Here is a 99,291-nt window from a genome sequence, read left to right on the forward strand (position 1 = left end):
GCAGGGGGGACCCTGTGGGAGAGTAGGACGCCGCCGAACAATTTTTCAGAGAAGCCCCTCCCGGGGATACCGGGAGGGGCTTCTCGCATTTCCGGCGAGGTTTGTTTGCCGGCGTCGGTGAATTCCGGAGAGTTCTAGAGAGCGAGCTTGAAGCCGAGGTGGGACGCTACGAAACCGAGGCGCTCGTAGAAGCGGTGGGCGTCGGTCCGGGTGGCGTCCGAAGTGAGCTGGACCAGATCGGCGCCGAGCTCGCGGGAGCGTTGGACGGCCCACTGGATCAGCTCGGTGCCGAGGCCGCTGCCGCGTTCGCCGGCGGAGATGCGGACCGCCTCGATGATGGTGCGGGTGGCTCCGCGCCGGGAAAGGCCAGGGATGAGGGTGAGCTGGAGGGTACCGACGACCTGGCCCTGGCGTTCGGCGACGATCAGGTGCTGGTTGGGGTCGGTGGCGAGGCGGGCGAACGCGGCCTGATAGGGGGTCAGGTCGTCGGGGGATTCCCGACCGGCGCCGAGCGGGTCGTCGGCAAGCATCGCGACGATGGCGGGGAGGTCGTCGAGGACGGCCGGACGGATGTTCAGGTCGGTCATGTCAGGGGACCTTAGCCGAGACCTCCCAGTGGCCTCTGGACGGCCCCCGGCGGCCGATGACGGCCGCTGGAGGGCCTGGTGGCCGACGGTGCGTCAGTCACCCGGAGCGGCGGTGGTGATGACCGCGAAGGCGGCTCCGTGGGGGTCGGTCAGCTGGGCGAAGCGGCCGACACCGTGGGCCTCCTCGGCGGGAGCGCGGACGGTGGCTCCGAGTCGCTGTGCTCCGGCGATCGCGGCATCGGTGTCCGGAACCTCGAAGTAGGGGAGCCATTGCGAACCGAGGCCGGTCGCCGCCTGGTCGGCGAGGAGCTGGATGATGCCGCCCTGTCCGCTGTCGGTGCCGCCGCCGTCCGGGGTGACCACGGTGTAGGTGGTGTCGCCGAACGGGACGTCCTGCTCCTGCCAGCCGAAGACGGAGCGGTAGAAGCGCTTGGCGGCGGCCGGATCGGTACTCAGCAGCTCGGTCCAGCAGAGAGCGCCGGGGACGGTGACCGCGCCGAGGCCGCTGGTGCCGAGCGGCTGCCGGGCGGCGAACCGAGCTCCGGTCGGGTCGGTGAGACCGGACGTCCTGCCGTGGGTGAAGACGTCGACCGGGCCGAAGCGTACGGAACCACCGGCCTGCCGGGCCCGGTCGGTGGTGGCGTCGATGTCCCCGGTGGCGAAGTGGACCGTCCAGGCGGGGGCGGCGCCTTCCTCGGTCGGCGGGCCGAGGCCGCCGACCGTCCGGTCGCCGAGTCGGAAGAGACCGTGGTTGCCGGCCTCGGGGCCGAGAGAGTCGAAGGTCCAGCCGAAGAGGGCGCAGTAGAAGGACCGGGCAGCGTCCGGTTCGGGGCTGCCGAGGTCGAGCCAGACGGGGGAGCCGGGGACGAAGTCGGTGGTGAGCATGGCGCTGATCCTTCGACTGACGCGGGTGTGCCCCCCTCAGGCATCCTCGGCCCTGCCCCGGGCACCCACAACCGGGGTCTCGGGCCGGGGCACCGCGGACGAGGAGGCGCAGGAGGGCAACGGTTCCCGCGTTGTCGGTGCAGGGAGGTACGGTGCGTAGCGGACGGTCACAGGTACCGGAGCGAAGAGAGGGCCTCGTGGAGACGCAGCAGCGGTCGGCCCGGCAGTCAGGCGGGGCCCAGCCCACCCAGGGGCAGCCCCAGCAGCGCCAGTTGGCCGAGGTCGAGGGCGTGCTGGAGCGGATCACGTACGCCAACGAGGAGACCGGTTACACGGTCGCCCGGGTGGACACGGGGCGCGGGGCGCACGATCTGCTCACCGTGGTCGGGGCGTTGCTCGGTGCGCAGCCGGGGGAGTCGCTGCGGCTGTTCGGCCGGTGGGGTTCGCATCCGCAGTACGGCAAGCAGTTCACGGTGGAGAACTACACGACCGTGCTGCCGGCGACGGTGCAGGGGATTCAGCGGTATCTCGGCTCGGGGCTGATCAAGGGGATCGGGCCGCGGTTCGCGGAGCGCATCGTGGAGCGCTTCGGGGTGGACACCCTGGACGTGATCGAGCAGGAGCCGGAGCGGCTGATCGAGGTGCCGGGGCTCGGTCCGAAGCGGACGAAGATGATCGCTGCGGCCTGGGAGGAGCAGAAGGCCATCAAGGAGGTGATGGTCTTCCTCCAGGGGGTCGGGGTCTCGACGTCCCTCGCGGTGCGGATCTACAAGAAGTACGGGGACAGTTCTATCGGGGTGGTGAAGAACGAGCCGTACCGGCTGGCGGCCGATGTGTGGGGCATCGGGTTTCTGACGGCGGACCGGATCGCGCAGGCGGTCGGTATCCCGCACGACAGTCCTGAGCGGGTCAAGGCCGGTCTGCAGTACGCGCTTTCGCAGAGCAGCGACCAGGGGCACTGCTATCTGCCGGAGGAGCGGCTGATCGCCGACGGGGTGAAGCTCCTTCAGGTGGATGTCGGTCTGGTGATCGACTGCCTGGCCGAGTTGGTGGCCGAGGAGGGGGTGGTCCGTGAGCCGGTGCCGGGGGAGGCGGGTGAGCCCGTCACGGCGGTCTATCTGGTGCCGTTCCACCGGGCGGAGATCTCGCTGGCCAACCAGTTGATCCGGCTGTTGCGGTCGGAGGCGGACCGGATGCCGGCCTTCTCGAACCGGGACGGCGCGGAGATCGACTGGGCGGCTGCGCTCGGTTGGCTGGCCAAGCGTACGGGGGCCGAACTCGCCCCGGAGCAGCGGGAGTCGGTGAAGTTGGCGCTGACCGAGAAGGTGGCGGTGCTGACGGGTGGTCCCGGGTGCGGCAAGTCGTTCACGGTGAAGTCGATCGTGACGCTGGCGCTGGCCAAGCGGGCGAAGGTGGTGCTGGCGGCGCCGACGGGCAGGGCGGCGAAGCGGCTGTCGGAGCTGACGGGGGTGGAGGCGTCGACTGTGCACCGGCTGCTGGAGTTGCGGCCGGGTGGGGATGCCGCGTACGACCGGGACCGGCCGCTGGATGCGGATCTGGTGGTGGTGGACGAGGCCTCGATGCTGGATCTGATCCTCGCGAACAAGCTGGTGAAGGCGGTTGCGCCGGGGGCGCATCTGCTGTTCGTGGGGGATGTGGACCAGTTGCCCTCGGTGGGGGCCGGTGAGGTGCTCCGGGACATGCTGGCGGCGGAGAGTCCGATCCCCTCGGTCCGGCTGACCAGGATCTTCCGGCAGGCTCAGCAGTCCGGGGTGGTGACGAACGCGCACCGGATCAACGAGGGTCTGCCGCCCGTGACGGAGGGGTTGACGGACTTCTTCCTGTTCGTGGAGGAGGACGCGGAGCGGGCGGCGGGGCTGACGGTGGACGTGGTGGCGCGGCGGATCCCGCAGAAGTTCGGGCTGGACGCGCGCCGTGACGTCCAGGTGCTGGCCCCGATGCACCGGGGTCCGGCGGGCGCGGGGAATCTGAACACGCTGTTGCAGGCGGCGGTCACGCCGGCGCGCGAGGGCCTGCCCGAGCGCCGGTTCGGCGGCCGGACCTTCCGGGTAGGTGACAAGGTCACACAGATCCGGAACAACTACGAGAAGGGCCGGAACGGCGTCTTCAACGGCACGGTCGGGGTGGTGACTTCGCTCAGTGCCGAGGAGCAGCGACTGACGGTGCTCACCGACGAGGACGAGGAGGTGCCGTACGACTTCGACGAGTTGGATGAACTTGCGCATGCCTATGCGATGACCATCCATCGCTCGCAGGGCAGTGAGTATCCGGCGGTGGTGATTCCCGTCACGACCTCGGCCTGGACGATGCTGCAGCGAAACCTGCTGTACACCGCTGTGACGCGGGCGAAGAAACTGGTGGTGCTGGTCGGATCACGGAGAGCGATCGGCCAGGCTGTTCGGGCGGTCAGTGCAGGTCGGAGGCATTCTGCGCTTGATCATCGACTGGCTGCTGGATGATCATCCAGGGTGCCGGCCGCTCCGGCGTTGTCTTGACGTAAAGAGATTTAAGGCAGAGCCTACTCTTTGTGCCGATCTTGTCCGGTCCATACCGGCTACGGCGACAGCTTTTGTAGGACTGGGCCCTTTTCGGCCCACCCCGGGTGAGCGACTGTCCCTCGGATGGGGGATCGTAGAGTCAGTCAGGACACCCAGGGATTCATTTCGTCGGTGAGGAAGACGTGAGCGACAAATCGGTAGTACTGCGGTACCAGGGCGGCGAGTACGAGTACCCCGTCGTCGAGAGCACTGCGGGCAACGCCGGCTTCGACATCTCGAAGCTGCTTCCGCAGACCGGCCTGGTCACCCTGGACAACGGCTTCGGCAACACCGCCGCCTACAAGTCCGCGATTACCTTCGTGGACGGTGACAACGGCATCCTGCGCTACCGCGGCTACCCGATCGAGCAGCTGGCCGAGCAGGGCAGTTTCATCGAGACCGCGTACCTCCTGATCAACGGCGAGCTGCCCAACGCCGACCAGCTGGAGGAGTTCAACGCCGAGATCACCCAGCACACCCTGCTGCACGAGGACGTCAAGCGCTTCTTCGGCGGCTTCCCGCGGGACGCCCACCCGATGGCGATGCTGTCCTCGGTGGTCGGTGCCCTGTCCACGTTCTACCAGGACAGCCACAACCCCTTCGACGCCGCTCAGCGCCACCTGTCGACGGTCCGCCTGCTGGCCAAGCTGCCGACGATCGCGGCCTACGCGTACAAGAAGTCGGTCGGCCAGCCGTTCGTCTACCCGCGCAACGACCTGAGCTACGTCGAGAACTTCCTCCGGATGACCTTCGCCGTCCCCGCCGAGGACTACGAGATCAACCCGGTCATCGTCAACGCGCTGGACAAGCTGCTGATCCTGCACGCGGACCACGAGCAGAACTGCTCGACCTCCACGGTCCGCCTGGTGGGCTCCAGCCACGCCAACCAGTTCGCCTCTATCTCGGCCGGTATCTCGGCGCTCTGGGGCCCGCTGCACGGTGGCGCCAACCAGGCCGTGCTGGAGATGCTGGAGCAGATCCAGAAGGACGGCGGCGACGTCGACAGCTTCATCCGCAAGGTGAAGAACCGCGAGGACGGCGTGAAGCTCATGGGCTTCGGTCACCGCGTGTACAAGGCCTTCGACCCGCGCGCCGCGCAGGTCAAGATCCTGGCGCACGAGGTCCTCGGCCAGCTCGGCAAGTCCGACGAGCTGCTGGAGATCGCGCTCAAGCTGGAAGAGCACGCGCTCAACGACGACTTCTTCATCTCGCGCAAGCTCTACCCGAACGTGGACTTCTACACCGGCCTGATCTACCGCGCGATGGGCTTCCCGACCAGCATGTTCACCGTGCTGTTCGCGCTCGGTCGCCTGCCGGGCTGGATCGCCCACTGGCACGAGATGATCAACGACCCGGGCAGCCGCATCGGCCGTCCGCGCCAGATCTACACCGGCGTGGAGATCCGCGACTACGTCGCCCTCGACGGACGCTGACGCAGGACCTGCGAAGGGCCCGGCTGCTGTTGCAGCCGGGCCCTTCGACGTAACGGCGCACGACGCCCGAGGGCGGCCGAATCAGGAACGGCCGCTCAAAGCGTTCCTGGCCCGCCGCACCCCGGCGTCGTGCGCGAGGACCACCGAACCGGTCGGCAGTCGTCCCGGGGCCCGCCGGAGCCCCGTCGGCGACAGTGATGCTCTGCGGTGACGTGATGCCGTTCGCCACGCCACCGCCCACCAAAAGCTGCCGCACTACAAAAGGTAAGACGTATCAGGGGGCGCAAAGTTACGCCGAGGGGGTGTGAGTTGCCTCTCTCCACGCTCCGTGTGCACCCGGTACCCCGCCCATATCACACGATCTGCGGCCGGTGACATCACCCTCCCCGCAGACGCGGCAACCCAGCGTGATAGGAATCGTGCCAATCCGGTACGGACCGACCGTGCTCTTCGTGGCAGCGGCGGCGGGGCAGGGAGGGAGTGCGCAGATGGCCAGAAATGTCGTCGTCACGGGTGGCGGCACGGGTATCGGGTACGAGGTGGCCCGGCGCTTCGCCGATGCGGGCGAGCAGGTCGTGATCGTCGGCCGCCGGCGGGCGGTGCTGGAACGGGCCGCCCTCGACCTGGGCGCCAATGTCACACCGCTGGTCTGCGACCTGGCCGACCCCGATGCGGTGGAGGCCTCGCTGGCCGGACTGCCGGAGGAGATCGACGTCCTGGTCAACAACGCGGGCAGCCGGGAGACCGTGATCGGCGCCGGTCCGCACGCGGTACTGGCCCGCTGGCGCGGCGACTTCGAGCGCAATGTGCTGACCGTCGTGATGCTCACCGAGTCCATCCGGGACCGCCTCACCCAGGGCACCGGCCGGGTGGTCACGGTCAGCTCGATCGCCGCCCTGCGCGGGGCCGGCTCGTACGGGGCCGCAAAGGCCTCGCTGCACGCCTGGAACCACTTCCTGGCCGCCCAGCTCGGCCCCTCCGGCATCACCGCCAACATCGTGGCACCCGGCACCGTCTCGGGCACCGAGTTCTTCGGCCCCCGGCTGGACGAGGCCGAGGTGTCCCGGCGCGCCGCGCGTACCCTGCTCGGCCGGGTCGGCGAGACCGGGGAGGTCGCGGCGGCGGTCTACTTCCTGGCCTCGCCGGAGGCCGGGTTCATCACCGGTGAGATCCTGCACTGCAACGGCGGCGAGCTGCTCGGGCGTTGAGCACTCCGCGGCAACCGTGCGCGATCGGGCAGGCACCTGACACCCTGCCCGATCGCGCCACCGGTCAGGCCGCGTCGAAGCGCTTCAGGCGGAGGCTGTTGGTGACCACGAAGACCGAGGAGAAGGCCATCGCGGCACCCGCCACCATCGGGTTGAGCAGCCCTGCCGCGGCCAGCGGGATCGCCGCGACGTTGTAGGCGAAGGCCCAGAAGAGGTTGCCCTTGATGGTGGCCAGGGTCCGCCGGGCCAGGCGGATGGCATCGGCGGCCGAGCGCAGGTCGCCGCGGACCAGGGTCAGATCGCTCGCCTCGATCGCGGCGTCCGTCCCGGTGCCCATGGCCAGGCCCAGGTCGGCCTGGGCAAGTGCGGCGGCGTCGTTCACGCCGTCGCCGACCATCGCCACCGAGCGGCCCTCGGCCTGCAACCGCTTGACGGCGGCCACCTTGTCCTCGGGCAGTACCTCGGCTATCACGTCCTCGGCCGCGATGCCGACCTCGGCCGCCACCGCCTCGGCCACCGCGCGGTTGTCACCGGTGAGCAGCACCGGGCGCAGCCCCAGTGCGCGCAGCTCGCGGACGGCCTCGGCGCTGGTGGGTTTGACGGTGTCGGCGACCTCGAAAACCGCCCGGACGGCGCCGTCCCAGCCGACCGCGACGGCGGTCCGTCCGGCGGCCTCGGCGGCCGACTTGGCGGTGGCCAGCGCGGGCGGCAGGTGCTGGGCCCGGTCGGCCAGCAGGACCTCGCGTCCGGCGACCACCGCATGGCCCTCGACCACGCCCTGCACGCCCCGCCCGGGCACGTTCTCGAAGCTCTCGACGGTGGGCAGTTCGCCGATCTGCTCGGCCGCGGCCTGAGCGATGGCCTGTGCGACGGGGTGCTCGGAGGCGTGCTCCAGGGCGCCGGCCAGGCGCAGTGCCTGGGTCTTCGAGACGCCCTCGGCGGTGTGGACGGCGGTGAGCGCCATCCGTCCGGTGGTCACGGTGCCGGTCTTGTCCAGCACGATGGTGTCCACGGCGCGGGTGGTCTCCAGGACCTCGGGGCCCTTGATCAGGATGCCCAGCTGGGCGCCGCGGCCGGTGCCGACCATCAGGGCGGTCGGGGTGGCCAGGCCGAGGGCGCACGGGCAGGCGATGATCAGCACGGCGACGGCGGCGGTGAACGCCTCGGTGGGGCTGTCGGAGATCAGCAGCCAGGCGACCAGGGTGCCGAGGGCGATCAGGATGACCACCGGGACGAACACTGCGGAGATCCGGTCGGCGAGCCGCTGGGCGGCGGCCTTGCCGTTCTGGGCGTCCTCGACCAGCTTGGTCATCCGGGCCAACTGGGTGCCGGCGCCGACCCGGGTGGCCTCGACGACCAGGCGGCCGCCCGCGTTGACCGTGGCGCCGGTCACCGGGTCGCCGACGGAGACCTCGACGGGTACGGACTCGCCGGTGAGCATTGAGGCGTCCACGGCGGAGGCGCCCTCGACCACCACCCCGTCGGTGGCGATCTTCTCGCCGGGCCGCACCACGAAGCGCATGCCGACGGTGAGCCGGGAGATCGGCAGCCGTACCTCGCGGTCGGCCTGGAGGACCGCGACGTCCTTGGCACCGAGGTCCAGCAGAGCGTGCAGCGCCGCGCCCGCGCGGCTCTTGGAGCGGGCCTCCAGCCAGCGGCCGAGCAGGATCAGGGTGGTGACCCCGGCGGCGGCCTCCAGGTAGAGCGAGGAGGCGGCGTCGCCCCCGCCGACCGAGAGGGAGAACTCGTGGCGCATCCCGGTCATACCGGCGTGGCCGAAGAACAGTGCCCACACCGACCAGCCGAAGGCGGCCAGGGTGCCCAGCGAGACCAGGGTGTCCATGGTGGCCGCGCCGTGCTTCAGGTTGGTCCAGGCGGCGCGGTGGAAGGGCAGGCCGCCGTGGACGACGACCGGGCCGGTGAGGGCGAAGGCCAGCCACTGCCAGTTGTCGAACTGGAGGTCGGGGATCATGGAGAGCAGCACCACCGGGACGGAGAGCGCGATGCTGATCAGCACGCGCTCCCACAGCGGGTCCGGCGCGGGGGCGGGGGCCTCCTCGGGGGCCGTCTCGCCGGGGGCCGTCTCGCCGGGAGCCGTCTCGTCGGCGGGCGGGGCGGGCAGCTCGGCCGTGTAGCCGGTCTGCTCGATCCTTGCGATGAGGTCGGCCACGCTCACCTCGGGTGCGAAGTCCACCCGGGCCTTCTCGGTGGCGAGGTTGACGGTTGCCTCGACCCCGTCCATCCGGTTGAGCTTCTTCTCGATCCGGGCCGCGCACGAGGCGCAGGTCATCCCGCCGATGGAGAGTTCCACCCGGTCGCGGACGGCCCCGGAGTCCATGCCCGGGGTAGTGGTGCTCATGCTCGGTGCTCCTTGGTGACCTCGGTGACCTCGGTGCGAGCGTACGGGGGCGCGTCGGGGCGCGCCCCCGTACGGTGGTTCAGGCGGCAGGGCCGACCAGTTCGTATCCGGCCTCGTCGATGGCGGCGCGGACGGCGGCCTCGTCCAGCGGGCTCCGGGAGGAGATCGTCACGGTGCCGGCCTTGGCGTCGGCCGCTACGTCGAGGACGCCGGGGAGGGTGGAGACCTCCTCGCTGACCGACTTCTCGCAGTGGCCGCAGCTCATGCCGCTGACGGTGTAGGTGATGGTGCTGGACATCGGTGCCTCCGGGTTGCGTTCCCGCCCGGGCGCGGGGCTCGGGCGCGGTCGGTCCACTAGCTTCTGTCTGCTGCACAACAGAATACCCCCCAGGGGTATTTCCTGGGATGGGCGGCGAATGTGGCGTAGGTCGCAGCTCGCACTGTTCGACCGCGAGCCGAGGGTAGCCGCGCGGCTACCGGGGGCCGATCTGCCGTCCGGTGGGGCGTGTCTGCCTGATGCGGTTGTCGGTGCAGTCGTCGTAACGGCGCGGCGGGTGGTTCCGGGACTTCCCCGGAACCACCCGTTGGGTCGATCAAGGCGGTGTCAGGTCGCTGCACCGGCTTCGGCCGGCGCCGCATCGGGATCTCTGCGGTGACCCCGGTGGGCCGGGGCCGCGTTCTCCCCGGGGTGTAACGATCTGGACAAATCGGACGAATTGCGGGTAATTGGCAAGCACCGTATTCGGCCGATTCCTCCGATATGTTCGAGATGTGCTCCACAGTCGCCGTGCCCAGTCACCCGCGAAGCCCCGACCCACCGGGCTGCCGCGGGGCAGGCGGAGGAGCGCGCTGCTCGCCGCCGACCTGCAGGACCTGTCCTTCATGCGTCGGGCCACCCCGGCGCTGCTGGCGATCCTGGCGGTCTCGGCGGCCGACTACTCCTCCGGACAAGACCGCTATCTGGCACCGCTGATGGTGGTGGTGCCCTCGATCGCGGCCCTCACGCTGCGGCCCGCCGAGCTGCTGCTGGTCTGCTTCCTGGGCTTCGTCGCGCTGCTCGGCCTGAGCCACTACGACAGAATGGACAATCTGCACGACGGGCGCTTCCTGTTCGGGGCGCTCCTGAGCTATGTGGCGCTGGCGGTCTTCAGCGCCTGGGTGGCCGGACTGCGGATGAGACGGGCAGCCGCGTACGCCGCGGTCAGTTCGGTGGCGGAGGCTGCCCAGCGGGCGTTGCTCAGCCTCCCCGGGCCGTCCGTCGGGCCGCTGCGCCTGGCCGTGCGGTACGTCTCGGCGGCGGACGCGGCGCGGATCGGCGGTGACCTGTACTCGGTGCTGGACACCCCGCACGGCACCCGGGTGCTGGTCGGCGACGTCCGGGGCAAGGGTCTGGGGGCCGTACGGACCGCCGCCGTGGTGCTCGGCGCCTTCCGCGAGGCGGCGTACGACGAGAACGGGTTGTCGGCGGTGGCCGCCCGGATCGAGGCCAGCGTGGAACGGCACGTGCCCGACGGGGAGTTCACCACCGCGCTGTTCGCCGAGTTCAGCCGGCCCGGGGCGATGGAACTGCTGCACTACGGGCATGTGCCGCCGATCCGGGTGGAACGTGACGGGACGGTGACGGTGCTGGAAGCCGTCGATCCCTGGGTGCCGCTCGGCCTCGGCAAGCTGGCCAAGGGATCGCCGAACAGTGTCACCTTGCCGTTCGGGGCCGACGACGTGCTGGTGCTCTGCACGGACGGGGTGGTGGAGGCCAAGCACCACCGCTCGGGCGAGTTCTATCCGCTGGCCGAGCGGGTCGGCCCGCTGGTACGGGACGCGGCCCGCTCGTCGGCGGAGCTGGAGACCGCTGTCGGGCGGATCTACGCGGACCTGCTGGTGCACACCGGAGGGGACCTCGGGGACGATGCGCTGCTGTTGCTGATCAGCCGGACGGACCGGGACCGGGACCGGCTGCGGAACGGCTGAGCTGCAGAACGGCTCACCGGGGCGGCCGTGCCGGGGTCAGGCCGTGCGGGCGGACTGGGCGAGGGCCCGGAAGATCAAGGCCGTCGAGGTGGCGCCCGGGTCCTGGTGGCCGATGCTGCGCGGGCCCAGGTAGGAGGCGCGACCCTTGCGGGCCTGGAGCGGGACGGTGTCGCGCGCGCCCTGGTCCGCGGCCTCGGCGGCCGCCTCGGCTGCGGCGGAGAGACCTTGGGACACAGCCTGCTCGAAGGCGGCGAGGGCCGGCGCCCAGGCGTCCACGATGGTCTTGTCGCCTGGCGCGGCCCCGCCCAACTGCTGGATCGCCAGAAGGCCCTCCGCCAGGGCGGTGGCCAGCGCGGCGGTCGTCGCCTTCTCCTCGGGCAGCGCCTTGCCCATGGCCCGGAACGCGCTGCCGTACAGCGGACCCGAGGCGCCGCCGACCTTGGAGATGAGGGTGGCCCCGGTCTTGGCCAGGACCGCCCCCACTGCGGTGGGCTCCGGGCTGTCCAGAGCCGTCATCACGGCGTTGAAGCCCCGGCGCAGGTTGCTGCCGTGGTCGCTGTCGCCGATCGCCGAGTCCAGCTCGGTGAGCTGCGCCTCCTGCCGTTCGACGGCTGCGGCGATCTCCCGGACCCAGGCGAGGGCCAGCTCGGTGTCCACTACGGGTGCTCCTCATGACGGTCTTGGCCGGCTCTGAAGGGCCGGTCTTGGATGGGGCCGGTCTTGGATGGGGCCGGTCTTGGAACGTGACGTGACGGGGCAGGGCCGGGTCAGGACCAGGTCAGGGCCGTTGTCGCCACCGGGGCGTCCCACAGTTCGAGCAGTTCGGCGTCGGCCTTGGTCAAGGTCAGCGAGAAACCGGCCATGTCCAGACTGGTGACGTAGTTGCCGACCAGGTTGCGGGCGATCCTGATGCCGCGCTCGGCGAGCCGGGCCTGCACCTCGCCGTAGACCACGTACAGCTCCAGCAGCGGGGTGCCGCCCAGACCGTTGACCAGGGCGATCACCTCGTCGCCCGCCGCCAGGTCGTGGTCGGCGAGGATGGTGTCCACCACCTCGGCGGCCAGTTCGTTGGCCGGGCGGAGCCGCTCGCGGCGGCGGCCGGGCTCACCGTGGATGCCGACGCCGACCTCGATCTCGTCCTCCGGCAGATCGAAGCCGGGCTTGCCTGCCGCCGGTACGGTCGCCGCGGTGAGCGCGATGGCGAAGGAGCGGGAGGCGGCGTTGACCCGCTGGGCGACGGCGGCCACCTCGTCCAGTGCTGCGCCGCGCTCGGCCAGTGCACCGGCGATCTTCTCCACCATGACGGTCGCCCCGGTTCCCCGGCGGCCCGCCGTCCAGGTCGAGTCCTCCACCGCGACATCGTCGTTGACCAGGACGGTACGGACCTCGATGCCCTCCTCGACGGCCAACTCGGCGGCGAGCTGGAAGTTCATCACGTCGCCGGTGTAGTTCTTCACGATCAGGACGACGCCCGCACCGCTGTGCACCGCCTGGGCAGCGGTGAGCATCTGGTCGGGCACCGGGGAGGTGAACACCTCGCCCGGGCAGGCCGCGTCGAGCATGCCGGGACCCACGAAGCCGGCGTGCAGCGGCTCATGACCGGAGCCGCCGCCCGAGATCAGCGCGACCTTGGGACGCTCGGGGCGGACCGCTCTGGCGATCACCCTGTTGGGGATGTCCACCGCCAACTCCGGGTGGGCAGCCGCGAATCCGGTCAGCGCGTCCGTCAGGACGGTCTCCGGCGAGTTGATCAGCTTCTTCAAGGCACGCTCCCTCGGCAGATCTTGATAGCGACGTTACGCCAGCAGGGACGGGTTCGGCATGGGATACGACACGCCGCGTCTCGAACTGGTCCTCGACCGGGGGGTGGTGGAGCGGGCTAGGGTCGAGGCATGGGCAAGCACGTGGGCATCGTTCTCGTCTCGCACAGCCCCGCCATGGCGGCCGGGCTGCGCGAGCTCCTCACCGAACTCGGTTCCGACACCGTCCCGGTGGCACTCGCCGCGGGGACCGAGGACGGCGGTCTCGGCACCAGCTACGACCTGATCGTCCGGGCCGTCGCGGAGGCGGACGGCGGTGCGGGCGTCGTCGTCCTGCCGGACCTCGGTAGCTCGGTGATGACCGCCCGGACCGCCCTGGAAGATCATCCGAGGTCCGGGGCGGTGCTGGTGGACGCGCCGTTCGTGGAGGGCGCGGTGGCAGCCGTGGTCACCGCCTCGGCCGGGGCGGCACTGGCCGAGGTGGTCGGGGCGGCGGAAGAGGCACGAGGCTTCCGGAAGTTCTGATCAACCCGCACCCCTGAGGGTTCATCCCCGCCTCTCGCAAGGGTTTCCCTGCGTTGCTGAGGGGGCTACTTTGCGTCGGCGTAGCACTCCACGACGGCTGTGCTGAGCGGGAAGCGGACGGGGGTGTCGCCGAAGACCAGGGCGCGGGCCTCCTCGGCCGCGTCCGTGACGGCTGCGGCGACCTGATCGGCCAGGTTCAGCGGGGTGTGCACCACCACCTCGTCGTGCTGGAAGAAGACCAGATGCGGCCGGTCGGCGCCGGACTCCAGCGCCGTCAGCCGACGGCGCAGCGCGGCGAGCAGGGCGAGCGCCCATTCGGCCCCGCTGGCCTGGATGACGAAGTTCCGGGTGAACCGGCCGCGTGCTCTGGCCGAGCGGCCGCCCGCCTCCCCGGCCGTCTCGGGCGACTCCGTCAGATCGAGCCAGTCGGCGGACGGCGGTGGGCAGGTGCGGCCGAGCCTGGAACGGACGATCCCGCCGTCCTCTCCGGTACGGGCTGCCGCCTCGACGTACCCCATCGCGGCCGGATAGCGGTGGCGCAGGGTGGCCAGCAGCGGGCCGATGTCCCCGCTGGTCTGCCCGTACATCGCGCCGAGCAGGCCGAGCTTGGCCTTGTCGCGGTCGCCCTGGAAGGCGGTGGCGGCCAGTGCGCTGTAGAGGTCGCCCTCGGCGGCGCTGCGGGCCAGCCCAGGGTCCTGGGAGAGCGCGGCCAGCACGCGGGGCTCCAGCTGGGCGGCGTCCGCGACCACCAGGGCCCAGCCCGGATCGGCGACCACGGCGCGGCGCAGGATGCGCGGGATCTGCAGGGCACCCCCGCCCCGGCTGGCCCAGCGGCCGGAGACCACGCCGCCGACCACGTACTCGGGGCGGAACCGCCCGCCCCTGGCCCAGGTGTCCTGCCAGGCCCAGCCGTGCGCGGCATGCAGCCGGGACAGCTCCTTGTAGCGGACCATCAGGCGGGCGGCCGGGTGGTCGATGCTGTTCAACTCCCAGGAGCGGGTGGATCCGAGCTGGATGCCCTGGTCGGCGAAAGCGCGCAGCACCTGGGTGTGCGAGTCGGGGTTGAACGGGCGTCCGCCGAGCGCCTGCTGCAACTCGGCGGCCAGCTCGGCGAGGTGGCTCGGCCGGGTGCCGGGGACGGTCGGGCGCGGGCCGAGCAGCTCGGTGAGCAGCCGGTCGTGGATGTCGGCGCGCCAGGGCAGTCCGTCGGCGGCCATCTCGGCGGCCAGCAGGGCACCGGCCGACTCGGCGGCCACGAGGAGGCGGAAGCGCGAGCGGGCCGCCGGGTCGGCGATGGCCTGGATACGGCGCTGCTGCTCGGCGTGGACGGCGACCACCGCGGTCAGCGGGTCGGTGCCGGGGGGCAGCTGGAGGCGGTCGGGGGCGAAGAGGCTCTCCTGGTCGCCCGGGCCTGCGCTGTCGGGCAGGTCGGCCGGGACGGGCAGCCGGTTGATCCTGGCCCAGGCGGCGCCGAGGGAGCGCGGCGCGCCCCAGGCGCCCTCGTGGCCGAGCAGCAGGGCCTCGACCAGTCGCAGGTCGTGGCAGCGGGCCAGGCGGAGTGGCAGTAGCGGCGTGTACGCGCTGTCGGCGGCGGCCCAGACCCAGCGCGGCTGCTCGGCCGCCTCGCGCTCGGCGACGGCGGTGGCGAGTGCGGGTGTACGGACGGGTGGGCCGAGCGGGCTGCCGTCCTCGGCGAGCGGCTGGAGGCTGCCGCCCGGGCCGTGCGGGTCGGGTACCAGGGCGATACGGGGGGTGGTGCGGGGGGTGGTGCGGGGGACCGGGGCCACGGGGACTCCTCCTCTCGGACGGGCGTTCGCTCGACCGTAGCGCCTGGCACTGACAGTGAGCGGCAGGCGGGGTGGCGGGTCGAAACGGCCGGGGACGCGGTGGTGCCGTGCGAGCGGGGCCCAGGACCCGATCGGGCCGTCGGCATCGGGTCGGCGGGGACGGCGCGCACCGGTCCTGGGCAGGCGTGAAGCCCCGCCGGGAGGGCGTGCGGATCGGTCGTGCGCGGGAGTGCGAATCGCTCGTACGCGAGTGTGCGGATCGGGCCGAGAGGCCCATAGGCAGCCGCCATGACACCGCGTAAGGTTCGGGCAATGAGTGACAATCCCTTCTTCGAGGCCAGCACCCTGGTCTACGAACTTCCTCCCTTCGCCGAGATCCGGGAAGAGCACTACCTGCCGGCCTTCGAGCGAGGCATGGCCGACCAGCTGGCCGAGATCGCCGCGATCGTGGCCGACCCGGAGCCGCCGAGCTTCGACAACACGCTTGTGGCACTGGAGCGTTCGGGTGCCCTGCTGCGCCGGGTGCAGCTGGTCTTCAGCAACCGGGTCGCCTCCGACACCACCCCCGCCCTGGACGAGCTGGATGCCGAGATCAGCCCCCGTCTGGCGGCGCACGCCGATGCCATCCACCTCGATCCGGCGCTCTTCGCCCGGGTGCACGCCCTCTACGAGGCTCGCGACACCCTGGAACTGGACGCCCAGGACCTGCGCCTGTTGGAGCGTCACCACACCCGCTTCGTCCGCGCCGGGGCCAAGCTCTCGGCCGCCGACCAGCAGCGGCTGCGCGAGATCAATGCCCAACTGGCCTCGGACTCCACGACTTTCCGGCAGAACGTGTCCACCGAGACCCGGGCCCGAGCCCTGGTGCTGGACAGTGCCGAGCAGCTGGCCGGCCTGCCCGCCGGTGAGATCGCCTCGGCCGCCGAGAACGCCAAGGCCCTCGGCCGGGACGGCTCGTACGTGCTGAGCCTGAAGAACTACTCCAACCAGCCCGAGCTCGCCCAGCTCACCGACCGCTCGGTGCGTGCCCGGCTGCTGGAGGCCGCGCTCGGCCGCGCCGTCGAGGCCAACGGACCGGTGGCGGTCCGGATGGCCATGCTGCGGGCCGAGCGGGCCGCGCTGTTCGGCCACCCCAGCCACGCCTCGTACGTCGTGGCCGACGAGACCGCGGGCACCGTCGAGGCCGTGGACACCCTGCTGGCCCGTCTGGTGCCCGCCGCCGTCGCCAACGCCGAGCGCGAGGCCGCCGAACTCGCCAAGGCCGCTGCGGCCGACGGCATCACGGAGCTGGCTGCGCACGACTGGGCGTACTACTCGGAGCAGGTCCGCAAGGCCGCCTACGAGGTGGACTCCGCCGCGCTGCGCCCGTACTTCGAGCTCGAACGCGTGCTGCACGACGGCGTGTTCTTCGCCGCGCAGCTGGCGTACGGGCTGACCTTCACCGAGCGCGCGGACCTGACGGGGTACCACCCGGATGTCCGGGTCTTCGAGGTGTTGGAGGCGGACGGCAGTTCGCTGGGCCTCTTCCTCGGCGACTTCCACGCCCGCGATTCCAAGGGTGGCGGCGCCTGGATGAACGAACTCGTTCAGCAGTCCGAACTGCTGGGCAAGCGGCCGGTGGTGGTCAACAACCTCAACATCGCCCAGCCGGCTCCGGGCGAGCCGACCCTGCTGACCTGGGACGAGGTGCGGACGCTCTTCCACGAGTTCGGCCACGCGCTGCACGGGTTGTTCTCCGCCGTCCGCTACCCGCTCTTCTCCGGGACCGAAGTACCGCGTGACTTCGTCGAGTTCCCGTCCCAGGTGAACGAGATGTGGATGGTCCGGCCCGAGGTGCTGGCCAGCTTCGCCAAGCACCACCTGACCGGTGAGCCGCTGCCCGCGGAGCTGGTGGCCAAGATGGCCGCGGCCGAGAAGTTCGGCCAGGGCTTCCGTACGGTCGAGTACCTGGCGGCGACGCTGCTCGACTGGGCCTGGCACACCGTGCCGGTGGGCCAGGAGATCGCCGACGCCCAGGAGTTCGAGGCGCAGGCGCTGGCCAAGGCCGGTCTGGCGGTGCCGGCCATCCCGCCGCGCTACCGCACGACGTACTTCAGCCACATCTTCGCGAGCGAGTACAGCGCGGGCTACTACGCCTACATCTGGTCGGAGGTGCTGGATGCGGACACCGTCGAGTGGTTCCGTACCAACGGCCGTCCGGTGCGCGAGAGCGGCGAGATCTTCCGCGCCGAACTGCTCTCGCGGGGCGGCAGCGTGGGCGCGCTCGACTGCTTCCGCGCCGTGGTCGGCCGGGATCCGGAGCTCGCCCCGCTGCTGGAGCGGCGCGGCCTTGCCGGGGCCTGACCACGCCCCGAAGTGGTGCCGGTCCGCCGCCGAGAACTCCTCGGCGGCGGACCGGAGCAGTGACTAGTTCGCCGGGACGATGGAGAACGATCCGTTCTGCAGGCCGGTCTCGGTGTACTGGCCGCTGTCGATGGCCTGCGGCGAGTACGCGTCGAAGGTCTGCCCGTTCACCGTGACGCCGCTGAAGTCCAGGCTGTCGAAGGACGGGTAGCTCTGGGTCGGCGACTCGATGACCGCCTCGGCGCTCACGTCCTGGGCGTTCAGGCGCTGACGGGTGCTCTGGGTCCAGCCCTTGGTGGTGTCGGTGAGCTTCAGGGTGTAGGTGCCGCTGCCGTTGTAGACGACGCTCGCGGTGAAGCTGTCCCCGGCGTCCACCGGGTTGCTGAAGTACTGCGGCGGTGCCGGGTACATCTCGTACCAGCCGGAGTAGACGGGGGAGCCGCTGGAGCAGTCCACCTGGACGCCGGTCTGCTCCACCGTCTGGGAGCCGTAGCCGTCGATGCCGACCCAGGGGGCGAACAGGTCGTTGGAGGTGTTGCACTGCACCTGCGGCATCGTCCAGGAGCCGCTGATGGTGCGAAAGCCACTGCCCTGGGCGACGTAGCCGCCCCAGACGCCGCCGTCGTAGTTGTACGAGCCGGGGGTGTGGTGGGAGTAGTAGTGCGTGGCCCTCGGGGTGCTCGCGTGGGTGGCGGCACTTGCGGGGGTGGCCAGCGTGGCGCCGGAGACCGCGAGCAGGACAGCCGCCACGGAACTGGCAGTACGCAGTACAGGCATGAAGAACTCCTGTGGGGGGTTGGGGACTTCGGCGGACCGTCGGACCGGTGGGGTCGGCACTCGGCGGATCGCTGTGGCCAAGACTGAGGGGCCGTCGGCACCGGACGGAAGGCAATGAGCGGGTCAGGAACGCGTCATGGCGGGTACATGACTTGCCGGTAGTCCCTTGCTTTCGCCCGCCCGATGCCACAGAGTCGGACTCCGCCTGCGGACTTCTCGCCGGGGGAGGAGTCCGGGAAGGGGGTACCGATGCCGGAGCTCGCTGGGGCCAGATTCGCCGGGTTGGGCATCGGCGCCGACGCAGAGGAGGTGTACCTGAGGCTGCTCGACGTCGGCAGTGCCTCGGTGCACCAGCTGGCCGTCTGGGCCGGTCTGAACGGTGAACGAGCCCTGTCCGCAATGGAGTCGCTGGCCGAGCACGGGCTGGTGGAGCGCCCGGCTCCCGGGCAGCTGCGGTGGACGGCTGCCGCGCCCGACGTGGCGCTCGAAGAACTCCTGCTCCAGCGGGAGGTGGAACTCCGGCGGGCGCGCGGCCGGATCAACGAGCTGATGCGCACCTACCGCCGACGGCAGTCCGAGATGGGCGAGCTGGTCGAGGTGATCAGCGGACGCGAGTCGATCGCCGAGCTCTGGCGCAGCCTGCAGCTGGGCGTACGCGAGCAGTTGCGCGTGCTGGACCGGCCGCCGTACATCCGTCGCACCGATCCGGAGACCGAACTCTCGGTGCTCGGGCGGGGAGTGGCGATGCGCGCGGTCTACGAGAGCCGGGTGCTGCGCGAGCCCGAGCGGGTGGCGGAGATCCGCTCCTTCATCCGGGGCGGTGAACAGGCCAGGGTGCTGCCGGAGCTGCCGCTCAAGCTGGCGGTGATCGACTCCCGTTGGGCGCTGCTGCCGGTGAGCGCGGGTACCGAGTTGCAGAACGTGCTGCTGGTCCGGCCGTCATCGCTGCTGGACGCGCTGATCGGGCTGTTCGAGCTGTACTGGTCGCATGGGATGCGCTTTCCGGCGGTGGCGGACACCGAGGCCGAGCCCCAGGACCGGCACCAGCGCCTGCTCGACCTGCTCGCCGCCGGTCTGACCGACGAGAGCATCGCCCGCCAACTCGGTGTCTCCACCCGGACGGTGCAGCGCTGGGTGCGCGAGCTGATGGACCGCTTCGGTGCCCGCACCCGCTTCCAGGCCGGGATCCAGGCCGCCCGCGCCGATCTGCTCTGACGCCGAGGCGTCAGCCGATCGCCAGGGTGATCTGCGCGCCGGGTCGGGCGGGTGGCAACAGGACCCGGGCCGTACCGGACCGTTCGGCGCCCGGCTGCTCGACCACCACCGCCGAGGCACGGGCGCCGCTGACGGTCAGGTGCGCGCGGCCGGGGTAGCTCCCGGCCGGGAGCACCACCTCCGTCCAGCCGCCGGCACGGTCCGCGGTGAAGGTCAGGCGGTAGACCCCGTCCCGGTAGGACTCGCCGAGGGGGAGGCCGGCGAGTGCGCGGGCGTACGGGCCGAAGGCGGGTTCGTCCCCGCGGGCGGGCTCTCCGTCCGGGCCCAGCGCGCAGTAGCCGCCGTTGCCCCGGCACCAGTACCACATCGTCCAGGCGGTGGCGAAGTCCTCCATCGCGACGACCTGGCGCTGTACCAGCAGCGTGTTGCCCGGGGTACGGGAGTTGGGCGGCCCCCACTCGCCGACCAGGACCGGGAGGTGGTTGGACTGCGGGTAGGCGGTGATGGCGGCCGTGTAGTTCTCGATGAAGCCGTCGGCGGGATCCCAGTCCCTGCCCGACTCCACGGCGGTGTCGTAGAAGTGCGGCGCGTAGCCGAGCCGGGGTGCGCCGGTGCGCGGGTCCGAGAAGGCCGGGAGCCGGGTCGGTACGCCCTGGCCGACCAGGACGGTGGGCTCCACGAACAGCCAGGAGCGGGAGTCGGCCTGGCGCACTGCGGCGACCAGCCGCTGGTACATCCCGGCCAGCCGCCCCTGTTCCAGTTCGGCGGAGGCGGCGGCGAGGACGGCCGGGTCGCTCGGGTCGCCGTCGATCGGTCCGGACGGCTCGTTGAACAGGTCGTAGCCCAACAGGGCGCGGTGGCCGCCGAGTTCGCGGGCGATACGGGTGTAGAAGTCGTCCTGCCACCGGCGCAGGTCCGGGTCGTCGTAGAGATGCCGGAAGGCGGCCTGCACGGCGGGTTGGAAGTACCCGGCGAACCAGTCGTCGGGGTCGGGGGTGAAGGGCAGTCCGTCGTCCCGGGTGGCCCAGAGCGGGATGCCGCGGTCGCCGCCGCCGAACTTCGGCCCGTACACGTCCTGGTGGAAGTCGATGACGGCCAGCAGGCCGTACTTCCCGGCCCAGTCGAGCAGTTGGTGCAGATTGGCCAGCTCGGCCCGGTCGTAGGTGTCCCGGGCGGGCTCCAGCCGGGTCCAGGAGACGGCCACCCGGATCAGTGTGAAGCCGTGCGCGGCGATGGACTTGAGGTCGCTCTCGGTGGTCTCGCCGTACTTGTCCACAGTGAAGCCGCGCAGCTGGAGCGCTCGGCCGCTCCGGTCGGTGAGGACGGTGCGGCCGTCGGCGGTGGTGGCGGTGCCGGTGGGGAAGCGGCTCCGGGCCGGGGTGGTGGAGGGCGCGGGAGCTGCGGCCGTAGTGCCGAGTACGGCGGCGGTGGCGAGGACGAGCGCTGCGACGGTACGGCGGATGCGCACAGGGCACCTCGGGCGGGGGAGGGGTGGTGACCGCCGATGATGCCCCACGGTCACGGGCCGCACAAGAGGTGAGTCGGACTCGCGTTCCGTCAACTCCGGTGTGGTTCTGCGGGTTTCACTCCATCGGGCCGCCACTGGGAGGCGCCACCGGGAGCTGCGCCATGGCCGAGGGCAGCACTGCGGCTGCGGCCAGCCGGCCCCAGAGCAGGTCGGCCAGCGCCCGCACCATCCGTGGGCGCGGGCAGGGCCGCTGTTCCAGCCACCAGTCGCCGGCCGCCAGCACCATACCGGTGATCGCCCGGCCCCAGGTCTCGGAGAGCAGCGGGCCGTCGGCGCCGAGGTCCACCTGGACCTGCACCGCCTTGGTGATCTCCTCGGCGATCTGCCTGAGCGCGGGTGCCAGCGCGTTCCCGGCGCCGGTGGGGTCGCCGGGCTCGGGATGGGTCAGCAGCCGGTAAACCTGCGGCCGGGACTCGATCGCGGCGAGGTAGATGTCCAGGACGTGCTCGACCCGGTCGCGGCGCTCCAGCGGCTCGTTCAGTGCCGCCCTCATGGCGTCCAGCAAGCCGGAGGTGTGACGGTCGGTGAGGGCCTTGATGAGGCCGTTCCGGTCGCCGAAGTGCCGGTAGAGGATGGGCTTGGTGATGCCGGCCTCGGCGGCGATGGCGTTCATGCTGGCGCCGGGGCCGTCGCGCTGGACGACCCGGTCGGCGGCGTTGAGCAGCTGCTCGCGACGGGGTTCTCCGGTCGGCGGGTTGGGGGCGGTCGGCACGGTGCTGGCTCCTGGGTGCGGGCGTGGTGCGCGGGCGGTGGCGTCGGTCCCGGGCGTTCGGGGGCGGTGCGCCAAGGCGTTGACATGCATTACCAATCAGTAGCAGACTCCGGCAGTGTTACCGGAGGTAACACCCCCAGTGGCGTGGGCAGTCCCGTTCACCAGGCACCTGCCGGACACTCGTCCGGCACCCCTGACCGGAGGCAAGAAACATGAGCACCCTCTCCCTCGACCCCGGCGCGGACCAGCTCGCCGTGCGCGACTGGCTGCACGGCTTCGCCGCCGACGTGATGCGCCCGGCCGCCGCCGAGTGGGACGAGCGGGAGGAGACCCCCTGGCCGATCATCCAGGAGGCGGCCCGACTCGGCATCTACTCGCTGGACTTCTATGCCCAGCAGTACTTCGACCCCTCCGGTGTCGGCATTCCGATCGCGATGGAGGAACTCTTCTGGGGCGACGCCGGGATCGGGCTCGCCATCGTCGGTACGACGCTCGCCGCCGTCGCGGTGCTGGCCAACGGCACCGACGAGCAGATCGGCACCTGGGCGCCGCAGATGTTCGGCACACCGGACGACGTCAAGGTCGCCGCGTTCTGCTCCTCGGAACCTGACGCAGGCTCGGACGTCTCCGCGCTGCGTACCCGGGCCGTCTACGACGAGGCCAAGGACGAGTGGGTACTGAACGGCACCAAGACCTGGGCCACCAACGGCGGAATAGCCTCCGTGCACGTGGTGGTGGCCACCGTGGATCCGGCGCTCGGCGCGCGAGGCCAGGCCTCGTTCGTCGTCCCGCCCGGCACGCCCGGCCTCTCGCAGGGCCAGAAGTTCAAGAAGCACGGCATCCGCGCCTCGCACACCGCCGAGGTGGTCCTGGACGGAGTACGGGTGCCGGGCCACTGCCTGCTGGGTGGCAGGGAGAAGCTCGACGAGCGACTGGCACGGGCCCGCGAGCGGGCGGCCCAGGGCATCGGCGGAGGTCCGGGCAAGGGCGGTCCGGGCAAGGGCGGTTCGGGCGGGAACGCTGCGATGGCGACCTTCGAGGCGTCCCGTCCGGCGGTCGGCGCGCAGGCGATCGGCATCGCCCGCGCCGCGTACGAGGTGGCGCTCGACTATGCCAGGACCCGGGTGCAGTTCGGCCGTCCGATCATCGACAACCAGGGTGTGGCCTTCACGCTCGCCGATATGAAGACCCGCATCGACGCGGCCAGGCTGCTGGTCTGGCGGGCCTCCTGGATGGCCGCGAACAACCAGCCGTTCACCTCGGCCGAAGGCTCGATGTCCAAGCTGTACGCGGGCGAGACCGCGAAGTGGGTCACGGCGCAGGCGATGCAGATCCTCGGTGGCAACGGCTTCACCCGGGAGTATCCCGTCGAGCGCATGCACCGCGACAGCGCCATCTACTCCATCTTCGAGGGCACCAGCGAGATCCAGCGCCTCGTCATCGCCCGCACCATCTCGGGCGTGCCGATCCGCTGAGAGCCGTCTGATCCCCGACGGGGAGTGGCAGACATGAGCCCAGCTCATGTCTGCTGACGTCAGCGGTGCCGGGCGGGATCAGAATCTCGGCTCGCGGCGCTCCAGGAAGGCGGCCAGCCCCTCGCGGGCGTCCGGGGCCTGACGCGACTTGCGCTCCCACGGAGCCACCGCCGCCCGGGCGTCGGCCGGGTGCGCCGCAGCCAGTACGGCCTTCGCGGCACCGATGGTCTGCGGTGAGCGCCGGGCCAGGAGGCGGGCGAAATCCATTGCGCGCGCGTCGAGTTCGCCGTCCGGCAGTACCTCGTCCACCAGGCCGAAGCGCTCGGCCCGCTCGGCCGTCACCAACTCCCCGGAGAAGAGCAGGTACTTGGCACGGGCCGGTCCCACCAGACCGGCCAGCCGGAGGGTCGGCGCGGCCGGATAGACCACGCCCAGCTTGGCCGGGGTGATCCCGATCCTGGCCCCCTCGGCGGCGAACCGCAGATCGCAGGCGACCGCCAACTGACATCCCCCGCCCACGCAGTGGCCGTGCACAACCGCGATGGTCGGATGCGGGAAGGCGGCCAGCGCCTCCTCGGCCGCCACGTTCACCGCGTGGTACGCGTCGGCCCGGTCCGGCCTGCCGTACACCTCGGAGAGTTCGCCGATGTCGGCGCCCGCACTGAACGTCCCACCCGCACCGGTCAGCAGCAGCGCCCGGACCGACGGCAGCGCCGCCAGTTGCTCCAACACCCCTGGCAGGGCCTGCCACATGGCAAGCGTCACGGCGTTCCGGCGCGACGGGCGGTCGAGCACCAGGACGGCGACGCCACCCTCCTCGACAGACGCGCGCAGGCCGTCCACCCCGGTGTCGACGGCACCGACCATGCCGAGGAGCGATGAGTACTCGGCGCCTCGATCGTGCTGGGACAACGCAACCTCCGGGGTCGTAGGGCCGGCGCTCACCCTTCCGCAGCGGGTCGATGCGCACCCTTCCGCAGCGGGTCGGCGTTCACCCTTCCACAGCGGGAGCCCCGGAAGCCACGGCGGTGACTGTGATCTCCACCAACTGCCCGGTGTAGCCGAGGCAGGCGACGCCGAGCAGCGTCGAGGTGTGCGGCCCCTCGGCGAGACCCGACGCGTTCACCACCTCCCAGACCTCGGACAGCGGGCCGGGCTCGGCGGCCACCACGTAGACGGTGCTGGCGACCACCTGCGGCAGGCTGCTCCCGGCCGCTGCCAGGGCCGTCTCCAGGTTGGCCAGCACCTGCCGCGTCTGCGCGACGTGATCGCCGGGACCGACCAGCTTTCCGTCGGCGTCCAGCGGCACCGAACCGGCCAGGAAGACCAGCCGTTCACCCGCCTCCACCACGGCGGTGTGCGCGTAGCCGGGTGGCGGGAACAGGGCCGGGACGGTGCGGTGCCGGGCCATCGGCGCTCCTCCGATCGGGGATCAACCGACCGATCATGTGCCGGATGCTGTCTCCGCGTCACCTGGTTTTCGCCGGCCGTCCGCGGCCCGGGCGCCGGTGCCTCGACCCGGGCCCGCCGGTCGGCCGCCCGGGCCGATGAGCCGGCCGCCCGGGCCTACGAGTCGGCCGCCCGGGCCTTGGACCACTCGTGGGCGAGGATCGACCAGATCTCCTTGTCGTGCCGGATCCCGTTGTGCGGGAAGTACTCGCGCAGCACGCCGTCCAGGCGCATGCCCATCCGCTGGGCGACCGCCCTGCTGCGGGCGTTGCGGCTGCTGCTCCACCACTCGACCCGGTGCATCCCTCGTTCGACCAGCGCGTAGTCGATCAGATGCCGGACGGCCGCGCCGATCAGGCCATGCCCCTGGCCGGCGGCCTCCGACCAGACACCGATCTCGCAGTTGCCCGAGACCGCGTCGAAGTGCACGAACATCACCCCGCCGACCAGCGTGCCCGCGCGCCAGATGCCGAAGATCCGGCCCGTGTCGGTGGCCTGCTTGTCGGCGTAGCCCTGGAGGGTGGCGCGGGCCGAGGCGAGATCGGTGGACCGGGACGCCCACGGGATCCACGGGTCGGTGTTGGGCCGCGCGCGATCAATGTGGGCCAGGAACTCGGCAGCCTGCCAGGGTTCGAGCGGGCGCAGCTCGGCGTCGTCGGCGAGGGGTATCGCGTACACGGGGGCCTCCGGGGCTTCGGGCGTCGTGGGGTGGGGTCTCGGTCCCGTACGGGGGTCTGGAGCGCGGTGACTTGAGGCGGCTCAGGGCGGCCCAAGGTACATAACAAACGTTTGGTAGGTACCATAGCGCGCATGACGCCTGCCCGTGGAGACCATGACGCCCGACGGATCGAGGTCTCCGAGGCGGTATGGCGGGTGCTGGCCGAGCGGGGATTCGGCGGGCTGACGCTGCGCGCGGTCGCCGCGGAGATGCGGGCCACCACCGGACTGCTCACGCACTACTTCCCGAACAAGCGGGCGCTGGTGGCGTACGCCCTGGACGTCCTGGAGCGGCGCTCCGCGGACCGGCCGCGCCCGGCGGTGGCGGCGGCCGTGGCAGCGGTGTCCGGAGCATCCGGGGCATCGGGGGCGGCCGAGGTGTCCGAACGGGCGGCGGCCGAGGCCGCAGGGACGGCGGCGGACGGGGTTCCGGCACTGGCGATGCTGCGGGCGGTCCTGCTCGACATCCTGCCGCTGTCGCCGGACAGCAGGGCCAGCAACCGGATCTGGGTCGGTTCCTGGGACGTGGCCCTGGCCGACCCCGAACTGGCGGCCGAGCATGCCGAGCGGTACCGGCGCTCGCGGCGGCGGATCGCCGAGTTGGTCGCCGAGGCGCAGCGACACGGCGAACTTGCCCGGAAGCCACCGGCGGAGGAAGTGGCGGCGGCTGCGCAGAGCTACGTGCTGGGGCTGGTGGTGCAGGCGCTCCTCGCGCCGCAGGAGTTCTCGTCGGAGCGGCAGACGGCGCTACTGGACGCCTACCTCGGAGCGCTCCGTACCGATGGGGGCGGCTCGGCCTGAGGGCGGCTGCGGCCTGGAGCGCGCCCCCGTGCCTGCGGCTGGTGTGGCCGATGGGGCGACTGGTGGTGCCCCCAGCAGGATTCGAACCTGCGACCTACCGCTTAGAAGGCGGGTGCTCTATCCGCTGAGCTATGGGGGCGTTACAGGACGGAGTCAGCCCGGTAGGGCTTCAGCCGACTTGGGGTCCGCCGGTGGGCTCGCGTTGCCGACCGGCTGTTCCGGGACAGGATAAGGGTCCCCAGATACTCCGCCGAGTCTTCGGGCACCGCTACGGGTGTGTCGACCCGGTGGAGCGGTCCGATAATCGCAGGTAGAGGCTGTGCGTGCAGCGCTCTGACGCGTTCTGGCGGCGGACGTTGTGCAGTCGTTACGGGGCTGAAGCCCCACCCGTTATGGATTCGATGCGAAGAATCCGTGTCGGCACGGGCGAGAGGGGGGCGCATTTGGGTTCCTTCGGTCGGATGACATGGACGGACGCGCGAGCGGACCACCCGTTCGGGGCTCGGACACCTGCGCGTGGCTTGTCCTGACTTGTCATGGCCTCGTGATGCGATGCCGAGCTCGGTCGTTTTCTGTCTCCGATTCACTCCGGAGAGTTACCTCGGTTATCCACAGGGCTCACTTATCCACAGGATTTCGGTGGGGGGTGGTGGGGATTTCCCGTTATGGACACTCTTCCTCTGCGACGGCGATTCCGCTTCGTTATTCATGATGGACGGAGAGTGTTCCATGAACGAGACCTTGGTGACGATGGTCGGAAATGTCGCATCGACCGTGAGCTATGCGGAAACTCCGGCCGGAGTCCCGGTGGCCAACTTCCGAATGGCGGCGACGGAGCGCCGGTACGACCGGAGTGCCGGTGACTGGGTGGACGGCGACACCAACTGGGTCACGGTGGTGGCGTGGCGCTGGCTGGCGGCCAATGTGGTGAGCTCGCTGAGCAAGGGTGATCCGGTCGTGGTGAGCGGTCGGCTCCGGATCCGGGAGTGGGGCGAGGAGGGCAAGCGGCGCTCTGCCGTCGAGATCGACGCCCGGGTGGTCGGCCACGATCTCGCGCGAGGTACCGCGGCGTTCCGCTGGGCGGTCCAGGCCAGACCGGAGTTGACCACGGGGCGCCCCTCCCGGGAGGGGGTCCCTGCGGTGCCGGACTGGATCGTCGCGGCGGTCGAGGCCGGTGGCGGTGGCGCCGACAGTGCTGAGGGGGCCGGTGGGGCGACTGCGGCAGTTGGGGCGGGGGAGGCGAGTGTGCCCGAGGGTGACCGCGCAGGTGCCGATCGGCTGAGTGTCGCCTGAGGCGGCGTTCGGCGGGGCGGCCAACTTCCTGGCGGCGGAGGCGTGCTTCGGCAAAGGGCGTTGATTGACACTCGGAATCTGGTTGTCCGTCAAGTTCGCTCAAGTATCAGCCCCTTGATAACAATATAGATACGGAACTGTCTTGGTTCGGCATGGAGGTTTGCGTGGGTCGGCTGGTCAATAGGATGCGTCTGGTTCACACAAGTGCAGCGGCGCCACAGGGCGCGTCGCATTGCAAGGCGGGCTGCCATCGGCACGACCCAGCCCGGAGGGATCATTCATGTTCCACAAGCAGGGGCGAGCTGTCTCCCGCGTAGGTGCTGTCATGCTCGCGACGAGTGTGGCGGTCGGCGGGGGCATGATCACGGCAGGTGCGGCTGTCGCGGCGGGCTCGAACATCTCGGGTACGACGGCGGTACTGGCCCCCGGCCTCAAGAACGGCGAGGCCATCAGGATCATCGGTGACAAGGAGATGGGCCTGGTCGAGGGCGGCATCATCCAGCTGAAGACGAGCGAGGGGCAGACTCTCGACACGTACTGCATCGACCTGCACAACCCGACCAAGGAGGGCACGACCTACCAGGAGACCGCCTGGGACTCGGCGCCCGTGCTCAAGGGCAAGACCGAAGCGGTCGGAAAGGTCCGCTGGATACTCCAGCACTCCTTCCCCAAGGTCAGCGTCGACCAGCTGGCGAAGGACGCCGGCATCCCCGGTCTGAGCGCCGACGACGCGGCGGCCGGTACCCAGGCCGCCATCTGGCACTTCTCCGACGGCGCCAACGCCGTCCCGGAGCAGGCCAAGGCCAAGGTCCTGACGACCTATCTGGAGGGGCACGCGGTCCCGCTGGCCGAGCCCAGCCCGACCCTCAGCCTCTCTCCCAGCACCGTCTCCGGGAAGAGCGGCAGCCAGCTCGGCCCGATCAAGGTGACCACCAACGGCGCCAGTGTGGACCTCGCCGTCGATGGGACCGACAGCAAGGCCGGGCTGACCATCACCGATCAGAACGGCAAGCAGGTCAAGAGCGCCAAGTCCGGCGACACGATCTTTGCCAAGACCGCCGCCGGTGCACCGGCCGGGACCGCGACCATCAAGGCCAGCACCACCGCAGAGGTCTCGGTCGGCCGGGCCTTCACCGGGATGGGCGCCGAGGGCAAGCACAGCCAGACGCTGATCCTGGCCGGTTCGCAGCCGGTCACCGTCACCGCCTCCGCCTCGCTCAGCTGGACTCCGGCCGGTTCGACCACGAGCAGCCCGACGCCGACGCCCACGCCGACCGCGGGTGTGGGCACCGGCGGCACCACCGGTGGTTCGACCGGCGGTGGTCTGGCCTTCACCGGTGGCGGCAGCGAGACCCCGTGGCTGGCCGGTATCGCCGGTGCGCTGCTGGTCGCCGGTGGCGGGGCGGTCTTCGCCCTGCGCCGTCGTGGTCGTCACGGACGCACCGCGGCCTGACGCGTATCGGTCCGGCGCACCTCGGCGCCATGGGCTCGCGTGCCGGATCTCGCGTGCTGGATCCCGCCTCCCGGAATCTCGGTCCGCGTACCGAGATTCCGGGAGGCGGCGCCGCCCGGGACGGCAGGGGCGCGAGCACCCCTCCGCAGTGCTGAGGGCTGGGCTGCTGAGGGCTGAGCCAGGTCCCGTCCCCCGCACCGTGCGGGGGGCGGGACCGGGTCGTCTCCGGGGCCGGTGAGGGCTGGGCCGTTCGGGGACGCGGCCGCGGTGCGGCAGAATGGAAGGCTGCAAGCCGAATACTCACGACGACGCCGGAGCGATCTCACGTGGCGGAATTCATCTACACCATGCGCAAGCTGCGCAAGGCACACGGCGACAAGGTGATCCTTGACGACGTGACGCTCAACTTCCTCCCCGGGGCGAAGATCGGCGTCGTCGGCCCCAACGGCGCCGGTAAGTCCACCGTGCTGAAGATGATGGCCGGTCTTGAGCAGCCCTCCAACGGCGAGGCGTACCTCTCGCCCGGCTACACGGTCGGCATGCTCCTCCAGGAGCCTCCGCTCGACGACTCCAAGACCGTCCTGGAGAACGTCCAGGACGGCGTCAAGGAGGTCAAGGGCAAGCTCGACCGGTTCAACGAGATCGCCGAGCTGATGGCGACCGACTACTCCGACGAGCTGCTCGACGAGATGGGCAAGCTCCAGGAGGACTTGGACCACGCCAACGCCTGGGACCTCGACGCCCAGCTGGAGCAGGCCATGGACGCCCTGGGCTGCCCGCCCGGCGACTGGGCCGTCACCAAGCTCTCCGGTGGTGAGAAGCGCCGCGTCGCGCTCTGCAAGCTGCTGCTTGAGGCCCCCGATCTGCTGCTGCTCGACGAGCCCACCAACCACCTCGACGCCGAGTCGGTGAACTGGCTGGAGCAGCACCTGGCCAAGTACGCCGGCACCGTCGTCGCCGTCACCCACGACCGGTACTTCCTGGACAACGTCGCCGGGTGGATCCTGGAGCTCGACCGTGGCCGGGCGCACGGGTACGAGGGCAACTACTCCAAGTACCTGGAGACCAAGCAGACCCGTCTCAAGGTCGAGGGCCAGAAGGACCAGAAGCGCGCCAAGCGCCTCAAGGAAGAGCTGGAGTGGGTCCGCTCCAACGCCAAGGGCCGGCAGGTCAAGTCCAAGGCCCGTCTCGCCCGTTACGAGGAGATGGCTGCCGAGGCCGACAAGATGCGGAAGCTGGACTTCGAGGAGATCCAGATCCCGCCGGGCCCGCGCCTTGGCAACATCGTCGTCGAGGTCAACAACCTCTCCAAGGCCTTCGGCGAGAAGGTCCTGATCGACGACCTCAGCTTCACCCTGCCGCGCAACGGCATCGTCGGCGTCATCGGCCCGAACGGCGCCGGCAAGACCACGCTCTTCAAGATGCTGCTCGGCGAGGAGCAGCCGGACGGTGGCACGGTCAAGATCGGCGAGACCGTCAAGGTCAGCTACGTCGACCAGGGTCGCGCCAACATCGACCCGAAGAAGACCCTGTGGGCCGTCGTCTCCGACGAGCTCGACTGGATCAACGTCGGCCAGGTCGAGATGCCGTCCCGCGCCTACGTCTCCGCGTTCGGCTTCAAGGGCCCGGACCAGCAGAAGCCGGCCGGCATCCTCTCCGGTGGTGAGCGCAACCGTCTGAACCTGGCGCTCACCCTCAAGCAGGGCGGCAACCTGCTGCTTCTCGACGAGCCGACCAACGACCTCGACGTCGAGACCCTCTCCTCGCTGGAGAACGCCCTGCTGGAGTTCCCGGGCTGCGCCGTGGTCATCTCCCACGACCGCTGGTTCCTGGACCGAGTGGCCACCCACATCCTCGCCTACGAGGGCGACAGCAAGTGGTTCTGGTTCGAGGGCAACTTCGACTCGTACGAGAAGAACAAGGTCGAGCGGCTCGGCGCCGACGCCACCCGTCCGCACCGGGCCACCTACAAGAAGCTGACCCGAGGCTGACACCCAGGCGCAACAACGGCCCGGCAGACCGCCCCAGGGTGGCCTGCCGGGCCGCCGCCCGTAAGCTACCGGCGGGTAACCGGATTTGAGGAGAACGCTCGTGGCACGCCACATCTACGCCTGCCCCCTGCGGTGGTCCGACATGGACGCCTTCGGGCACGTCAACAACGTGGTCTTCCTGCGCTACCTGGAGGAGGCCCGGATCGACTTCATGTTCACCCAGGCCGCCGCGGCCGGAGCCGGGGAGTTCGCGGGCGGCTCCGTGGTGGCGCGTCACGAGATCGACTACAAGCGGCCATTGGTCCACCGACCTGCGCCGGTGACCGTCGAGACCAAGGTGACCAAGATCGGCGGCGCCTCGCTGACGGTCTCGTACGAGATCAAGGACACCCACGAGGACGGCACCGAGACGGTCTACGTCAAGGCGTCCACCGTCGTCGTCCCCTATGACCTGGCAGAGGGAAGACCGCGTCGGATCAGCCCGGTGGAGCGGGAGTTCCTCAGCCGCTTCATGGACGGTGCGGACGACGTGGACGGCAGCGAAGCCGGCAAGGCCGATGCCGTTGCGGCCGTCGTCTAGGCAGCCGCAGCCGCAGCCGGACCGACCGCCCACCCGACCCCATCAGAGTGAGCTGATCCGTTGAGCACGCCCGTCCGCCTGGTACTCGCCGATGCCGGGGAGGCCGCCGACCTGGCCGCCTTCCTGGTCCGCCTGCTGCGCTTCGACCGGGCGGCGGCCGTGCGCCTGCAGGCCGTCCGTACGGCGGGTGCGCCGGAAGCCGCAGGTGTGCTGGCAGTGTTCGGGCGGCTGCCACTGGGCGGTTCCGGGGCGCTGGCGATCCGTACGGCCAGGCTGGCCGAGTTGGGCGAGCAGACCGATGTCACCGTCTCGGCGGGCCAGTTGCTGGAGTCCGTCGACGAGCAGGTGAACACCGTGCTCGTCCCGGCCGCCGTGACCGGGCCTGCGTGGGCCGGTCTGCTGCCGCCCAGGACCGGTTGGCAGCTGCTGGCCGAACCGCCCGGGTCCGAGGTCTTCCCCGAACTGATGGCGGCTGTGCAGGAGTTCAAGGAACGCAGCGAGGCCGTCCCCGAGCACCATCGCACCCGCAGTGTGCTGGACGGCCTCGCCGACGAGATCTGGTCCCGTCCGCTGACACCCGCACCCGAGCTCCCGCTGCGGGCGGTGCACGCCGCGTATGTGATGGGGTTCCTGCGGCCCGCCGTGCCGCTCACCGTCCACCGGGCCGGGGGCTGGCTGCGGTTGAGCGCTCCAAACGGATCGGTCGCCGTGCGCAGCGCCGCCGCGCCGGGGGCCGGCCTGGGCCTCAGCCCGCTGCGCTGACTGTCCCCGCTGTGGACCGGCCCCGGTGCCGGCCGGTGGCCGTCAGCCCGGGGTGTTGATCATCGAGGCGGCTGCATACGTCAGGTAGTCCCACAACTGGCGCTCGGCGTCGGCGGGGAGCTGCAACTCGTCCACGGCCACGCGCATGTGCTTCAGCCAGGCGTCGTGGGCGGCGCGGTCCACCCTGAACGGCACGTGCCGCATCCGCAGTCGAGGGTGGCCACGCTCGTTGCTGTAGGTGCGCGGGCCGCCCCAGTACTGCATCAGGAAGAGGGCCAGCCGCTCCTCGGCCGGGCCGAGGTCCTCCTCGGGGTACATCGGCCGCAGCAGTTCGTCCTCGGCGACTCCCTGGTAGAACCGGTGCACCAGCCGCCGGAAGGTCGGCTCGCCGCCGACCGCGTCGAAAAAGGTCTCCTCGCTGAGCGTGCCACGTGGGATGTCATTCACCTGACCATGGTCGCAGACGGCCGAGGGGGCCGTACACCGTTCTATCGGCGTACGGCCCCCCGTCCCGATACGACCCCGTCCCGCTACGGCCTCCGGCCTCCGGCCGGCGCGCACCAGGTGGGGGCCGTCGAGCTGCGCGTTACGCGTCGTCCCAGTTGAAGAAGCGCGAGGCGATCGCGGTCATCACGACCGCGAACACCAGCAGGCCGCCCATGGACGGGAGCACGTCCATCACGCCGCCGCCCATGCTGAGCACCGACTTGGCGGAGGTGATCAGGTAGCGGAGCGGCAGAGCGTGCGAGACGGTCTGCAACCAGCCTGGCGCGAAGTCCAGCGGGATGAACGCGCCGCCGAGGAAGGACATCGGCAGAATGATGATCTGGTTGAGACCGTTCGCCGCCTCCTCGGTCTTCGCCACCGCACCGGTGACCAGGCCGATCGACATGAAGGCGATGGTGGCGCAGACGACCAGCGGCACGATCAGCCACCAGTTGCCGGTCAGCTTCAGTCCGAAGTACGGCATGCTGGCGACCGCCAGGAACAGCCCGGTCTGGGCGAGGGCGACTGCCACGCTGACGCCGACCCGGGCGCCGACGATGGCCACCGGAGAGACGGGCGTCAGCCGCAGACGCCGAAGCACGCGCTTCTTCCGCCAGTTGACCAGGGTGAACGAGGCTCCGTACACGGCACCCATGGCGATCGCGTAGCCCATCAGGCCGGGCGCGATGTACTGGATCGGCTTCAGCGAGTTGTCCTCGACCTGGCTGGCCGCCAGGGTGAACGCCGGTGCCTTGCCGGAGGCCTGCTGGTTGGCCGACTGGACGACGGAGTTCAGGATGGCCTGCACGCTGCCGGCCTTGACCTGGTCGGAGACGCTGAAGCGGAGGACGACCTGGCCGTCGGGCCCCGAGGTCACCAGCCCGTCCAGCTCGCCCTTGCGCACCTTGGTCAGGGCGGTGTCCTGGTCCTGTTCCTGGTACTTGGTGATCTTGAGGATCTTGTCCAGCTCGGCCTGCTGCTCGCCCTGCGCGTGGTCGAGCAGCTGTACCGCACCGACCTGGGCGACCTTCACCTGCGGCGAGCTGGAGGTCTTGTACAGGCTGCCGAAGAGCAGCAGGAACAGCAGCGGCAGGATCAGTGTGAAGAACAGCGTGCCGCGGTCCCGCAGAAAGCCGAGCAGCATCACCCGGGAGAGGCCGGCAAAGGCGCTGACCCGCTCCTGCTCCGCCGGGGCCTTCCCCGTGGGGGCCTGCTGTGCCGTGGCCGAGTTCGTACTCATGCCCGGTACTCCCGTCCGGTCAGCTGGAGGAAGACGTCCTCCAGGGTGGCTCCGCGTACTTCCAGGCCACGGAGGGCGTTCTGCTCGGCGAGTACCGAAAGCACCGGCGCCGGAGCGCGGGTGGAGACGGAGAGCGAGGCCCCGTTGTCCTCCAGGTTGGCGATCTCGGCCCCGGCCGTGCCGAACAGTTCGCGCGCCCGCGCGGCCGTGAGCTGGCCGGACTCGACGCTCACCCGCACGGTGTCGTCGATCTCCCGGACCAGGGCCGTCGGGCTGCCGGTCTTCAGCACCTTGCCGTGGTCCATCACCGAGACCCGGTCGCAGAGCACCTCGGCCTCGTCGAGGTAGTGGGTCGTCAGGACGACGGTGCGGCCCTCGGAGTTGATGTCGCGGAGCAGGTCCCAGAGATTGCGGCGGGCCTGCGGGTCGAGTCCCGTGGTCGGCTCGTCCAGGAAGACCAGCTCCGGGTCGTGCGCCAGTGCGCAGGCGATGGAGAGCCGTTGGGCCTGGCCGCCGGACATCTTGTCGGTGTGGACCGAGGCCGAGTCGGTGAGGCCGACCCGTTCCAGCATCGCGTCGGCGCGCTTGGGGCCGACGCCGTAGAAGGAGGCGAAGGTGCGGATCGTCTCACGGGCCGTCAGCTTGTTGAAGAAAGCCGAAGCCTGGAACTGCACGCCGATGCGCGGCAGCAGCTTGGTGTTGCGCGGCCAGGGCGACAGCCCCAGCAGCTCGACGCGGCCCTCGTCGGGCTCGCGGATCCCCTCCAGGATCTCCAGAGTGGTGGTCTTACCGGCCCCGTTGGGCCCGAGTATTCCGTAGAACTCGCCAGTCTCGACGGTGAGTGACACCCCGTCGACAGCCTGGACATCCCCGTACCGCTTCCGGATTCCGTCCGCGGATATAGCTGCAGTCATGCCCTGAACCCTAGGGGTTCGGGGCATGACTGTGGAGATCGGTCACCATCAGTTGAAGAAAATCTGAGGGTGGGGCCCAATTCGCGAAGGGCCCCACCCGGCGGTTCCGTCAGGCGCGGTGCAGGGTGATCGTCGTCCAGGCGCCGATGTGGACGCGATCACCGTCGGTCAGCGGGATCGCGGTGTGCGGGGGCACCGGATCGGAGCTGCCGTTGACCGTGGTGCCGTTGGTCGAGTCCTGGTCCACCAGCACCCAGCTCCCGTCGGCCTGTTCGGCCAGCAGGGCATGCTGGTGCGAGGCGCCGGGATCCTCCGGAGCGACCGACAGGTCGATCTCCGGCACGGTGCCCCGGTGCTGGCTTCGCCGGCCGATCCGCAGCTGTCCCCGGCCGGTCAGCGGGATCCGGCGCTCCGGGCAGTACGGCGGGAAGAACAGCCCGGCGGCCTCCGGTCCACTGCGCGCCATCATGTCGGTGAAGTAGTCGCGGTCGGCGCTGACTACCGCTATCCACGTGGTGCGGGTCGGCTGCGGCGGCGCGGTGGGCGCGCCCCCGGGCGGCGCGAGGCGGAAGGACGTCCCGAACTCGTCGCCCGGCGCGGTCGGTCCGGGCTGCGCGTACACCGGTCCTGTCCGCTCGAAGCCCTCCTGGTCGGGGAACGACGAGGCCGACTCGAAGGGCCTCGCGCCCTCGTACGGCCTGCCGCTCTCATAGGACGCGCCGCCCTCGTACGCTGCGCCGCCCTCGTACGGCGACCCCTTCGTGAAGGGGTCGGCGTTCGCGAACGGGTCCTGCTTCGCATAGGGGTCGTTCTCGTACGGCCCCGCCTGCTGCTGGGCGTACGGGTCGCGCTGGGCGTAAGGGTCGGCGGGCGGAGGCGCCGGAGGCTGGTAGGGGCTCGGGGCCGGCGGTGGCGGCGGGGCCGGCGGCTGGTACGACGCGGGTGCGGGCGGCGGGTAGCCGTAACCGCCGCCCTGGGGGCCGGCGCTCGGCGGGGCCTGGCGGTGCTGCCGTCCCGAGGGGGCGGAGAGGTCGTAGTCGTACCCGCACTCCTCGCAGTACCGCCCGGTCTGCGGAGTCCGGCAGATCGGGCAGGTGACCAGTCCGGCGGTCGGCTCCGGCCGACCGGGGGCCGGCGGAGGGGCCATCGGGGACGGGTGCGGGGAGGCCGGAGGCGGGACGTGACCACCCATCGGGGCCATGGGCGGAGCCATCGGGTGGCCCATCGGCGCACCGGCCGGGGGCGGGACGGCGGCACCGGGCCCGCCGTGCGCGCCCGGAGCGCCGTAGGGAGCCGAGCCCGGGACCGCGAGGCCGGGCGGCGGAGTCATCGGGAAGCCGCAGAAGTCGCACCAGTCCTCGGCCTGCGACTCGTGGCCCCTAGGGCAGATCGGCATCAGTTCCCCCACATTTCGGCAGCTCCGCCAAGCTCAGCTGAACCGGTCACTTCTTCACCCGTACCGTCTTGGTCGACCGGGTCTCGAGAGTCATCGAGTCGGCCTCACTCACGTTCTTACGGAACCGAACCGTACCCTCCTTGGCGTCCACCACGTCCACCACCTTCTGCAGCAGCCTGAACGTGCCTTCGTTCCCGATCTCGTGGGCGAGCCGGACCGCCGCGCCCAGCTTGGCGGTGGCGTGGTCCACGTCTCCGGCGCGGTGGGCGGCCATGCCCTCCTGGATCGCGGCGGAGAGCTCGGCCTGGCCGGTGTAGTGGGCGACCTGGGAGTTGATCCGGGTGGAGGAGGCCAGGTCGTCCGTCCAGACCGCCCTGACCAGGCCCTGGGAGAGCACCTCGGAGGTGCCGTCGGGCTGTGGCAGGACCAGGCTGACCCGGGCGGCGAGCATCTCGTTGCCGACGGCGGCGGCCGGTACCTCGATACAGACGTGGTAGTCACGGCTCTCGTCGCCCCAGGAGCCGGTCGGGTAGTCCCCGGCTCGTGGCCCGGCCCCCTCCCGGCGGCCGGTGAGGTCCTCGACCGACGGAGCGACCTGCTTGACGTACTTCAGCACGGCGTTGGCCGGGGTCCAGATCCGCAGTGCCACATCGGCGACCTGCTTGGCCATCGTCTTCTCCATCATGCTGCGGAAGTCCTCGGCCAGACCCGAGGGTTCCGCGACGATGTCCACGGTGCCGAGCAGCGTGGAGGAGATCCGGCGCAGCTCGTCGACGTTCCAGTCGGTGCCGACGCCCCGGCAGTCCACGGTGAAGCTGCCGGTGACGGTGTCCAGGACGCGTTGCAGATCGGCGGGCTTCTCGTGCTCGTTGCGGCCGTCGGTGAGCAGGATGCCGTGCCGGATGGCGATGTCGGGCCGGGTCTCGAACAGCCGGTGGGCCCGGGACAGCCAGGTGCCGATCGCGGTGCCCCCGCCCGCGTCGAGCTTGCGCAGGGCCTGTTTGGCCTGCTCCCGGGTGGCGCGGTCGGCGACGGCCAGCCTGCCGTTGCCCGGGTACACCTCGGTGGCCTGGTGGGTTCCGGAGACCACGGCGAAGGCGACACCGTCCCGCAGTGTGTCGATCGCGACCGCGGTGGCCTCCCTGGCATTGCGCATCTTCTCGGCGGGGTAGTCCATCGACCCCGAGCAGTCGACCATGACGACCACCGCGGCGGCGGCCTGCGGACCGCCTGCCGCTGACGTGCCGTCGGCGGCAGGCCGGCCGCCCGAGGTGCCGCCGCCGGTTGCGGTGACCGTCACGATCGCGTTCACCTCGCGAGCACCGTCCGCCAGGTACTCGTTCTGGAAGATGTCGACGCTGAAACCCGGGTGCGACTTGGACGAGGTGGTCATCGCTGCTCCTGTCGAGCGGTGAGTGAGTCGAGCCGTGCCTGACGTTGAGGGGTCCGCGCGCGGACGGTGCGCGGCGCAGTGCCCTGGCCGGTTGTCAGATGGCGGTGGCGGTGGCGGTGGCGGTGGCGGTGGCGGACGGCAGGTCGGGCAGAGTCCTGAAGGGCTGGAAGTCCACCAGGGTCGGGGCGGGTTCGATGGCCGGCGGGTCGATCGGCAGGACGGCGACGGTGATGTTGTCGTGTCCGCCGGCGGCGACCGCGAACTTGACCAGCGTCTGGGCGGCCGCGAGTGGGTCGGTCCGGGCGTCGGCGGGGACGAAGCAGGCCAGGTCGGTGGCGGCCTCGGCGTAGTTCCACAGGCCGTCGGTGCAGATGAGCAGGACGCCCGGGACGTGCGGGGTGAAGCTGACGGTGTGCGGTTCGAGCTCCTCCGCGTCGGCGCCGAGCCAGCCGGTGATGGCGTGCGCGCGGGGGTCGGCGTACGCCTCGGCCTCGCCCATCAGCCCGGCGGCGACCACCCGGGCCGCCCAGGAGTCGTCCTCGGTGAGCCGGTACGGGACGGCGGAGACCCGGTCGTCCGGGATCCAGTACGCCCGGGTGTCGCCGACCCAGCCGATGGTGATCCGTCCGGCCGCGGAGATCGCGCTGACGTAGGTGCACGCCGGTGCGTTGAGGCTGCCGCCGGACGTGGCCGTCCCGTCGTACGCCAGGTCGGCGACGGCGCGGGCGGCCTCCTCGATGGCGCCGTGCATCGCGGCGTCGGGCTCCCTGCCCTGCTCCAGGGCTGTCAGCAGGGACTTGGCGGCGGCCTCGACGGCGGCGGCGGAGGCCTCGTCGGGCCGGGCGGAGGAGGAGACGCCGTCGCAGACCACCGCGACCACGGCGGGTTCGCCGCCGGGCAGCGAGGTGGCGGCCACGGCGAAGGCGTCCTCGTTGCGGTGGTGGCGCAGGCCGCGGTCGGTGACACCGGCGACGCCCGCCAGCGAGCGCTCCTGGTGGTCGCGCGGTCTGGGCTGCACGCCTCCGCAGGACTCGCAGTACCCGTCGGCGGCGAGCTCGGCCGAGCCGCAGTGCACGCAGCTCGACGGGGCGGTGACCTCGGCCCCGTCGGTCCCGGCCGGGCCTTCAGAGCTGTCGCGGTCCTGGCCCGAGTCGGGACCGGGGTCGGGATCGGGGTCGTTCAGATTCCGGCCGCAGGCGCCGCAGAAGACGTCCTCCGGTTCCAGCGGCTCGGCACAGCTCGGGCACACGGTCTGCTGCGGCATTGCTTCACACCCACGTCCGGGGGCGGGCTCGGTTCGCCCGCTCCACCATCTCGATCCTGGCTTCGGCCCGGTCGGACAACCGCGCCAACACTCGGTAGGAGTGTTCCAGAGCGAACCGCAGTTCCCGCTCGCTCGCCGGATGCCCCAGCACCCGCACGGCGGCGCTCACACCCTCGCCGGGCAGTCCGGCCAGTACCCAGGCGAGGGCGCTGTCCAGCACCTCGACCGCCAACTCCTCGCGTCGCCGGGCGTCCAGGGTGAGCCCGGACAGCTGCTCGGAGCACTGCACCAGGTCGGGGCCGAGTGCCTCCTCGGCGGGCCGACCGCGCAGCCGGGCCCGGACGGCGCCGATCCGGGCGGCGGTGAAGTGCGTGGACACCTCGGGCACGGACTCCAGGGCGTGTACCGCGCCGGCCCTGTCCCCGGCGGCCAGCAGCACCCGGGCCAGGCCGAAGGCGGCGCTGACGTAGGCCGGGTCGGTGGTGCCGACCAGTCGGTAGAACTCGGCCGCGTCCTCGCCCTCACCGAGCAGTCCGGCGCACAGGGCCAGGCCCAGCTTGGGCGCGGCCTCGCCGGGGAACGCGTCGTAGACGGCGTCGAACGCCTCCGCGGCCTCGGCGACCCGGGTGGCCGGCTCGCCCTCCGCCGGTCCGATCGCGAGCGCGGCCAGCCCCCGGTACCAGACGACCCGCCAGTCGCCGGGATGGTCGGCCTCCAGCCCGCGGAGCGCTCCGTCCACCGCGGGCCCGTCCCGGAGCTCCAGGTGCGCGCGGAGTTGACGAAGCCGCAGCTCGACCGAGGTGACCGGTGCGGTGGCCAGGGCCGCCAGCGCCTCGGCGGGTGCGCCGGCGACCAGGCTGGCGAGGAAGCCGGCGTTCGGGTCGGCGGGGTCGACGCGGGGTACCGGCAGGGCCAGCGCGGCCGTCCCGGGGTCGGGCGGTGTGGTGGACAACTCGGTCTCCACCACGCGTAGTTCGGGGCCGAAGAGGGTGGAGAGCGCGGGGCGCGGGCGACCGTCCTGCAGGCTCAGCACCTCGCGCAGCACACCGGTCAGCTGGTCGGCCATCTCCTCTGCGGAGGCGAAGCGCCGGACCGGGTCCGGGTCGGTGGCGCGGACCAGGAAGCGGTAGTACGACTCGTACCTGGCGAACAGCGGCACCTGCTCGGGGTCGGGCAGTGCGTAGCGGTAGGCGGTCGAGTAGCCCTGGAAGTCGAAGGTGAGAACGGCCAGGGTGCGGGCCACCGTGTAGAGGTCGGAGGCGGGGGACGGGCCGTGGGTGGCGATCTCGGGCGCCTGGTAGCCGACGGTCCCGTAGATCGGGCCCTCGTCGTCGAGGCGGCGGACGGCACCCATATCGATGATCTTGAGCGAGTCCTCGGCCTGTATCACGTTGTCGATCTTGAAGTCGCAGTAGACCAGCCCGCGGCTGTGCAGGTAACCCAGCGCGGGCAGCGCCTCCAGCGCGTACGCAATGGCCTGCTCGACCGGCAGCGGGTCGCGGTGGCCCTCGGGGGTGCGGCGCTCGTTCGCGATGTCCTTGAGCGACTTGCCGCCGACGTACTCCATCACGATGTAGCCGTCGGTGGAGCCGGTGCGCAGGTCGGGGTGCTCGACGAAGTTGATGATCCGGACGATGTTCGGGTGGTCCACCTCGGCCAGGAACCGGCGTTCGGCTATCGCGACTGCCAGGGCGTCCTCGTCGCCGGTGTCCAGCAGGCCCTTGAGCACCACCCAGCGGTCGCTGACCCGACGGTCCACCGCCAGGTAGATCCAGCCGAGGCCGCCGTGCGCCAGGCAGCCCAGCACCTCGTACTGGCCGCCCACCACGTCGCCGTGCCCCAGCTTGGGCGTGAACGAGTACGCAGTGCCGCACTTGGTGCAGAAACCTTCGGGACGGCCCGGGCTGCCGTTCTTCTCCCGGCCCACCGGGGCGTCGCACCTGCTGCAGAACCGCTTGCGCTCCGGTACCTGCGGATCGGTCAGTACGGCCGCCGCCGGATCGGGCCTGGGGACGCTCGGCACCGTCACCAGGCCGGCGCCCAGGTTGCCCCGCCGCGCCGTGCCCGAGCTGCCGCCGCTGCTGCTGCGCACCGAGACCGAACGGCCGCTGCCGGTACGGCCCGAGCGGTGCGAGCGGGAGCGGCCCGACATCGACCGTCCCGAACCGGACCGTCCCGAACCGGCCGTACCCGTCGAGCCGGTCCTGGACGAGTCCGGTGAACCGACGCGGGCCGAGGGTACGTACGGCTGGGTCCGTGTCCCCGCCTCCTGCGGCGCCAGCCCGCACTCGTCGCAGTACCCGTCGGCGTCGATCGTTCCCGGGCAGCCCCTGGCGCACCCGTCGCCGACGCCCGGCGCAGCTCCGGAGGCGGTTGCCGCGGCCGGAGCCGGGGGAACAGCCGCCGGAGCCAGTCCGCACTCGTCGCAGTACCCGTCGGCGTCGATCGTCCCCGCGCCGGAGCACTCCGGCCGCGCACATGCCTCACCCATGAACCTCAAGCCCCCCGCTCGTCCTGGTACCCGTCCGCCGGTTCCGCAACCGGTGTCGTCGTCTCCGGCCGGCCTGGCCGCAGCGCCTGCTGGAAGCGGCTCACCGCCTCGGCCGCCGCCCGCAGGTCGCACGGCGCGCTCCACAGCAGCCAACGGGCCTTCTCGAAGCGCTCGATGACCTCCGGGTCCTCGGCCAGGCCGAGTCGGGCGGCCATCGACTTGTACGCCTCCAGGCGTCCGCGCAGCTCGGCCCGGAGGGCGAGCGGCTGGGCGACCTCGGTGAGCGACTGCCGCGCCCGGGTGAGTTCCTTGGCGGCGGCGTCCTCCAGGACGTCCAGCAGCGGTGCCAGCCGGTGCCACTGGCCGGTCTGCTGCAAGTCCACTGCCAGGACGATCCGTTCGCGCAGTGCGGAGGCCGGTCCCGGAACGGCCGGGACCTCGGTCGCGGCGATCTTCGCCAGCACCTCGCCCCGGGCCCGGCGGGCCTCGGCGAGTGTGGCGTCGGCGCGTTGCAGCAGGTCGCCGACCTGTTGCAGGCGCTCGTGGGCCTCGTCGCGCAGTCGCAGCAGGCCCTCCAGCTCGACCCGGATCCCGTCCAGTTCCCGCCCGGCCCCGTCGAAGCGCCCGGTGTCCACCACACCCGAGCCCGGGGCGAAGGGACCGGCGCCGGTGGGGGTGTCGCTGCCGCGCTGCGCGGGTACCCGGACCGGCCGCCAGAGCGCGAGCGGGTCGGCCAGTACCTCGGCCCGCAGCTGGCCCAACTCCTCGGTCAGCCTGGCCAGATCGTCGCCCAGCGGGTGCGAACCCGGCCGTACGCCGACCGAGACCGCGAGCATCTGCACCCGACCGAGCTCGGCCAGCAGCAGGTCGATCCGGGCGGGCAGCGCGGACCAGACCGTGTCGGCGGCGTGCACCACCTCCAGCACGGTGGCGTACCACGCGTTCATCCGCTCCATCAGCTCGTCCAGGCTGATCCGCTCCGCCAGCCGGGCCGGTCCCGGGCCTGCCACGTCCGGCAGTTGGCCGCCGGAGACGATCACGGCGGCGCCGCCGAGCAGCTCGCTCAGCTCGGCCAGTTCGGCGGCGCCCGGCCGGTTGCGGCGGGAGCGGACCGCCCGTGCGGAGGCCAGTGCCTCCGAGTAGCGGTCGAACAGCGCCCAGAGCAGCGTCAGGCCCTGCGCGGCGACGGACCAGCGCTCCTCGGTCCGGCCGCTCAGCGCGGCGCCCTCCAGCAGCCGACGGCCCGGGTGGTCCTGCAGGGCCAGCAGCGCCGCCTCCACGGCATCGCGCTCCGCGCCCAGCCGCGCGAGTGCGCGGTCCACCTCCTCCCGGTTCATCACCGGGCCAGCAGATCCTGCCAACGCTCCGTCCTTCCTGTGTTCCCGGGTCCATGATGGTGTGACGTCACTTGAGGTACTCCGCCGGGTCGGCGCCCATGCTGGCAGCCAGCCAGTGGTCGTAGCTCGCCCGCCAGCCGCCGTTCGCCCGGTAGTCCACCAGCACCTGGTTCACCCGCGCCACCAGGTCGGTGTCCTCCTTCTTCATCGCGATGCCCATATGGGCGGTCGCGATCGGCTCGCCGGCCTGCTCGACCGTCGGATCCTGCGCGACCTGGGCGGCCGCCAGCACGGTGTCGGTGAGTGTGGCGTCCACCTGGCCGAGCTGCATCAGGACCAGGCAGTCCAGCTGGTTCTCCACCACCTTGACCTCGGCCGTGCCGTACGGGTTCTGCCTGAGCACCGCCTGCGAGGACGACTGGTCGGCCACACAGGCACGTCTGCCCCTGAGCCCCTGCTCGATACCGGTCACCTTCGCCGCCTTCGGCACCACCAGCCGCTGGCCGCTGCTGAAGTACGGGGCGGAGAAGGCGGTGTCCTGCCAGCGCTCGCAGGTGATCGTCATCGTACGGGCGATCAGATCGACCTGGCCGCTCTTGATGGCTTCAATACGCCTGGCCGTCGGGACGGTCAGATAGGTCACCTTGTCCGGGTCGCCGAGGATCGCCTTGGCCACCGCGCGGGCCAGGTCGATGTCGAAGCCCTCGATCCGGCCGGTCTGCGGGTTGCGGTAGCCCCAGTGGTAGCTGTTCTGGTCCACCCCGACGACCAGCATGCCGCGCCGCCTGATCTGCTGGACCTTCGGCCCGCTCTCGTTCGAACTGGGCTGCGCCGTACGGTCCTCGCAGCCGCCGGCCAGGTCGGCCGTCGGCTGCGGCGCAGCGGCCGCCGCTTCTGACCGCACCGCAGCCGGGCCGGCCGCTCCCGAGGCCCCCGGGCCGAGCAGGCCCGCTGCGAGCAGGGCCGCGCCCGTCAGCTTCGCCGTACGCACCGTCATCCTGTGCACCGTCAGCTCCCCCTCACCGGTACTCGGCCAGCCGGCGCCCGAGGCCCCGGACCACGCCGGCCGCCGCCAGCACTGCCAGGAACGCGGCACCGGCCGCCACGGAGTAGAGGACGCCGTCGGTGCCCTTCGCCGACCGCTCGAACGCCGTCCGCTCGGCCGTCGCGGCCTGGGCGAGCTGCTGGTCGAGTGCGGTGAAGGCGCCCTCGGCGGAGTCGCCGCCGGTACCGACCGTGGTGCGCAGCGCGGCCTCGTAGTCGCCCTGCTCGTTGCTCTTCGCGGCGGCGCGGTGGCGCGCCTCCCAGGTGGTGAAGAGGGACTGGGCCCGGACCAGGGCCGCATCGGCCTCGCCGGGTGCGGCGGTTCTGGCGCGACCCAGGGTGCCGCCGCCCGCCCGGGTGCTGCCGTCACCTGCGCTGCTGCCACCTGCGCTGCCGTCCGCCGGCGGCGGACCGGCCAGCGAACCGGTGATCGCGGCCCAGCGCTCGGTGTAGGTGTCGGAGGCACCCCGGGCGACCAGGTCGAGGTTCTCCGCCGTGTGCGACTGGAGCGCCTCGATCCTGGCCTGGTCGAGCGTCCGCAGCGGGAGGGCGCCGCGCTGCCGGCTGTCCGTCAGATCGGAGTGGACCGACAGACTGCCCGCCGCCAGCCAGAGCACCGCTGCCAGCACGGCGGCCGTCGCGCCGAGCAGGCCGGGGTTGAAAACCCGATTGGTCCGGCGAAACAGGAGCTGCTGGCAGCGGACCAGTGCCGCCAGCGCCAGTCCACCGAGCACCAGCGCCGCCCACGGGAAGGACCCGGCGGCCGCATAGTCCCCGTCCAGCCGCCCGGCCTCGGCCGCAGCCAGACGCTGCGCGGCGGGCAGCATGCTCTCCTGCAACTGCGCGGAGGCGTACCGCAGATACGCCCCGCCGAGCGGCAGGCCCTGCCGGTTGTCCGCCCCGGCGGTCTCCACCAGGCCCGCGTACTGCGGGAGTTGCCGGTTGAGTGCGGTGACCCACTGCTGGGCGTCGGAGGAGCCGGTCCGCGCGGCGGACTCGGTGAGGAGACGGGCAGCGGTGTCCAGGTCGGCGCGGTAGCGGTCGCGGACGGACTGCGGCGCGTCGCCCGCGAGCAGGAAGGCGGAGGCGGCGGTGGCGTCCGCGTCGGCGAGCGAGCGGTAGATCTCGGCGGCGTTCTGGCTGAGCGGTTGGCTGTGCGAGACGACCTGGTCCGCCGCGCGGGCCCGGCCGATCACCTGCCAGGCCGCCAGGGTGCCGAAGGCCAGGACCAGCACGGTCAGCAGGATGCCTGCCGTGCGTAGTCGGCCCGGTGCGGTGTCCACCGTCCGCCGCAGCTGTGCGAGTGCGCGCTGCGGTGCGGACGGCAGCGGTCTCGGTGCGACGTCCCCCGTCTGTACCGGTGCTGCCACCTGCCCCACCCTCCCCCGTGGGCGGCCCCGCCCACCGGAGCCCGCCCGTTGCCAGCAGTATGGCCGCAGGTTCGGGCGGCCACACGCGAGTTGTGCGGCTCTTGAGCTTCGGTGCTCCTCGACTCCCCGGCCTCGGCCCGGTAACGCCCATCGTGAGGCGTCCTACGGCCGGTGTCCGGAGCCGGACACCTACCATGGAGCGCATGCGTCTGCTCGGAACGATCACACCTGACCGCCCGCTGCTCGTCGTGGCCGTCCAGGAGGAGGCCGCCTACCTCGGCGACAGTCTCCCCGTGCTGCTCACCGGCATAGGGAAGATCAACGCGACCGCCGCGCTGGCCACCGTACTGGCCCGGGGCGAGAGGCCGTCCGAGATCGTCAACCTGGGCACCGCTGGTGCGCTCCGTTCGGGCTGGGCCGGTACCCACCAGGTGGCACAGGTGCTCCAGCACGACATCGACACCCCGGTCCTCCGGGCGCTCACCGGCCGCACCTACGGCGCGCCGATCGCCGTCAGCGACACCCCCGGGCCGACCCTGGCCACCGGCGACCTCTTCGTCTCCGACCCCGAGGCCCGCGACCGCCTGGCCGAACACGCCGACCTGGTCGACATGGAGGGTTACGCGCTCGCCACCGTCGCCCAGCGCGCGAATGTCCCGCTCCGCCTGATCAAGCACGTCAGCGACGAGGCCGGGGCCGGTGCCGACCGCACCTGGCGGGAGTCCGTGGACGGCTGCGCCAGGATCCTCGCCGAGTGGGTCCGCGCCCAGGGGCTCTGAAGCCCTCGCGGCCGGTGCCCGGCCGGCCCGGAGCGCGGCCGGGCGGGAAATCTGCTTGCCGTGATCACCACCCGGTGTTGGAGTGGCCGGATGAACAGTGATGCGGTGCTGGCCGCCTTCGACCGGCAGCTGAGGCAGGAAGCGGCACCGGAGGGCCCCGGGACCAGGGTCGAGCGGGTGGGCGACGTGGTGCGGCAGGTCGGCGCGGAGCACGCCTGGAACGGGATCCTCTGGTCGGATCTGCGGGAGGACACCGCGGATGCGGCGATCGCGGCCCAGGTTCGCCACTTCGCCTCACTGGGGCTCGAGTTCGAGTGGAAGCTCTACGCCCACGACCGGCCCGCCGACCTCGCCGGGCGGCTGCGGGCGGCCGGGTTCACGCCGGAGCCCGAGGAGACGCTGCTGGTCGCCCGGGTCCAGGACCTGGCCACGGACGTCCGGCTGCCCGAGGGCATCCGGCTGCTCCCCGTGACCGACCGGGCAGGCGTGGAGCTGGTGGCGGACGTCCATGAGCAGGTGTTCGACACGGACGGCTCGCGGATCAGGCAGCGGCTGCTCGACCGGCTGGCCGAGGATCCGGGCTCGGTCGACATCGTGCTGGCGATGGCCGGCGACCGGCCGGTGTGCTCGGCCCGGATCGAGTTCCACCCGGGCACCGACTTCGCGAGCCTCTGGGGCGGCGGCACCGTGACCGACTGGCGCGGCCGGGGCATCTACCGGGCCCTGGTCGCCTTCCGTGCCCGCATCGCCGCGGAGCGCGGCCACCGCTATCTCCAGGTCGACGCATCGGACGAGAGCCGCCCGATCCTTCAGCGCCTCGGGTTCGTTCCGCTGGGCACCACCACGCCGTACATCTGCCAGCCTTGAGGGCCCCACGCCGCTCCTCGACCGGCGCCCCGCCCTGCCTCCGGTCCTACCCGCGGGAGGCCGCGGCCAGGACGGCGTCCGTGGTGACCACCTTGGCGAAGCGCATGCGGTGGAGCACGGCGGCGGTGGCGCGGGCGAGGTCGGCGGCGGGGATGGACTCCCCGTCGGGCCCCGCCATGTCGAACGTGTGCATGGCGTCGACCGGGAAGACCACGTCGTAGCCGAGGTTGCCGCCCATCCGGGCGGTGGTCTCGTTGCAGACGTTGGTCATGATGCCGACCGTCACCAGCTGGGTGGCTCCGCGCTCCTGGAGCCAGGTCTGCAGGTCGGGCGTGCCGTAGAAGGCGCTGTTGACGGTCTTGGTGACATACAGGTCCGCGGCGGCCCCGGCCACCTCGGGCTTGAGCTCGTACCCGGGCGTTCCCGGCTGGAGCGGCCCGGCCGCCGACTGGTGCTGCACCACCACGACCGGACGGCCGGTCTCCTGCCAGAGGTCCAGCAGGGCGCCGATGCGCTGCTCGGCCCCGGGGTTGTCCCGGGGGCCCCAGAAGTCGTGGTCCTCGAAGCCCTGCTGGACGTCGATCACGATCAGGACGGCGTCGTCGGCGAGTTGGAGCGGAGCGTCGAATGCTGCGGTGTTCGTCATGGCTTCATCCTGCGGCCGGGGCCGACCGGGTGGTGAGTGGCCGGACTGCCCATGGTCGATATATTTCTGCCATGACCGCTGTCGCGACTTCTGCCATGCGTACGGTGGGCTGCCTGATCTTCGACGGGGTACGGGCCTTCGACTACGCGGTGATCGGCGAGGTCTGGGCCAACCGGACCACCCGTCCTGGGCTGCCGGCCTTCGAGCTGCGGGTCTGCGGGCCCGAGGGCGCGCGGGTCCGGCTCGGCGGCGCCCTGGAGCGGGTGCCCGACCACGGGCTTGCCGCGCTCGCCGAGTGCGATCTGGTACTGGTGCCCGGCATCGAGGATCCGCGGGCGCCGATCGACCCCGGGATCCTGGATGCGCTGCGCGCCGCCCACGCACGCGGTGTGCCGATCGCCTCGCTCTGCGCCGGGGCATTCGTCCTCGCCGAGGCCGGACTGCTGGACGGACGCCGCGCCACCACCCACTGGGCGCTGGCCCCCGAACTGGCCCGCCGCCACCCCGCCGTGGACGTGGACCCCGAGGTGCTGTTCACCGGCGACGGCGAGATCTGGACCTCGGCCGGGGTCGCCGCCGGGATAGATCTCTGCCTGCACCTGGTCCGCTCGGCACACGGCCAGCAGGCGGCGGCGGTGATCGCCCGCGCGATGGTGACCGCGCCGTTCCGGGCAGGCGGGCAGGCCCAGTTCATCCCCTCGCCCGTGCCCGAGAGCGCCGACGCGGACGATCCGCTGGCGAAGGTTCGGACGGCTGTCCTGGCCGCGCTCGAAGTGCCCTGGACGGTGGCGCGGTTGGCGGGGCTGGCGACGATGTCCGAGCGTACGTTCGCCCGGCGCTTCGCCGCCGCCACCGGGACGCCGCCACTGCGCTGGCTGCTGGAACAGCGGGTACTCGCGGCTCAGCGACTGCTGGAGGAGACCGACCTGCCGGTGGACGAGATCGCCGTCCGCTGCGGCTTCGGCTCAGCGGTCTCGCTGCGCCCGGCCTTCACCCGCCGAGTCGGCGTCGCCCCCCGCGAGTACCGCCGCACCTTCCGAGGCCGCGACGGCGGCTAGCCCCTAATGGCGTACCCGACTGCCCCGCGCCCCTATTGGCGTGCCCGCTTGCCCCCGCGCCCACACGGGCTTCCCGATTGTCTCCTGACTGCGCTCCCGGTCAGGCTGCCGTCTGTACGGGGGCGTACGCGGCGCGGAGGCGTTGCTCCGCCGCGGGACCGCCGCCGAGGCCGGTGGAGGCGAGGTGGTCGAGGCCGAGGAGGGCCGAGCCGAGGACGGGCGGAGCGACCACGATCCGGGGTTCGGCCAGCGGTGCGGCGGCGGCCAGTCGGGCGAGAAGGTTGTCGATCAGCAGCGGCTGACGGGCGGCCAGTACCCCGCCGCCCAGCACCAGCGGGGTCGCCTCGCCCAGCAGGTTCAGCCTGGTCAGCGCGACCACGGCGAGCCTGGCGATCTCGGCGGCCTGGCGGTCGATCAGATCGAGCGCGATGGCATCCCCCGCCTCGGCGGTGGCGAACAGCACCCGGGAGAGCTCGTGCAGCCGGATCCGCTCCAGCTGCCCGAGGTGGATGGCCTCCGCGACGGCGGTGGCGCTGGGCATCCCGAAGTGGGCGGCGATGGCGGGGGCGAGCGCGGTGGCAGGGCCGCGGCCGTCCTCGGCGCGGGTGGCGTGCCACATCGACTCGGAGGCCAGCCCGCCGCCTCCGCCCCAGTCGCCGGTCAGACGGCCGAGCGCGGGGAAGCGCGCGGTGCGGCCGTCCGGCAGCAGCCCGACGCAGTTGATCCCGGCGCCGCAGACCACCGCGACCCCGCGCGGCCCGTCGGTCCCGGCCCGCAGCAGACCGAAGGTGTCATTGGCGACCGCGCTGGTCAGGCCCCACGGCCGGGCGGCCAGCGCGGCGTGGAGCTGCTGTTCCTCCACCGGCAGGTCGGCGTTGGCCAGGCAGGCGCTGACCCTGGTGGTGAGTACGCCGGTGCCGGGTGCGCCATCGGATCCGAAGCCGGTCGCCGATCTCAGTCCGGCCTCGCGGGCTGCCGCTTCGACCAGTGGGGCAAGGCCCGCGATCGCCGCCTCGGCCCCGTCCAGTTGCGGCTGGAAGCCGCCGCCCCGGGCGGCGCCGAGAACCGTGCCGTCGGCGCCGACCAGGGCGACGTCGGTCTTGCTGTTGCCGGCGTCGATGGCGAGGACGCCGGGTAGTTGCTCGTTCTGCTGGTGGTCCATCAGTCCTCGCTCCCAGGTTCCTGGGCCGGTGCGGCCCAGCGAGGTGTTGCCGTCATGGACGTTGCCACGGACGCTGCCGAGGCCCGGCTCATGCCCAGCTCAGATGCGCGCCGTTGTGGGCGAGCAGACGGTCCGTCAGCTGCTCGGCGAGCTCCAGCTGGCCGACCAGCGGGTGCGCCAGCAGAGCGTCGAAGACCCGGTCCCGGCCACCCTTGAGCGCGGCTTCGAGAGCGAGCTGCTCGTACGCCGTCACCGCGGCGATCAGGCCTGCGTACAGCGGTTCGACAGGCCGCTGCGGCAGCGGCCGTACGCCGTGCGCGTCCACCTCTGCGGGGACCTCGATCACCGCGTCGTCTGGCAGGAAGGGCAGGACGCCGTCGTTGCGGGTGTTGACCACCTGGACGTCGGTGCCGCCGCCGGTACCGAGCAGCGCGCCGATCAGCTGGACGGCGGCCTCGGAGTAGAACGCGCCGCCGCGCTTGCCGAGCAGCTCCGGCTTGGTGTCCAGGGCCGGGTCGGCGTACATCCGGAGCAGCTGCTTCTCGATCGCCGCGACCTCGATGGCGCGCGAGCCCTTGACCTTGAGCTCCTCTACCACCGCGTCGTGCTGGTAGAAGTAGCGCAGGTAGTACGAGGGGACGACGCCGAGGCGGCGGATCAGCGCGAGCGGCAGGTGCAGGTCGGCGGCGATCTGCTCGCCGAAGCCGTCCAGGAGTTCGGGCAGTACCTCCCGGCCGGACGCCGCACCCGGTGCGTCCAGCAGGGTGACGCCGCGCTCCCAGGTCAGGTGGTTGAGGCCGACGTGGTCGAGGCGGATCAGCTCGGGTGCGACACCGAGACGGGCGGCGAACTTGCGCTGGAAGCCGATCGCGACGTTGCACAGCCCGACGGCCTTGTGCCCGGCGCTCTGCAGGGCGCGGGTGACGATGCCGACCGGGTTGGTGAAGTCGACGATCCAGGCCTCCGGGTTGGTACGGCGGACCTGATCGGCGATGTCCAGGACCACCGGGACGGTGCGCAGCGCCTTGGCCAGCCCGCCCGCACCGGTGGTCTCCTGCCCGACGCAGCCGCACTCCAGCGGCCAGGTCTCGTCCTCGTTGCGCGCCGCCTGCCCGCCGACCCGCAGCTGGAGCAGGACGGCGTCCGCTCCGGCGACGCCCGCCGTGACGTCGGAGGTGGTGGTCACCCGGGCGGAGTGGCCCTGTCTGGCGAAGATCCGGCGGGCCAGGCCGCCGATCAGCTCCAGCCGGTCGGCGGCCGGGTCGATCAGGACCAGCTCGGCGATCGGCAGTGTGTCGCGGAGCCGGGCGAAGCCGTCGATCAGCTCCGGTGTGTAGGTCGAACCGCCGCCGACGATGGCCAGCTTGAGAGACATCAGCCCTTGACCCCTGTCAGTGTCACGCCTTCGATGAAGGCTTTCTGAGCGAAGAAGAACAGCACGATCACCGGGGCCGTAACGAGCAGGGTCGCTGCCATGGTGAGGTTCCAGTCGGTGTGGTGGGCGCCCTTGAAGGACTCCAGGCCGTAACTGAGCGTCCAGGCGCCCTGGTTCTCGCTGGAGTAGATCTGCGGGCCGAAGTAGTCGTTCCAGCAGTAGAAGAACTGGAACAGCGCGACCGCCGCGACGGCGGGCCTGGCCATCGGCAGGATCACCCGCAGCAGCGTGCGCAGTTCGCCGCAGCCGTCGATCCGGGCGGCCTCCACGTACTCCTTGGGGATGGTCAGCAGGAACTGGCGCAGCAGGAAGATGGAGAAGGCGTCGCCGAAGGCCATCGGGATGATCAGCGGCCAGAGGGTGCCGGTGAGGTCGAGCTGCTTGGCCCAGAACAGGTACATCGGGATGACCGTGACCTGCGGCGGCAGCATCATCATCGAGATGACCGCCATCAGGGCCAGGTTCCGGCCCCGGAAGCGGAACTTGGCGAGCGCGTAGGCCACCGGGAGGCTGGAGACGATGGTCAGCAGGGTGCCGAGCCCGGCGTAGACCAGGGTGTTGCGCCACCAGGTGAGGAAGCCGGGCGTCTGCCAGACCTTCAGATAGTTGCCCCACTGCCAGTGGTGCGGCCAGAGGTCGGCGGTGAGCGCCTGCTGGTCCGTCATCACCGAGGTGAGGAGGACGAAGACGAACGGCAGCAGGAAGAACAGTGCCGCCGCGATCGCCACCGAGTGGACGGCCACCCAGTGCAGGAAGGCCCGTCTGCGGGCCACCTTGGCGGCGGCGGTGGACTTGGCCGTTGTGGGCAGGGTCACGGTGGTTGTGGTCATCCCGGTCCTCACTCGCCGTCCTGCGACTCTGGAAGGAACCCGCTCCGCCGCCGCAGCAGCAGCGAGGTGAAGGCCATCGAGATGGCGAACAGGACCAGCGCGACCACGCAGGCCGAGCCGGTGTCGAAGCGCTGGAAGCCGAGGTTGTAGACCATCTGCGGCAGCGTCCAGGTGGAGCCGTGCGGATAGCCGGGCTCGAACTGCTGCCCGGAGCCGCCGATCACGCCGCTGGCGACCTTCCCGGCGACGATCGCCTGGGTGTAGTACTGCATGGTCTGGATCACCCCGGTGACCACCGCGAACATCACGATCGGCGAGATGTTCGGGAAGGTCACGTAGCGGAACTTCTGCCAGGGGCCCGCGCCGTCCAGCTCGGCGGCCTCGTACTGCTCCCTGGGCACGTCCAGCAGTGCGGCCATGAAGATGACCATCAGGTCGCCGACGCCCCACATCGCCAGCATGGTGAGCGCGGGCTTGGACCAGGACGGGTCGGTGAACCAGCCGGGCTGCGGCAGGCCGAGCTCGCCGAGCAGGTGGTCGACCGGCCCGGTGCCGGGGTTGAGCAGGAAGGCGAAGGCCATCGTGGCGGCCACCGGCGGGGCCAGGTAGGGCAGGTAGAAGGCGGTCCGGAAGAAGCCGACGCCGGTCTTCAGCTTGGTGATCAGCAGCCCGATGCCGAGGCCGAAGGTGACCCGCAGGGCCACCATCACGACCACCAGCCAGAGGGTGTTGCGCAGCCCCTGCCAGAAGAAGGGGTAGTGGTTGAAGACGTAGTCCCAGTTCTTCAGGCCGGTGAAGGTCGGGGCGGCGAAGCCGTCGTACCTCATGAAGGAGAAGTAGACGGTGGAGACCAGCGGGTAGGCGAAGAAGAAGCCGAAGCCGATCAGCCAGGGGGAGAGGAAGGCCAGGGTGCGGGCCCTCTCCCGGCGGCGCTTCCTCCTCAGCGCCGCCGGGACGGCCGTGGTGGCGACCGCCATGTCACTTGGCCTGGTTGACGGCAGCGTCGATCTCCTTGGCGGTGGCCGCGAGGCCGGCCGCCAGATCGGCCTGCTTGCCGGACTCGTACGCATACCCGAGGTTCTGCATGGAGAGCTGGTAGGCGCCGCCGTTGATACTGGCGGGCGTGGTGCTGGAGTTGGGGTTCTTGGCGATGTCGACGAAGGTCCTGAAGTTGGGATCGGCATCCAGCTTGGGCGAGTTGAGCGCCTCGACGGTGCTGGGCACGTTGTGGATCGCGTTGGCGAAGGTGACCACGGCGTCGGTGTCGGTGGTCAGGTACTTGACGAACTCCCAGGCGGCGGACTGCTTCCGGCTGGTCCGGGCGATGCCGATGATGGTGCCGGTCTGGTAGCCGCGGCCGTAGGTGTCCGCCTGGTCGTCCGGCACCGGGAAGGGTGCGGTGGCCCAGTCGAAGGAGGGCTTGGCCTCGGCCAGCGAGGCGGTGCGCCACTCGCCGTCGATGGACATCGCCACCTGGCCGGTCTGGAACGGGTTCTTGGCGCTGAACTCGTCGCCGAAGCCGCTGCGGTACTTCTCCAGTCTGTCGAAGCCGCCGAGCTTGCCTATCAGGTTCTTCTGCCAGGTGTACATCGCGGTGACCCTGGGGTCGGTGGCGATGTCCGACTTGCCGTCCGCGCCGAAGTAGCCGGCGCCGTACTGGCCCAGGAAGTGCGAGGGGGTGGACTCGTAGCCGTGGTAGGTGGGCATGAAGCCGAGCTGCTTGTAGCCGTCGCCGTCGGCAGCGGTCAGCTTGACCGCGTCCGCGTCGAACTCGCTGAAGGTCCTCGGCGGCGCGGTGATCCCGGCGGCGGCGAAGGCGGTCTTGTTGTAGTAGAGCCCGTAGGCGTCGCCGAGCAGCGGCAGTGAGCACTGACTGCCCTCGAACCGGCTGTACCGGAGCATCGCGGCCGGGAAGGTCCTGGCCGGGTCGATGCCGTCCTTCTTCAGCTGCGGGGTCAGGTCCGTCCACACCTTGGCCGAGCAGAACTTGCCGACGTTGTCGGTGGCGAAGGAGGAGACCACATCGGGGGCGTCCGAGCCGCCGGCCCGCAGCGCCTGCTCGCTCTTGTCGTCGGCGATGTTGCCGACCACCTTGACGTGGATGTTGGGGTGCAGCTTCTGGAAGGCGTCGGCCTCGGCCTGGATCGCTCTGGTCTCGTTGTCCTGGCTCCAGCCGTGCCAGAAGGTGATCGTCACATCCTTGCCGGAGGCCGAATCATCCGTACCGCCGGCCGAGTTGGTGCCGGTGCAGGCGCTGGCGAGCAGGGCGAGGACGGCGCTGCCGGTGAGAGCGGCGACCGTGCGGCGGTAACGGCGATGGGTGCGCATCTATGAGTCCTCCTGGGGGTACGGGGGCAGGCGGCATCGCCCTTCGGCCCGTGCATGGGGGATTGGCAGCGGTACGGCGGAGCCGTCGGGAGGTCAGTGGGTCGTGAAGGCTGCTGCCCGGGCGGCGGCCAGGGCGCGGTGCAGGGCGCCGTGCACGACGGGGGAGTCGGGCACGGTGCTGCAGCGCACCTCGGGGCGGGGGATGGAGACCCGGGTCAGTGCCTCCTGGACGAGCTCGCGCAGCCGTTCGCCGCCCGCCGTCGGAGTACGGCCGGACAGCACCAGCAGCTCTGGGTCGACGACCGAGACGATCACGGACAGACCGACGGCCAGCCGCTCTGCCAGCGTCTCCAGGAAGTGATCGCCTTCGCCGGGCGTCCCCAGCGCGAGTTCGATCGCCTGCTCGGCGGCCGGTGCGCTCAGGCCGTGCTCGGACGCGAGCTCCAGCACCGCCTCCTCGCCGACCAGCTCCTGGAAGCCGCCGGAATTCCTCCGGCGGACGTTGTGGACCACGGGGGCACCGGGCACCGTCATATAGCCGACCTCGCCCGCGCCGCCGGTGAATCCCCGGTGCAGCTGACCGGCGATCATGATGGCGGCACCGACGCCCTCGGCGGCCCAGAGCAGGACGAAGTTCTCGCAGCCCTGGGCGGCGCCGATCGCCTGCTCGGCGACGGCGGCCAGATTGACGTCGTTCTCGATGCTCACCGCCGTGCCGAGGGCCCCCTCCAGCTCTGCCAGCAGCCGGGGGGAGTGCCAGCCGGGCAGGTGCGAGGCGTAGCGGAGCTTGCCGGTGACGGGGTCGAGCGCACCGGGCACACCGATCACGATCTCGCGCAGGCTGTCGGCGGGGAGCCCGGCCTGCCGGACGGTCTCGGCGACGGCCTCGGCGGTCCGCGCCACCGTCGCGGCGGCGGGCCAGCCCTTGGTGGGCACGGTGTGCTCGGCGAGGACGGCACCGGTGATGTCGGCGACGGCGACCCGTACCCGGCCGGTGTCCACATCCAGACCGGCGACGTACCCGACGGCCGGGTTGACCCGGTACAGCTGCGCGTTGGGCCCGGGGCCCCCGGCCGTGGTGCCCACCGCCTGGACAAGGCCGGCGGACTCCAGCCGGGCCAGCAGCTGCGAAGCAGTGGGCTTGGAGAGGCCGGTCAGGCCGCCGATCTGGGTGCGGGAGAGCGGGCCGTGCGCCAGCAGCAGCTCCAGGGCGGCCCGGTCGTTGATGGCACGCAGCAGGCTCGGGGTTCCGGTCAGCGGGATCTGCTTCAGCCCGGGAGTGGGGATCTTGTCGTTCACGTGTCCGATCCTCCTCCGTCCGGGGCGGTCCATGCCGCGCAGGCACCCGAAAGCACTGAACTGTTAGGAAAGTTTCCAATCGCTGAGTAGGACCGTAGGTCCCGCCGCCGGAGGGTGTCAATGACCGGGCGGGCGGTGGATGCCGAAGCGTTACCGGATGTGCGAAGAGCCCCGCTCACCACCAGGTGAACGGGGCTCCTGCCGAACAAGAGGTCAGTCGGTCTGCAACGGGATCGGCTTGGCGGCCAGCGAGCGGGCCGAACTCGGGTCCGCCAGCGCCGAGGGCGCGGCCGACTCCACGGCCGGGACGGCCACCACCGGCGCCGGCTCCTCCTTCAGCCGCACCCCGGCCTCGTCGAAGGCGGTCTTCAGCCGCTGCCGCAGCGCCCGGCCGACCTTCGCCGACTCGCCCGGCGTGGTCCTGGCCTCGACCCGCAGCACCACCGAGTCCGAGGCCACCGACTCCACCCCGAGCACCTTGACCCGGCCCCAGACCAGCTCGTCGTACGGTTCTTCCTTGCCCAGCTGCTCGGCGGTCTCGTGGATCAGCGACTCGACCCGCTCCAGGTCCTCCCGGTAGGCGACCTGGACGTCCACCGAGGCGGTGCTCCAGCCCTGGCTCATATTGGCGATCCGCTTCACCTCGCCATTGCGGATGTACCAGATCTCGCCGTTGCCGCCGCGCAGCTTGGTCACCCGCAGCCCGACCTCCAGCACGGTGCCGGTCGCCACCCCGGTGTCGATCTCGTCCCCGACGCCGTACTGGTCCTCCATGATCATGAAGACCCCGGAGAGGAAGTCGGTCACCAGGTTCCGCGCGCCGAAACCGATCGCGACACCGGCGACACCGGCGCTGGCCAGCAGCGGAGCCAGGTTCACCCCCAGGGCTGACAGCACCATCAGTGCCGCCGTACCCAGAATGCTGAACGAGGCGACGCTGCGCAGCACCGAGCCGATCGCCTCGGAGCGCTGCTGACGGCGTTCGGTGTTCACCACGCCGCTGTTGGCCAGCAGGCCGCCGAGCCGGCCGAACTCGGCCTCGTGCTCCGAGTGCCGGGTCATCCGCGTTATCAACTGCGTGATCAGTTTGCGCACCACCGCCCGCAGCACCATCGCCAGCAGCACGATGAAGACGATCCGCAGCGCGCCCTCGACCCAGCTCTGCCAGTTGGCATCCAGCCAGCTCGCCGCCTGCCTGGTGCTGGTCGACACCTCGCCCGCGCTGGTCGGAAGCCTGAGGTCGAGTTTGGGCAGCGGATCGGGTGAGGGGGCCGCATCGGCGAGAAGGCCGGTGGTACCGGACCGGAACACTTGCGAAGCCTCTTTCCGGGAGGGGACGGTGGATCGGATCCAGCGTAGCCGTCGTCCGACACCCGGACGGACGCCCCGTCAGCGTCCCGTCGGCGCCCCCCGCGCGCGCCGGTGCAGCTCGGGCGCGGGGCCCTGCGATGCATCAGGGCCCGGCAGGGCATACCGGCTATGACGGAGCCCACATCAGGTCCGTTACACAGGAGTGGTGGCGCCCTGCCACGGCGTAAGGCGACACTGGTGGAGATCGCGTTGCAGAAAACGGCGCGATCACCCGCTCGTCCCGGCGCGAGCCACGCGCCGCAGGCGTCCAAGGAGGCATCCGTGCCGCATGTCCTGGTCCTCAACGCGTCCTACGAGCCGCTCGGCGTCGTCTCCATGCGCCGCGCACTCATCCTGGTCCTCAACCACAAGGCAGTCAGCCTGGAGGACTCTGGAGTCACTCTGCACAGCGCCACCAGCGCCGTCACGGCGCCGTCCGTCGTCCGACTGACCCGGTTCGTCCGAGTCCCGTTCCGAGGGCCGGTCCCCCTCACCCGCCGCGCCCTGTTCGCCCGCGATCACGGGCGCTGCGTCTACTGCGGCGCCGCCGCCACCAGCGTCGACCACGTCATCCCGCGCAGCCGGGGCGGCCAGCACCGCTGGGACAACGTAGTGGCGGCCTGCCGCCGCTGCAACCACACCAAGGCCGACCGCCACCTCACCGAACTCGGCTGGCGGATGAAGCGCACCCCGGCCCCGCCCAGCGGCCTGGCCTGGCGCGTCATCGGCACCGGGATCAGGGATCCGCGCTGGCGGCCCTACCTGGAGCCGTACGGCGGGATCGAACAGTTCCGCGAGTACGAGCACCATGACCATACCGAGTCGAGCGGAGCACTCCCGGCGCCACTGGGCCGCTCCCACTCCGTCCATCCCGTCCCCTGCGGTGAGCATCCCAAGCCGGAACCACTCTCCGCCTGACCGACAAGGGCTTGCCCGTCAGATCTCCGGTACGCCTCATGGGCCGCCGACGCACCCCGAGCGGGAGCGCCGGCGGCCCGCCGTTTCCCCCCGTAGCGCAAGTCGCACCCCTCGGGGTGCAGCCTGCTCAGGGGGCGACCGCATAGATCTCGATCCCGTACAGCGAGTAGCCGTACTTGGTCGCCCTGGAGACGCCCTGGACACGCAGGAAGCGGGTGCCGGGCGCGTCGAAGCGGACCGTCTCGGTGCCGCCCTTGCCGTCGTCCACCGAGGCGACGGTCGTCCAGGTGACCCCGTCCGGCGAGGTCTGGACCTTGTAGGCGGAGGCGTACGCGTCCTGCCAGTGCAGCACGGCAGAACCGAGGCGGACCGGCTGCGGCAGCGCCAGCTGCACCCAGGCATCGTCCTGCACGGGCGAGGACCAGCGGGTCTTCGGGTCGCCGTCGTTGACCGCGGACGCCGGGAAGGCCGCCGTCTCGTCGCCCGAGGAGCTCGCCATGCCGGTGGGTGCCAGGTCGGGCCCGGCGGTCGTCGGCACCACGCGCACCTGGAGCACCTGGCGGACCGTCACCTGTCCCGCCGTGTAGGTCACCGGCACCTGGTACGTCCCCGACGGCGTGTCCTTGGCCGCCGCCACCAGCAGCGGCGTGCCCACCTTGCCCCCGCGCGGTACGTTGAGCGCCGCCGCCGGAGTCACGGTCAGCCCCTTCGCCGCCTCCGGAACCTCGCTCTTGAGCTCGCCGGTGGTGCCCTCCGGGAGACCCGCCTCCACCACCGCGCGGGTCTGCACCGGCGCTGCCGCGCCCGCGACCACGTCGAGCGCGCTGTCGGCCAGGCTCAGCCGGGCCGCCGGGACGTCGGTGTACCAGGGGATGATCTGGTTCACCACGGGCGCCTCGCCGCCGGGCGCCCAGGTCAGCCGGATCGCGTCGGCGCTCTGGCCGCCGGCCGGCAGTTCGTTGTAGCCGGGCTGCGCGGTGCCGATCGCCGCCCAGCCGCCCGCCCGCCGGACCTCGACGGTGGCGGTGGCCCGTACGGTCGGGTCGGTCAGCACCGTCACCCGGTCCATCGGACGGGCCACGCCCAGTTCGATGGTGAGCGGGGCGTCGGAGGCCGTCGGGGCGCTTGCCGCCCGGAAGGCGGAGTCGGGGTTGCCGTCCAGTACGGCCGACGGCGAGGAGCCGGGTGCGGCGGCCGGCCCGCCGGTGACGGTCGCCGGGGTGTCGCCCGGCGCCGCCACGGTGAACTCGCGCACCGCGATCGCCGTCTTCTGCCCGGCCGTGGCCCGCAGCCGGACGGCCTTGGCGACCGTCCCGGCCGGTGGCGTGACGGTGACGGTCTTCTGGTTGTGCACCTTGGCCAGCTGCTTCCAGCCGCCCTCGCCGGTCGAGTACTCCAGTACCCCGTCGCGCAGGTAGTCGTCGGTGGCGCTCTGCGCGTCCGGGCCGTCGCCCCAGGAGCCCATCAGCACGGTGACCTGGCCCAGCGGGCGGCCCGCACCGAGGTTCACCCCGACCGAGTCGCCGGTCTGCGGCGGGGCCGAGCTCCAGTAGAAGGTGTCCGCCGCACCGTCCGTCATCAGCGCGGGACCGTGGTCGTACGCGGTACCCAGCGTGGTGGTCGGGGTCAGCGCGCCCGAGCTCACGCCCGACCAGTTGTCCGCCGACCGCACCGCCCGGTCCAGGAAGGGGTCGAGGACGCCCGCGCCGACCGTCGCCCCGCCCGAGGTCAGCTGATCGCGCAGCTGCCGCAGCTGGACCCGGGCCTGCCAGGCGGCCGAACCGTCCCCGCCGCGCTGCGCCAGCAGCATGTCCACGGCAGCCTGCCCGGCCCGGCCGTAGGTGCTCAGCCGGGCCAGCCAGGGTGCGGCGTCGGTGGCGACCGCGTCCAGGGCGAGGGCGTGCTGGGAGCCCGCCATGGTGGTGAAGGCGTCCCGTACGGGGGCCGCTGCTTCGCGCAGCTTGGCGAGGTCGGGCGTGCTGCCGCCGCTCGGCTCCAGCGCTGCCCAGAACCGGTCGAGCAGCGGTGTCAGATAGCCGGACTCGGTCCTGGCCAGCGGGGAGGACTCGCTGTTGCCCGCCAGCGCGGTGAGAGCGGCCAGCCCCGCGCTGTCACCCACCAGCGGGCGCAGCGCGGCCCGCCAGGAGTCGGCGGGACGGTACCCGGCGGGGTTCCAGGCGAAGTCGGCGGCGGTCGCCAGCGGGATGCGGGAGGCCACGGACTGGCTCATCGCGGTCGTGAGCAGGACGGCCGACCTGCTCGCCACGCCGGGGTCGCGCCCGGAGTAGCTGCCGAGGTAGAGCCGGTCCGGGGTGGAGTCGTTGACCGGGTAGCTGTCCAGCGTCATCAGCGGATGACCGTCCAACTGGCCGACCGCGTCGGCGGTCTGGGCATCGGTGATCTTCGCCGGGATCACCGCGCCGCCGCTCCACGCGATCTGTACGCCCTGCGGCAGCTCGGCCGCCAGCGCCGTCCGGTACGGGCTGGTACCCGAGCGCTGGTACTCGGTCGGGACGATCGACAGCGGCGCGAGCTCCGGGTGCCCGGCCATCAGGCGGTCCTGCACCTTGGCGACCACCTGGGCCTGCGCCTTGGCGGCGGCGGCCGGCCCCTTGCCGAAGTTCTTCCGGTCCACCGTGCAGTGCCACTCGTCGTAGCTGACATCCAGGAACTGCAGCTGGAAGGCGCCGAAGCCGATCTCGCGCAGTCCGTCCAGCTTGGCCACCAGCGCGTCCACGTCCCGGTCGGAGCTGAAGCAGAACGACTGTCCCGGGTCGATCGAGTAGCCCAGCGTGACATGGTTGCGCCGGGCCCGGTCGGCCAGCTGCCGCAGCCCGGCGGCCTGCTCCTCGGGGTACGCCTCGCGCCAGCGGGAGAGGCGGTACGGGTCGCCGCCGGGGGCGTAGAGGTAGAAGTTCTGCTTGGAGCGGCCGAGGAAGTCCAGCTGGCTCAGGCGCTGGTCGGTGGTCCACGGGGTGCCGTAGAAGGACTCGGCGATGCCGCGCACGGGTGCCCCGCTCGGCCAGTCCCGGACGCTCATACCGGGGAAGCCCTTGGTGCCGTCGCCCTGGCCCTGTCCCGCCGGGACGTCGCAGAGCAGCTGGCGCAGGCTCTGCGCGGCGTTGAACGTACCGGTCCTGTCCACCCCGGCGAGCACCACCGCGCCGTACGCCCCGCCGCTGGTCGGCAGCTGGCCGGACGTCAGCAGATAGCCGCCGGGCGGGAGTCCGTCGAAGGAGGGGGCGATGGCGTCCTTGCCGCCGGTCGCGGTCGCGAGGTCGCGCAGCGCCCGGTCGGCCGCACCGCCCGCGCCCTCGCCGGGCCCGCCGACGTACACCACCAGGGAACCGGGGGCCGGCGTCTGCGGCTCCTGGGCCACGATGTCGCTTGCCCCGCCCGCGGTCAGCACCTCCCGGACGGCATCCAGGGCGGCGCCGTCCGTGTCGGCGGCGACGGCGAGATAGACGGTCCTCGGAATGCTGACGGCCCGTCCGGAGCTGCGCAGCTCCTGCGGACGGGGGTAGATCTGCGGATCGGCCAGGATGCCGATCCCGTCCTGCTGGGCGCCACCGGCGGCGGTCTGGCCCTGAGCCTGCCCCTGCGCCTGCCCCGCCTGGTCCTGCTGACTCTGCGTCTGGTCCGTCGCCGGCGCGGCATAGCTGGGCGAACCGGCCAGCAGGCCGCCCACCACGGCGGCGGCCGAGAGCGTGGCCGCGATCTGCAGTGCGGTACGGCGGTGTCCCTCGGGCCGGACAGCGCCGCCGACGGTCCGGCGCTCGGCACGCACGGCGGCCAGCAGCGGCTCCGTGCCCTTGAGGTCCGCGATCAGCCGGTCGGCCGCCTTCGGCGCGAGCTGTCGCGCCGTCCGCGCCGTCGCCCGGCGCGCGGCCAGCGCCGCCGGATGCTGCAACACCTCGCGCAGAGCCGCACTGTGCTCGATCTGCTGCCTCAGCCGCCGCCCCGCGAACACAGAAACCCGCGCCTGCACAGCAGCCTCCTCTACCCGAAAAACCCCAGTTCACCGGCCAGGCCGTCACCCCGCCGACCGGCTGCAACACCCTTGAGCCCACCCGCCGCACAGCCCACCAGCTACCTGCTCCGGTGTCAACGCGGCTGGTGCGTATAGATGATATGTCCGTTAGATCCACATGGTAGCCACCCGAACCGGCAGAGTGGATCGGCTCGATCGTGGCAGGACCGCTCCCGGACGGACGGCCGTCTGTTCGAAGTCCCCCGCTCTCGGTGGCCGGTCGGTCATGGGCCCGACCTGGCGGTGTGGCCGATTGGCGGGCGGGTAGGGCAGGTTCACCCGTCCGAAGGTGGGGCGGGTCGTGTCGTACGGGGTCGGCCGGGGCGGGCGCGGGTAGGACTGGGGAGTCCCGTACCGCCTCCTAGACCGCAGGAGTGCAAGAGTGGCCGCTTATCTCGACAGTGCCGCAGCAGGCAGCCCGCAGGCCCCCGCAGAGGACGCGCCGCCCCCGCCGCCGGAGTTGGTGGCGCTGGCGCATGCGCACGGGGTGGACAGTACGTACGACCCGGGCAGTGGTCCGGTGTCGGTGGCGGCGCACACCCTGGTGGCGGTGCTGGCCGCGCTCGGGGTGGATGCGGGTACGCCCGAGGCCGTGCGGGAGGCGTTGGAGCGTCACCGTGCCGAGGTGGCAGGAAGGTTGCTCCCGTCGTGTGTGACGGTCCGGGCCGGGCAGCGGACGGCGCTGGACGTGCCGGCCGGGGCGCGCCTCGGCGTCGAGCTGGAGGACGGCGGAGTGTGGACGCTGCCGGCCGGGCGTTCGCACTGGCTGCCCGCCGATCTGCCGCTCGGGCGGCACCGGTTGACGGTGAGCCTGTCGGGACGGAGCGAGAGCGCGGCGCTGGTCGTCGCGCCGCAGCGGGTGCCCGGGCCGAAGGGCCGCAGCTGGGGCTTCCTGGCGCAGCTGTACTCGGTGCTGTCGGAGCGCTCGTGGGGGATGGGCGACCTCGGCGATCTGGCCGAGCTGGCGAGTTGGTCGGGCAGCGCGCTCGGGGCGGGCTTTCTGCAGATCAACCCCCTGCACGCTGGACGTCCCGGCGCACCCTCCGATCCTTCCCCCTACCGCCCCTCCACCCGCCGCTTCGCCGACCCGGTGCACCTGCGGATCGAGGCCGTCCCCGAGTACGCGTACGCCGACCTCGGTGAACTGCCCGACCGCGGACGGAGGTTGCGCGAGGAGGTGCTGCTGCACGACGGGCTGATCGACCGGGACGCGGTCTGGGCACTCAAGCGCGAGGCGCTGGAGATCCTGCACCAAGTCCCGCGCGGAGTGGGCCGGGAGGCGGCGTACCGGGCGTTCGTGCGCCGCGAGGGCGAGTGGCTGGAGCAGTACGCGACTTGGTGCGCTCTGGCGGACGTGCACGGCAGCGACTGGCGCAGCTGGCCGAAGGGCCTGCGCCGTCCGGGCGCCGGGCAGGTCGCCGCGGCGAAGGCCGAGAGTGCGCAGCGGATCGAGTTCCACCGCTGGCTGGCCTGGCTGGTGGACGAGCAGCTCGGGGCCGCCCAGCAGGCGGCGGAGCAGGCGGGTATGCCGGTCGGCCTGATCCACGACCTGGCGGTCGGTGTGCACCCCGAGGGTGCCGACGCCTGGGCGTGGCAGGACGTACTCGCCGAGGGCATCTCGGTCGGCGCCCCGCCGGACGCGTTCAATCCGCACGGCCAGGACTGGGGACTGCCGCCCTGGCGTCCGGATGCGCTCGCCGCCGCCGGGTACGCGCCGTACGCGGAGCTGCTGCAGGCCTCGGCCCGGCACGCGGGGGCGCTGCGGATCGACCATGTCATGGGCCTGTTCCGGCTCTGGTGGGTGCCGGCCGGGCACCCGCCGACCCAGGGGGCGTACGTCCGCTACGACGCGGAGGCGATGCTCGGGGTGCTCGCCCTGGAGGCGCACCGGGCGGGCGCCCAGGTGATCGGCGAGGACCTGGGGACGGTCGAGCCCGGGGTGCGGGAGGAACTGTCGGCCCGCGGGGTGCTCGGCACCTCGGTGCTGTGGTTCGAGCGGGACTGGCAGGAGAAGGGCGCCGTGCTGCCCCCCGAGCGCTGGCGCGCCGCCTGCCTGGCCACCCTCACCACGCACGACCTGCCGAGCACCGCCGCCCGCCTCAGCGGTGAGCACGTCGAGCTGCGCCACCGGCTCGGCCTGCTGACCCGCTCGCTGGGCGAGGAGCAGGCCGAGGCTGCGGCCGAACTGGCCGACTGGCGCGCCGAACTTGTCCGGCTCGGCCTGCTCGCCGAGGGGGAGAGGCTCACTCCCGAGGCGCTGTACGCCTTCCTGCTCGCGACTCCGGCCGAACTGGTCGGCGTCTGGCTGCCGGACACGGTCGGCGATCCGCGCCCGCAGAACCTGCCGGGCACCTGGGACCAGTACCCCAACTGGCGCCTGCCGATTGCGGATCACTCGGGTCGGCCCGTCACCCTCGACCGGCTGGCCGTGGCCCCGGCAGCCGCCCGGATCGCGGCGGCGCTCGGAAGGCGCACCCCGGCGAGCGAGGGCCGATAAGCGGCCGGTACCTTGGGGAACGTGGACAAGAGGAACGCTTTGCGCGCTGGTGCGGTCACCGCAGCGGCCACGCTGATGATGCTGATGTCGTCGCCCGCCATGGCTCTGACCCGGGACGACGGCGACGACCCGGGTTCCGCCCTGGGCGTGGCCCAGACCCTCGGCCTGTTCGTGCTGGCCCCGCTGGTTCTCTTCGCGATCATCGCCGGGCTGGTCATGCTTCCGTCGCTCGGCAAGGGCAAGAAGAAGTAGCAGTACCGCTTGATCGAGCGCCGTCCGGGACCGCCGGACGGCGCTCGGTCATGTGCGACGCGGCCCCCTCGCGGGGGCCGCGCCTGTATGAGTCGGATGTTGTCGGTCAGGGCTGGCCGGCTCAATCGCAGTTGTTCCAGTAGCCGCTGTTGTCCCACCAGCTGGCCGACCCGAAGCGGTCGCCGTGGTCGCCGCGGTCCCCGTGGTCGCCACGGAAGTCGCCGCCGCCACGGAAGTCGGCGCCGCGACCGAAGTCGCCACCGCGACCGAAGTCACCGCCGCCACGGAAGTCGCCACCGCGACCGAAGTCGCCGCCGCCACCGCGGTCACCGCCGCCACCGCCGCCACCGCGGTCGCCTCCGCCACCACGGTCGCCTCCCCCGCCGCCTCCATCGTGTCCGTAAGCAGGCGCGGCCGACGCTGTGGTGGCCGTGGCCATGGCAGCACCTCCTGCCGCCATCAGACCAATCGCCACAGCGGCCAGCGACCGCTTCATACGCATCGCGCTCATTGTCGAACACCTCCTTTCCGAAGGTCATCGAGCGGCTTTTGGCATGGATAATCCATAGTCCGCCGGGAATTGACCATCCTTCGGACCGGAACAGACGCCATGTAAGCCGCGGTTGGGGCTTGCGCCCTCAACTCGAACTTACCCCCCATTCGGGGGGGACGCGACGCCAAATGGGGGGTATGGGGCACATAAAAAAAGTTAAAAGAGAAATATTAGGTTGACCAAACAGTCGCCCGGGATCGGATGGGTGACGGCCCGTACGAACGACGCCGGCCGCCCGGAAACCCCTGTGGGGTTCCGGGCGGCCGACGCTGTGTCACGTGTCCGAACGGATCAGTGACCCAGGGCCCGAGCGCCCGCCGCGTGGTCGGCGGCCTGGGCCTTCAGTGCGCGCTCGATGCCGGCGCGGGCCTCGACCACCATGCGACGCAGCGCCGGGGCGGGGGAGGCGGAGGCGAGCCAGGCGTCGGTGGCGTCCAGGGTGGCCTGCTCGACCAGCAGGGACGGGTAGAGCCCGGTGATGATCTGCTGGGAGATCTCGTGGCTGCGGGTCTCCCAGATGCCCTTGATCGCGGCGAAGTACTTCGCGCTGTACGGGGCGAGCAGTTCACGCTGGTCGGCCTGCTGGAAGCCGCCGATCACCGCATCCTGAACGTAGTTGGTGAGCTTGTCGGACTCCACCACCGAGGCCCAGGCCTCGGCCTTGGCGGGGGCGGTCGGGCGCGAGGCGCGGCAGCTCGCGGCGTGCTCCTGGCCGGCCGCGGTGTTGTCGCGGACCAGCTCGGCGTCGATCGCCTTGTCGTCGGCACGGCCGGCGGCGACCAGGCGGCCCAGCAGGGTCCAGCGCAGCTCGGTGTCGACAGCCAGGCCGTCCAGCGTCTGAGTGCCGTCCAGCAGCCCTGCCAGCAGGGAGAGTTGACCGTCAGTCCGGGCGACTGCGGCGAGGGTGCGGGCCCAGGCCAGCTGGTGGTCGCTGCCGGGGGCGGCGGTGCGCAGCTGCTGCTCGGCGGCCTCGGCCCAGCGGGCGAGGCCCTGCTCGCGCCAGGCCGGGTCGGCGTAGGCGTTCAGGGCCAGCTGGACCTGGCGCTGCACCGACTGGACCACGCCGATGTCGCTCTCCCTGACCAGGCCGGAGAGGGCCAGCGAGAGGTAGTCGCGGGTGGCGAGCTCGCCGTCGCGGGTCATGTCCCAGGCGGAGGCCCAGCACAGTGCGCGCGGCAGCGAGTCGGTGAAGCCGCCGAGGTGCTCGGTGACCACGGCCAGCGAGTCCTCGTCGAGGCGGATCTTGGCGTAGCTGAGGTCGTCGTCGTTGAGCAGCAGCACGGCGGGCCGGTGGGCGCCGACCAGCTGCGGAACCTCGGTGCGGGGGCCGTCGACGTCCAGCTCGATCCGGTCGACCCGGACCAGACTGCCGTCCTTCAGCTCGTACGCGCCGATGGCGATCCGGTGCGGGCGCAGGACTGCCTCGCCCTTGGCGCCCGCGGGCAGCGCGGGGGCCTCCTGGATGACGGCGAAGGACTCGATCTGGCCGTCGGTGTTGAGGGTGATCTCGGGGCGCAGCACGTTGATGCCCGCGGTCTCCAGCCAGGCCTTCGACCAGGTCTTCAGGTCGCGGCCGCTGGCGTCCTCCAGGGCGCCGAGCAGGTCGGTGAGGCGGGTGTTGCCCCAGGCGTGGGCCTTGAAGTACGCCTGGACGCCCTTGAAGAAGGCGTCCTGGCCGACGTAGGCGACCAGCTGCTTGAGCACCGAGGCGCCCTTGGCGTAGGTGATGCCGTCGAAGTTGACCTGGACGTCCTCCAGGTCGTTGATCTCCGCCATGATCGGGTGGGTGGAGGGCAGCTGGTCCTGCCGGTACGCCCAGGTCTTCATCTGGTTGGCGAAGGTGGTCCAGGAGTTCGGCCACTTGGAGCCGGGGGCCTCGGCCTGGCAGACGGCCTCGGCGAAGGTGGCGAACGACTCGTTCAGCCAGAGGTCGTTCCACCACTCCATGGTGACCAGGTCGCCGAACCACATGTGGGCCAGCTCGTGCAGGATCGTCGCGGCCCGCGCCTCGTACGCCGCATCGGTCACCTTGGAGCGGAAGACGTACTGGTCGCGCAGGGTGACCGCACCCGCGTTCTCCATCGCACCGGCGTTGAACTCCGGGACGAAGAGCTGGTCGTACTTGGGGAAGGGGTAGGCGAAGTCGAACTTCTCCTGGAAGTAGTCGAAGCCCTGCTTGGTGACCGCGAAGACCTTGTCGGCGTCCAGGAACTCGCGCAGCGAGGGGCGGCAGTAGACGCCCAGCGGGACGTGCTGGCCGCCGTTCTCGTAGGCGTCGAAGACACCCACGTACGGGCCGGCGATCAGGGCGGTGATGTAGGAGGAGATCCGCCCGGTCGGCTCGAAGTGCCAGACCTGGGTGGCGCCTTCGCCCACCGGGGTCGGGGTGGGGGAGTTGGAGACCACGACCCAGCCCTTGGGGGCGGTCACGGTGAACTTGAAGGCGGCCTTCAGATCGGGCTGTTCGAAGGAGGCGAAGACCCGGCGGGCGTCGGGTACCTCGAACTGGGTGTAGAGGTAGGTCTCGCCGTCGACCGGGTCGACGAAGCGGTGCAGGCCCTCACCGGTGTTGGTGTAGGCGCAGTTGGCGACGACGCGCAGCTCGTTCTCCGCTTCGAGGGCGGGTAGCGAGATACGGCTGTCGGCGAAGTTCTCCAGCGGCAGCGCCTGGCCGTTCAGCACGATCTCGGTGACGCCGGGAGCCACCAGGTCGATGAAGCTGCCGGCGCCGGGGGTGGTGGCGGTGAAGCGGACCACGGTGGTGGACCGGAAGGTGCCGCCCTCGCGGGCCGAGCTCAGGTCGAGCTCGATGTCGTACGCGTCCACGTGGAGAAGCTCGGCCCGGGTACGGGCCTCCTCACGGGTCAAGTTGGTGCCAGGCACTCGCAGGACTCCTTCGTCAGGCATGGATGCCTGGCATCCTCCCATGCCGCACCCCTCGGCCGGTGTGCATATTCCTTGGCAGGGAGGGAGGCTGAGCTGAGGTTTCACAACGATCCGGGTTCAGCCTTGACGCGGCATCGGGCTGGTGGCCGAGCATAGGGTTCAGAAGTTGAAACGAATGGCTGGTTGAGGGATCGGCACCCGAGGGTGACGACCTCCGAGGCCACAACGGAGCTCCGCCGCAAAGGCGCGGCAGGGGCGGGGACGGTCGAGTCCCCGAGCCCTGGAAGGGTGAATCATGTCGATGGACACACCGGGATCGCAGTCCTCACTGCACCGGGCAAACCTCGAACGGGTACTGCGCGCGGTCCGGATGGCCGGCTCACTGACCCAGGCCGAGATCGCCCGGAGCACGGGGCTGTCGGCGGCCACGGTGTCCAACATCGTCCGGGAACTCAAGGAGGGCGGCACCGTGGTGGTCGCCGACACCTCCTCCGGCGGCCGCAGGGCCCGGAGCGTCTCGCTCAGCGGGGACGCCGGGATCGTGGTCGGCGTCGACTTCGGCCACACCCACCTGAGGGTGGCGGTGGGGAACCTGGCGCACCGGGTGCTCGCAGAGGAGAGCGAGCCGATCGACGTCGACGTCTCCGCCCAGCAGGGTTTCGACCGGGCCGAGGCGCTGGTGGAGCGGCTGCTCGCGCAGGCCGGGTTCCGCGCCGACAAGGTGATCGGGGTCGGCCTCGGTGTGCCGGGCCCGATCGACGTGGAGACCGGGGCGCTCGGCTCCACCGCCATCCTGCCCGGCTGGACGGGGATCACCCCGGGCCGCGAGCTCTCCCAGCGGCTCGGCATGCAGGTGCACGTGGACAACGACGCCAACCTCGGCGCGCTGGGCGAGCTGGTCTGGGGCGCCGGGCGCGGCCTGAGCGACCTGGCCTACATCAAGGTGGCCAGCGGCGTCGGCGCCGGACTGGTGATCAACGGTCAGATCTACCGGGGTCCCGGCGGCACGGCAGGCGAGATAGGACATATCACCCTGGACGAGGCGGGACCCGTCTGCCGCTGCGGCAACCGGGGCTGTCTGGAGACCTTCGTCGGCTCGCGCTACCTGCTCAACCTCTTGAACGCCAACCATCCGGGTGAACTGACCCTGACCAAGGTGGTCCAGTTGGCCCAGGAGGGCGATCTGGGCTGCCGCCGGGTGATCGCCGACGCCGGACGGCAGATCGGCACCGGTGTCGCCACCCTGTGCAACCTGCTCAACCCGCGCCGGGTGATCCTCGGCGGTGACCTCGCCGAGGCCGGTGAACTGGTACTTTCGCCGATCAGGGACTCGGTGGCCCGGTACGCGATTCCGAGCGCCGCCCGCCAGCTGTCGGTGGTGCCCGGCACGCTCGGCGGCCGCGCCGAGGTGCTCGGGGCACTCGCCCTGGTCATGAGCGAAATGGGCGAATCGGGCGCTATCCGACAGTCCGGTCTCTCGGTGGCGGGGCACCTCTGAGGCTTCAATAGATATCGAGGGGGCGCGGCCGGGGCCGATTCCGGGGCTGAATGGTCTCGGCTACGCCTTCAGGAAGATAACGAAAGGGTTCGGATCGTCGGTCTTCCGGTTTTACTTATTGACGGCAAGCGAGGGGGGCGGGTTGACTCCTTTCACCTCGCCGCAACGTTGCGGCTCTGTCAGGGAGGCACCCCCCACCATGAACGCAATGATGCGTCGCGCGGTCGTCGGCACCGCCGCTGTCTCGATGGCTCTCACGATGGCCGCCTGTGGCAAGGCCGGTGGTGACAAGAAGGACAGCGCCGCCTCGGGTGACACCAAGTCGATCGGCCTGCTGCTCCCCGAGAACGCTTCCTCGACCCGTTACGAGTCGTTCGACAAGCCGTTCATCGAGGCCAAGGTCAAGGCGCTGTGCAGCGACTGCGACGTCAAGTACAGCAACGCCGAGGGCTCTGCCTCGAAGCAGAAGCAGCAGTTCGACACCCTGATCGCGCAGGGCGTGAAGGTCATCATTCTGGACGCCTTCGACGCCAAGTCCACCCAGCAGTGGGTGAAGGAAGCCGCTGACAAGAACGTCAAGGTCATCGCGTACGACCGGCTGGCCACCGGCCCGGTCTCCGCGTACGTCTCCTTCGACAACGAGAAGGTCGGCGAGCTGCAGGGCCAGGCCCTGGTCGACGCGCTCGGTGCCAAGGCCGCCGACTCCAATGTCGTCATGATCAACGGTGATGACGCCGACCCGAACGCCGGTCAGTTCAAGTCCGGTGCGCACAAGGTGCTGGACAGCAAGGTCAAGAAGGTCGTCTACGAGCAGTCCGGTCAGTGGCAGCCCACCGTGGCCGGCCAGAAGATCGGCGCCGCCATCACCCAGCTGGGCAAGGACGGCTTCCAGGCCGTCTACTCGGCCAACGACGGCATGGCCGCCGCCATCGTCACCCAGCTGAAGGCCGCCGGTATCACCGTCCCGGTCGGTGGCCAGGACGCGGGCCTCGACGCCATCCAGCGCATCGTCGCCGGCGACCAGGCGTACACCATCTACAAGGCGTACAAGCCGCTCGCCGACAACGCCGCCGAACTCGCCGTCGACCTGCTGCAGGGCAAGGACATCAAGTCCGTCGCCACCGCCACCGCGGACAGCGACACCGACAAGGGCATCCCGGCCAAGCTGCTGGACGCCAAGGTCGTCACCAAGGCGAACATCAAGGACACCGTGATCGCCGACGGCCTCTACAAGGTCGCCGACATCTGCACCGCCGACTACGCCGCCGCCTGCAAGGCCGCGGGTCTGCAGTAACCGGCCGTCCGGCTCGGGCGGCGTTCCCCGATCCCCCAGGGGACGCCGCCCGCCCTGCGCGGCGTGCAGAACTACCGCCGCGCCCCGTTCATTCATTTCTCGCACAATCCCTTCGCGCCCGGGTCGGCGCGCGGCAGGCCGTGCCACCGCCACCTTGAAGAGCCAGCGGCACGGAACGAAGGAGTTGGTTCACGTGACAGGCGCACCCGTACTGGCGTTGCGCGGGGTCTCCAAGCGCTTCGGCGCCGTCCAGGCGCTCACCGACGTCCACCTCGAGGTGAACGCCGGTGAGGTGGTCGCCCTGGTGGGCGACAACGGCGCAGGAAAGTCCACGCTGGTGAAGACCATCGCGGGCGTCCACCCGATCGACGAGGGCGCAATCGAGTGGGAGGGCAAGCCGGTTGACATCAACCGGCCGCAGGCCGCCCAGGCGCTCGGGGTCGCCACCGTCTACCAGGACCTCGCGCTCTGCGACAACCTCGATGTGGTCGGGAACCTGTTCCTCGGCCGTGAGCTGCGCCGCTTCGGCACGCTCGACGAGGTCGCGATGGAGAAGCGCGCCAAGGAGCTGCTCGACACCCTGTCGATCCGCATCCCCAGCGTCCGGATCCCGATCGCCGCGCTCTCCGGCGGTCAGCGGCAGGTCGTCGCCATCGCCCGTGCCCTGGTCGGCGACCCGAAGATCGTCATTCTGGACGAGCCCACCGCCGCACTCGGCGTCGAGCAGACCGCCCAGGTGCTCGACCTGGTCGAGCGGCTGCGCGAACGCGGCCTCGGCGTGATCCTGATCAGCCACAACATGGCCGACGTCAAGGCCGTCGCGGACACCGTCGCGGTGCTCCGGCTCGGCCGCAACAACGGCGTCTTCGAGGTGGCCACCACCTCGCACGAGGAGATCATCTCCGCCATCACCGGCGCCACCGAGAACGCCGTGACCCGGCGCCAGGCACGTCTCGCGGAGGAAGCGAAGTGACCACCGACCCGACCACCACCGCCACCGAAGAGGCCCCGGCCCCGGCGGTAGCGCCCGCGATCGACCCGCGACTGCTGGTCCGCGAAGCCGGATTCGCCGGCTATCTCTCCGAGTTCAAGCGGAAGATGAAGAGCGGCGACCTGGGCTCCGTCCCCGTCGTGCTCGGCCTGATCCTGATCGCGGCCATCTTCCAGGGCCTCACCGGAGACTTCCTCAAGGCCGACAACCTCACCAACATCACCAAGTGGATCGCAGGTCCCGGGCTGATCGCGGTCGGCGTGGTCTTCGTCCTGCTGCTGGGTGAGATCGACCTGTCGCTCGGCTCGCTCGCCGGTGTCTCGGCCGCCATCGCGGCCGTGCTGTCGGTGCGTTCGGGCGTCAACGAGTGGGCGGCCGTGCTGATCGCCATCGCCGCCGCCCTCGCCATGGGCGCCCTGCACGGCTTCTTCTTCGCCAAGATCGGCGTCCCGGCCTTCGTGGTCACCCTGGCGGGCATGCTCGCCTGGAGCGGTCTGCAGAACTACGTCCTCGGGGACAAGGGCACCGCGAACGTCCTCAACGACGGTGTCATCGCCAACCTGGACACCTACTTCCTCGGCGACGGCGACGTCATCTACGCCTGGCTCTTCGCCATCCTGGGCATCGTGCTCTTCGGCGCCGGCCAGGTGCTCGACCACCGCCGTCGCACCGCCGCCGGACTGACGGCCCGCCCGATGAGCGAGATCGCGCTGCGCACCGGAGTGCTCGCGGTGATCGCCCTGGCGGCGGCGTACACGCTGAACCAGGACCGGGGTCTGCCGCTGCCGCTGGTGATCTTCCTCGCGGTCGTCGTCATCACCGACTTCGTGCTGCGCCGGACCGGCTACGGCCGCCAGGTCTTCGCGGTCGGCGGCGGCGTCGAGGCGGCGCGCCGGGCCGGTATCAACGTGGCCTGGGTGCGGATCTCGGTCTACATGATCGCGGCGGGCATGGCGGCCCTCGGCGGCCTGTTCATCGCCTCCCAGCAGGGTTCGGCCGACAAGATGCTCGGCGGCGGCAACGCCCTGATGAACTCCATCGCGGCGGCCGTCATCGGCGGCACCAGCCTGTTCGGCGGCCGGGGCAAGACCTGGTCGGCACTGCTCGGCATCCTGGTGATCCAGTCGATCATCACCGGCCTGGACCTGGTCCACGTCAACCAGGCCATCCAGTACATGATCACGGGCGCGGTGCTGCTCGGTGCGGTCGTGCTGGACTCGGTCTCCCGGCGGACCCAGAAGTCGGCCGGCAGAGGCTGACGCGGAGCTCGCCGGGACGGGCCGTGGGTCATACCGACCCACGGCCCGTCCCGTTTCTCGCTCGACTGTCCGAAAACCTCACTGTGTACGGGAGTTGAGGCTGGGCATACTGCCCGCTGACGGGGTGTGAGGGGGCGCGTCGATGGTGCAACAGGATCCACCGGGCAGCGGCGAGGCCGAGCTGCTTCCCGAACCGTTCTGGACGGCCGACCGGGCGTCGGTCCAGGGGCAGCAAAGAACCCTCCGCTGGTACCGGTGGCAGATCCTGCTGCTGGTCGCGGCGGCGGTGGTCAGCGTGCTGCCCGGCTCGGGCGGCCACGGCGGCACGGATGCCACCCCGCTGGTCTCGGCCGCAGCCTTCCTGGGGGCCGGCTACTTCTGGTACCGCCTGCGGAACACCAATCCGCAGGGGCGCTGGTACGAGGCGCGGGCCGCCGCCGAGTCGGTGAAGACGCTGGCCTGGAAGTACGCGGTCCGGGCACAGCCCTTCGAGGGCCCGGCCGAGTCGCTGGAGGCGGAGAGCCGGTACCAGCTACAGGTGGCCGATGTGCTGAAGGCGTTCGAGGACCCGGAGATCGTGCCGCCCGGGACGCAGCCGGAGATCACCGAGGAGATGCGGCAGCTGCGGGCCTCGGCGCTGTCGGCCCGGCGGACCAGGTATCTGCGGGCACGGGTGGACGGGCAGCGGATCTGGTACCGCTCGCGGGCGGAGGCGTGCGAGTCGCAGGCGGTGTCCTGGGGGCTGGCGACGGTGTCCCTGATGATCGTCGGAGGAGCGGCGGCGGTGGCCCAGGTGGCGGGCGCGCTCTCCGTGCAGGCCTTCGGCGCCTGCGCGGCGGCGGCAGCGGCGGTGATCGCCTGGACCCAGCTCAAGCAGCTCCGGCCGCTGGCCTCGGCGTATCTGCTGGCGGCCAGGGAACTGGAGATCGTCTCCGGTCAGCTGTCCACGATGGACCTCAACACGCCGGACGCCGAGGCCACTTGGGCCAAGCTGGCGGCCGACGCGGAAGAGGCCGTCTCCCGCGAACACACCACCTGGCGCGCCCGCCGAGCCTTCCCCCGCTGAGCACGCCCCTCCAGGGGGTGCGAATCAGCAGGCGCGCGCGTTCAACCCGGGAACCGGCCGGAGTGGGCACCCTTCAGAGCCCCGCGCTCCTGGGTCGCTGCCCGCCCTGGCCCGTACCGTATTCGGGTTGAACGCGCAGGCCAGGGGCTCGGCCCCGGGCGGGCGAGCGGGTGCTGGCGGGGCGGTAAAATCAGTCCCTTGGGCTTCAACGGGCGGAAGGGGCACGGCCCGCCGCAGAAGTCCGAGTTGTGGACATTAGACTCGACCAGCCGGGCACGAGGGAACTCGCCGAGTGCGTCGGCGAAACGGGCAGCGAGGCCCGTCGGGCCCGGTAAGGGCCTGAGACCCTTTGAACGAGGAGGAACGGGTGGCCCTGCTGACCCGCATTCGGGGACCGCGCGATCTCGACCGGCTCACTCCGCCGCAGCTGGCCGCGCTGGCCCAGGAGATCCGCAGCTTCCTGGTCGAAGAGGTCTCCAAGACGGGTGGTCACCTCGGGCCCAACCTGGGTGTGGTGGAGCTCACCATCGCGATGCACCGGGTCTTCGACTCGCCGCGCGACCGCATCCTCTTCGACACCGGTCACCAGAGCTACGTCCACAAGCTGCTCACCGGCCGCCAGGACTTCTCCCGGTTGAAGATGAAGGGCGGCCTCTCCGGCTACCCGTCCCGCGCCGAGTCCGAGCACGACGTGATCGAGAACTCGCACGCCTCGACGGTGCTCGGCTACGCCGACGGCCTGGCCAAGGCCAACAAGATCCAGGGCCACAAGGACCGCCCGGTGGTCGCCGTGATCGGTGACGGCGCGCTCACCGGCGGTATGGCCTGGGAGGCGCTCAACAACATCGCCGACTGCAAGGACCTGCCGGTCGTCATCGTCGTCAACGACAACGAGCGCTCGTACTCGCCGACCATCGGCGGCCTGGCCAACCACCTCGCCACGCTGCGCACCACCCAGAACTACGAGCGCTTCCTGACCTGGGGCAAGGAGGCGCTCCAGCGCACCCCAGTGGTCGGCCAGTCGCTCTTCGACACCCTGCACGGTGCGAAGAAGGGCCTGAAGGACTTCATCGCCCCACAGGGCATGTTCGAGGACCTGGGCCTGAAGTACATCGGCCCGATCGACGGACACGACCTCCAGGCGCTGGAGTCCGCCTTCACCAAGGCGCGCGGCTTCGGCGGCCCGGTGATCGTGCACTGCCTCACCGAGAAGGGCCGCGGCTACCACGCCGCCGAGCAGAACGAGGAGGACCGCTTCCACGCGGTCGGTGTGATCCACCCGGAGACCGGCCTGCCGATCAAGAGCTCGGGCAAGGACTGGACCTCCGTCTTCGGTGAGGAGATGGTCGCGCTCGGTCGTGAGCGCAAGGACATCGTGGCGATCACCGCCGCGATGCTGCACCCGGTGGGCCTGGCCCCGTTCGCCAAGGCGTACCCGGACCGGATCTTCGACGTGGGCATCGCCGAGCAGCACGCCGCGGTCTCGGCGGCAGGGCTCGCCACCAACGGTCTGCACCCGGTGGTCGCGGTCTACGCGACCTTCCTGAACCGGGCCTTCGACCAGGTGCTGATGGATGTCGCCCTGCACAAGCTGGGTGTCACCTTCGTGCTCGACCGCGCGGGCGTCACCGGCACCGACGGCGCCTCGCACAACGGCATGTGGGACATGTCGATCCTGCAGGTCGTCCCCGGTCTGCGGCTCGCCGCGCCGCGTGACGCCGAGCAGGTCCGCGCCCAGCTGCGGGAGGCCGTCGAGGTCGGGGACGCGCCCACCGTGGTCCGCTACTCCAAGGGCACGGTCGGCCCCGCCGTCCCGTCCCTGGGCCGGATCGGCGGTATGGACGTCCTGCGCGAGAGCGCGGAGCCGAGCGGCGACAAGCGCGCCGATGTGCTGATCGTCTCGGTCGGCGCGATGGCCACCATGTGCCTGGAGGCCGCCGAGCTGCTGGCGGCCCAGGGCATCACCTCCACCGTGGTGGACCCGCGCTGGGTCAAGCCGGTGGACGCGGCCCTGCCGGGCCTGGCGGCCGAGCACCGGATGGTCGTCACGGTCGAGGACAACGGCCGGGCGGGCGGCGTCGGCTCGGCGATCGCCCAGGCCCTGCGTGACGCGGACGTGGACCTGCCGCTGCGTGACTTCGGTATCCCGCAGGAGTTCCTCGACCACGCCAAGCGCGAGGAGATCCTGGCCGAGATCGGACTGACCGCCCCGGACATCGCCCGCAAGGTCACCGAGGCCGTGGCCCGGCTCGACCGGGTGACCGTCGAGGCCTGACGGCCGCCACGGACGCGTGACCAAGGACACATCGCCCTCGGTTCGATGACGGCCGATCGGGAGACGATCTGTCACGTGCCTGTCGGATGATCTGACTGAAAGGCGGGACCGACACCACCGGCGTCGGTCCCGCCGGGTAGTTTGTCATCTGTGCTTGACTCCCCCACGCGCGCGGCACCGGCCGGCCGCCTGACCGACCGCCTCAGCCGGCGGCTCTCCGAGCGTGTCCGCACGGGGTACTGGACCAGAGTGGTCCCGGTCCTCGCCCTGCTGGCGGTGGTCACCCACATCCCCTCCTTCCTGCGCCCGGTCTGGAGCCCCGACGAGGGCTATCTGGCCACCCAGGCGCGAATGCTGGCCGACGGCGGCGTGCTGTACGACACCGTGGTGGACCGCAAGCCCCCACTGCTGCCCTGGCTGTACGAGGCGTGCTTCGCGGTCTTCGGATCGCTCTCGCTCTGGCCGCTGCGCACCCTGGCGATCGTGGCGCACCTGATCACGGCCGTCCTGCTGGCCTCGCTGGCCCGCGGCCGCTGGGGCAACCGCGCGGGGGCCACCGCCGGGGCGCTGTATCTGCTGGTCTCCATCGGGCTCTCCCCGGAGGACACCCAGGCGGCGACCTTCGAGGTCTTCATGCTCCCGGCCATGGTGGCCGCCTTCCGGTACGCGGAGCGGCGGCGCTGGCTGGCGGCCGGGATCGCGGTGGCCCTCTGCTCGCTCACCAAGCAGACCGGCGGCGCGGTGCTGCTGCCGGTGCTCTGGATGCTCTGGCAGGACGCCCGGCAGCGCGGTGTGGCCTGGCGGCCCGCCCTGGCCAAGATCTGCTTCGGCTTCGCGCTGCCGATAGCGCTGGTCGCGGTGATCCTGACCAAGCCCAAGGGCTTCCTGTTCTGGGTGGTCACCGGCAGTGGTGACTACGCCTCACTCGGCGGGGCCTGGCTGCAGATGCTCGGCCGCGCGTTCGGCAACGCGGGCATCCTGCTGGTCGCCGGCCTGGGCTTCCTGGCCCCGGTGGGCCAGCGGCTCTGGCTGAAGTACCGGGGCCGTCCGGTGGCCTCGCCGGTCGCCGGTGAGGCGTACGGATCGACCAACGACCTGTGGGTCTGGCTGCTCTCCTCGGTGATCGCGGTGAGCACCGGCTTCCACTTCTTCGGCCACTACTACCTGCAGTTGATGCCGCCGCTGGTGCTGCTCGGGGTGGGTGCGGTGAGCACCTCGGCGATCCGTTGGCGGCCGGTGCTGGTGTACACCACGGTCGCGGCGACGGTGTTCTGGGGTCTGGGGATGTTCTGGCCGGGCCAGAAGCTGACCCACACCACCGAGGTCGCCACCACGGTGGCCGAGCAGACCACGCCCAAGGACACCGTGCTGATCTGGGGCATGCACCCCGAGCTGTACTGGCTGGCCGACCGGCGTCCGGTCACCCGCTATCTGACGGCGGGTTTCCTGACCAACTTCAGCGGAGGCAAGGACAGCAGTCAGGAGGTCGGCGAGAAGTACAGCGTCAGCGACGCCTGGCAGACCTTCGATCAGGAGCTGTCCAAGGGGCTGCCCGAGGTGGTGGTCGACGACTCGGGCCGGGCCCCGTACCAGCCGGTGCTGATCCCGCGGATCGAGAGCCTGCTGGACAGCAAGTACGAGGTGGTGGCGGTGAACGCCGACACGGTGATCTACCGCCTCAAGAAGTGAGGGCGCGCGGCCGCCCCGAGGGCGGTCCGCAGCCGGGTGATGGTGCGTATCCGATCCTTGGCAATGCCGTATTCAAGAGGACACCCAAGCCCGGTAATCTGTTCATGAGATCATGATGAACTCATGGCGCCAGACCCAGCGACCACACCGCGATCCCCGGGGCCAACAGGACGTTCGAGGAAGGACCGTGGCAAGCGGTGGCGTTGGCCGGTGACATAGACGACTCCTCGGAGGAGCGCGTGGCGGGGCGGGGATCGCACCGCAGAACCATGACCCTCGCCGAGGTCAGGGACCGCACGCTGAAGAAGCGTGACGCCTGGTGGACCGTGGTCCTAGTGGACCCGGTGGCCACCCCCCTCGTGCGCTGGGTCGCCCGCCACACCAGGATCACCCCGAACCAGATCACCTGGGCCGCACTCTTCCTCGGCCTCGGCTCGGCCTGGCTGTTCGCGCTCGGCGACCGTTACGCGCTGCTGCTGGGCGCGGGGCTCTACCACCTCAGTTTCATCCTCGACTGCATGGACGGGAAGCTGGCCCGTCTCACCGGCAACGGCAGCATCTTCGGCGCCTGGCTGGACTACGTCTTCGACCGGATCCGGGTCGTCATCTGCGCGCTCTGCCTGATGGTCGGGCAGTTCCGCGACCACCCGACCGAGATGTACTTCTGGCTCGCCATCCTGGTCATCTTCCTCGACATGATCCGCTACGTGAACGCGCTGCAGATCTACAAGATGCGCCAGGGCATGCGGAAGAAGCTGGAGACCGTCAGCGGCGGCAGCACCGACGGGGTCAGCGGCAAGTCGCTGCTCTTCATGGAGGACCTGCTCCGCGACAACCCCGAACTCGACACCGCCCAGCCCGAGATCATCCAGGCCCAGGTCCACCTGGAGACCCAGGACGCCGAGATCGTCGACCTGCACCAGGGCTTCCGCAAGAACTTCCCCTGGTACATGCGGGCCCGCAACTTCCTCAAGCGGCACCGCATCCGCACCCATCTGATCAGCGGCATCGAGTTCCAGATGGGCGTCTTCATCGTCGCCCCGATAGTCGGCCGGATCGGCCTGGTCACCGTGGTGGTCTCGGTCGGCCTGGCGCTCTTCGAGCTCGCCATCCTGTACAAGTTCTGGCTCTCCACCAAGGACTTCGAGCAGACCATGGCCGACATGGCCATGCGCAAGCGCCGCCGTACCCTGGAGATCGCCGCCGGCCTGCGCCCGCCGGACGAGGCCGAGCCCGAACTGCCCCACCAGCACACCGGGACCCGGCCGAACACCGAGCCCCCGCCGCGGCAGCGGCCGCCCGCCGGGTCCTACCCGGCGGAAGAGGACAGCCCGACCATGGCCCTGCGCACAATCCGGTGAACATCTTGCGCCCGAGCACTGAGTACGTCGCCTCCCACGCCCCGGCCGTCTCGGTGGTGATCGCCGCCTACAACGCGGCGGGAACGGTCGGCCGCGCGATCCAGTCGGCCCAGCTCCAGACCGTCGATGCGATCGAGATCCTGGTGGTGGACGACCACTCCCAGGACAACACCGTCGAACTGGTCCAGGGCTTCGCCCAGGCCGACCCCAGGATCCGGCTGATATCCCGCCAGGCCAACAGCGGTGGCGTCGGAGCTCCCCGCAACGACGGTGTCGCGGCCGCCACCGGCGCCTATGTGATGTTCCTGGACGCCGACGACGAACTGCCAAGCAAGGCCTGCGAGGAGCTGCTGGAGTCCGCGCTGCGCACCGGCGCGGACCTCACCATCGGCCGCGCGGTGCGGATCAACGTGGAGACCAGCGAGCCCAAGGTCTGGGCCGCCGACCTGCACGCCGACCCCGAGGAGCGGCGCTTCGCCGGTATCCGGGACTACCCGGAGCTGCTCAACGACCCGATCGCCGCCGCCAAGCTCTACCGCCGCGAGTACCTGCTGCGCGGCAACATCCGCTTCCCCGAGGGCGTGTTCTACGAGGACACTCTCTTCTCCACCGTGGCGTACGCCTGCGCCGCCGGCATCGTCATCATCCCCAGACCGGTCTACCGCTGGCTCTACGAGGACAGCTCCGAGACCCCCTCGATCACCCGTCGGCTCGGCGAGATCCGCAGCATCGCCGACCGGGTCTGGGTGCACCGGAGAGCCGATGAGTTCCTGCTGGCCCAGGGCGCGTACGACCTGAAGATCCGCAAGGATCTCAAGTTCCTCTCCCACGACCTCAAGCTCTACATGGGCGTCCTGCGCAGCGGGAGCCCCGAGTTCCGCGCGCGGTTCCAGCAGATCGTGGCCGAGTACCTGGACGCGATCACCCCCGAGGCGTACGAGCGCTGCGGGGTGATCGAGCGGATCCGCGCCTTCTGCCTTCGGCACGACCTGCTGGACGCGGCCGTCGCCACCGCCGACTACCTCCAGCGCCGTTCGGTGGTCGCCTCGGACGTGGTGGAGCGCGACGGTGCCGTCTACTGGACCGCCGCCGGACTGCACCTGCCGGAGGCCGAGCACTTCCTGGACGCCACTCTGCTCGGCCTGCACACCGCGGAGTTCTCCCAGGCCAAGCTGTTCAACCAGGTGGCGCACTTCCAGGTGACCGGGCAGCGGATCGAGATCGCGGGGGAGATCCTCAACCAGTTCGGGCGGATCGGCGCCAAGGACCAGCTGACCCTCAAGGGCGTGGTCCGCAAGGGCAAGGGCGTCGCCCACGAGTACCCCGTCGAGCTGTTCTCCGTCGACAGCCGGGCGATCCGCTACAAGGCGGTCATCGACATCGACGCCGTCGCCAAGGCGCTGAAGGCGGGCGGCCGGTGGAACTTCCTGATGCAGGTGGAGTGGAACGGCAAACGCCACACCACCGCGCTGTGCATCCGCGGCCACGAGATCGACGAGTACCGCTTCGAGGTCGGCAAGGCCCTCTTCGAGGCGTACGAGACGGTCAGCGGAAACCTCTGCATGCGCACCGCGGCCGAGCACCTGGAGCTGGTCGCGGCGAAGAAGCGCTCCAGCGTCGACTGGCAGTGGTTCACCCGGGAGGCGGGCGTGCCCGCGGTGCCGGAGGAGCCGGAGAAGTACACCGCGGCCATCGTGGTGCCCTGCCACAACGCCGAGTCCACGCTGCTGGACTGCCTCTGGTCGATCGGTGTGCAGCGCGGCATCGAACGGGCGCAGGTGATCCTGGTCGACGACGGCTCCACCGACGGGACGGCCGCCCTGCTGGACGGCTTCGCCGCCTACCGGGCCAATGTGACGGTGATCTCCCAGGCCCGGCGGGGCGCGGGGGCGGCCCGTAACGCCGCTCTGGGCAAGGTCGGCGCGCCCTGGGTGATGTTCGTGGACGCGGACGACATCCTCGCCAAGGACGCCCTGCACACCCTGCTGATGGCCGCCCGCGAGGACCGGTCCGATGTGATCATGGGCAATACGGCGGAGTTCCCGGTGCAGTCCGCCACCCCGCCGCCGTGGCAGCGCTACTTCGGCTCGGGCAACCGGGTGGTCAGGAAGCTGACCGACACCCCCTTCCTGCTCTTCGCCGACGGTATCGGCGGCAAGCTCTTCAAGACCCTCAGGCTGGCCGAGTACCAGCTGCGCTTCGGCGAGGGCCTGCACTTCGACGAAGCCTGGCTGGCCCTCCCCGCCCTGCTGCGCGCTCGCAAGATCACCCTGGTGGACCGGGTGGTCCATCTGGAACGGGTGGAGGAGAAGCGGGGATCCTTCCTCGACTCGCCGTGGAACCATCCGCAGCGCTCCCGCGACCTGCTCCGGCTCCACCTGGGCCTGCTGGCCTTCACCGAGCAGGACGAGCCGAAGATCCGCGAGACCGTCTTCCGGATGGTGGTCCGCAACTACCAGCCGTACCTGCGCAGTCTGCACCGGATCATGAGCCGCCAGGCGCTCATCGAGCTCTTCCCCTCGGTCTGCGCCCAGTACGCGCCGATCCCCGACGAGCTGATCGCGCAGTACGCGATCCAGCCGCAGTCCCGGCTGCTGCACTACGCCGCCAGGACCGGCAGCCTGGACGTCTTCTGCGACCCCAGCGAGCCGCCGAAGGACCGCCCGAGGCTCTACGTCGACGAGGACGGGCTCTACCGGCAACTGGTCGGCGCGCAGAGCGAGTGCTCGCTGCTGCGGGTCGACAAGCAGAGCGCGATCCTGGAGGCCGCGCAGTCCGCCGACGGCGTCCTGCACTTCGAGGGCCTGCTCTCGATGACCGGCGTGGACCTCGCCGAGCCGCTCTACAACCGCCTTGAGCTGGTGCTCCGTTCGGCGCACGGTGAGGTCACCGCCCCGCTGGAGCAGGACTACCGGCGCGACCGCTGGCACGTGCGCAAGGAGAAGGACCTCTACGCGGGCTTCCACGCCCGGGTCGAGGACGGCCACCTCGCCAGGGCGGGGGCGGGCCGGCAGGAGCTGTTCGTCCGGATCACCGACGGCGAGCACCGGGTGGACATCCCGGTCACCGCGCGGATGTCGCTGCACCGCTACAAGGGCGTCTTCCGGGTGGACCGGCGCAAGTACGAGCTGACCGTGGACCCACACGGCACCGTCCGCCTCAACGTCCTCGCCAAGTCCGCCTCCGGCCGGGCGCCAGCCGCTCTCAGGCGGGCGGCCCGCCAGCTCCGCTGGAGCCTGCCGGGCCGCACGGGATGGCGTACCAGGCTCGGCTACTGGCTGACGTACCCGCTGCTGCACTGGCGCGACATCTGGCTCATCGGCGAGCGCCAGGACACCGCGCAGGACAACGGCCTGCACTTCTTCCGCTGGATGCGGCAGAACAAGCGCCGTCGCAACGCCTACTACGTGATCGAGAAGAGCAGCCCGGACTGGGGCAAGGTCGCCGAGTACGGCAAGGTGCTGGCGCACGGCTCCGCCCGGCACCGGCTCTACATGCTGCACGCCACCAAGCTGATCAGCCCGTACGACCTGGAGGCGTACCTCACTCCGCGCGGCACCCACAAGCGGGCCTTCCTGACCACCTACGGCGATCTGCTGCGCTACAAGCGGGTCTTCCTCCAGCACGGCGTCATCTACAACGACGTCTCGCAGTCGGCGCAGCGGCATGTCACCAGCGTGGACATGTTCGTCACCTCCGCCGCCGCGGAGAACCGTTACATCGCCGAGGAGTTCGGCTACGGCCTCGAGCGGATGGCGCAGACCGGGCTGCCGCGCTTCGACGCTCTCAAGCAGGTCCGCAAGGACCGCCGGATCCTGCTGATGCCCACCTGGCGTCGGGACATCGTGGCGCCCTCCTACAACCGGGCGGCCCAGCCGAAGATCCCGTTCGCCTCGTCCGAGTACTACCGCTTCTTCTCGGAGTTCATCAAGCACCCGAGGCTGCTCGCGGCGCTCGAACACTTCGGCGTGACGCTGGAGTTCTTCCCGCACTACGAGATCCGGCCGTATCTGCACCACTTCGGCACCAGCCACCCCTCCGTCGAGGTGGCCGACCCGGCGACCCGCGATGTGCAGGACGCGCTCAAGGAGTGCTCGCTGATGGTCACCGACTACTCGTCGGTGTTCTTCGACGTGGTCTACATGGGCACGCCGCTGGTCTACGTTCCGTTCGACTTCGACGAGTTCTACAGCAAGCACTACCGGCTCGGATACCTGAACATCCTCACCGACGGCTTCGGCCCGGCCTGCCGGACGGTCGAGCACGCGGTGGACGAGGTGATCGCCTCGATGGCGAACGGCTTTGTGATGCAGAGCCCGTACCGGGAGCGGGTGGAGGCCTTCTTCGGTCCCCGGGACACCCGCAACAGCGAGCGGGTCTTCGCCGCGATAGAGGCCCTCGCCAAGCAGAAGTGACCTTCTACTTCTCGGGGGTACGGCCGGCCACGCGGCTCAGTGCTGCACGCCGTAGCCGCCCTGGGTCACGTACACCGCGTCGGAGACCGGGCGTTCGAAGCCGTCGGAGGGCTTGTTCACCAGGCTGCCGCCGACCACCAGGGTGGTCGAGCCGCCGCCGTCGATGTTCAGGGCGTCGGTCGCGTCGAGGGCGGCCAGCAGGTCGCTGAGCTGGTTGTAGTCCATACCGGGCTGGTCGTCGTCGGCGTCGACGGTGACGAGCAGTACCTTGCCCTCGCTGTCCACCCCGGCGACCGTCCTGGCGTGCCGGTCGCCGCCGGAGCCGCTGTACATGCTCCTGCCGTCCTGGCGCATGATCAGGCGTCCCGAGACGGCGTAGAGCGAGCGGCTCAGGGGGATCTCGTCCCCGAAGCGGGTGTCGGTCACCTTCTCCGTGAGCGTCAGCGAACTGCCCACCTGTGCATGGGCGGTGAGCCACTCGACGCCCTTGCCGATGCCCTGGAGCACTCTTCCCCCGGCCGGTACCGTGGTGCCGCCGCGCCCCTTGTGGAAGGAGCGCACCGTCCCGCTGCGGTCCAGCACCACCTCCACGCCCGGGTCGTCGGCGTGCGCCGCCTCGGAGCCCTTCAGCGGCTCCGGGGTGGGGATGCCGTACTCCGGGGTGAAGAGCACGATCTCGTCGTCGTTGGCGAAGACCTGGGTGTCGGGTGCGGCCTCCAGGTCGCCCTGGAAGCCGACCAGCAGGTTGCCCTTGTCGGAGACGGGCCGCTCCCAGGGGATCCGGCCCGGATGCCGGTTGATGCCGTGCACCTCGGTGCTCGAACCGCCGGCCGAGACCGCGATGTCGGTCTTCAGGGTGGTGATGTAGGGGCGGCCGTGCTGCATCAGCAGTACGCCCCCGCCGCTGGCCTCGCTGAGCAGCACGCCCCCCTGGATGGAGACGCCCTCCGGGTCGCCCTCGGGCAGCTGGTACTTCTTCGCCAGATCGTCGTCGAAGAAGCTGCCGTTGACCCCGGCCAGCGGCGGCGGGACGAGATCCGTGTCCGCGAGCGCCCGGCGGACCGGCTCGGCGCTGCCCGCGGCCGCGCCGACGGTGCTGCGCAGGGTCAGCGGCGCGACGTCCGGGTCGATCCTGAGCACATTGACGGCCAGCCAGGTGTGCTTGCCGCCGGGGTAGGTGGTGCGGGTGATGCCGGGCGCCAGGACGGTGACGGCCGAGGGGCTGCCCAGCACGTCACCGGCGTCGGCGTGCGCCTTCACGGGCGGCGGCGCAATGCCCAGCGCGGCCAGCGTCGTACCGGCCACGGCGAGACGGCGCAGCCCGTGCGGGAGGGAGTGGGTTCGCATCTGGTCCTTCGTCAGCACGCGGAAGGGTCGGTGACCAACTTGTGCGAGCCGACGCCCGCAACGTACGGGTCGCCCAGGGTGGTGCTGCTTGCGGGCGGTACCACGAAGGCGTCGTAGCGCTTGCCGTCGGCGGCCGTCCACCGGCCGCTGTAGTCGGGGTTGCGGTAGAGGCAGGCGGTGGAGAGGGTGCGGTTCCAGACCGAGGCCGCGCTGCCGGGCCAGTCGGAGCCGTACCCGGACGCGGCGGCGGTCCAGGACTTCAACGGACCGCGCCCGCTGGGTTCCTGGAACAGGCAGAGCGAGCGCTCGGGGCAGCGCTCGTAGCCGCTGAGGCAACCGGCCTGGGACTCCGCGGGTTTGATCGAGGCGAAGCCGTCCGAGGGCTTGGCGAAGCCGCCCCAGCTCTGCTTGCTGCCCGGCGCGATCTCCCTGACCTGGCCGCCGAAGGCTGGCTTCTCGTACAGGCAGGCCCAGTACTGGCTGCGGTTGTCGACCGTGCGGATCGGGCCGACGCCACCGGCGGCGACGTTCTCCTGGACGGCCAGCTCGGCCGTGGAGAGCAGCGCGCTGCCGCTGCCGCCGTAGAGGCAGAACCTACCGGTCGCGCAGTTCCCGCTCCGGTCGGACGAGGAGGAGTACCGGACGCCGAGGTAGGCGCAGAGCAGGGCCAGCAGAACCGCCAGGACGCCCGTAGCGGCTCTGCGAAGAGGTGTGGTCACGTACGGGTGCTTCCTACCCCGCCGGGTATCCGGGTGCCACCTGTCCCGCCGGGGCGGCGAGCATGCCCGGGGTCTCGTAGGGGTGGCCCACGAAGATGGTGATCTCGCCGCGCGCGATCCGGTGCGCGGAGTCCTCGACGGTGTAGAACAGGCGGTCGTAGCCGATGAAGCCCTGCTCGGGGTAGTACGTCACGGTGCCGTCCGGCGTGACGCCGATCATGCCGCGCTTGGGCGGGGAGACGCCGATCAGCCGGGCGCTGGGCGCGAGTTCGGCGGCCAGCGCGGGGATGATCCCGTTGGTGCCGGGTGTGACGACCAGCAGCTTGGGCGGAGCGATGGTGGGCAGCACCCGGTAGGCGACCTGGCCCAGCGGCCGGCAGGAGCTGATCTTCTGGCCCTCCTGGGCGATCACACCGGCGTAGATCGTCGGCAGCAGCATGCCGTCCGACGGGACGGTCTGGTTGACGATCAGGGAGAACCCGGCGGTGCGCGGCGTGTTGGCCGTCGCGTAGGTGGCGTAGCGCTTCTGCTTCTCCAGGTGGCCGAGCCCGCGGACGCGCTTGAGCGTGGCGACCTTGGTGAAGGACTCCTCCATCAGGTAGCCGTAGTAGCGGAATCCCGAACCGGTCGGGTTCAGGGTCAGGGTGAAGTCGATCTGCTGGCCGGGCAGCAGCGGCAGGGCCGGGTCGGTCTCCGAGGTCAGGTCGAGCGTCATGGACAGCTCGGGGCGCTGCTGGTGGACCGCCTGGACGCGGGCTATCAGATGCTCCATCGGCCGGTCTCTCCTCGGCTCTGCGCCGGCGCACGGCGGGCGGTCACTGCGCGGTTCCGGTCTGGACGGTTCTGGCCTTCACCAGGGCCTCGTGGGTCTCGTCGTCGAGCCAGCCCATCGCCTCGGCCGGGAACTGCGGCTGCTCCAGGTTGACCACCCAGTGCGGCGGGACGATGCCCTGCTCGGCCAGCGTGCGGGCGACGAAGCGCGAGCACTCGATGGCGCCGACCGGCTTGAGATGGGTGTTGTCCTCGATGCCCTCGGGATAGTTGGGGTGCTCGCCCGGCGCCAGGAAGAGGAAGATCCCCTTGGTGCCCTCCGGGCCGAGCTGCTGCCACCAGGTGATGCTCTGCGCGTACAGGTCGATCAGCGGGGTGCAGGTCTGCGCCGCCAACTCGCGCATCGCCGCCGGGTAGTGCCCCAGCGCCCAGTTCAGGTTGCCGTGGCCGTCGAAGCCGCGGCGCTCGTGGGTGGTCACCAGGACGGGGTGGGCGAGGCGCTCGCGGGCGCCCTCGATGTAGAGGCGCAGGTAGTCCTGGAAGGAGCCGAACGGCAGGGTGTGGCGGCCCGCATCGGTCTTCTCGTCGATCAGGCCGAAGGAGATCAGCAGGTAGTCGCCGGGCATCAGGTGGTCGAGGATCCACTGGAGCCGGCCGCGGTCGGCGAAGCTCTTGGAACTGGCACCGGGGCGGGCGCAGTTCACCACCTCGATCTCGGGGTGGATGAAGAGCTGCATCGTCTGCCCCCACCCGGTCATCGGCACGAAGCTGGCCTGACGTGTCGTCACGCTGGAGTCGCCCGCCAGGAACACCTTGGGTGGGCGAGGCCCTCCGTACTGCATGACCGTCCCTCTGCGCGTGCATGCCCGCTGCGCACGCGTCATCGTCGCCGGGTAGATAGTGGGCAAATAGACGGTCACTCTAGCCGACCCGCTGATCGGTCGTCCATGAGTTCGGACTCCCGCCGAGGCCCGGAGGGCCGGGCCGGTCCGAGCCGCCGCAGAACGGCCGGGTAGGCTCCGGCCGTTACGGGAGCCGGAAGAAGGTGTGGCGCGGTGGCTGTCTGGAGGCTCGGTAGGGCACAGGTGATCGGCGCGGTGGCCGCACTGGTCGCGGTGGTGGCGCTGGTGTGGGGCGGGTCCGTCCTGCTCGGATCGGACGGGAGCACGAGCACCGGTGGGGCGAGCGAGCCGGGCACCGACCCGGCGGCGACCGACCCAGCCGTCAGCGCTGCGCCCACCGGCCCTGCGGGCGGCTCTGTTGACGCCCCCCGGATCTACATAGCAGGCGACTCCACGGCCGCCGCCTACCCGGCCAAGTTCGCGCCGCGGACGGGCTGGGGCCAGGCCCTGCCGGTCTTCCTGAACCAGGGCCGGATCACGGTGCACAACTGGGCCAAGGTCGGTGCGAGCACCAAGAGCTTCATCGACGAGGGACGGCTGACCCAGATCCTGGCCGAGATCAGGAAGGGCGACTACCTGCTGATCGGCTTCGGGCACAACGACGAGCGGCCCGAAGCGGTGGTCCACACCGACCCGTTCGGCAGCTACCAGGCCAATCTGCGTCAGTTCGTCGACGGCGCCCGCTCCAAGGGCGCCGTCCCCGTGCTGGTCAGCCCCGCCGAGCGCTACCACTTCGACCGGACGGGCCGGATCACTCCCTCGCACGGCGAATTCCCCGCCGCCATGCGGCAGGTGGCCGTCGCCGACCAGGTGCCGCTGATCGACCTCACCGCCCTCAGCACAGCGATCTGGAACGCCCACGGCCCGCAGGGCGCGCAGAGCGACTTCCTCTGGCTGGCCCCCGGCGCCTCGCCCAACTACCCCGACGGCGTACAGGACAAGACGCACTTCCAGACGCACGGCGCCATCGAGCTGGCGCAGCTGGTGGCCAAGCGGCTGGACGCGGAGCACATCCTGCCCGCCGAGGACTTCCAGGGCCTGGAGCGCACGGACGTCCCGGACTCCGCCCTCGCGGGCTGAACCCCGCCTGCGGCCGGCCCCGCCGGGTACTACCTGCCCGGGAGTCGTCGGAGACAGGCTCCCGTACGCACGCCACAGGGCCGGGACCGCAGTTGCGGTCCCGGCCCCGGCTACTGCTCAGGCGCCCTGTCAGGCCGGCACGGAGGCCACGCCCTGAGCCAGGAAGCGCTTGCCGTTGACGCGCTCCGAGACACCCTCACGGTCCAGGTACGGGGTGATCCCGCCCAGGTGGAAGGGCCAGCCGGCGCCGGTGATCATGCACAGGTCGATGTCCTGCGCCTCGCCGACGACGCCCTCGTCCAGCATCAGGCCGATCTCCTGCGCGACGGCGTTGAGCGCGCGCTCGCGGACCTGCTCCTCGGTCAGCACGGTGTCGCCGAAGGAGAGCAGCGCCAGCACCTCGGGGTCGAGGACCTGCTGGCCGTCCACCCAGGTGTAGAAGCCGCGCTTGCCGGCCTTGACCACCTTGGCGAGGTTCTCGGAGACGGTGAACCGCTCCGGGAAGGCGCCGCGCAGGGTCTCCGAAACGTGCAGCGCGATGGCCGGGCCGACCAGTTCGAGCAGCACGATCGGGGACATCGGCAGGCCGAGCGGCAGCACGGCCTTCTCCACCGACTCGATCGGGGTGCCCTCGTCGATGATGCTCTGGATCTCGCCCATGAAGCGGGTCAGGATCCGGTTCACCACGAACGCCGGGGCGTCCTTGACGAGGACGGCCGTCTTCTTCAGCTTCTTGGCCACACCGAAGGCGGTGGCCAGCGAGGCGTCGTCGGTCTTCTCCGCGCGGACGATCTCCAGCAGCGGCAGGATCGCGACCGGGTTGAAGAAGTGGAAGCCGACCACACGCTCCGGGTGCTGGAGCTTGGACGCCATCTCGGTGACCGACAGCGAGGAGGTGTTGGTCGCCAGGATCGCGGTCGGCGAGACCACGGCCTCCAGCTCGGCGAAGACGTTCTGCTTGACGCCCATCTCCTCGAACACGGCCTCGATCACGAAGTCCGCGTCGCCGAAGGCGGCCGCCTTGTCCAGCACACCGGTGACCAGGCCCTTGAGCTTGTTGGCCTTGTCCTTGCCGATCCGGCCCTTGTCCAGCAGCTTGTCGATCTCGCCGTGGACGTAGCCCACGCCCTTGTCGATGCGCTCCTGGTCGATGTCGGTCAGCACGACCGGCACCTCGAGGCGACGGGCGAACAGCAGCGCCAGCTGGGACGCCATCAGACCGGCGCCGACGACGCCGACCTTGGTGACCGGACGGGCCAGCGACTTGTCCGGGGCGCCGAAGGGGCGCTTGGCCCGGCGCTGCACCAGGTTGAAGGCGTAGATCCCGCTGCGCAGTTCGCCGCTCATGATGAGGTCGGCCAGCGCCGCGTCCTCGGCGTCGAAACCGGCCTGCAGGTCCTGGTCCTTGACCTGGGCGATGATGTCCAGCGCCTTGTAGGCAGCGGGAGCCGCCCCGTGCACCTTGGCGTCCGCGACCAGACGGCCCCAGGCGACGGCGTCGTCCCAGGCCTTGCCGCGGTCGATCTCCTCGCGCTCGACGACCGTCTCGCCCTTGAGCACCTTGGCGGCCCAGAGCAGCGACTGCTCCAGGAAGTCGGCCGGCTCGAAGATGGCGTCGGCGATGCCGAGCTCGAAGACGTCCTTGCCCTTGAGCTGCTTGTTCTGGGCCATCGAGTTCTCGATGATGACCTTGACAGCCTTGGCCGGACCGATCAGGTTCGGCAGCAGGGTGCAGCCACCCCAGCCCGGGACCAGGCCCAGGAAGACCTCCGGCAGCGAGAAGGCCGGGACGCCCGCGCTGATGGTGCGGTAGGTGCAGTGCAGACCGACCTCGACACCGCCGCCCATCGCCGCACCGTTGTAGAAGCCGAAGCTCGGAACGGGCAGCGCGGCGATCCGCTTGAAGACCTCGTGGCCGCCCTTGCCGATGGCAAGCGCGTCGCCGTGCTCCTTGAGGATCTCGACGCCCTTGAGGTCGGCGCCGACCGCGAAGATGAACGGCTTGCCGGTGATGGCGACCGCGACGATCCGGCCCTCGGCGGCCTCGGCCTCGACCTGGTCGAGCGCCGCGGACAGCTTGATCAGCGAACCCGGGCCGAAGGTGGTCGGCTTGGTGTGGTCGAAGCCGTTGTCCAGCGTGATCAGCGCCAGCTTCCCGGCCTGCAGCGGCAGGTCGAGGTGGCGGACGTGCGCGGTGGTGACGACCTCGCCGGGGAACAGCTCGGCGCCGCGCTGCAGCAGCTCAGTGGTGCTCATGCTCACTTACCACCCTCGAAGTGGGGGTTCTCCCAGATGATGGTGCCGCCCATGCCGAAGCCGATGCACATGGTGGTCAGGCCGTAGCGCACGTCGGGGCGCTGCTCGAAGCGGCGGGCCAGCTGGTTCATCAGCCGGACGCCGGAGGAGGCCAGCGGGTGCCCGAAGGCGATCGCGCCGCCGAACGGGTTGACGCGCTCGTCGTCGTCCGCGATGCCGTAGTGGTCCAGGAAGGACAGCACCTGGACGGCGAACGCCTCGTTGACCTCGAACGCACCGATGTCGTCGATCGTCAGACCGGCCTTGGCCAGCGCCTTCTCGGTCGCCGGGACCGGGCCGATGCCCATCACCTCGGGCTCGACACCCGCGAAGGCGTAGGAGACCAGGCGCATCTTGACCGGGAGGCCGAGCTCCTCGGCGACATCCTCGGCGGCCAGCAGGGAGGCGGTGGCACCGTCGTTCAGACCGGCCGAGTTGCCCGCGGTGATGTTGCCGTGCGGACGGAACGGGGTCTTCAGACCCGCCAGGCTCTCCATCGTGGTGCCCGGGCGCATCGGCTCGTCCGTGGTGGCCAGGCCCCAACCGGTCTCGCCGGCCGCGGGGTTGGTGTTACGGATCGCGATCGGCACCAGGTCCGGCTGGATGTCGCCGTTGGCGTACGCCTTGGCGGCCTTCTCCTGCGAGCGCACGGCGTAGGCGTCGCAGCGCTCCTTGGTCAGGTGCGGGAAGCGGTCGTGCAGGTTCTCCGCCGTCATACCCATGAACAGGGCGGACTCGTCGACCAGCTTCTCCGAGACGAAGCGCGGGTTCGGGTCCACGCCCTCGCCCATCGGGTGGCGGCCCATGTGCTCGACGCCACCGGCCACGACGAGGTCGTAGGCGCCGAAGGCGATGCCGCCCGCGGTCGCGGTGACGGCGGTCAGGGCGCCGGCACACATGCGGTCGATCGAGTAGCCCGGAACGGACTTCGGCAGACCGGCCAGCAGCGCGGCGGTACGGCCGATGGTCAGACCCTGGTCGCCGATCTGCGTGGTGGCCGCGATGGCGACCTCGTCGATGCGCTCGACGGGCAGGTTCGGGTTGCGGCGCACGAGCTCACGGATGCACTTGACGACCAGGTCGTCGGCACGGGTCTCGTGGTAGATGCCCTTCGGGCCGGCCTTGCCGAACGGGGTGCGGACGCCGTCAACGAAGACGACGTCCCTCGCGGTACGAGGCACGGGGGCTCTCCTCCCAGGGGACATGACGTTTAACGCAGTCGACGTCCCATAGCTGGAGCGGCGCTGCTTCACGGCCATGCTACCCGCCGGTAACTACCTTGCCCAGGGGCGGCACCCGGATCACCCGGTGTGTCCCGCACCACGTCGGCAACGCCAAGGCGGCCAACGACGCGAAGGCAGTCAGGGGCGTGAGGAGGTGAGGGGTGCGGGGCTCTGCTTGATCAACTGCGTGCGCGAATCGGGAAGGAGTCGGTGCCGCACTGTCCCTCGGAGGGCAACTGGGCACCGTCAGAGCAGGGTTGCGGGGCGCCACATGCCCACCGGACCCGGCTGAACGTTGACGCCTTCCGTTTTCGCGCACGCAGTTGATCAAGCAGAGCCCCGCACCCCTGCGCCTGACGGTGCCCGTGCCCCTGCGGCTACGCGCTGACCGTCTTGGCTGCCGCCGAGAAGGCCGCCGCGATGGCCGGGCCGACGAGGTCGACCTGCCACTGGCGGGCGCCCAGTGCACGCAGCGAGGCCGCAACAGCCTCCGCCGTCGGCGCGGCGGGCGGCTCCCAGGAGATCCGGCGGACCAGGTCGGGGGTGATCAGGTTCTCGGCCGGGAGCCGCTTCGCCTCGGCCAGCTCACTGACGGCCGCGCGCGCTCCGGAGAGCCGCGCCGCCGCCACCGGATCCTTCTCGGCCCAGGCCCGCGGCGGTGGCGGACCGTCGTGCGGAGCCGCCGCAGGCGGCAGCTCGGCCTCCGGGATCTCCCGGGCCCGCTGAAGTGCGGCCAGCCACTGCTCGATCTGTCTGCGGTTCACCCGGGGCCCGAAGCCCTGGACGGCCTGCAGCGCCGGCGCATTCTGCGGCATCGCCAGCGCGGCATTGACGATTGCCGCGTCGGGCAGCACCCGTCCAGGTGAGACGTCACGCTCCCGCGCGATCTTGTCGCGGGTCTGCCAGAGCTCGCGGACGGCGGCGAGCTGGCGCCGGCGCCGGACCTTGTGCAGCTGGGAGGTGCGGCGCCAGGGGTCGACCCGAGGGGCGGGCCGCGGCGCATCGGCGATCGCGGCGAACTCCTCCAGGGCCCAGCCGAGCTTGCCCTGGGCGTCCAGCTCCTGTTCGAGTGCGTCACGCAGCTCGACCAGCACCTCGACGTCCAGAGCGGCGTAGCGCAGCCAGGGTTCCGGCAGCGGGCGGGTGGACCAGTCCACCGCCGAGTGCTCCTTGGCCAGTGAGAGGCCGAGCACGTTCTCGGTCATCGGGCCGAGTCCGACTCGGGGGAAGCCCGCGATCCGTCCGGCCAGCTCGGTGTCGAACAGGCGGCGCGGACGCATGCCGACTTCGGTCAGACAGGGGAGGTCCTGGGTCGCCGCGTGCACCACCCACTCGGTGTCGGCCAGTGCCGAGCCGAGTGCGCTGAGGTCGGGGCAGGCGATCGGGTCGATCAGCGCGGTGCCCGCACCGGACCGCCGTAGCTGGATCAGGTACGCGCGCTGCCCGTAGCGGTAGCCGGAGGCCCGCTCGGCATCGACGGCGACCGGGCCGCTGCCCGCGGCGAAGGCGGCGATCGTCTCGGCGAGTGCCGCCTCGTCCACCACGACGGGTGGAAGTCCCTCCCTGGGTTCAAGGAGCGGGACCGGGGCTGTCTCTTCTGGGATGGCTGCTACGGCGTCGGTCACCCACCAAGGGTACGACGGCACCCGAGTCCGGGAGGGTTGTCGGACTGGTCAGACCGTATTGGGACATATGCCAGCGCCGTACCAGGGCCGGGGGAGCGCTCTCTTCCGCCGTTCCGCCGTACGGGTCAGATCGAGGGGTGGGGGCAGGAGGAGGGAGCAAGTGGCAGCCCGGAGGAAACGTTCCTCCGGGCTGCCACTTGCTCTACGGGCTTCAGGATCTGATGGCTTGGTCGATTGCTGAGGTACGGCACGCCGATGTCAGTGGATGATGCCGGTCCGCAGCGCCACCGCGACCATTCCGGCCCGGTCGCCGGTGCCCAGCTTGCGGGCGATCCGGGCCAGGTGGCTCTTGACCGTCAGCGCCGACAGTCCCATGGCGACACCGATCGCCTTGTTGGACTGTCCTTCGGCCACCAGCCGCAGTACCTCCACTTCTCGGCCGGACAGTTCGCGGTACGCCGAGGGCTGCAGGCCGGGAGCACCGGGGGCTCCGGGTGCACCGGGAGCGCCGACCGCACCGGGCATGCCCGGCATCCCGGGACGCCGCATCCGGCCGCCCAGCCCGGCGGCACCGAGCGGCATCCCGGGACGGCCGGGCATGGCGATGTTGGTCCGGGTACCGGTGACCACATAGCCCTTGACGCCGCCGGCCAGCGCGCTGCGGACCGCGCCGATGTCGTCGGCGGCGGAGAGCGCCAGGCCGTTGGGCCAGCCCGCTGCGCGGGTCTCGGCCAGGATGGTCAGCCCGGAGCCGTCCGGGAGGTGGACATCAGCGACGCAGATGTCGCGTGGGGTGGCGACCCGGGGACGGGCCTCGGCGATCGAGGAGACCTCGATGACGTCGCGGACACCGAGGGCCCAGAGATGCCGGGTGACGGTGCTTCTGACTCGGGGATCAGCGATGACCACCATGGCGGTGGGCTTCGTCGGACGGTATGCGACCACGTTTGCGGGGTGCTCAAGAAGGACCGACACCAGGGGCCTCCTGCGGGGAGTGGCGGACGGAACCCCGAGGGGGCGGTCGGAGTGTTCCGCGTTTGGAAAGGGTCACAGACACCTTCGGCATCAACCGTGCCCGGCTTTAGCGAAAGATCACGATCTAGTGAGTAACAATACGGACAAATCGTGCAGATGACTGATGCGACATGCCCCGACATCGCACAGATTCGATCGGAATTAGCACTCACCGATCAAGTCAGGACAGCGAATTGACACAGAGCACGGCCGAAGTCACATGCCGTCAGTCCTGCGGGTGGCTTTGTCCCGTACCGGCCTCGAACGCTCTGCCCGTCGCCCCTCAGTGGGAGCGCGGGCGTCGTCGCGCGGGCATCGGAACCACCCCGCCGAGTGACGGGGCGTCGGGCAGCGGCAGTGGTGCCGTCGAGCTCGGCGGCAGCCCGGCGCAGGCGCACAGCAGATCGCCCCAGGCCGCCAGGTGCCGCTCGAAGCGGCCGTCGGCCGGGGTCCAGGACGCGCGGATCTCGATCTCGGTGGACGGCTCACGGTCGGCCAGCGCGCCGAAGTAGTGCGAGGAGGCATGGGTCACCGTGCCACCGGGCTCGGCGTATCCGGCGCCGTGGCTCTGCAGGGCGTCCAGCAGCCAGGACCAGCCGACTTCGGAGAGCATCGGATCGTCGGCGATCTCCGGTTCCAGCTCGGCCCGGGTCAGGGTGACCACCCGGAAGTCGCCGTGCCAGGCTTCCTGGCCGACGGGGTCGTGCAGCAGCACCAGCCGGCCGTCCGCCAGTTCCTCGCCCTCCACCTCGACGGTGGCGGTCAGCGCGTACGCGTAGGGGGCGAGCCGCCGGGGTGCCGGGGCCGCCGAGAGTTGCAACTCGGGCCGCAGCCGCGCCGTACCGAGTGCCTCGACCGCAGCGCGGAACTCGATCGGCGCCGATTCCTTGCCCGTCCCACCACCTTGTGCGGGGTGCCCGCCGACCGCTGCCATGCTCTGAAGCCTAGGTCGGCCGACGCCGCAATCCGAGCATATTTCGCACCTGCGGCGTGCCGGAGCCCGGCTGGTCCGAGATCTTGGAGGAACGCACGACTCGCCGCCGAGGGGGCAGTCCGGGGTACATGCGAAGATTTGGACCGTGAGTGAGACTTCCGCGGCGACCCCGCCAGCCCAGACCGGTCAGCAGGCCCCCGCGCGCCGGGGCGCGGCGTACGACTCCCCGCTTCTGCGCGCTGCGCGCCGTGAGCCGGTGCCGCACACGCCCGTGTGGTTCATGCGCCAGGCCGGCCGCTCGCTGCCCGAGTACCTGAAGGTGCGCGAGGGCATCGGGATGCTGGAGTCCTGCATGCGGCCCGAGCTGGTGAAGGAGATCACCCTCCAGCCGGTGCGTCGGCACAAGGTGGACGCGGCGATCTTCTTCAGCGACATCGTGGTGCCGCTGAAGGCCGTCGGCATCGACGTCGACATCAAGCCGGGCGTAGGCCCGGTCATCGCCGACCCGATCCGCACGTTCGACGACCTCCAGCGGCTGCGCCCGCTGGAGCCGGACGACATGCCGTACATCACCGAGGCCGTGGGCCTGCTCGTGGACGAGCTCGGCTCCACCCCGCTGATCGGCTTCGCCGGCGCCCCCTTCACCCTGGCCAGCTACCTGGTCGAGGGCGGCCCGTCCAAGAGCCACGAGAAGACCAAAGCCATGATGTACGGCCAGCCCGAGCTCTGGGCCGCGCTGGTCGACCGGCTGGCCGACATCACCTCCGCCTTCCTGAAGATCCAGATCGAGGCGGGTGCCTCGGCGGTCCAGCTCTTCGATTCCTGGGTCGGCGCGCTCGCCCCGGACGACTACCGCCGCTCGGTGATGCCCGCCAGCACCAAGGTCTTCGACGCCGTCGCCCCGTACGGTGTGCCGCGGATCCACTTCGGCGTCGGCACCGGTGAACTGCTCGGCCTGATGGGCCAGGCCGGGGCGGACGTCGTCGGCGTGGACTGGCGGGTGCCGCTGAACGTCGCCGCCGAGCGGGTCGGCCACGGCAAGGCCCTGCAGGGCAACCTCGACCCGGCCGTACTGTTCGCCCCCACCCGCGTGGTCGAGACCAAGGCCCGTGAGGTGCTGCACGCCGCCCAGGCGCTGGGCGGCAGCGGGCACATCTTCAACCTCGGCCACGGTGTGATGCCGAGCATGGACCCGGACGCCCTGACCAGGCTGGTCGAGTTCGTGCACGAGACCAGCGCACGCTAGCCGGACACCGGTTCAGGGGCGCGGGGCTCTGCGCGATAGACCCTGCCCGCCGTAGCGGGCTGGTCGCGCACGCGGTTGATCAAGCAGGGCCCCCGCGCCCCTTCGGGTTGCCCGGTGGCGTCACTCTGCCGCTGGGGTGGGCTCGTCGCCGTCCTTGCTTTCTCCGGGCCGGGATTGGCGCCTGCGGCGGAGCAGGTGCCAGGCGAGTGCGCCCAGCGGTGCGAGGAGCAGCAGGAACGGTGCCAGTGCCGCGCAGGCGATCAGCAGGCCGCGCAGGATCGCCACCAGGACGTCCCAGCCGCCCACGAGTGCGCCGCCGACCGAGGACCAGAAGCCGTCGGCTTTCCCGGGCCGGGCTGCCGGGGTTGCCGTCTGCTTCTGGAGCTGCAGCGTGATGGTGGAGAGCGAGGTGCGGCCAGAGAGTTCCTGCTGCTGGTGCTGCAGCGACTCCAGGTCCGCCTCCCGACGGCTGAGCTCGCTCTCCAGCGAGACCACGTCCGAGAGCGACCTGGCCTCCGCCATCAGAGCTCGGACCCGGTCCACGCTGGCCTGTTGGCTCTTCAGCCGGCTGTCGATGTCCACCACCTGCTGGGTCAGGTCCTCGGCCTGGCTGCTCCGGGTCTCCACCGTGCCCAGACCGGCCACCCGGTCGAAGGTCTGCTCGTACGAGGCCGAGGGCACCTTGAGCGTGAGGTGCGCCGAGACCGAACCTCCGGATGCGGGTTCGCCGTCGGGACCCGGTTGGGCACCCGTCACCGACTCGTCGGCGACATAGCCGCCGGTGGTCTCGGCGAGTGCGCGTGCGTCGTCGGCCGTCTTGTCGACGTTCCCGGTCGCCACGGTGATCTGGCCGGTGTAGCTGATCAGCCGGGCCGCCACCGCGCTGGGGCCGGTCGCCGAGGGTGCGGGCGAAGGCGCTCCTGCGCCCGGCCTGGCCGGCTCCTTCGCCGGGCCCTGGGCTGCTCCGGCCGCCGCGTCCCCTCTCGCCGCCGCCGGTCTCGCCGAGCCCCCCGACGATCCGCTGCACCCGCCCAGCAGCAGTGCCGCCGTCACTGCGATCGAACCGGCCGCCGCCAGTGCCGGCCTTCGTCCCCGGTGTGCCATCTTCCTTTTCCTCCCCGCCCATTGCCATCGGTTCTGCGCAGCTTGGACGGCGGCGAGTGGCGTTGGGATCCCTCGGTGGGTCGCAACTCGGTTACGGTACGGTCGCGTTGAGGTCGGTATCGGGTCCGGGTCGTCAGCGGGCGACCTTCTCGGCCAGGTACTGCTCCCAGGTGCGCCGCCCCACCGCACGGTCGGGTGCGGTGAGCGCGGCACGGAAGCCGGAGCCGATCCGCCCCGGAACGTGAACCGCCAGCACCGGACGGCGCCTGCCCGCCGCCCGCAGCCAGTCCCTGGCCAGCCTCGACATTGAGTACACCCTCGGCCCGGCCATGTCGGGTGCGCGGCCCGCCGGAGCGCCCATGGCCAACTCGACCAGCCGGTCCGCCACTTCGCCCTGGTCCACCGGCTGGCAGTCGGTCCCGGCCGGCACGAGGACGACCGGCAGCCTGGAGAGGACCCCGAAGGCCGTGTTCAGCAGCTCGGGGAACTGGGTGGCGCGCAGATTGCTCCAACCGAGCCCCGACGCCTCCAGCAGCCGTTCGCCCTCCAGCTTGACCTGGTAGTAGGGGTACGGGATCCGGTCGACCCCGACGATCGAGATGTTGACCAGGTGCTCGACCCCGGCCTGCCGCGCCGCCGCGATCAGATTCCGCAGCGCCGGGATGTCCTGCTTGAAGTGCCGGACATCGCTCGCGCAGTGAATGACCGTACGAACGCCGCCGACCGCCTCGTCCAGCCCGGCGCCGGTGACCAGGTCCCCGGTGAACCACTCCACCCCCGGGTCCTCCGGCAGGCGGCTCCGCCGGGTGAGCGCCCGTACCGGCACGCCGCTGCGCCGTATCCGCTCCAGCACCTCACGGCCCAGTACCCCGGTCGCCCCGGTCACCAGCACGGTGTTCTCCATTGCCCAGCCCTTCGCCTCAGCTTGCGGTTACAGAGAGAGGACGGGACAGCCAGGTCGGGTGTGACAGCTTCGCCGAAGAACTTTTCGCAGGGTGGGATGGCGTCGATGTCGTGGCGAGAGGTTCGTACCAGCGGTTACGTCCCCGCAGCGCTGGTGGCACGGCGAACTCGTCACGGAACTGACCGTGGCTCTAAGAGGGCGTTCGATAGGGGATTCCCCCCAACTGTCCGGCTTTCTGTGTCGCGACACGGACTCGGTTCCATGATCTCGTGGCGGTCGGGTCCGTGT

76 protein-coding genes and 1 tRNA gene are annotated in these 99,291 nt (G+C 71.0%); 31 read left to right on the top strand and 46 right to left on the bottom strand.

The genetic code is table 11. The annotated features are described in order from the left end of the window. Positions 1–134 precede the first annotated feature (134 nt). Together P3T39_RS23650 and P3T39_RS23655 are read right to left on the bottom strand one after the other, a co-directional pair. Positions 135–587: a GNAT family N-acetyltransferase gene (locus P3T39_RS23650; protein ID WP_280700748.1), complete on the bottom strand. Its 453-nt coding sequence runs from the start codon at positions 585–587 to the stop codon at positions 135–137. Positions 588–680: 93 nt separating this feature from the next. After that, entirely contained in the window at positions 681–1,472 is a 792-nt protein-coding gene (locus tag P3T39_RS23655) for a VOC family protein (RefSeq protein WP_280700750.1), read from the bottom strand. Positions 1,473–1,744: 272 nt separating this feature from the next. On the opposite strand from P3T39_RS23655, the gene P3T39_RS23660 reads away from it, so the two are divergent. From P3T39_RS23660 to P3T39_RS23670, 3 genes are all read left to right on the top strand, one after another. Further along, positions 1,745–3,952, top strand: a complete 2,208-nt coding sequence (locus tag P3T39_RS23660; RefSeq protein WP_280700891.1) for an ATP-dependent RecD-like DNA helicase — start codon at positions 1,745–1,747, stop codon at positions 3,950–3,952. Positions 3,953–4,173: 221 nt separating this feature from the next. Beyond that, positions 4,174–5,463 carry a citrate synthase gene (locus tag P3T39_RS23665; RefSeq protein WP_280700752.1) on the top strand — a complete coding sequence of 430 codons (1,290 nt, stop codon included), beginning with the start codon at positions 4,174–4,176 and terminating at the stop codon, positions 5,461–5,463. Between the two features lie 488 nt (positions 5,464–5,951). After that, positions 5,952–6,671: an SDR family oxidoreductase gene (locus tag P3T39_RS23670; RefSeq protein ID WP_280700754.1), complete on the top strand. Its 720-nt coding sequence runs from the start codon at positions 5,952–5,954 to the stop codon at positions 6,669–6,671. 64 nt (positions 6,672–6,735) lie between these two features. Here the strand turns inward: P3T39_RS23670 and P3T39_RS23675 are convergent, their stop codons facing one another. Both P3T39_RS23675 and P3T39_RS23680 read right to left on the bottom strand, forming a co-directional pair. Next, positions 6,736–9,030, bottom strand: coding sequence for a heavy metal translocating P-type ATPase (locus tag P3T39_RS23675; protein WP_280700756.1), 2,295 nt, complete (start codon positions 9,028–9,030; stop codon positions 6,736–6,738). 79 nt (positions 9,031–9,109) lie between these two features. Next, entirely contained in the window at positions 9,110–9,328 is a 219-nt protein-coding gene (locus tag P3T39_RS23680) for a heavy-metal-associated domain-containing protein (RefSeq protein WP_280700758.1), read from the bottom strand. Between the two features lie 473 nt (positions 9,329–9,801). Here P3T39_RS23680 and P3T39_RS23685 point away from each other — a divergent pair, with 473 nt between their 5' ends. Continuing rightward, the gene (locus P3T39_RS23685) at positions 9,802–10,998 is read left to right on the top strand and encodes a PP2C family protein-serine/threonine phosphatase (protein WP_280700760.1); all 1,197 of its coding nucleotides are present in this window, start codon (positions 9,802–9,804) and stop codon (positions 10,996–10,998) included. Positions 10,999–11,034: 36 nt separating this feature from the next. Here P3T39_RS23685 and dhaL read toward each other — a convergent pair whose 3' ends face one another. Continuing rightward, positions 11,035–11,655, bottom strand: coding sequence for a dihydroxyacetone kinase subunit DhaL (gene dhaL, locus P3T39_RS23690; RefSeq protein WP_280700761.1), 621 nt, complete (start codon positions 11,653–11,655; stop codon positions 11,035–11,037). A gap of 110 nt (positions 11,656–11,765) precedes the next feature. After that, positions 11,766–12,761, bottom strand: coding sequence for a dihydroxyacetone kinase subunit DhaK (dhaK, locus tag P3T39_RS23695; protein WP_280700762.1), 996 nt, complete (start codon positions 12,759–12,761; stop codon positions 11,766–11,768). A gap of 129 nt (positions 12,762–12,890) precedes the next feature. Here dhaK and dhaM point away from each other — a divergent pair, with 129 nt between their 5' ends. Next, positions 12,891–13,283 (top strand): dihydroxyacetone kinase phosphoryl donor subunit DhaM, encoded by a 393-nt coding sequence (dhaM, locus tag P3T39_RS23700; protein ID WP_280700764.1) that lies wholly within the window; start codon positions 12,891–12,893, stop codon positions 13,281–13,283. Between the two features lie 65 nt (positions 13,284–13,348). Here dhaM and P3T39_RS23705 read toward each other — a convergent pair whose 3' ends face one another. Beyond that, positions 13,349–15,070, bottom strand: a complete 1,722-nt coding sequence (locus P3T39_RS23705; protein WP_280700766.1) for a bifunctional 3'-5' exonuclease/DNA polymerase — start codon at positions 15,068–15,070, stop codon at positions 13,349–13,351. A gap of 312 nt (positions 15,071–15,382) precedes the next feature. Here P3T39_RS23705 and P3T39_RS23710 point away from each other — a divergent pair, with 312 nt between their 5' ends. Continuing rightward, positions 15,383–17,413: a M3 family metallopeptidase gene (locus P3T39_RS23710; protein ID WP_280700768.1), complete on the top strand. Its 2,031-nt coding sequence runs from the start codon at positions 15,383–15,385 to the stop codon at positions 17,411–17,413. 63 nt (positions 17,414–17,476) lie between these two features. On the opposite strand, the gene P3T39_RS23715 is transcribed toward P3T39_RS23710, so the two are convergent. Continuing rightward, positions 17,477–18,190, bottom strand: a complete 714-nt coding sequence (locus tag P3T39_RS23715) for a G1 family glutamic endopeptidase (protein WP_280700770.1) — start codon at positions 18,188–18,190, stop codon at positions 17,477–17,479. A 249-nt stretch (positions 18,191–18,439) separates the two neighbouring features. Here P3T39_RS23715 and P3T39_RS23720 point away from each other — a divergent pair, with 249 nt between their 5' ends. Then, the gene (locus P3T39_RS23720; protein ID WP_280700772.1) at positions 18,440–19,405 is read left to right on the top strand and encodes a helix-turn-helix transcriptional regulator; all 966 of its coding nucleotides are present in this window, start codon (positions 18,440–18,442) and stop codon (positions 19,403–19,405) included. Positions 19,406–19,415: 10 nt separating this feature from the next. Here the strand turns inward: P3T39_RS23720 and P3T39_RS23725 are convergent, their stop codons facing one another. Then, positions 19,416–20,873, bottom strand: a complete 1,458-nt coding sequence (locus P3T39_RS23725; RefSeq protein WP_280700775.1) for a cellulase family glycosylhydrolase — start codon at positions 20,871–20,873, stop codon at positions 19,416–19,418. A gap of 115 nt (positions 20,874–20,988) precedes the next feature. After that, entirely contained in the window at positions 20,989–21,645 is a 657-nt protein-coding gene (locus P3T39_RS23730) for a TetR family transcriptional regulator (protein WP_280700778.1), read from the bottom strand. Between the two features lie 212 nt (positions 21,646–21,857). Between P3T39_RS23730 and P3T39_RS23735 the strand changes: the two genes are divergently transcribed. Further along, positions 21,858–23,120: an acyl-CoA dehydrogenase family protein gene (locus tag P3T39_RS23735; protein ID WP_280700780.1), complete on the top strand. Its 1,263-nt coding sequence runs from the start codon at positions 21,858–21,860 to the stop codon at positions 23,118–23,120. 78 nt (positions 23,121–23,198) lie between these two features. Here P3T39_RS23735 and P3T39_RS23740 read toward each other — a convergent pair whose 3' ends face one another. The 3 genes from P3T39_RS23740 to P3T39_RS23750 all read right to left on the bottom strand — a co-directional run bounded on the left by P3T39_RS23740 (position 23,199) and on the right by P3T39_RS23750 (position 25,247). Next, a complete protein-coding gene (locus P3T39_RS23740) occupies positions 23,199–23,987 on the bottom strand; it encodes an enoyl-CoA hydratase/isomerase family protein (protein ID WP_280700894.1) in 789 nt (262 codons plus the stop codon). A 124-nt stretch (positions 23,988–24,111) separates the two neighbouring features. Beyond that, complete coding sequence (locus P3T39_RS23745; protein ID WP_280700782.1) at positions 24,112–24,531, bottom strand: RidA family protein; 420 nt, start codon at positions 24,529–24,531, stop codon at positions 24,112–24,114. A 155-nt stretch (positions 24,532–24,686) separates the two neighbouring features. Beyond that, positions 24,687–25,247 (bottom strand): GNAT family protein, encoded by a 561-nt coding sequence (locus P3T39_RS23750; RefSeq protein WP_280700783.1) that lies wholly within the window; start codon positions 25,245–25,247, stop codon positions 24,687–24,689. 132 nt (positions 25,248–25,379) lie between these two features. Here P3T39_RS23750 and P3T39_RS23755 point away from each other — a divergent pair, with 132 nt between their 5' ends. After that, a complete protein-coding gene (locus P3T39_RS23755) occupies positions 25,380–26,087 on the top strand; it encodes a TetR/AcrR family transcriptional regulator (RefSeq protein WP_280700785.1) in 708 nt (235 codons plus the stop codon). A gap of 63 nt (positions 26,088–26,150) precedes the next feature. Here the strand turns inward: P3T39_RS23755 and P3T39_RS23760 are convergent. Then, positions 26,151–26,226, bottom strand: a tRNA-Arg gene (locus tag P3T39_RS23760). Positions 26,227–26,816: 590 nt separating this feature from the next. On the opposite strand from P3T39_RS23760, the gene ssb reads away from it, so the two are divergent. The 5 genes from ssb to P3T39_RS23785 all read left to right on the top strand — a co-directional run bounded on the left by ssb (position 26,817) and on the right by P3T39_RS23785 (position 32,166). Beyond that, a complete protein-coding gene (gene ssb / locus P3T39_RS23765) occupies positions 26,817–27,380 on the top strand; it encodes a single-stranded DNA-binding protein (protein WP_280700787.1) in 564 nt (187 codons plus the stop codon). Between the two features lie 325 nt (positions 27,381–27,705). Beyond that, positions 27,706–28,833, top strand: a complete 1,128-nt coding sequence (locus P3T39_RS23770) for a thioester domain-containing protein (protein WP_280700789.1) — start codon at positions 27,706–27,708, stop codon at positions 28,831–28,833. Between the two features lie 326 nt (positions 28,834–29,159). Continuing rightward, positions 29,160–30,824 carry an energy-dependent translational throttle protein EttA gene (ettA, locus tag P3T39_RS23775; RefSeq protein WP_280700791.1) on the top strand — a complete coding sequence of 555 codons (1,665 nt, stop codon included), beginning with the start codon at positions 29,160–29,162 and terminating at the stop codon, positions 30,822–30,824. A gap of 100 nt (positions 30,825–30,924) precedes the next feature. Next, complete coding sequence (locus P3T39_RS23780) at positions 30,925–31,404, top strand: thioesterase family protein (RefSeq protein WP_280700793.1); 480 nt, start codon at positions 30,925–30,927, stop codon at positions 31,402–31,404. A gap of 60 nt (positions 31,405–31,464) precedes the next feature. Beyond that, positions 31,465–32,166 (top strand): hypothetical protein, encoded by a 702-nt coding sequence (locus tag P3T39_RS23785; protein ID WP_280700794.1) that lies wholly within the window; start codon positions 31,465–31,467, stop codon positions 32,164–32,166. A gap of 42 nt (positions 32,167–32,208) precedes the next feature. On the opposite strand, the gene P3T39_RS23790 is transcribed toward P3T39_RS23785, so the two are convergent. The 10 genes from P3T39_RS23790 to P3T39_RS23835 all read right to left on the bottom strand — a co-directional run bounded on the left by P3T39_RS23790 (position 32,209) and on the right by P3T39_RS23835 (position 45,101). Beyond that, positions 32,209–32,613, bottom strand: coding sequence for a globin (locus tag P3T39_RS23790; protein ID WP_280700796.1), 405 nt, complete (start codon positions 32,611–32,613; stop codon positions 32,209–32,211). Between the two features lie 139 nt (positions 32,614–32,752). Beyond that, entirely contained in the window at positions 32,753–33,892 is a 1,140-nt protein-coding gene (locus P3T39_RS23795) for an ABC transporter permease (RefSeq protein WP_280700798.1), read from the bottom strand. Further along, positions 33,889–34,806 (bottom strand): ABC transporter ATP-binding protein, encoded by a 918-nt coding sequence (locus P3T39_RS23800; protein ID WP_280700800.1) that lies wholly within the window; start codon positions 34,804–34,806, stop codon positions 33,889–33,891. Before P3T39_RS23800 ends, P3T39_RS23795 begins: the two co-directional genes overlap by 4 nt. 109 nt (positions 34,807–34,915) lie before the next feature. After that, on the bottom strand, positions 34,916–36,202 hold the full coding sequence (locus P3T39_RS23805; protein ID WP_280700805.1) for an FHA domain-containing protein: 1,287 nt from the start codon (positions 36,200–36,202) through the stop codon (positions 34,916–34,918). Positions 36,203–36,248: 46 nt separating this feature from the next. Continuing rightward, a complete protein-coding gene (locus tag P3T39_RS23810; protein ID WP_280700807.1) occupies positions 36,249–37,595 on the bottom strand; it encodes a VWA domain-containing protein in 1,347 nt (448 codons plus the stop codon). Positions 37,596–37,689: 94 nt separating this feature from the next. Further along, positions 37,690–38,859 carry a protein phosphatase 2C domain-containing protein gene (locus P3T39_RS23815; protein ID WP_280700808.1) on the bottom strand — a complete coding sequence of 390 codons (1,170 nt, stop codon included), beginning with the start codon at positions 38,857–38,859 and terminating at the stop codon, positions 37,690–37,692. A 4-nt stretch (positions 38,860–38,863) separates the two neighbouring features. After that, positions 38,864–41,011: a serine/threonine-protein kinase gene (locus tag P3T39_RS23820; protein WP_280700810.1), complete on the bottom strand. Its 2,148-nt coding sequence runs from the start codon at positions 41,009–41,011 to the stop codon at positions 38,864–38,866. 344 nt (positions 41,012–41,355) lie between these two features. Further along, positions 41,356–42,687, bottom strand: a complete 1,332-nt coding sequence (locus P3T39_RS23825) for a hypothetical protein (protein ID WP_280700896.1) — start codon at positions 42,685–42,687, stop codon at positions 41,356–41,358. A gap of 67 nt (positions 42,688–42,754) precedes the next feature. After that, positions 42,755–43,684, bottom strand: a complete 930-nt coding sequence (locus tag P3T39_RS23830) for a glutamate ABC transporter substrate-binding protein (protein WP_280700812.1) — start codon at positions 43,682–43,684, stop codon at positions 42,755–42,757. Between the two features lie 22 nt (positions 43,685–43,706). Further along, positions 43,707–45,101, bottom strand: a complete 1,395-nt coding sequence (locus tag P3T39_RS23835; protein WP_280700813.1) for a hypothetical protein — start codon at positions 45,099–45,101, stop codon at positions 43,707–43,709. Positions 45,102–45,304: 203 nt separating this feature from the next. Here P3T39_RS23835 and P3T39_RS23840 point away from each other — a divergent pair, with 203 nt between their 5' ends. Continuing rightward, entirely contained in the window at positions 45,305–45,880 is a 576-nt protein-coding gene (locus tag P3T39_RS23840; protein WP_280700815.1) for a nucleosidase, read from the top strand. A 90-nt stretch (positions 45,881–45,970) separates the two neighbouring features. Then, positions 45,971–46,747 (top strand): GNAT family N-acetyltransferase, encoded by a 777-nt coding sequence (locus P3T39_RS23845; protein WP_280700817.1) that lies wholly within the window; start codon positions 45,971–45,973, stop codon positions 46,745–46,747. Between the two features lie 46 nt (positions 46,748–46,793). Here the strand turns inward: P3T39_RS23845 and P3T39_RS23850 are convergent, their stop codons facing one another. Beyond that, complete coding sequence (locus P3T39_RS23850) at positions 46,794–47,393, bottom strand: cysteine hydrolase family protein (protein WP_280700819.1); 600 nt, start codon at positions 47,391–47,393, stop codon at positions 46,794–46,796. Positions 47,394–47,464: 71 nt separating this feature from the next. Here P3T39_RS23850 and P3T39_RS23855 point away from each other — a divergent pair, with 71 nt between their 5' ends. Then, positions 47,465–48,451 (top strand): helix-turn-helix domain-containing protein, encoded by a 987-nt coding sequence (locus P3T39_RS23855; RefSeq protein WP_280700821.1) that lies wholly within the window; start codon positions 47,465–47,467, stop codon positions 48,449–48,451. 100 nt (positions 48,452–48,551) lie between these two features. Here the strand turns inward: P3T39_RS23855 and P3T39_RS23860 are convergent, their stop codons facing one another. The 7 genes from P3T39_RS23860 to P3T39_RS23890 form a co-directional block, all read right to left on the bottom strand. After that, a complete protein-coding gene (locus P3T39_RS23860; protein WP_280700823.1) occupies positions 48,552–49,613 on the bottom strand; it encodes a BadF/BadG/BcrA/BcrD ATPase family protein in 1,062 nt (353 codons plus the stop codon). A gap of 88 nt (positions 49,614–49,701) precedes the next feature. Further along, positions 49,702–50,988: a 6-phospho-beta-glucosidase gene (locus tag P3T39_RS23865; protein ID WP_280700825.1), complete on the bottom strand. Its 1,287-nt coding sequence runs from the start codon at positions 50,986–50,988 to the stop codon at positions 49,702–49,704. Further along, a complete protein-coding gene (locus P3T39_RS23870) occupies positions 50,988–51,878 on the bottom strand; it encodes a carbohydrate ABC transporter permease (protein ID WP_280700827.1) in 891 nt (296 codons plus the stop codon). The genes P3T39_RS23865 and P3T39_RS23870 overlap by 1 nt, the downstream gene beginning before the upstream one ends. Before the next feature lie 8 nt (positions 51,879–51,886). After that, the gene (locus tag P3T39_RS23875; RefSeq protein ID WP_280700829.1) at positions 51,887–52,855 is read right to left on the bottom strand and encodes a sugar ABC transporter permease; all 969 of its coding nucleotides are present in this window, start codon (positions 52,853–52,855) and stop codon (positions 51,887–51,889) included. Between the two features lies 1 nt (position 52,856). Further along, the gene (locus P3T39_RS23880) at positions 52,857–54,206 is read right to left on the bottom strand and encodes an ABC transporter substrate-binding protein (RefSeq protein ID WP_280700831.1); all 1,350 of its coding nucleotides are present in this window, start codon (positions 54,204–54,206) and stop codon (positions 52,857–52,859) included. A gap of 93 nt (positions 54,207–54,299) precedes the next feature. Then, positions 54,300–55,505: an ROK family transcriptional regulator gene (locus P3T39_RS23885; RefSeq protein WP_280700833.1), complete on the bottom strand. Its 1,206-nt coding sequence runs from the start codon at positions 55,503–55,505 to the stop codon at positions 54,300–54,302. A gap of 213 nt (positions 55,506–55,718) precedes the next feature. Continuing rightward, positions 55,719–56,816, bottom strand: a complete 1,098-nt coding sequence (locus tag P3T39_RS23890) for a mechanosensitive ion channel family protein (protein ID WP_280700835.1) — start codon at positions 56,814–56,816, stop codon at positions 55,719–55,721. Positions 56,817–57,137: 321 nt separating this feature from the next. On the opposite strand from P3T39_RS23890, the gene P3T39_RS23895 reads away from it, so the two are divergent. Beyond that, entirely contained in the window at positions 57,138–57,773 is a 636-nt protein-coding gene (locus tag P3T39_RS23895; RefSeq protein ID WP_280700837.1) for an HNH endonuclease, read from the top strand. 127 nt (positions 57,774–57,900) lie between these two features. On the opposite strand, the gene P3T39_RS23900 is transcribed toward P3T39_RS23895, so the two are convergent. Continuing rightward, complete coding sequence (locus tag P3T39_RS23900; protein ID WP_280700838.1) at positions 57,901–61,761, bottom strand: beta-N-acetylglucosaminidase domain-containing protein; 3,861 nt, start codon at positions 61,759–61,761, stop codon at positions 57,901–57,903. A gap of 424 nt (positions 61,762–62,185) precedes the next feature. On the opposite strand from P3T39_RS23900, the gene malQ reads away from it, so the two are divergent. Both malQ and P3T39_RS23910 read left to right on the top strand, forming a co-directional pair. After that, positions 62,186–64,300, top strand: a complete 2,115-nt coding sequence (malQ, locus tag P3T39_RS23905) for a 4-alpha-glucanotransferase (protein ID WP_280700840.1) — start codon at positions 62,186–62,188, stop codon at positions 64,298–64,300. 21 nt (positions 64,301–64,321) lie between these two features. Beyond that, on the top strand, positions 64,322–64,552 hold the full coding sequence (locus tag P3T39_RS23910; RefSeq protein WP_280700842.1) for a hypothetical protein: 231 nt from the start codon (positions 64,322–64,324) through the stop codon (positions 64,550–64,552). Positions 64,553–64,673: 121 nt separating this feature from the next. Here P3T39_RS23910 and P3T39_RS23915 read toward each other — a convergent pair whose 3' ends face one another. Beyond that, positions 64,674–64,991, bottom strand: coding sequence for a hypothetical protein (locus P3T39_RS23915; RefSeq protein WP_280700845.1), 318 nt, complete (start codon positions 64,989–64,991; stop codon positions 64,674–64,676). A 405-nt stretch (positions 64,992–65,396) separates the two neighbouring features. Then, a complete protein-coding gene (gene pepN, locus P3T39_RS23920; RefSeq protein ID WP_280700847.1) occupies positions 65,397–67,988 on the bottom strand; it encodes an aminopeptidase N in 2,592 nt (863 codons plus the stop codon). A gap of 304 nt (positions 67,989–68,292) precedes the next feature. Between pepN and P3T39_RS23925 the strand changes: the two genes are divergently transcribed. The 9 genes from P3T39_RS23925 to P3T39_RS23965 all read left to right on the top strand — a co-directional run bounded on the left by P3T39_RS23925 (position 68,293) and on the right by P3T39_RS23965 (position 83,839). Continuing rightward, positions 68,293–69,489, top strand: a complete 1,197-nt coding sequence (locus tag P3T39_RS23925; RefSeq protein WP_280700900.1) for an ROK family transcriptional regulator — start codon at positions 68,293–68,295, stop codon at positions 69,487–69,489. A gap of 199 nt (positions 69,490–69,688) precedes the next feature. Continuing rightward, positions 69,689–70,783 (top strand): substrate-binding domain-containing protein, encoded by a 1,095-nt coding sequence (locus P3T39_RS23930; RefSeq protein ID WP_280700849.1) that lies wholly within the window; start codon positions 69,689–69,691, stop codon positions 70,781–70,783. A gap of 184 nt (positions 70,784–70,967) precedes the next feature. After that, positions 70,968–71,756, top strand: coding sequence for an ATP-binding cassette domain-containing protein (locus P3T39_RS23935; RefSeq protein WP_280700851.1), 789 nt, complete (start codon positions 70,968–70,970; stop codon positions 71,754–71,756). Beyond that, positions 71,753–73,033 (top strand): sugar ABC transporter permease, encoded by a 1,281-nt coding sequence (locus P3T39_RS23940; RefSeq protein WP_280700853.1) that lies wholly within the window; start codon positions 71,753–71,755, stop codon positions 73,031–73,033. Before P3T39_RS23935 ends, P3T39_RS23940 begins: the two co-directional genes overlap by 4 nt. A 142-nt stretch (positions 73,034–73,175) precedes the next feature. Beyond that, a complete protein-coding gene (locus tag P3T39_RS23945) occupies positions 73,176–74,099 on the top strand; it encodes a DUF4231 domain-containing protein (RefSeq protein WP_280700855.1) in 924 nt (307 codons plus the stop codon). A 367-nt stretch (positions 74,100–74,466) separates the two neighbouring features. Continuing rightward, complete coding sequence (dxs, locus tag P3T39_RS23950) at positions 74,467–76,374, top strand: 1-deoxy-D-xylulose-5-phosphate synthase (protein ID WP_280700865.1); 1,908 nt, start codon at positions 74,467–74,469, stop codon at positions 76,372–76,374. Between the two features lie 150 nt (positions 76,375–76,524). Beyond that, entirely contained in the window at positions 76,525–78,063 is a 1,539-nt protein-coding gene (locus tag P3T39_RS23955; protein WP_348534382.1) for a glycosyltransferase family 39 protein, read from the top strand. Between the two features lie 269 nt (positions 78,064–78,332). Next, on the top strand, positions 78,333–79,424 hold the full coding sequence (locus tag P3T39_RS23960) for a CDP-alcohol phosphatidyltransferase family protein (RefSeq protein WP_280700868.1): 1,092 nt from the start codon (positions 78,333–78,335) through the stop codon (positions 79,422–79,424). A gap of 5 nt (positions 79,425–79,429) precedes the next feature. Next, complete coding sequence (locus P3T39_RS23965) at positions 79,430–83,839, top strand: glycosyltransferase (protein WP_280700869.1); 4,410 nt, start codon at positions 79,430–79,432, stop codon at positions 83,837–83,839. Between the two features lie 36 nt (positions 83,840–83,875). Here P3T39_RS23965 and P3T39_RS23970 read toward each other — a convergent pair whose 3' ends face one another. From P3T39_RS23970 to P3T39_RS23985, 4 genes are read right to left on the bottom strand one after another with little or no spacing between them, the layout of a single operon-like run. Next, positions 83,876–85,186 carry a phosphodiester glycosidase family protein gene (locus P3T39_RS23970; protein ID WP_280700871.1) on the bottom strand — a complete coding sequence of 437 codons (1,311 nt, stop codon included), beginning with the start codon at positions 85,184–85,186 and terminating at the stop codon, positions 83,876–83,878. A gap of 11 nt (positions 85,187–85,197) precedes the next feature. Then, positions 85,198–85,905: a peptidase inhibitor family I36 protein gene (locus tag P3T39_RS23975; RefSeq protein WP_280700872.1), complete on the bottom strand. Its 708-nt coding sequence runs from the start codon at positions 85,903–85,905 to the stop codon at positions 85,198–85,200. A gap of 13 nt (positions 85,906–85,918) precedes the next feature. Beyond that, on the bottom strand, positions 85,919–86,677 hold the full coding sequence (locus P3T39_RS23980) for an Ig-like domain-containing protein (protein WP_280700873.1): 759 nt from the start codon (positions 86,675–86,677) through the stop codon (positions 85,919–85,921). A 43-nt stretch (positions 86,678–86,720) separates the two neighbouring features. Next, positions 86,721–87,464 (bottom strand): rhamnogalacturonan acetylesterase, encoded by a 744-nt coding sequence (locus P3T39_RS23985; RefSeq protein ID WP_280700874.1) that lies wholly within the window; start codon positions 87,462–87,464, stop codon positions 86,721–86,723. A gap of 267 nt (positions 87,465–87,731) precedes the next feature. Here P3T39_RS23985 and P3T39_RS23990 point away from each other — a divergent pair, with 267 nt between their 5' ends. Next, positions 87,732–88,658, top strand: coding sequence for a rhamnogalacturonan acetylesterase (locus P3T39_RS23990; RefSeq protein WP_280700876.1), 927 nt, complete (start codon positions 87,732–87,734; stop codon positions 88,656–88,658). 129 nt (positions 88,659–88,787) lie between these two features. Here P3T39_RS23990 and P3T39_RS23995 read toward each other — a convergent pair whose 3' ends face one another. The 5 genes from P3T39_RS23995 to P3T39_RS24015 all read right to left on the bottom strand — a co-directional run bounded on the left by P3T39_RS23995 (position 88,788) and on the right by P3T39_RS24015 (position 95,749). Next, positions 88,788–90,914, bottom strand: coding sequence for a 3-hydroxyacyl-CoA dehydrogenase NAD-binding domain-containing protein (locus P3T39_RS23995; RefSeq protein ID WP_280700878.1), 2,127 nt, complete (start codon positions 90,912–90,914; stop codon positions 88,788–88,790). Positions 90,915–90,916: 2 nt separating this feature from the next. Then, positions 90,917–92,134 carry an acetyl-CoA C-acyltransferase gene (locus tag P3T39_RS24000; RefSeq protein ID WP_280700880.1) on the bottom strand — a complete coding sequence of 406 codons (1,218 nt, stop codon included), beginning with the start codon at positions 92,132–92,134 and terminating at the stop codon, positions 90,917–90,919. 419 nt (positions 92,135–92,553) lie between these two features. Beyond that, entirely contained in the window at positions 92,554–93,801 is a 1,248-nt protein-coding gene (locus tag P3T39_RS24005) for a ribonuclease D (protein WP_280700882.1), read from the bottom strand. A gap of 258 nt (positions 93,802–94,059) precedes the next feature. Then, complete coding sequence (locus P3T39_RS24010) at positions 94,060–94,776, bottom strand: response regulator transcription factor (protein WP_280700884.1); 717 nt, start codon at positions 94,774–94,776, stop codon at positions 94,060–94,062. Between the two features lie 322 nt (positions 94,777–95,098). Beyond that, entirely contained in the window at positions 95,099–95,749 is a 651-nt protein-coding gene (locus P3T39_RS24015; RefSeq protein ID WP_280700886.1) for a DUF3000 domain-containing protein, read from the bottom strand. Between the two features lie 232 nt (positions 95,750–95,981). Here P3T39_RS24015 and hemE point away from each other — a divergent pair, with 232 nt between their 5' ends. Further along, a complete protein-coding gene (hemE, locus tag P3T39_RS24020; RefSeq protein WP_280700903.1) occupies positions 95,982–96,995 on the top strand; it encodes a uroporphyrinogen decarboxylase in 1,014 nt (337 codons plus the stop codon). A gap of 120 nt (positions 96,996–97,115) precedes the next feature. Here the strand turns inward: hemE and P3T39_RS24025 are convergent, their stop codons facing one another. Beyond that, entirely contained in the window at positions 97,116–98,099 is a 984-nt protein-coding gene (locus P3T39_RS24025; protein ID WP_280700888.1) for a DUF4349 domain-containing protein, read from the bottom strand. Positions 98,100–98,232: 133 nt separating this feature from the next. Further along, entirely contained in the window at positions 98,233–99,003 is a 771-nt protein-coding gene (locus tag P3T39_RS24030; RefSeq protein ID WP_280700889.1) for an NAD(P)H-binding protein, read from the bottom strand. Between the last annotated feature and the right edge of the window lie 288 nt (positions 99,004–99,291).

The organism is Kitasatospora sp. GP82 (assembly GCF_029892105.1).
Taxonomy (GTDB): domain Bacteria; phylum Actinomycetota; class Actinomycetes; order Streptomycetales; family Streptomycetaceae; genus Kitasatospora.

Bases quoted from the DNA above. Each gene is read 5' to 3' on its own strand.
- P3T39_RS23650 (WP_280700748.1), bottom strand. From the start codon at position 587: ATGACCGACCTGAACATCCGTCCGGCCGTCCTCGACGACCTCCCCGCC.
- P3T39_RS23655 (WP_280700750.1), bottom strand. From the start codon at position 1,472: ATGCTCACCACCGACTTCGTCCCCGGCTCCCCCGTCTGGCTCGACCTC.
- P3T39_RS23670 (WP_280700754.1), top strand. From the start codon at position 5,952: ATGGCCAGAAATGTCGTCGTCACGGGTGGCGGCACGGGTATCGGGTAC.
- P3T39_RS23675 (WP_280700756.1), bottom strand. From the start codon at position 9,030: ATGAGCACCACTACCCCGGGCATGGACTCCGGGGCCGTCCGCGACCGG.
- P3T39_RS23680 (WP_280700758.1), bottom strand. From the start codon at position 9,328: ATGTCCAGCACCATCACCTACACCGTCAGCGGCATGAGCTGCGGCCAC.
- dhaM (WP_280700764.1), top strand. From the start codon at position 12,891: ATGGGCAAGCACGTGGGCATCGTTCTCGTCTCGCACAGCCCCGCCATG.
- P3T39_RS23710 (WP_280700768.1), top strand. From the start codon at position 15,383: ATGAGTGACAATCCCTTCTTCGAGGCCAGCACCCTGGTCTACGAACTT.
- P3T39_RS23715 (WP_280700770.1), bottom strand. From the start codon at position 18,190: ATGCCTGTACTGCGTACTGCCAGTTCCGTGGCGGCTGTCCTGCTCGCG.
- P3T39_RS23720 (WP_280700772.1), top strand. From the start codon at position 18,440: ATGCCGGAGCTCGCTGGGGCCAGATTCGCCGGGTTGGGCATCGGCGCC.
- P3T39_RS23735 (WP_280700780.1), top strand. From the start codon at position 21,858: ATGAGCACCCTCTCCCTCGACCCCGGCGCGGACCAGCTCGCCGTGCGC.
- P3T39_RS23740 (WP_280700894.1), bottom strand. From the start codon at position 23,987: ATGGTCGGTGCCGTCGACACCGGGGTGGACGGCCTGCGCGCGTCTGTC.
- P3T39_RS23745 (WP_280700782.1), bottom strand. From the start codon at position 24,531: ATGGCCCGGCACCGCACCGTCCCGGCCCTGTTCCCGCCACCCGGCTAC.
- P3T39_RS23755 (WP_280700785.1), top strand. From the start codon at position 25,380: ATGACGCCTGCCCGTGGAGACCATGACGCCCGACGGATCGAGGTCTCC.
- ssb (WP_280700787.1), top strand. From the start codon at position 26,817: ATGAACGAGACCTTGGTGACGATGGTCGGAAATGTCGCATCGACCGTG.
- P3T39_RS23770 (WP_280700789.1), top strand. From the start codon at position 27,706: ATGCTCGCGACGAGTGTGGCGGTCGGCGGGGGCATGATCACGGCAGGT.
- P3T39_RS23795 (WP_280700798.1), bottom strand. From the start codon at position 33,892: ATGAGTACGAACTCGGCCACGGCACAGCAGGCCCCCACGGGGAAGGCC.
- P3T39_RS23800 (WP_280700800.1), bottom strand. From the start codon at position 34,806: ATGACTGCAGCTATATCCGCGGACGGAATCCGGAAGCGGTACGGGGAT.
- P3T39_RS23805 (WP_280700805.1), bottom strand. From the start codon at position 36,202: ATGCCGATCTGCCCTAGGGGCCACGAGTCGCAGGCCGAGGACTGGTGC.
- P3T39_RS23810 (WP_280700807.1), bottom strand. From the start codon at position 37,595: ATGACCACCTCGTCCAAGTCGCACCCGGGTTTCAGCGTCGACATCTTC.
- P3T39_RS23815 (WP_280700808.1), bottom strand. From the start codon at position 38,859: ATGCCGCAGCAGACCGTGTGCCCGAGCTGTGCCGAGCCGCTGGAACCG.
- P3T39_RS23820 (WP_280700810.1), bottom strand. From the start codon at position 41,011: ATGTCGGGCCGCTCCCGCTCGCACCGCTCGGGCCGTACCGGCAGCGGC.
- P3T39_RS23825 (WP_280700896.1), bottom strand. From the start codon at position 42,687: ATGAACCGGGAGGAGGTGGACCGCGCACTCGCGCGGCTGGGCGCGGAG.
- P3T39_RS23830 (WP_280700812.1), bottom strand. From the start codon at position 43,684: ATGACGGTGCGTACGGCGAAGCTGACGGGCGCGGCCCTGCTCGCAGCG.
- P3T39_RS23840 (WP_280700815.1), top strand. From the start codon at position 45,305: ATGCGTCTGCTCGGAACGATCACACCTGACCGCCCGCTGCTCGTCGTG.
- P3T39_RS23845 (WP_280700817.1), top strand. From the start codon at position 45,971: ATGAACAGTGATGCGGTGCTGGCCGCCTTCGACCGGCAGCTGAGGCAG.
- P3T39_RS23850 (WP_280700819.1), bottom strand. From the start codon at position 47,393: ATGACGAACACCGCAGCATTCGACGCTCCGCTCCAACTCGCCGACGAC.
- P3T39_RS23855 (WP_280700821.1), top strand. From the start codon at position 47,465: ATGACCGCTGTCGCGACTTCTGCCATGCGTACGGTGGGCTGCCTGATC.
- P3T39_RS23860 (WP_280700823.1), bottom strand. From the start codon at position 49,613: ATGGACCACCAGCAGAACGAGCAACTACCCGGCGTCCTCGCCATCGAC.
- P3T39_RS23865 (WP_280700825.1), bottom strand. From the start codon at position 50,988: ATGTCTCTCAAGCTGGCCATCGTCGGCGGCGGTTCGACCTACACACCG.
- P3T39_RS23870 (WP_280700827.1), bottom strand. From the start codon at position 51,878: ATGACCACAACCACCGTGACCCTGCCCACAACGGCCAAGTCCACCGCC.
- P3T39_RS23875 (WP_280700829.1), bottom strand. From the start codon at position 52,855: ATGGCGGTCGCCACCACGGCCGTCCCGGCGGCGCTGAGGAGGAAGCGC.
- P3T39_RS23880 (WP_280700831.1), bottom strand. From the start codon at position 54,206: ATGCGCACCCATCGCCGTTACCGCCGCACGGTCGCCGCTCTCACCGGC.
- P3T39_RS23915 (WP_280700845.1), bottom strand. From the start codon at position 64,991: ATGGCCACGGCCACCACAGCGTCGGCCGCGCCTGCTTACGGACACGAT.
- P3T39_RS23925 (WP_280700900.1), top strand. From the start codon at position 68,293: ATGGACACACCGGGATCGCAGTCCTCACTGCACCGGGCAAACCTCGAA.
- P3T39_RS23930 (WP_280700849.1), top strand. From the start codon at position 69,689: ATGAACGCAATGATGCGTCGCGCGGTCGTCGGCACCGCCGCTGTCTCG.
- P3T39_RS23945 (WP_280700855.1), top strand. From the start codon at position 73,176: ATGGTGCAACAGGATCCACCGGGCAGCGGCGAGGCCGAGCTGCTTCCC.
- P3T39_RS23960 (WP_280700868.1), top strand. From the start codon at position 78,333: ATGACCCTCGCCGAGGTCAGGGACCGCACGCTGAAGAAGCGTGACGCC.
- P3T39_RS23970 (WP_280700871.1), bottom strand. From the start codon at position 85,186: ATGCGAACCCACTCCCTCCCGCACGGGCTGCGCCGTCTCGCCGTGGCC.
- P3T39_RS23980 (WP_280700873.1), bottom strand. From the start codon at position 86,677: ATGGAGCATCTGATAGCCCGCGTCCAGGCGGTCCACCAGCAGCGCCCC.
- P3T39_RS23995 (WP_280700878.1), bottom strand. From the start codon at position 90,914: ATGAGCACCACTGAGCTGCTGCAGCGCGGCGCCGAGCTGTTCCCCGGC.
- P3T39_RS24015 (WP_280700886.1), bottom strand. From the start codon at position 95,749: ATGGCAGCGGTCGGCGGGCACCCCGCACAAGGTGGTGGGACGGGCAAG.
- P3T39_RS24025 (WP_280700888.1), bottom strand. From the start codon at position 98,099: ATGGCACACCGGGGACGAAGGCCGGCACTGGCGGCGGCCGGTTCGATC.
- P3T39_RS24030 (WP_280700889.1), bottom strand. From the start codon at position 99,003: ATGGAGAACACCGTGCTGGTGACCGGGGCGACCGGGGTACTGGGCCGT.